Here is a 112,940-nt window from a genome sequence, read left to right on the forward strand (position 1 = left end):
CCGCCGACCCACGCGTGGGTCGGCGGCCGTCGCGGTCGGGCTCAGCGCAGGCCGGCGGCGGCGAGCAGGTTGCCCTCCGGCAGGGCGGGCACGGCCCGGCCGAGGGTCATCCGCTGCTCGGCTCGGGCGGCGGTGAACGCGGCGTCGCCCGCGATCGCCGCGGCGTACGCGGCGGCGGTGCGGGACGCGATGGCCGACCAGCCGTACTGCTCGTGGACCATGGCGCGGGCGCGCCGGGCGAGCAGCCGCGCCCGGTCGCGGTCGGAGAGCAGCGCGTGCACCGCCTCGGAGAGCCCGTCCGGATCCTGCGGGGCGAAGGTCAGACCGGTGACGCCGGGCTCGACGATCTCGGCCAGCCCGCCGGTGCGGGACACCGCGAGCGGTGCGCCGGCGGCGGCCCCCTCCAGGGCCACCATGCCGAACGGCTCGTAGATGCTCGGCACCGCGAAGCAGTCGGAGGCGGCCATCACGGCGGGCAGGTCGGTGCCGCCGAGGAAGCCCGGCATGCTCACCGTGGCGCCCAGGCCGAGCCGGTGCACCTCGGCCTCCAGGGTCGCCCGGTACGGCCCGTCGCCGACGATCACCGCGCGCAGTCCGGGGTGCCGGTCGCGCAGCCGGGGCAGCCCGGCCAGCAGGTGCTGCACGCCCTTCTCGTAGACCAGCCGGCCGGCGAAGGTGACCAGCGGGCCGTCCCCGGCGAACCGGGCCCGGGCGGCGGCGACCGCCGAGCCGGGCACCCGCCAGCGGTGCGGCTCCACCCCGTTGGGGACCACGTCGACCCGGGCCGGGTCCACCCCGAACAGCGCGCTCACCTCGTCGCGCATGTAGCCGGAGCAGACGATCACCCGGCCCGACTCGGCGGCCAGCCAGTGCTCGACGCCGTGGATGGTGCGGTTCATCTCCTCGGGCAGCCAGCCCTGGTGCCGGCCCGCCTCGGTGGCGTGGATGGTGCTGACCAGCGGCACGTCGAGGTGCTCGCGCAGGGTCATGGCGGTGTGCGCGACCAGCCAGTCGTGGGCGTGGATGGCGTCGTACGCGCCGGACTCGGCGGCGCGCAGGGCGGCCCGGGTGAGGGTGTGGTTGAACGCCATCGTCCAGGCCAGCAGCGAGCCGGTGGCGAGCGGGAAGGTGACCGGGTCCTCGGCGGCGCGGACGATGCGCACGCCGTCGGCGTACTCCTCCAGCGGCGCGCCCTCGGCGTGCCGGGTGACGACGGTGACCTCGTGGCCGGCGGCGGCCAGGGCGACGGAGAGCGCGTGCACGTGGCGGCCGAGGCCGCCGACGAGCACCGGCGGGTACTCCCACGACAGCATGAGGATGCGCCGGGTGCGGGGCGGCACGCCGGGCTGCGGTGGGACGGTCGGGCGGGAGGTGAGGGTGGGCCGGTGGGTCCGGTCCGGCGCGGCGGCGGGCTGCTCGCCGACCCGCAGGGTGGTCACATCGATCTCCGTCCATGCATGCTGGTGCGCGCCGACGTCACTGGCGGCGTGGGAGTGTGGTGGGGCGGCCGAGTGGCCGGGCGGACCCGCGCGGGCACGCGTGTCCGCGATCCAGGAAAAGCCATCCGGCGCGAACCCGCATCTCAAAAAGGGCGATCGTGACGGACAACACCTGAAGGTCCAGGCCGCCTCAGGTGGGTGGATTTCGGTTACGGTCCGAACGGGTGGATTGGCGGAGCGTGTGGCGGGGCATTAGCGGCGTGCGCACCGGCGGTCCGCCCGTCCGGTGCGCTCGTGATCATGGGCCGAAGGAGCGACATGCAGGTCTGGCCGGGCGAGAGCTACCCCCTCGGCGCCACCTACGACGGGATGGGGACCAACTTCGCGATCTTCTCGGAGGTGGCGGAGAAGATCGAGCTCTGCCTGTTCGACGAGTGGGACACCGGCGCCGAGCTCCGGGTCGAGCTGCGCGAGGTCGACGCCTACGTCTGGCACGCCTACCTGCCCGGCATCGAGCCCGGCCAGCGCTACGGCTACCGGGTGCACGGACCGTGGGACCCGGCCAACGGGCTGCGCGGCAACCCGCACAAGCTGCTCCTGGACCCGTACGCCAAGGCGGTCGACGGGGAGGTCCGGTGGGACCCGGCCGTCTACGACTACGAGGTGGGCGGCGACCCGGACCGGCGGAACGACACCGACTCGGCGCCGTTCATGCCGAAGTCGGTGGTGGTGAACCCGTACTTCGACTGGGGCAACGACCGGCCGCCGCGCACGCCCTACCACCACTCGGTGATCTACGAGGCGCACGTGCGCGGGCTGACCATGCGCCACCCCGACATCCCCGAGGAACTGCGCGGCACGTACGCGGCGATCGCCTCGCCCGTGATGATCGACTACTTCAAGCGGCTCGGGGTGACCGCGGTCGAGCTGATGCCGGTGCACGAGTTCGTGCACGACCACCGCCTGGCCGACCTGGGGCTGCGCAACTACTGGGGCTACAACACCATCGGCTTCTTCGCCCCGCACCACGGCTACTCGGCGCTGGGCCGGCTCGGCCAGCAGGTGCAGGAGTTCCGCGGCATGGTCAAGGCGCTGCACGCGGCCGGCATCGAGGTGATCCTCGACGTGGTCTACAACCACACCGCCGAGGGCAACCACCTCGGGCCGTCGCTGAGCTTCAAGGGCATCGACACCCCGAGCTACTACCGGCTCTCGGAGTCCGACCGCCGCTACTTCGTCGACTACACCGGCACCGGCAACAGCCTCAACGTGCGCAGCCCGCACTCGCTCCAGCTGATCATGGATTCGTTGCGCTACTGGGTCACCGAGATGCACGTCGACGGCTTCCGCTTCGACCTCGCGGCCACCCTGGCCCGGGAGTTCTACGAGGTGGACCGCCTCTCCACCTTCTTCGAGGTGGTGCAGCAGGACCCGGTCGTCGGCCGGGTCAAGCTGATCGCCGAACCGTGGGACGTGGGCCCGGGCGGCTACCAGGTGGGCAACTTCCCGCCGCAATGGAGCGAGTGGAACGGCAAGTACCGGGACACCGTGCGGGACTTCTGGCGCGGCGAGCCGGCCACCCTGGCCGAGTTCGCCTCCCGGATCTCCGGCTCCGCCGACCTCTACCAGGACGACGGGCGCCGCCCGTTCCACAGCATCAACTTCGTCACCTGCCACGACGGGTTCACCCTCAACGACCTGGTCTCCTACAACGACAAGCACAACGAGGCCAACGGCGAGGAGAACCGGGACGGGGAGAGCCACAACCGCTCCTGGAACTGCGGCGTCGAGGGGGAGACCGACGACCCCGGCGTGCTCGCCCTGCGCGCCCGGCAGCGGCGCAACTTCCTGGCCACCCTGATCCTCAGCCAGGGCGTGCCGATGATCGGCCACGGCGACGAGTTGGGCCGCACCCAGCGCGGCAACAACAACGCCTACTGCCAGGACAGCGAGCTGGCCTGGGTCGACTGGGAGCAGGCCGACGAGGACCTGGTCGGGTTCGTCCAGCGGCTCACCGAGTTCCGGATGCGGCACCGGGTGTTCCAGCGGCGGCGTTTCTTCACCGGGCTGCCGGTCGGCGGCCGGGCCGCCGGCACCGCCCTGCCCGACCTGGCCTGGTACACCCCGGACGGCCGGGAGATGACCGGCGAGGACTGGGGCAACGACTTCGGCCGCTCGGTGGCCCTGTTCGTCAACGGCGAGGGTATCCCGGAACGCGGCCAGTACGGCCAGCGCCACCGGGACGACTCCTTCCTGCTGCTGTTCAACGCGCACGACGCGCCGCTGGACTTCACCCTGCCGCCGGCCGAGTTCGGGCAGCGGTGGGAGCTGGTCATCAGCACCGCGGACCCGGATCCGGAGAAGAGCCTGACGGTCGAGGCGGGCGGGAGCGTCTGCGTCCCCGACCGCTCGCTGCTGGTCCTGGAGAGGACGGCCTGACCCATGCCCGACACCCCCCACCCCGATGACACGACGGCGACGACGACGCGGGTGGGGTCGACCTACCGCGTCCAGGTCCGCCCCGGCTTCGACCTCGACGCCACCGCCGGCCTCGCCGGCTACCTGGCCGACCTCGGGGTCACCCACCTCTACAGCGCGCCCCTGCTCACCGCCACCCCCGGCTCCCAGCACGGCTACGACGTGGTCGACCACCGCGCGGTCAACCCGGAACTCGGCGGCGAGGGTGGCCGGCAGCGCCTGATCCGGGCGCTGCGGGCGGCCGGGCTCGGCCTGGTCGTGGACATCGTCCCCAACCACGCCGGGGTGGCCCGGCCGGCGGCCAACCCGGCCTGGTGGGACGTGCTGCGCCGGGGCCGGGCCTCGGCGTACGCGGACTGGTTCGACATCGACTGGAACCGGGGCCGGCTGCTGCTGCCGGTGCTCGCCGACAGCCCCGACGCCCTCGACGACCTCAAGGTGGTCGACGGGGAGCTGCGCTACCACGAGCACCGCTTCCCGATCGCCGACGGCACCGGGGACGGGACGCCCCGCGAGGTGCACGACCGGCAGCACTACGAGCTGGTCAACTGGCGGCGCGGCGACACCGAGCTGACGTACCGCCGGTTCTTCGCCGTGTCCGACCTGGCCGGGCTGCGGGTCGAGGACCCGGAGGTCTTCCGCGCCACCCACGCGGAGATCCTGCGCTGGGCCGCCGCCGGCGACCTCGACGGCATCCGGGTCGACCACCCGGACGGGCTCCGCGATCCCGCGGGCTACCTGGCCCGGCTGCGCGCCGCCGCGCCCGGCGCCTGGCTGGTCGTGGAGAAGATCCTGGAGTACGGCGAGGAGCTGCCGGACTGGCCGGTCGACGGCACCACCGGCTACGACGCCCTGCCCGCGGCCGGCGGGCTCTTCGTCGACCCGGAGGCCGAGGCGGACTTCACGGCGCTGGACGGCCGGCTCACCGGGCGGCACACCTCCTGGGAGGACCTCACCCACGACACCAAGCTGGCCGCGGCCACCCGGCTGCTCGCCGCCGAGCTGAGCCGGCTCGCCGCGCTCGTCCCCGAGCTGCCCGGCGAGCAGGTCCGGGCGGCCCTCGCCGAGCTGGCCGCCTGCTTCCCGGTCTACCGCGGCTACCCGCCGGAGGGCGCCCGGCACCTCGCCGCCGCCCGCTCCGAGGCCGGCCGCCGCCGCCCCGACCTGACCGCCGTCCTGGACGCGATCACCGCCCGGCTCCGCGACCCCGACCACGAGCTGGCCGCCCGCTTCCCGCAGCTGTCCGGCGCGGTGATGGCCAAGGGGGTCGAGGACACCGCCTACTACCGGTGGAGCCGGTTCGTGGCGCTCAACGAGGTGGGCGGCAGCCCCGCCCACTTCGGCGTGCCGCCGGCCGAGTTCCACCGCTTCGCCGCCGCCCGGCAGGTCCGCTGGCCGGCGAGCATGACCACGCTCTCCACCCACGACACCAAGCGCGGCGAGGACGTCCGGGCCCGCCTCGCGGTCCTGTCCGAGCTGCCCGGGCGCTGGGCCGAGCGGGTGGCCGACTGGATGTCCCACGCACCGCTGGCCGATCCGGCGCTGGCCCACCTGCTCTGGCAGACCGCCGTCGGGGCCTGGCCCATCGACCGGGAACGGCTGCACGGGTACGCGGAGAAGGCCGCCCGCGAGGCGTCGGTGTCGACCAGCTGGGCCGACCCCGACCCGGGGTTCGAGCACGAGTTGCACGCTCTGGTCGATCGGATGTACGACGACCCGGAGCTGCACGCCCAGCTCACCGCGTTCGCCGACGAGATCACCCCGGCCGGCTGGTCCAACTCGCTCGGGCAGAAGCTGGTCCAGCTCGCCATGCCCGGCGTGCCGGACACCTACCAGGGCACCGAGCTGTGGGAGAACTCCCTGGTCGACCCGGACAACCGCCGCCCGGTCGACTTCGCCGTACGCCGGGAGCTGCTGGCCCGGCTCGACGCCGGCTGGCGGCCGGCGGTGGCCGCCGACGGCGCGGCCAAGCTGCTCGTGGTCTCCCGCACCCTGCGGCTGCGCCGGGCCCACCCGGAGCTGTTCACCGGCTACCGGCCGGTGCCGGCGCGAGGGCCGGCCGGCCCGCACGCGGTGGCCTTCGACCGGGGCGGCGCGATCGCGGTGGCCACCCGGCTGCCGCTGCGGCTGGCCCGCACCGGCGGCTGGGGCGACACGACGCTGGCGATTTCCGGCAACAGTGTTACGGACGTGTTCACCGGTCGGGTCTACAGTGGGGCTGAGCTGCTGATGCACGATCTGCTGAGCACCTATCCCGTCGCCCTCCTCGCTCCCACCGACTCCGTGGAGGCTGCCGCATGACCGAGTTCACGGTGTGGGCGCCCGAAGCCGCCCGGGTGCGGCTGCGCCTGCCCGGCGTCGCCGACCACGACATGCGTCCCGGTCCGGAGGGCTGGTGGCGGGTCGAGGTGCCCGGCGCCGGACCCGGCACCGACTACGCGTTCCTCCTCGACGACGACGAGCGGGCCCTGCCCGACCCCCGGTCCGCCTGGCAGCCGCAGGGCGTGCACGGGCCGAGCCGGCGCTACGACCACGCCGCCTTCGACTGGACCGACCAGGGCTGGACCGGGCAGCAGCTGCCCGGCAGCGTCCTCTACGAGCTGCACATCGGCACCTTCACCCCGGAGGGCACCTTCGACGCGGCGATCGGCCGCCTCGACCACCTGGTCGACCTCGGCGTCGACCTGGTCGAGCTGCTCCCGGTCAACGCCTTCAACGGCGAGCACAACTGGGGCTACGACGGGGTCTGCTGGTACGCGCCGCACGAGCCGTACGGGGGGCCGGACGGGCTCAAGCGCTTCGTCGACGCGGCACACGCCAAGGGGCTGGGGGTGATCCTCGACGTCGTCTACAACCATTTCGGGCCCTCCGGGGCCTACGCGCCGCGCTTCGCGCCGTACCTCACCGAGCAGAGCAACACCTGGGGCCGGACCGTCAACCTGGACGGGCCGCACTCCGACGGGGTGCGCCGCTACATCGTCGACAGCGTGCTGATGTGGCTGCGCGACTACCACGTCGACGGGCTGCGGCTGGACGCCGTGCACGCCATGCCCGACTCCCGGGCCACCCACTTCCTAGAGGAGGTGGCGGTTGAGGTGGAGGCGCTCTCCACGCACCTGGGCCGGCCGCTGTCGCTGATCGCCGAGAGCGACCTCAACGACCCGAAGCTGATCACCCCGCCGGAAGCCGGTGGGTACGGCCTGCACGCCCAGTGGAACGACGACGCCCACCACGCGCTGCACACCCTGCTCACCGGGGAACGGCAGGGCTACTACGGCGACTTCGGTTCGCTGGAGTGCCTCACCGACGTGCTGACCGGCGCCTTCTTCCACGCCGGCACCTGGTCCAGCTTCCGCAACCGCAGCCACGGCCGGCCCGTCGACCGCCAGCGCACGCCGGGGCACCGGTTCGTGGCGTACCTGCAGAACCACGATCAGATCGGCAACCGGGCCACCGGCGACCGGATCTCCGCCACGCTCTCCGCCGGGCTGCTGCGCGTCGGCGCCACGCTCCTGATGACCGCGCCCTTCACCCCGATGCTGTTCATGGGGGAGGAGTGGGCGGCCAGCACCCCGTGGCAGTTCTTCACCAGCCACCCGGAGCCGGAACTGGCCACCGCGGTGGCGGCCGGTCGCCGGCGCGAGTTCGCCGCGCACGGCTGGCCGCCGGGGGAGGTGCCCGACCCGCAGGATCCGCAGACCTTGGTCCGGTCCCGGCTCGACTGGGCCGAGCTGGACAAGCCCGAGCACCGGGAGATGTACGACTTCTACCGGCGGCTGATCGCGCTGCGCAAGCGCCGCCCCGACCTGTCCGACCCGCGGCTCAGCCACGTCGAGGTGCGCCACGGCGACCAGTTCCTGCTGATGCGGCGCGGCGGCTGCCTGGTGGTGGCGAACCTGGCCGGCAAGCCGCAGCGGATCAACCTGCCCGGCGTGGTGCGCCGGGTGCTGCTCGCCACCTCCGAGGGGGTCACCGTGATGCGCGACGGGATCGAACTGCCGCCGGAGTCTGCCGCGATCGTGGCGCTCTGACGTTGGTGCGGGACCGGGCCGGCCGGCCCGGTCCCGCACCGCCCGGTCAGGCCCAGGGGGCCGTCGGGTACCAGGGAATGATCTCGTGGCGGGCGAGCAGCCGGACGTCCCAGTAGAGGGCCGCCGGGCATCGACCCTGCGGATCGACGACCGTTCCCCATCCTCGGGGCGGGCCACTCAACGTCGCCGAGCAGCGGTCGCTGGAGAAGGCCGGCTTCCAGCTGGAGGGGATCGCCCGCGCCTGCGAGTTCCGCGCCGGCGCCTGGCGCGACGGCTGGCTCTACAGCCGGCTGCGCGACGACCCGTCCCCGCTCTGAGCCGGGAAGGTCAGGGCAGCGGCCACTCGTGGACGGGCCGGTTGCTGTGCATCAGGTCGACGTAGTGGCGGACCACCTCGCGCAGCGCCTCCGGCCGGTCCAGGTGGTCGGCGGACTCCAGCCGGTGCAGCGTCTCCACCTGCCAGGTGGCGCCGTTGCGGCCGGTCAGGCAGCGCTGCTCGACGATGTCGAGCAGCCGGTCCCGCTCGGCGGGGTCGAGGCCCCACCGGTCGAGCCCGTGGTGGGCCAGCGGCAGCAGCCGGCGCAGCACCAGCTCGGTCACCGGCAGGTAGCCCAGCCCGGGCCAGAACACCTGGGCGTCGATGCCGTGCCGGGCGCAGTTGGTGAAGTTCTCCTCGGCCGCGCTGAACGACATCTGCGACCAGAGCGGCCGGTCCGACTCGGCGAGGGCGCGGACCAGACCGAAGTAGAAGGCGCCGTTGGCGACGGTGTCCAGCACGGTCGGCCCGGCGGGCAGCACCCGGTTCTCCACCCGTAGGTGCGGGCGCCCCTTCAGCACGTCGTAGACCGGGCGGTTCCAGCGGTAGACGGTGCCGTTGTGCAGCCGCAGTTCGGCGAGCTTCGGCACGCCGCCGGCGGCCAGGGTCTCCGCCGGGTCCTCCGGGTCGCAGACCGGTAGCAGCGCCGGGAAGTAGCGCACGTTCTCCTCGAACAGGTCGAACACGCTGGTGATCCAGCGTTCCCCGAACCAGACCCGGGGGCGTACCCCCTGGGCCTTGATCTCCTCGGCGCGGGTGTCGGTGGCCTGCTGGAACAGCGGGACCCGGGTCTCCCGCCACAGCTCGCGGCCGAACAGCAGCGGCGAGTTCGCGCCGAGCGCGACCTGGATGCCGGCGATCGCCTGCGCGGCGTTCCAGTAGTCGGCGAACTGGGCCGGGCTGACCTGGAGGTGGAACTGGGTGCTGGTGCAGGCCGCCTCGGGGGTGATGGTGTCCGCGGTGGTGGCCAGCCGCTCCACCCCACTGATCGAGATCCGCAAGTCCTCGCCCCGGGCGGCGAAGATCTGCTCGTTGAGCAGGGCGTAGCGGGGGTTGGCCGAGAGCGTGGCGGCGGTCAGGTGCTCCGGGCGCAGGGTCGGCAGGATGCCGATCATCACCATGTGCGCGCCGACCGTGCGGGCCTTCTCCTCGGCGGCGTTGAGGCTGGCCCGGACGTGCTCCTCGAACTGCGCCGTGCCGGTGCCGGTGAGCCGGCGCGGCGCCACGTTGATCTCGATGTTGAACTGGCCCAGCTCGGTCTGGAAGCTGGGATCGGCGATCGCCTCCAGCACGTCGGCGTTGCGCATGGCGGGCTGGGAGTCGCCGTCGACGAGGTTCAGCTCGATCTCCAGCCCGGTCATCGGCCGCTCCACGTCGAAGCGGGACTCGCGCAGCATCTCGGCGAACACGTCCAGGCAGCGCCGCACCTTGTCGCGGTAGCGGGCCCGGTCCTCCCGGCTGAAGGTGCGCACGCCGACGTCCTCGCCCATGGTCACCACCCTGTCACCGTTGGTCCCCCTAACCTCGCACGCCACGGCGGCGCGGGGAAAGAGCCGGGGGACCCATTACTACCCAGCTCTCCCGCCGGTGATCCCTGTCGCGCCGCACAGTGTCCCGGCCGGTCCGATGGGTGCGGCTGGCTAGCATGGCCGGATGCGCGAGACCACCATCCGGCTGTTCGTGGCAGCGGCGATCGCCGAGGCCTGCTCCTGGGCCGCCCTGCTGGCCGGCATGGCCGTCAAGTACGGGCCGCCGCGCAACGAGATCGGCGTGCACGTGTTCGGCCCGGTCCACGGCGCGCTCTTCGTGGCGTACGGGCTGCTCGTGCTGGTGGTGGCCCGGCAGCGGCGCTGGTCGCTGTGGCACACCGCGATCGCGCTGGCCTGCGCCGTGCCGCCGTTCGCCACGGTGCTCTTCGAGCGCTGGGCGCGCCGCCGCGGCCTCCTGGCCACCCCGGCCCCCACCGACCGGTCCCTCACCCCGGTCGGCTGACCGCCGGGGTCACCCGGCCAGGAAGTCGCTGAGCAGGGCGGCCAGCTCTCCGGGCGCCTCCTCGGCCATGTGGTGGCCGGAGGGGATCGAGGCCGCCCGCACGTCGTCCGCCCAGTCCCGCCAGATCGCCGCCGGGTCGCCGTACAGCTCAACCATGTCGTCCCGCCCTGACCAGGCGAAGAGCACCGGACAGCCGATCCGCCGGCCGGCGGCCTGCTCCGCGTCGTCCGCCGCCCGATCCGGGCCCAGCCCGGCCCGGTAGTCCTCGCACATCGCGTGCACCGTGGCCGGGTCGTGGATGGCCCGGCGGTAGTCGGCGTACGCCTCCGCGCCCATCGCCTCCGGCGAGCCGCCGTACCAGGCGTCCGGGTCGGCGTTGATCACCCGCTCGGCCGGCTTGGCGAGCTGGCCGAGGAAGAACCAGTGCCACCAGCGGGCCGCGAACCGGGCGTCGCAGCGGGCCAGCGCCTCGCCGATCGGCACCCCGTCCAGCACGCCGAGCCGGGTCACCCGGTCCGGGTGGTCCAGCGCGGTGCGCATGGCCACGTACGACCCCCGGTCGTGGCCGACGACCGCCGCCCGGGGGTGGCCGAGCGCGTCGAGCAGCGCCACCACGTCGCCGGCCATCGCCCGCTTGGAGTAGACCGTGTGCGCCGGGTCGCTCGGCGGCTTCGACGAGCCGCCGTAGCCGCGCAGGTCGGGGCAGATCACGGTGTGCCGGGCGGCGAGCAGCGGCGCGACCCGGTGCCAGGTGGCGTGCGTACGCGGATGCCCGTGCAGCAGCACCACCGGCGGCCCGGAGCCGCCGTGCCGGACCCGCAGCCGGACCGCGCCGAGGTCGATCTCCGCCAGGGTGAATCCGGGGAACATGAGCCAGGCGGTGCCCCGGGCGGCGGCAGCGGAAACCTTTAGCCGAGCGCGGAGCAGGCGGCGACGCCCGCCACCAGCAGCACCCCGAGCATCGCCTGCAGCAGCAGCGCCGGCCCCAGGTGCGACCAGACCGTCGCGGTACGCGGGGTCAGCAGCTGGCCGGTGGTCAGGTTGACGATCCGCTCGATCCGGGGCGGCAGGTCGGCGTCGCGCTGCGGGCGGAGGGTGAGCTGCACGTGGTCGCCGGGGTGCAGGGCGCTCTGCGGCAGGTGGCCGTGCAGCTCCACCTCCACCAGCCGGCCGGCCGCGTCGCGCACCCGGACCGGGGTGACCAGGAACTCGGGCCCCTGCTTCAGCTCCTTGAAGCTGCGCCGGGCGCCCCCGCCGCCACGGCTGAGCAGGGCGCGCACCACCCTCAGCAGCAGCCCCACCACGCCCGCCGCGGTCAGCACCGCGACCAGGACGGGCTGCCCCACCCGCACCTCGCGGGCGTAGCCCTCCATGAGGCGGACCAACCGGCCGGTGACGATCCGTTCCGTCGGGTGGACGGCGCGCCGGATGTGCAGCTCCGTGTCCATGTTCACCACCGAGAGTTCCGTTCCGTTCACTGATGGTATCGATTCCTCGGGTTGAACGACGTGAATGAACGCCGGTCACGGCCCGCCCCGGAAGGTGACATCCGGGGTCGCGCGGGTATGCGTGCGGCCGAGCTGGAAAGGGGTCGAGCATGCAGCTGTCCTTCCTGCGCCCGCTCTACGACCGTCCCGGGCCCTGGTGCTCGGTCTACCTGGACGCCTCCCGGGACACCCACGACGCGCGTCCGCAGGTCGACCTGCGCTGGCGCGCGCTCAAGGGAAACCTGATCGGGCAGGGCGCCGACCAGGCGACCGTCGAGGCGGTCGAGGAGGTGGTCCGCCGGCACGATCCGATGCCCGGCGACTACGGCATCGCGGTCTTCGCCAACCGGGGGCGGGTGGTGCTCACCGAGTACCTATCCGCGCCGCCGCTGCGCGATCTGGCCAGCTGGTCCGCGCTGCCGCACACGATGCCGCTGGTCGCCCAGCGCGGCGAGCAGATCGCCTGGGTGCGGGTGCTGGCCGACCGGACCGGGGCGGACGTCGTCGCGGTCAGCGCCGGCGGGGTGCCGCGCCGGGCGAGGGTGACGGGACGGGAGAGCTGGCAGCTGCGCCGGGTGCAGCCGGGCGGCTGGTCGCAGTCCCGCTACCAGCGGGCCGCCATGGAGGCGTGGCACCACAACGCCGGTGACGCCGCCGCGGCCACCGCCGAGCTGGCCGACCGGGTCGGCGCGGACGTGGTGGTGGTGGCCGGGGACATCCGGGCGACGGGGATGATCGCCGCCCAGCTGCCGGAGCGCTGGCAGGACGTGCTGGTCCGCACCGACGCCGGCTCCCGCGACTACATCGGCGCCGACGACACCCTGATGGACGACATCACCGTGCAGACCATCGCCGAGGTCGCCGACCAGCGGATCGCCGCCGCGCTCGACCGCTTCGGCGTGCAGGAGGACGTCGGCGCCGGCCTGGACGCGGTGGTCTCCGCCCTGCAACGGAACCAGGTCGACACCATGCTGATCGTCGACGACGCCTCCGCCAACGGCAAGCTCTGGATCGGGCCCGAACCGACCGAGATCGCCACCGACCCACAGCAGCTGGCGGACATGTCGGTGGCCGACCCGCAGAAGGTACGCGCGGACGCCGCGCTGCTGCGCGCGCTGATCGGCACCGACGCCGAGCTGACCGTGCTCGCGCCGGAGGAGGCGCCGGAACTCACCGACGGGGTCGGCGCCGTGCTGCGCTACGTCGACGCCAGCACGCCCGGGCGGGGCAATGGCTGACCGTACGGTGGCGGACCTGGTCGTCGAACGGCTGCGGGCCTGGCGAGTGCCTCGGGCCTTCGGCTACCCGGGGGCGGCGATCGCCCCGTTGGTCGCCGCGCTGGACGCCGCGGGCGGGGACCCGGATTTCGTCCCCGCCCGACACGAGGAGACCGCCGCGTTCATGGCCACCGGGCACGCCAAGTTCACCGGCGAGATCGGGGTCTGCCTGGCCACCCAGGGGCCGAGCGCGGTGCACCTGCTCAACGGCCTCTACGACGCCAAGCTGGACAGCAAACCGGTGGTGGCGATCGTCGGCGAGGACGTCACCGGCCCGCTCGGCGGGGCGCACGAGGAGATCGGGCTGAGCCGGCTCTTCGGCGACGTCTGCAACCAGTTCGTCCGCTACGGCCGCACGCCGGACCAGGTGCCGGGCCTGCTGGACCAGGCGTTCCGCACCGCCGCGGCGACCCGCAGCCCGACCTGCGTGGTGCTGCCGCGCGCCCTCCAGGTGGCGGCCGTCCCGGACCTGCAGCCGCAGGTCGCCGGTGTGATGTCGGCGACCCCGGGCGAGCCGCTGGCCCGGGTGCTGCCGCACGACGCCGATCTGGACGCCGCCGCCGCGCTGCTCGGCACCGGTCAGCGGCTGGCGATCCTGGTCGGCCAGGGCGCGCACGGCGCGGCCGACGAGGTCATGGCACTCGCCGACCGGCTCGACGCGGGCGTGGCCACCTCGCTGCTGGGCAAGCCGGTGCTCGACGAGCGGCTGCCCTTCCACACGGGCGTGCTCGGCGAGGTCGGCACCACCGCCGCCGCCCAGCTCATGGGGGGCTGTGACACCCTGCTGCTGGTCGGCACCAACGACCCGTGGACCGACTGGTTCCCGATGCCGGGCCAGGTCCGCACCATCCAGATCGACATCGACGGCCGGCGCATCGGCACCCGTTATCCCGTGGACGTGCCGCTGGTCGGCGACGCCGCCGAGACGCTCCGCGCGCTGCTGGGCCGGGTGCCGGACCGGCCCAACCCGCAGTGGCGCAGCGTGGTGGAGAGCTCGGTCGACCGGTGGCGGGAGGCCGCCGCCGAGCGGGCCGCTGCCCCGGCGGAGCCGCTCAACCCGCAGCTCGTGCTCCAGGAACTCTCCGCCCGGCTGCCGCGCCGCGGCTCCGTCGCGGTGGACGTCGGCTCGGTCATCTACTGGTACGCCCGGCACCTGGAACTGCCCACCGGCGTCCGGGCGCAGCTCTGCGGCACGCTCGGCTCGATGGGCTGCGCCCTGCCGTACGCGGTGGCCGCCAAGCTGGCCCGCCAGGACGAGCCGGTGATCGCGCTGCTCGGCGACGGGGCCATGCAGCTCAACGGGCTGGCCGAGCTGATCACGGTGGCGCACCACTGGCAGGAGTGGCGGGATCCCCGGCTGGTGGTGCTGGTGCTGAACAACCGCGACCAGTCCGGGACGGGTGGCGGACGACCGCCCGGTGCGTTCGCCGACCGGCGGCCCGACGTGCCGTACGCCGGCTGGGCCCGGCTGCTCGGCCTGCACGGGGTGCGGGTGGACCGCCCCGACCTGGTCGGTCCCGCCTGGGACGAGGTGCTCGCCGCGGATCGGCCCAGCGTGTTCGAGGCCGTGGTCGACCCGGCCGTGCCGCTGGACCCGCCCGAGCCGGCCCTGGCCGACCTGCGTGGGCTGTTCGCCGACGGGGATGCGGCCCGGCGGGTGCGGGAGCGGGTGCTGGAGGCCGAGGCCGCCGTGGAGGCGGAGGACCTCGTCTAACGGATCGAAGCCGGCGTTTGCGATCTTGGAGAGTTGCCGTTCGAGCGGAACGGCAGCTCTCCAAGATTTTCTCGTCGTCGGGCCGCGCGCGGAAGTGCCGGTTCGACCCGGGACGGCGGGGCACGGCGGAACGACGTGCCTGGGTGCGGTGCGTGCCCCGCGTGGTGCCGCCGCCCGCCCGCTGATTGGTCCGACCCGTGGGGGGATGCCCCGTTTAGACCCCAGAGGGACGGGAAGCCGGGCCGCGTGGTGAGCGAACGAGGGAAGGTGGAGCCGGTGCGCAAGGTGCCCGTGGGGTCGACCGGGGACCGGGTAGTCGCCGTGGGCAGCGCCGCCCGGCTGCTGGTCGCGGTGACGGCGCGGGCGCTGCGCGGCGACGACTGCGGCGACCTCGGCCACCCGGGCCCGCTGTCCCGCTTCACCGGGGCCCCGGAGCCGGTGCGCCGCGCCGCCGCGGCGCGGGCCGCCGGCCGGGCCGCGCTCACCCCCGCCCAGGTGGCCGAGGTGGACGCCGAGCGGGTGGCCGGGTGGTTCGTCGGCCAGTACCCGGCCCGCCGCTGGCCCGGGGCGGTGCTCGGCTCGCCGCACGGCGCGGCGGCGCACCTGGCGGTGGCGCTCGGGGTGCCCTGGCTGCCCGCCGCGTTCGAAGTGTCCGCGCACTGGACCCCGGGCGCGGTGGACCGCCCGGACGCCGCGCTGGACCACGGGGCCGCGCTCGCCGGCCGGCTGCTCGCCGGCAACCCGCGCGTGCACGTCCGGCAGGTGTACTGCCCGGCCAGCCGGGGCGCCTCGGCGGGCGCCACGGTGGCCCTCGCGCTGCGGTGGCGGGCGCTGCCCGCGGCGTACGCCCGGTTCCTCAGCGAAGGGCTGGAGCCCGGCGCGCCGGTGCTGCTGCTGCACGACGCGCGCACCTGGCCGGTGCGGGACGAGGGGAGCGGGCACAGCTTCCAGGTCGGCTCCCCGGCGAGCGGGCTAGACCCGGTCGACTTCCACCCGGACGCGCACGCGCTGCGCCAGGTGCTCCGCTCGGCCGGCGGCGACGGGGCGCGCTGGACGCCCCCGGACGTCACCTCCCCGGCGGCGTTCGCCGAGAACGGCGTGGAGTCCGGTTTCGAGCACGACGCCCGGGAGTGGGGCGGCCGGCACGGGCACCCGCTGCACCGGGTCGTCGTCCCCCAGCCGGACGCGCTGAGCGCCGCGACCGCCGACCTCTACCGCCGCTGGCTGCGCCGGGCCGGGAAGACCGGCGACCGCCTGGTGGTCGAGTGCGGCCGGCTGCTCGACCCGTGGCAGGTGATCCGGGCCGGGCTGGTGCCCTACTGGTGCGAGAACGCGACGCGGCGGCGGGTGCAGGGGGTGGAGTGGTGGCTCGCCGGCAGCGAGCCGTTCAGCTCGGTGGACGTGCTGCCCGAGCCGCCCGGGGTCCGCTCGCCGGCCCTCGCGGGGCTGCCGCAGTGGCTCGCGGTGGCCGGATTCGGGCGGCGCCGGCGCGCCCTGGACCGGGGCTCGGCGCGCGGCTACCCGGTCACCGCGGTCCCCACCCGGCGTGCCACGGAGGTGTTGCGCAACCAGCCGTACGACCTCCCGGTGCCGCCGCCGCTGCGGATGGCCGAGGCCCTCGCCGCGCTGCGCGACGCGGGCGCCCACCAGGGGTTGCTGCTCTCCTGAGGCCGGCCGTCGGCGGGTCGCCGACCAACCTGGCGAAACATCCTCGCGATCCTGCGGTCCGTGATTGAGTACCTACGGAGCGGGAACACCGCTCGCCGCGGAACGGCCCACGACGCCGTGCGGCGGGCGGCCGCCGCTTCCGACGTTCCGTCACGTAACCCAACTTCCGGCCCGGCGTGGCCCAACCACGCGCACGACCGGTTCCGATCCGGGCGGGGGACCTTCCTGAGGGAGGCGCGGATGTTCGGACAGACCACCACACCCACACCACCACCCACCGAACGGGGCCTGGAGGACCTCGACGCGGCGGCGCTGGCGTACGCGGCACGGATCGCCGGCCTGCCACCGGAGCGGCGGCAGGAGGCGCGGGACGACCTGGTCCGCTTCGCGTTGCCCTTCGCCGGCCGGCTGGCCCGCCGCTACCGGGGCCGCGGGGAACCGCTGGAGGACCTGGAGCAGGTGGCCCGTCTCGGCCTGGTCAACGCCGTCGACCGGTACGACCCGGAGCGCGGCTCGTTCACCGCGTACGCCGCGATCACCATCGTCGGCGAGATCAAACGGCACTTCCGGGACCGCACCTGGGGTGTGCACGTGCCGCGTCGGCTGCGCGACCTGATCCTGGAGGTCGGGCAGGCGACCGCGGCGCTGACCAGCGAGCTGTCCCGGGCGCCCACGGTCCACGAGCTGGCCGAGCGGCTGGAGACGCCGGAGGAGGAGATCCTGGCCGCCCTGGAGTCGGCTGCCGGCTACAGCCCGGCGTCGCTCAACGCGCCGGTCGGCGGCGAGAGTTCCGCCGAGTTCGGCGACCTGGTCGGCGAGTCGGACAACGCCCTGGAGTCGGTCGACGACCGCGTCACGGTCAGCGGCCTGCTGCACCGGCTGCCCTGGCGTGAGCGGCGGATCCTCGCCATGCGCTTCTACGGCAACCAGACCCAGGCCGAGATCGCGGCCCGGTTCGGCATCTCGCAGATGCACGTGTCCCGGCTGCTGTCCCGGGCGCTGACCTGGCTGCGTCAGGCGATGCTCGCCGACGCCCCGCCACCCTGGCAGAACGGCGCGGCCGAGTCCGAGCCGGCCAAGGCGAGGATCTCCGTGAAGCAGAACGGCGACCGGGTGGTCGTCGAGGTCGGGGGAGAGGTCGATCGGGACGGCGCCAACCAGCTTCGCAGGGCCATGCTGGAGGCGGTCACCGGGCAGCCCAGCGAGGTGGTGGTCGACCTGGTGGGCGCGGGCGGCTTCGACGCCGGCGGGATCGCCGCGCTGATGGCCGGCCGGGACGCCGCCGCCCGCACCGGGGTGCCGCTGCGGCTGACCCGGGTGCAGCCCGCGGTGCGCCGCTCGCTCGCCGCGGCCGGCCTGCCCGCCGCCGACTGACCCGCACGTGACAAGGAGGGCCGGCGCCCGACGGCGCCGGCCCTCCTTGGATGGGTGGTCCTGCTCAGTTCTCCTCGGTGTCCCCGGGCCCGCGGGGGTGCTCCCAGCGGGGGTGGGACGGCTTGCTGCGCTGCGGGCCCAGCTGGGTTTCCTCCGGCTCGTCGGTCTCGTCGAAGCTGGGCCGGCGCACCTCCTCCGGCTCCGGCACGTCGATCGGCCGGGCGCCGGACTGCGGTGCGGGCTGGTACTCGACGGCCTCGCGTGCGCCGTGCGCGCCCTCGGCGGCCGGCGACTCCGGGACGTGCCGCTCGTGGTGCAGCTCCTCCATGAAGTGCTGCGGGGGTTTGGTGGTGCGCTGCGGCAGGTCGCGGCCCAGGTCGGAAACCAGCGGGCCGTACTTCAGGTCGAAGGCGGGCCGCTCGGAGCGGATCCGCGGCATCCGGTCGAAGTTGCGCAGCGGCGGCGGGCAGGTGGTGGCCCACTCCAGGGAGTTGCCGTAGCCCCACGGGTCGTCGACGGTCACCATGGCGCCGTACCGCCAGGACTTCCAGGCGTTGTAGATGAAGAACAGGGTGGACGCGCCGAGGATGAACGACCCGATGGTGGAGACCTCGTTCAGCACCGTGAAGCCGTCTCCGGGCAGGTAGTCGGCGTACCGGCGGGGCATGCCCTCGGCGCCCAGCCAGTGCTGCACCAGGAACGTCATGTGGAAGCCGGTGAACATCGTCCAAAAGTGGATCTTGCCCAGTCGCTCGTCGAGCAGCCGCCCGGTCATCTTCGGGAACCAGAAGTAGACGCCGCCGAAGGCCGCGAACACGATGGTGCCGAAGAGCACGTAGTGGAAGTGCGCCACCACGAAGTACGTGTCGGAGACGTGGAAGTCGGCCGGCGGGCTGGCCAGCAGCACGCCGGTCAGGCCACCGAACAGGAAGGTCACCAGGAAGCCGACCGCGAAGAGCATCGGCGTCTCGAAGGTGATCTGGCCCTTCCACATGGTGCCGATCCAGTTGAAGAACTTCACCCCGGTGGGCACCGCAATGAGATAACTCAGGATGCTGAAGAACGGCAGCAGCACTTGCCCGGTGACGAACATGTGGTGCGCCCAGACGGTCATCGACAGCACGGTGATCGAGATCGTGGCGAGCACCAGACCGGTGTAGCCGAAGATCGGCTTCCGGGAGAAGACCGGGATGATCTCGGTGATGATGCCGAAGAACGGCAGCGCCACGATGTAGACCTCGGGGTGGCCGAAGAACCAGAACAGGTGCTGCCAGAGCATCGGCCCGCCGGTCGTGGCGTCGAAGACGTGCGAGTGCAGGATCCGGTCCGAGCCCAGCGCCAGGAGCGCGGCGGCGAGCAGCGGGAACACGAAGATCACCAGGAGGCTGGTGAGCAGCAGGTTCCAGGTGAAGATCGGCATCCGGAACATCGTCATGCCCGGCGCGCGCAGGGTGATGATGGTCGTGATCATGTTGACCGCGCCGAGGATGGTGCCCAGGCCGGAGACCACGAGGCCGACCACCCACAGGTTCCCGCCGACTCCCGGGCTGTGCTGCCCCGTGCTCAACGGCGTGTACGCGAACCAGCCGAAGTCGGCCGCGCCCCCCGGGGTGGCGAAGCTGCCCAGCACCATCGACCCGCCGAACAGGTACAGCCAGTAGGCCAGGGCGTTGAGCCGGGGGAACGAGACGTCGGGTGCGCCGATCTGGAGCGGGACGATGTAGTTGCCGAAGGCGAAGACCAGTGGCGTGGCGAACAGCAGCAGCATGATCGTGCCGTGCATGGTGAACAGTTGGTTGTACTGCTCGGGGGAGACGATCTGCATTCCCGGCCGGCCCAGCTCCGCGCGGATCACCAGCGCCAGCACGCCGCCGATCAGGAAGAACAGGAACGAGGTGAGCAGGTACAGCAGGCCGATGAGCTTCGCGTCGGTCGTGCGCAGCAGCCGCCAGAGGGTGTCGCCCTTCGTCGCCTCCCGGACCGGGCCGGGATAACCGCCGAACCGGGCCGGTGCGAGGATCGCCGGCCCCCGGTCTCGGGCCGGCTCCGTGACTACCCGCTTGCGCATGGCTTCTCACCCCGTGTGACGGCAGACAGGACGGGCACGCGTACCCGGCCCACTACCATCAAACCAGGCGAGAGCGGAGAATTCGGTCAGTTCGCTGGCAGCATGGCCCAGACCACCTTGCCCGCGCCCGCCGGGGCGCTGCCCCAACGCTGGGCCAGCTCGCGGACCAGCATGAGCCCCCGCCCGCCCTCGGCTCGCAGGTCGCGGTCGATCACCACCCGCGCCTCGGCCGGGCTGCCGTCCATGACCGCCACCCGTAGATAGGGGCGGCGCAGGGTCAGTGTCACCTGCATCGGGGTGCCGGCGTGCCGGACCACGTTGCCGACCAGTTCGCTGAGGACCAGCGAGGCGGGGCCGGCCAGTTCCGGGATGTTCCACCCGGCGCACGCTTCGGTGACCAGCTCGCGGGCCCGCCGGCAGGCCCCGGCCACCGGCTCCAGCCGGGCCCGCAGCCGCGGGGCGGCCACCGCGCCGGCCAGCGCCGTCGCCTCCGCGCAGTCGCGGCGGACCGGCACCACCCGGCAGGCGGTGGTCTCGGTGAGCCAGGCCGCCGTCTCCGGCGGCGGGGCGGACAGCACCATCGGGACGGCCGGCCAGTCCGCGGCCCGGCGGGCCGCGGCGGCGAAGACGGAGAGGGCGAGCGGATCCGTGACGTCCAGCCTCTCCAGGTCGACCACGAGGGCGTCCGGCTGCGCGGCCAGGCAACGGTCCAGCACCGTGTGCACCGAGCGCATCGTGCCCAGGTCGAGCGCGCCGGCCAGCCGAACGACGGTGACCGGCGACTCGTCGCGGACCTCGCACCTGATCCGGGTCGACATCCCAGGCCCTCGTTTCCGTCTCGTCGGGGGAACCTGGGACGTACCCATGGCCGGGGCGGGTGAAACCGGACATCCGGCCCGGGTGGCGCCCGGTCAGCGGCGACTGCTGGCCCGGGTGGTGAGCAGCCCGAGGGCGATCATGCCCACGCCGAGGAGGAAGTGCAGCCAGTCGTCCGCGCCGTTGAGCGGGAAGAAGTTCGCACCGCTGTCGTGGTCGACCACCACGCCGTAGAGCCAGAGCACGAGGTAGATCGCGCCGCCGCCGATCAGGAACGTCCGGGCTCCGGAGATCGTCCGGGCCAGCAGCAGGCCGGCGACGCCGAACAGCAGGTGCACGATGTTGTGCAGCACCGAGACCTGGAACAGCCCGAGCAGCTTCGCGTCGGAGTCGTGCCCGGCGAACTTCATGTCGCCGAAGTGGGTGGTGATGCCGGGGATGAAGCCCAGCACGCCGATCACCAGGAAGAGCACGCCGACGGTCGCCGCGGCCCGGCGTACCGGCGCCCGGCCGTCCGCCGGGTTGCGTCGCCCACGCGCGTGCGCCATCGAGTTCGTCATGCCGGCCTCCTAGCTGACAGGGACCGCGCGGCTTTCCCCGGGACACCGGGGGGCAAACGCACGCGTCGAGCCCGACCGTCCGGGGACGGTCCGGGCCGGGGACGGTACGGCCTCAGGCGAGCTGCAACGGCGGGGCGGCGAGCCGGCGGACCCCCTCGTACAGCTCCACGTACCGCCGGGCCATCAGCTCCGGGGTGAACCGTGCGGCCGCCTCGCGCCGGCACTCGTCGTCATCGAGCAGCCCGGCGGCCAGCACCAGGTCGCCCAGCTCCTCCTCGTGGGTGGTGAGCAGCCCGGTCCGGCCGTGCTCGATCAGCTCCGGCAGGCACCCGCGGGCCGTGGCCACCACCGGCGTGCCGAGCGCCAGCGACTCGACCACCGCGGTGCCGCCGGGCTCCTCCCAGCGCAGCGGGAACAGCGAGGCCCGCGCCCCGGCCACCAGGTCGTCACGCTCCTGCCCGGCGACGGTGCCGACCCAGCGCACCAGGTCGCCGTCGACATGGGGAGCCACCTCGTCGTAGAAGAACCGCACGTCCGGGTTCTGCCGGGCCTCGTCACCGGCCGCGGCCAGATCCTCGGGCCGGTGGTACGGGCCGACCGGGCCGGCCAGCACCAGCGGGAAGCCGACCTTCCGGGCCAGCCGGACGCCCAGGTCCTGCCCCTTGCCCGGGTTGATCCGGCCCAGGATGACCACGTGCTCGCCCTTCTCCGCCGTCGGCCGGCGGTCCGCGTCGACGGCGAGCGGGGTGGACAGGTGCACGTGGCCGACCGAGTGCTGCTGGAGGGCCCGCGGCGCCCGGGCGAGCTGTGCGGCGGAGACGCCGTTGACCCGCACCCGGTCGCCGCCGTCCAGGTTGCCGTAGAGCTCCGGGTGCTTGGCCAGGTCCCAGTGCAGGGTGTGCAGCGCCGGCGGGCCGTCCGGGCCCATCGCGGCCAGGGTGGCCAGGCCGACCGCCTCCACGTGGTCGTGCACCAGGTCGATGTCGTCGCGGCTGTGCAGGGCGCGGACCACGCCGTTCAGGTGCGCCTGGGACACCCCGCAGACCTGGTTGTACGGCCGTTGCAGGGCGTGGAACTGCCCGTCCGGAAAGACCGCGATCTTCTCGTCCACCGGCAGCGTGCTGCTCTCCACCGAGGCGAGCACCACCCGCACGCCGAGCTTGCGCAGCTCCGGCACCAGCGTGGCGACCACGTTCTCGATCCCGCCGTAGCCGGGCGGCGGCACGGACAACCAGGGACCCGCGTTCATCAGGACGGTGAGAGTCATGCGCGGTCCCTTTCGTCGGCGGTGCTCATGCCGCGACCCGGCGCCGCGGCACCCGGTGTCGCAGTTCCGCCAGCGGCGGCCGTTCCTCGATCGAGACGTCGCTGACCACGATCTCGCGGTCCAGGTTCGGCAGCGCCTCCGAGCCACCCCGCCGGAACTGGGTCAGCAGCGCGGTCGGTTCCAGCCCCGACGCCGCCCAGCCGCGCCGCTGAAGGCGGGACCAGGCGGTCAGCATGATCTGCGCCGACATCCGGCCCAGCGCGGCGGTGTCCTGGTGGCGGTGCTTGCGCTCGCCCAGGTCCACCTGGGCCAGCGCGTCCAGCCCGACCAGCTCCAGCAGGTCGATGAGCATGGCCGTCTCCACGCCGTACCCGGAGACGAAGGGCACCTGCTCCAGCACCTCCCGGCGGCCGGCGTACTCGCCGGCGAGCGGCTGCACGAAGCCGGCCAGCTCGGGCCAGAACAGGTTGAGCAGTGGCCGGGCCATCAGCTCGGTCACCCGGCCCCCGCCGTCGGCCTCCACGCTGGTCGCCCCGACCAGCGGCCGGTGGTAGAAGCCCTTCACGAACTCGACCGACGGGTCGGTGAGCAGTGGCCCGAGCAGCCCGGTGACGAAGTGCGGCCGGAACTCCCGCAGGTCGGCGTCGACGAACGCGACCACGTCGCCCTCCGCCGCCGCGAGCCCGGCCCAGAGCGCGTCCCCCTTGCCGGTGAGCCGGGGCAGCCCGCGCGTCATCGCGTCCTGGCTGACCACCTCGGCGCCGGCGGCCCGGGCCACCTGCGCGGTCCGGTCGGTGGACCGGGAGTCCACCACGATCAGCTCGTCCACCAGCGGCACCCGGTCCATCAGGTGCTGCCGGATCGTCGACACGATCGCGCCGACGGTCGCCTCCTCGTTGCGCGCCGGCAGCACCACGCTGACCCGGCTCCCGCCCTTGGCCCGCAGCAGGCGCCGTGCCGGCCAGTCGTCGGCCGAGGTGGTGCGGTACGTGGCCCACGCCTCCACCACAGGTGAGACGATCGAATCTGTATCCCGCACGGGCACACCCCCAGGTTGTGGCGGAACCACGGGCTTCTGGTTTTCCCAGTTCCCTGCCCGTGCTAACCGGATCATGCCTAACAGCTTGATCACGCCCCGGCCACCGGCGGGTTCCCACGCGGTGAACGTCTGATTGCGCGTCCGTCCGCGTTTGACCACGCGGCCGCCCGGGGAGTGCTTTTCGCAGTCTGTCGTAGCGGTGAGAGGGTCGAGAAGATGCGCACGTGCCGGGTTGGACTGGTCGGAGCCGGCGGGGTGGCGCAGCGCCATGCCCGGGTGTTGACGGGCTTCGAGGACGTGGAACTGCTCGGGGTGACCGACGTCGCCCCCGACGCGGCGGAGGCGCTCGCCGGCGCGCACGGCGCCCGGACCTACCGCGACGTGGACGACCTGCTCGCCGCCGGCCCGGACGCGGTGTACGTCTGCGTGCCGCCGTTCGCGCACGGCCCGGTCGAGGAGGCGGTGATCGCCGCCGGGGTGCCGATGTTCGTGGAGAAGCCGGTGGCGGTGGACCTGGAGACCGCCGAGCGGGTCGCCGCGCTGGTCGAACGGCGCGGCCTGCTCACCGCCGTCGGCCATCACTGGCGCTACCTGCACGTGGTGGATGAGGCCCGGCAACTGCTCGCCGGCCGTCCGGTGCGGATGGTCAACGGGGCCTGGCTGGACAAGGTGCCGCCGGTCGCCTGGTGGGCCCGGCAGGACCGCTCCGGCGGGCCGGTCGTCGAACAGGCGGCGCACGTGCTGGACCTGGTCCGGCTGCTGGTCGGCGAGGCGACCGAGGTGACCGCGTACGGCGACGGCAGCCCGCCGCCGGTGGAGGGCGCGGACATCGACTCGGTCACCGCCGCCACCCTGCGCTTCGCCTCCGGCGCGGTCGGCACCCTCGCCGCGGCCTGCGTGCTCGGCTGGAAGCACCGGGCCGGCCTGGAGATCCTCGCCGACGGGCTGGCCCTCTCGCTGGCCGAGGACGGCCTGAGCGTCTGCGACGCCGACGGCGAGCGGCACCTGCCCGCCGACCCGGACGGCGCCCGGGTGGCCGTCGACCGGGCCTTCGTCGACGCGGTCCGCGGGGTCGGCGACGACGTCCGGGTCCCGTACGCCGAGGCGCTGCGCACCCAGCGGCTCGCCCTCGCGGTGGCCGAGTCGGCGCGTACCGGGCGGGCGGTGGCGCTGCCCACCGGGCCCGCGGCGCGGCTCACCGCCGCGGTCGCCGACGCGACGCCGGCCGAGCCGACGGGGGTGACCGTCGATGCGTGACCGGGTGGTGGTGGTCAGCGGACCCGGCCGGGTCGAGCTGGTCGAGCAGGACGCGGCCGAGCTGCGCGAGGGCACCTTCCGGGTGGAGACCCTCTACAGCGGGGTCTCCGCCGGCACCGAGCTGAGCTACGTCAAGGGCACGAACCCCTACCTGCACGTCACCTGGAACGCCGGCCTCGGGTTGTTCCAGCCCGGCGAGGCCAGCACGCCGTACCCGGTCACCCGGCTGGGCTACATGCAGGTCGGCCGGGTGGTGGAGAGCCACACGCCGGCGGTAGCCGTGGGCACGGTCGGCGCGATGACGTACGGCCACCGCAGCGGATACGTCGCCGACCCGGTCGCCGAGCGGTTCGTGCCGCTGCCCGACGACCTGGACCCGCTGCTCGGCGTCTACGTCGCGCACATGGGTCCGATCTGCGCCAACGGGCTGCTGCACGCCGCCGCCGACCTGTGCGGCACCGACGTCCGCTCGCTCGGCGACGGGGTGCGCGGCCGGCGGGTGGCGGTGGTCGGCAGCGGGGTGGTCGCGCTGCTCACCGCGCTGTTCGCCCGGCGGCACGGCGCCGCCTCCGTGGTGGTCCTCGACCCCACCCCGGCCCGCCGCGAGGTGGCCGAGGCGCTCGGCCTGGAGACCCTCGACCCGGCGGCGGACGACCCGGCCGTGGTGCTCAAGACCCGCTGGAACCACGCCGCCGGTGACCGGGGCGCGGACGTGGTCTTCCAGTGCCGGGGCCAGGACTGGGCGCTCCACCTCGCGCTGCGCCTGCTGCGCCCGCAGGGCACCGTGATCGACCTGGCGTTCTACCAGGCCGGCGCGGACGCGGTCCGGCTCGGCGAGGAGTTCCACCACAACGGGCTGTCGCTGCGCTGCGCCCAGATCGGCCGGGTGCCGCGCGGTCTGGCCCAGACCTGGGACCGGGAGCGCCTCTCCGCGGAGACCATCGAGCTGCTGCGCCAGTACGGCGACCTGATCCGCAAGCACCTCGTCTCCGCGGTGGTGCCGTTGGAGGAGGCGCCGGCGCTGCTCACCGACCTGGCCGAGCGGCGCCGGTCCGAGCTGCAGGTGGTGCTCACCGGCTGAGCCCTGGGCGGGCCCGGTTACGGTGCTGCCATGACCACCGAAGCCGGCCGCCCGCCCGGGCTCGCCGCTCTGCTGCCGTACCTGCGCGCCCACCGCGGCACCCTCGTGGCGGTGGGCGCGCTGTCGCTCGTCGGCGCCGCGGCAGCGTTGGCCCAGCCCCTGCTCACCCGGAGCGTGCTGGACCGGATCACCGCCGGCCGCCCGGTGGTCACCCTGGTCGCCGCCCTGGTGGCCCTCGTGGTGGCCGGCGCGCTGCTCGGCGGGCTCCGCGACTACCTGCTCCAGCGCACCGCCGAGGGGCTGGTGCTGGGCACCCGGCGTCGGCTCGCCGGGCACCTGCTGCGGCTGCCGATCGCCGAGTACGACCGGCGCCGCACCGGCGACCTGCTCTCCCGGGTCGGTGCGGACACCACCCTGCTGCGGGCGGTGGTCACCTCCGGCCTCTTCGAGACCGTCACCGGGGCGGTCATGGTGCTCGGGGCCGGCACCGCCATGCTCCTGCTGGACCCGCTGCTGTTCGGGGTGACCCTGGCCGCCGTCGCGGTCGGCCTCGGCTTCGCCCTCACCGTCGCCCGGCGGGTCCGCGGGCTGGCCCGCCGGGCTCAGGAACGGGTCGGCGAAATGACCTCCGCCGTCGAGCGGGCCATCTCCGCAGCCCGGACCATCCGGGCCAGCCGGGCCGAGCGGCGGGAGGCGGCCACGGTGGTGGAGAGCGCGACCGAGGCGTACGCGGCCGGGCTGCGGGTGGCCCGGGCCCAGGCCGTGGTGGGTCCGGCCGGCACGGTCACCGTCCAGGGCGCCTTCCTGCTGGTGCTGGCCGTGGGCGGGGCGCGGGTGGCGTCCGGGGCGATCGGCGTCGGCGACCTGGTCGCCTTCGTGATGTTCCTGTTCTTCCTGGTGCTGCCGCTGGGGCAGGCGGTGCACGCGTACACCCAGCTGCAGACCGGGCTCGGCGCGCTGGCCCGGATCGAGGAGATCCTCGCCGTGCCGGCGGAGGGGGCGGACGAGCGGCCGGCCCCGGCGACCGCCCTGCCACGCGCGACCGGGCCGGCAACGGTCGAGTTCGACCGGGTCGGCTTCGGCTATCCGGGCGGCCCGCCGGTGCTGCACGACGTGAGCTTCACCGTGCCGGCCGGGACCCGCACCGCCCTGGTCGGCCCCTCGGGCGCCGGCAAGTCCACGCTGCTCGCGCTGGTGGAGCGCTTCTACGAGGTGACCGGGGGCGCCCTGCGCCTGGACGGGGTGGACGTGCGCGACCTGCCCCGGGACGCGCTGCGGGCCCGGCTGGGCTACGTCGAGCAGGAGGCGCCGGTGCTCGCCGGCACGCTCCGGGACAACCTGCTGATCACCGCACCGGACGCCGCCGAGGACCGGCTGCGCGCCGTGCTCGACGAGGTCAACCTCGGGCACCTGGCCGAACGGACGGCGGACGGGCTGGACGTGCAGGTCGGCGAGGGCGGTGTGCTGCTCTCCGGCGGGGAGCGGCAACGGCTGGCCATCGCCCGGGCGCTGCTGGCCGGGCCGCCGGTGCTGCTGCTCGACGAGCCGACCAGCAACCTCGACGCCCGCAACGAGGCCGCGCTGCGCCGGGCCATCGACGCCGTCGCGGTGCGCCGCACCCTGCTGATCGTGGCGCACCGCCTCTCCACGGTGGTGGACGCCGACCAGATCGTCGTGCTGGACGCCGGCCGGGTGGTCGCCGTCGGCACCCACGACGAGCTGACCTCGACCAGCCCGCTCTACCGCGAGCTGGCCACCCACCAGCTCCTCGTCGGATGATCCCGGAAACGCCCTGACCTGCGTAAACAGTCCGAATTACGGACACGGCCCGGCGCCCGCGCCGGGCGGGGGTCACAATCGGCTCCGGTTCGCGTACCGTTGCCGCTCATGGGTGTGTCGCAACGTCTGAAGAGCAGGTTCCGGCGGTTCCTCGAGCGCCCGGGGACGACGGTCGACCTGGCCCCGCTGGAGAAGCTGCTGCCGGCGATCGAGGCCCGCGAGGCGGAGCTGGAGAAGCTCTCCGACGCGGAGCTGACCGAGGCCGCCGGGCAGGCCACGGGCTACGAGGAGATCTGCGCGGTCGGCCGCGAGGCGGCCCGCCGGGGCCTCGACCAGCGGCCGTACGACGTCCAGCTGCTCGGCGCCATGGCGCTGCTCTCCGGCAAGGTCGCCGAGATGGCCACCGGTGAGGGCAAGACGCTCACCGCGACCATCGCCGCGTACGGGCACGTCCGGATGGGCAACGGCCCGGTCCACGTGCTCACCGTCAACGACTACCTGGCCCGCCGCGACGCCGAGTGGATGGGCCCGGTCTACACCCTGCTCGGGCTCACCGTCGGATGGGTCAACGAGGCGTCCACCCCCGCGGAGCGGCGCGCCGCCTACGCCTGCGACGTCACCTACGTGGCGGTCAGCGAGGCCGGCTTCGACTTCCTCCGCGACCAGCTCGTCACCGACCTCGACGACCGCGTCCAGCCGCCGCTGAAGACCGCGATCGTCGACGAGGCCGACTCCATCCTCATCGACGAGGCCCGGGTGCCGATGGTGCTCGCCGGCGCGGTCCCCGGCGAGCAGGACCCGGTGCACGCCGCCGCCGCGCTGGTCCGCGGCCTGCGCAAGGGCCGGCACTACACGATCGCCGAGGACGGCCGCAGCGTCGCCTTCACCTCGGTCGGCCTGGCCACCGTCGAGGCCAAGCTCGGCGGCATCGACCTCTACGACGAGGAGCACGTCACGCAGCTCTCCGCGGTCAACGTGGCGCTGCACGCGCACGCCCTGCTGCACCGCGACGTGGACTACATCGTCCGCGACAAGTCGGTCGAGCTGATCGACGAGATGCGCGGCCGGGTGGCCCAGCGCCGCCGCTGGCCGGACGGGCTCCAGGCGGCGGTCGAGGCCAAGGAGGGCCTGGACGCCACCGCCGAGGGCGAGGTGCTCGGCACCATCACCGTGCAGGCGTTCATCGCGCTCTACCCGAAGGTCTGCGGGATGACCGCCACCGCGGTCCTCGTCGGCGACCAGCTCCGCGAGTTCTTCGGCCTCGAGGTGGCGGTGATCCCCCCGAACACCCCGTGCATCCGGGAGGACGAGCCGGACCGGATCTACGCCACCCGGGCCGAGAAGGAGGAGGCGCTGATCGACGAGATCAAGCGCTGCCACGAGGCCGGCCGTCCGGTGCTGGTCGGCACCCTCGACGTCAAGGAGTCCGAGGGCCTCGCCGCCGGCCTGCACGCCGCCGGGGTGCCCTGCGTGGTCCTCAACGCCAAGAACGACGACGAGGAGGCGGCGATCATCGCCGAGGCCGGCGCGTACGGCGCGGTGACCGTCTCCACCCAGATGGCCGGCCGGGGCGTCGACATCCGGCTCGGCGGCAGCGACCAGGCCGACCGGGAGCGGGTCGCCGAGCTGGGCGGCCTCTACGTGATCGGCAGCGGCCGGCACGACAGCCGCCGGGTCGACGACCAGCTCCGCGGCCGGGCAGGCCGCCAGGGCGACCCGGGTGGCTCGGTCTTCCTCGTCAGCCTCGAGGACGACCTGGTCGTCCGGCACGCCGGTGACACCGTCCCGCCGTCGCCGCGGATGAACGCCGACGGCCTGGTCACCGACCCGCAGGTCGACTACGCGGTGGAGCACGCCCAGCGGGTCGCCGAGGGCGTCAACCACGAGATCCACCGCAACACCTGGCGCTACAGCGTGGTGATCGAACAGCAGCGCAAGGCGCTCGCCGAGCGGCGGGAGCGGCTGCTGACCAGCGACATCGCGGCGCTGATGCTGCTGGAGCGGGTGCCGGAGAAGGCCGGCGAGATGGACGAGGACCTGCTCGCCGAGGTGGCCCGGTCGATCGCGCTCTATCACCTGGACCGGCTCTGGGCCGAGCACCTGGCCGAGTTGTCCGAGGTGCGCGAGGGCGTGCACCTGCGGGCCCTGGGCCGGCTCGACCCGCTGGACGAGTTCCACCGCAGCGCGGTGCCGGCGTTCAACGCGCTGGTCCCCGAGATCGAGACGCGGACCATCGCCACCTTCGAGGAGACCGAGTTCGACGAGGGGTGGGAGCCCGACGCCGCAAAACTCGTTCGGCCGACCGCCACCTGGACGTACCTGGTGCACGACAACCCGTTCGGCTCCGAGCTGGACCGGCTGATCGCCTCGGTGGGGCGGCGGCTCATCTCCGGCTCCCGCTGACCGTCCGCAAAGGGGTCCCTTCCGGCGCTCACCGCGCCGGAAGGGACCCCTTTGCGCGGTTTCGTTCCTGGTTTGGGAGGGTAGTAGGGCGGGGCTTCGAGTCAGGGAGAGAGCGAACATGGGACAGGCAACGGCGCCGGACGGGGACACCGCGTGCACGGACGCGGAGGTAGCGGAGGCCGTGGTCCGGTGAACCTCGACATGCGGGAGCCCATGATCGACACGCTCGGGGTGCTGGAGACCGCCGCGCTGCTGCGCGAGCTGACCGCCGGCCTGATCGCGGTCGCCGACTTCGACGAGGCGCTGGACCGGCTGGTCCGGATCGCCCGGGACGCCGTACCCGGGGTGGACTGCTGCGGCTTCACCGCGCTGCGCGCCGGCGAGCCCGCCGGGGTGGCCGCCTCCGACCCCGGGCGGGCGGAGCTGGACGACCTGCGGCACGGCCCGGACACGCCCGCCATGACCGCGATCCGGCGGCGCGAGATGATCACCGCGGCCGACCTGGCGGGGGAGTCGCGCTGGCCGACCTGGGCGGAGCGCGCCCGCGGGCTCGGCGTGCACGGAGTGATCGCCGCGCCGGTGGACGTGGACGAGCAGCTGATCGGCGCGATCAACCTCTACGCCAAGTCACCCGGCGCGCTCACCCCCCGGCACCAGCTCACCGCCATGCTCCTCGCCGAGCACGCCGGGCTGCTGCTGGCGGCCACCCGGGACCGCGAGCGGCAGGCCGCCCGGGCCGGCCAGCTCGACACCGCATCGCTGGCGGAGGGCGTCGTCGGGCAGGCCGTCGGCGTGATCATGACGCAGCGCGGCTGTCCCGCCCCGGAGGCGCTGGACGTGCTCCGCAGCGCCGCTTCCTCGTTGGACATACCGCTGCGCGCGGTGGCCGAGCGGCTCGTACTCACCGTCTCCCGGCCGCGGGACAACTGAGCGACATTCGTTTCGCCCCGGTGGGCCTCGGGTAGCACCCTGAACTGGTGAGCTGCACCGACCTGGGGAGGAACCGATGGAGAGCCGCCTGCGCGTGCAGGGACACCCGATCCAACCGATGCTGGTGACGTTCCCGTTCGGACTCTTCGTCAGCGCCGCGGTCTTCGACCTGGCCGACGTCGCCGGCGGTCCGGACTTCCTGGGCGAGGTGGGCTACTGGACGGCGGTCGCCGCACTGATCGCGGCCGCGCTCACCACGGTCGCCGGGATGGTCGACCTGTGGGACGTGCGGGCCGACCGGACCCGCCGGACCGCGATCACGTTCAACCTGGTCAACGCCGCGATGGCGGCGCTGTTCCTGCTCACCTGCCTGATGCGGGCGCAGGCGCCGCAGCGCGGCGCGACCGGCGTCGAGGTGGTCACCGAACTGCTCGCGCTGGCCGTGGGCGCGGTGGGGGTGCGGCTGGGCGCCCGCCTGATGCGCCAGTTCGACCGGCGCCGGGCCGCCGAGCCGACCGGCTTCGAGACGCTCCGGGACATCCCCGGCGCCACCGTGGAGATCATCCGCCCGAAGGCCTGAAAACGCCTTGCCGCCGGCCGGCCCCGACGGCCAGGCTCTGCCGGTGAACAGCGGACAGGGCGCGAACGAGCTGATCGCCGAGGGCGCGGCGGCGCCGGTCGAGGGCTGGGACTTCTCCTGGCTCGCCGGGCGGGCCACCGAGGAACGCCCGCCCTGGGGATACGCCCGCCTCGTCGGCGCCCGGATGGCCACGGCCGGCGCCGCACTCGACATCGACACCGGCGGGGGAGAGGTGCTGGCCGAGGTTCCCGTCCCGCCTCCACTGCTGGTCGCCACCGAGGCGTGGCCGCCGAACGTGCCGGTCGCCCGGCGGACGCTGGGCCGGATCGGGGCCGCCGTGGTCCAGGTGGCCGACCGGCCGCCGCTGCCGTTCCGCGACGCCTCGTTCGACCTGGTGGTCAGCCGGCACCCGGTGGACACCTGGTGGGACGAGATCGCCCGGGTGTTGCGCCCCGGTGGCAGCTACCTGTCCCAGCAGATCGGCGCCGGCACCGTCCGTGAGCTGAGCGAGGCCATCCTCGGGCCGCTGCCACCGCCGGCCAGCCGCCACCCGGAGCAGGCGGTCGCCGCCGCCGAGGCCGCCGGGCTGACCGTGGTGGACGTGCGCACGGCCACCCTGCGCACCGTGTTCCACGACGTCGGCGCGGTGGTCTGGTTCCTGCGCAAGGTGGTCTGGACCGTGCCCGGCTTCACCGTCGACCGCTACCGCGCCGAGCTGCGCCGCCTGCACGTGCGCATCCGCGCCGAGGGCCCGTTCGTGGCGCACGCCCGGCGCTTCCTCATCGAGGCCCGCCGCCACTGACCCGGCCCGCGTCAGTGCGCGGCGGCGTGATGGGCGGCCAGCACGTCACCCCCGAAGTCGCTGGCCGGGCGGCGGAGCACGGTGTGCGCGTGGTTGCCGTCCTCGGTGGTGTTGTCGTACTCGATCAGCAGGTCGTCGCCCTGGATCCGGTAGTAGTGCCGCTGCCCCGGCCCGACCGGGCCGGCCCAGGCGAAGTGCAGCTCGCCGCCGGTCAGCCGGCCCGCCTCCCGGGCCGCCAGCTCCGGCGGGAGCCGGTCCAGGTAGAGCGCGACGAGCTGGTCGAGCAGCGCACGGCCGGTCGGCGTGAGCCGGTCCCGGGGTACGCCGAGCGGGTCGAGCCGGCCCGGCGCGGTGGGCCGGGTGGCGCTGATGATGTCGGCCGGCGCCTCGTCGGCGACGATCGCGGCGGCCCGGCCCGCCGGTCCGAGCGCGTCGAGCAGCTCGCGGGCCAGGTCCTCCTCGGGCCCGAGCGGCCGGGAGACCGGCCGACCGGCGTGCCGGACGGTCGCCGGGTTGGCGCCGAGGAAGATCGGGGCGGGGGAGACCTGGTCGTCGACCACGGTCATGCTGACCGACAGGTGATGCCCCTCGAACCGCCACGCCCACCGGTCGTCGCGGGCCGGGTCGCCGAAAACCGCCACCCAGTAGTCGCCGCTGTGCCGGCCGCGTCGCCAGCCCTCCGCCCGGTCGAGCACCTCCTCCAGCGCCACCACCGCCATGGCCTGGGCGTACGCGGCGGGGCTGAGCGCGGTGGCGAGCAGCCGGTGGGCGGCCTTGCGGGCGGTGCCGGTCAGGTCGGCGAGGCTGACGCCGGGGCGAGGGCGGGGCCGGTACTCCAGCCACCGGCGCGCCGGTTCGTCGTCGAAGCCGTGCCGGGCCCGCTGCCGGGCCGGCTCGTCGAGCGCCGCCAGCAGCGCGCCGGCCGCCGTGCGCATCTGCTCGGGTACGGGATCCTCCACCGCCCCTGTATACCGTCCCGCCGCCCGTCGGGGGTGGTAGCTTGCCGAGCCGGCAGGGGAGGCGTGGATGGACGATCGGGTGTACGTCGGCAACGCGGCGGTGGACGGGGCGACCGACGCGGGCTGGCTGCTGGGCCACTTCAAGCCGCTGGGCGACGTCCGGCACAGCACCGAGGTCGAGGTGAAGTGGGGCGTGCACCCGGCCGGGGAGACCCGCTCGCGATGGGCCACCGGCGAGCGGCGCACCGCCCTGCTGGTGCTGATCAGCGGCGCGTTCCGGATCGAGCTGCCGGACCGGACCGTGGTGCTGCGCGCCCCCGGCGACTACGTGGTCTGGGGCCGGGGTGTGGACCACTCCTGGTACGCCGAGCGCGAGTCGGTGGTGCTCACCGTGCGCTGGCCCTCGGTCCCCGGCTACCGGGTGGGCCCGCCCTTACTGCGCTGACCTCCCGAGGGGCGGCCCCGGTCGTCCCAGCATTCAAAATTACCTACTAAACCTATAGGGTTTGAAGCCTATAGTGAAGGGCACGCACGCTTCCGTACCGTGAGGATGCCCCGCCGATGACCAGCTCCGAGCCCTCCGACCTGCTCGACGTCGCCGACCGCTGGGCCGACCCGGCCCGCTGGCCGGTGCCGCTGCGCTTCGACCGCGCCGAGCGGTGGTACGCGCGGCTCGCCGCCGACGCCGAGCACGAGGTGTGGGCGCTGAGCTGGCTGCCCGGGCAGGGCACCGACCTGCACGACCACGGCGGCTCCTCGGGGGCCTTCCTGGTCGTCGCCGGCGCCCTCACCGAGGAGACCGTCAGCGGCGGCCGGCTGCGCCCACATCGGCTCGCCGCCGGCGCCGGCCGGCGCTTCGGCCCCCGACACGTGCACGTGGTCACCAACCGCGGTGACCAGCCGGCGGTCAGCGTGCACGTCTACCGGCCCGCGTTGCGCCGGATGACCCGCTACCGCCTCGCCGCCGGGCGGCTCCTGGTCGCCGAGGTGGCCGAGGCCGGGATCGCCTGGTGAACCGGCCCGCACTCCCGTGCCCGACCCCCGCCACACGGAAGGACGCCACGATGGCGCAGACCCCCACCCGCACCGGGAGCTGTCCGGTCCCGCCACCCGGCTCGCGCGGCATCGACGAGACCCTCGCCGCCGCCCGCGCCCGGCTGCGCCGGCTCGACCCCGAGCAGGCCCACCTGGCGGTCCGGGGCGGGGCGCTGCTGGTCGACATCCGGCCGGCCGGCCAGCGCGCCGCGCACGGCACCGTGCCGGGCGCCCTCGCCGTCGAGCGCAACGTCCTGGAGTGGCGCTTCGACCCGCGCTGCCCGACCCGGCTGCCCCAGGCCGTCGACTACGACGTGCCGGTCATCGTCCTCTGCCAGGAGGGCTACACCTCGTCGCTGGCCGCCGCCGCCCTCCAGGACCTCGGCCTGCACCGGGCCACCGACGTGGCCGGCGGCTTCGCCGCCTGGCGCATCGCCGGCCTGCCCACCCTCGGCCCCATCCCACCGCTCCGACCCTCGTCCGCCGCGCCCCCGGTCACCGCCGGCCGGGCGCTCCGCTGACCGCCCCGCCGCACCCGGTGGGGCGGGGCGACCGCTCGCACAGGAGGCCCCCATGTCCGTCGTCGCCATCTCCTCCCGTCCGGCCCGGCCGGGCCGTCCCGAGCGGGCGGCGCCGCCCCGGCCGCGTACCGCCCCGACCCTGACCATCACCCTCGACCTGGGCGCCGGCGCGCTGACGCCCGGCCTGGCCCGGCTGGTCGACCTGCTGGACGAACTCGCCACGTCCGGCGAGGGCGTGCTCCGGCCCGCCGAGCACCAGGCCGCCGGCGCGGTGCACGACCTGCGCCGCGCCGACGCGCCGCCGGAGCCGCCCGCCGAGGCCGAGGAGCCCGGCGCGGTACGCATCCTGACCGGCACCCGCCGGGTCCGGCACGACGGCGCCGAGGTGACCCTCACCCGGATCGAGTACGACCTGCTGCTCTTCCTCACCGAAAATCCCCGGCGGGTGTTCACACGGCGGCAACTGCTCGCCAACGTCTGGGGCTACGAGCACGCGGTGGCCCGCACCGTGGACGTCCACGTACGCCGGCTGCGGGCCAAGCTGGGCGTCGACACACCGCTGGTGACCACCGTCTACGGCATCGGCTACCGGCTCGCCGACGAGGCCCGGATCGTGGTGGACCGCAAGCGCTGAGGCCCGCCGGCCGGTGCGCGGCGTACCCGGATCCCGGGTGCGCCGCGTTCACGTTTCCGGGCCACCCGGCCGGGCACCGGCCATTGTGAACCGGTCAGGGACCCCCCGTAACGGGTCAACTCGCCGCTCTGCTGTAATCAACGGGCCTCGTACGGAGAGCGAGCAACCGGCTCCGATGTGTTCGTCAATTGTCACATTCATGCAACGCAGCCGCCCCTTGACCCCCGCACAGGCGCCGGGAAGCATCGATGAAGCGGCGTCCCGGGCCGTGGGGAGATACCCGGACCAGCCAAGGAGGACCATGTCGGTCAGCCCCGCCTCGTCGCGCGCCGGATGGCATACGTCCCAACCCGCGGTTCCGGGTCGTCCCCCCGGCGGCCAGCGGCGTCCCGCCAACACCTCGGCGCCGATGCTCACGGTGACGTTGAACATCCCGCTGGCCTGTGAGGAGTCGCTCACCCCGGCCGCCCGCCGGCTGCTCGACGCCGCCCGTGAGCTGCTCGAACGCGGCGACGCGGTGATCAGCACCGGCACCGCCCCGGTCGAGCGCCGCCCCGATCCGGTGCCGGCCGGCCGCTCCCCGGGGCGTCCGCTCGCGCCGACCATCCCGACCCTGCACATCCTGGCCGCGTCCCGGTCCGTGCTGCGCGACGGAGAGCCGCTGCCGCTGACCCGGCTGGAGTTCGACCTGCTGCTGCATCTCGTCGCCCACCCCCGCCGGGTGTTCACCCGGTTGCAACTTCTCAATGCCGTCTGGGGGTACGAGCACGCCGGCGTCCGCACCGTCGACGTGCACGTGCGCCGGCTGCGCGGCAAGGTCGGGGTGGACGTCCCGCTGGTCACCACCGTCTACGGCGTCGGCTACCGGCTCGCCGACGACGCCCGGGTCACCATCGACCGCACCGGCTGACGCCACCGGGTCCGGCCACCACGTGCCGATCCTCCTCCGGACGGAGCCCCGACCGCCCGGCAGATCGCGTGGTGAGCCGTCCCGCCCGCCGGGCAGGATGGTCGGATGCGCGTCCGCCCCATCACGCCCGAGCTTCTCGTCACCGAGCTGACCGACCGGCTCGCCGGCGCCGCCGTGCCCGGCCGGCTGCGGGTGGCCGTGGACGGGCCGCCGGCCGCCGAGCCGGACGCCCTCGCCGCCGCCCTGGTCGAGCCGCTGCGTGCCGCCGGCCGCCCGGTGCTGCACGTCCGGGCCGCCGACTTCCTCCGGCCGGCGTCGATCCGCCTGGAGCACGGCCGGACCAACCCGGACGCCTACTACGAGGGCTGGGTCGACGAGGCCGGCCTGCGCCGGGAGGTGCTGGACCCGGCCGGCCCGGACGGCTCGGGGCGGCTGCTCCCGTCCCTCTGGGACGCCGCCGCCGACCGGGCCAGCCGCGCCCCGTACGTCGACCTGCCGCCCGGCGGGGTGGTCCTGGTCAGTGGCGCGCTGCTGCTCGGCGGCGGCCTGCCGTTCGACGTCGCCGTCCACCTGGTGCTCTCCCCGGCAGCCCTGCACCGGCGGACCGACCCGGAGCTGCGCTGGACCCTGCCCGCCTTCGCCCGGTACGCCGACGAGGTCGACCCGGCCTCCTTCGCCGACGTGGTGGTCCGCGCCGACGACCCCCGGCACCCCGCCCTGGTCGAGGTCGGCTGACTCCGGACGAACAGCGCGTTCCGGACGACCGGCGCCGGGCCGGCCCGGACGGGGACGGTCCGGCGGCGCAACAGCGCACGAACGGCGACGAAGAACGCGGAAGTCCCCGGTTTGACCCGCGCAGCGGGCGGGTAATCGCCCGGCTCACAGAGCACGGGTGATCTCGTCCGTGCATCCATCGGACCACGTTCCGGGGCGCTCGCCGCCCCGGACCGGTATGAGGCCCCAGGAAAGGCAGGCAGCGATGCTCGTCCACGACACGACAGCCACGGGCCGCTCCCAGGCGGAGGTCGACCAGATCCGGCAGTCCCTGAAGTCGCGGTACGACGAGCTGACCGCGGAGTACGAGCAGGCCGTGCTGCAGAGCCAGGTGCTCCGGCTGGTCGAGGTCGGCGACACCGCCGGCGACGACCAGGCCGACAGCGGCACCAAGACCGCCGAGCGGGACACCGCCCAGTCCCTGCTGCGCACCATCCTGGACCGGCGCGCCCAGTTCGAGCACGCGCTCACCCGGCTCGACGAGGGCACCTACGGCTTCTGCGAGGGCTGCTCCGCGCCGATCCCGGTGGAGCGGCTGGAGATCTTCCCGTCCGCCACCTCCTGCGTGTCCTGCAAGCAGACCCGCGAGCGGCGGGCGGCCTGAGCGAGGCCCGGGTTGCCGGTCGGTCCCGGTAGCGGTGGACTCGCCAGATGGGTGACATCAAGGTGGGCACCGCCTCCTGGACCGACCGGACCCTGCTCGACTCCGGCTGGTACCCGGCCGGCGCCGACACACCGGAGAAGCGGCTGTCCTACTACGCCCGGCAGTTCCCGCTGGTCGAGGTGGACGCCACCTACTACTCGCCGCCGGCCGAGCGGACCGCGCAGCTCTGGGTGGAGCGCACCCCACCCGGCTTCACCTTCAACGTCAAGGCGTTCAGCCTGCTGACCGGACACCCGACCCGGGTGTCCGCGCTCTACAAGGACCTGCGCCCCGAGACGGAGAAGAAGAACCTCTACCCGGACGACCTGCCGCCGCAGGCGTACGAGGAGGTCTGGACCCGCTTCCTGTCCGCCCTCGACCCGCTGGTCGAGGCCGGCAAGCTGGGCGCCATCCTGTTCCAGTTCCCGCCGTGGTTCACCATCCGGCGGGACAACAAGCAGTACCTGCTGGAGGTGGCCCGGCGGCGCGAACCGCTGCGGCCGGTCTTCGAGTTCCGGCACGCCTCCTGGTTCGACGGCGACAACGCCGAGGAGACGCTGGGTTTCCTGCGGCAGCATGAACTGCCGTTCGTCTGCGTGGACATGCCGCAGGGGCACAAGTCGTCCGTGCCCCCGGTGCTGGCGGCCACCGCGGACCTCGCGGTGGTCCGCTTCCACGGGCACAGCGACAAATGGACCAGCAAGGACATCCACGAAAAGTTCGGCTACGACTACTCCGACCGGGAGCTGCGTGACTGGGCGCCGAAGCTGCGCGAACTGGCCGGTGAGGCCGAGCGGAACCACGTGCTGATGAACAACTGCTACCGCGACTACGCGCAGCGCAACGCGACCACCCTGGCGGGTCTGCTCGACGCCGGCTGACGGTTCACCCGCCCGGGGTGAGGCCGCCTCACCCGATGCCTGAGCAGCATGGACGGTGTGCGCGGTCCGTCGACCGACACGACCGCGCGCCCGAGGAGGAGGTGGGGTCATGACGGTGCGGGTCGTAGCGGATCGACGCCGCGGCGGGGTGCTGCACGTGGTCGGCAGGTCCGACCTGCCCCGGCGGGGCGAGCGGCCCGGTCGGTTCAGCCCGACCCGGCTCTGGCGGGGGCCCAGTGGGCCGCCGGGACGCACCGACGACCGACGTTGGGAAACCGATGCACGGGGGTGGGCAGATGGCTGAGCAGCTGATTTCCGCGTTCGAGTCCTCGCTGGACAAGACGAACGTGATCCTCAAGGAGATCGAGTCGGCGTACGGCTGGCCGAAGGAGCAGCGCAACCAGTCCTACGCGGCGCTGCGCACGGTGCTGCACCTGTTGCGGGACCGGATGCCGGTGCAGGAGAGCACCGAGTTCGCCCAACAGTTGCCGGTGCTGCTGCGGGGCATCTACTTCGACGGCTGGCAGCCGGAGAACGTGCCGATCAAGCTGAACCGCGACGACTTCCTCTACGAGGTCCGCCAGGGCTTCCCGTACGACGTGGAGGGCGGTCCGCAGCGGGTGGTGCAGGTGGTGCTCGACACCCTGCGCCGGCACGTGACGCAGGGCGAGTGGCAGGACGTGAAGTCCAACATGCCGCAGGACCTGGGTCAGCTGATTCCCTGACCGGAGCCGTCCCCGGCCCGCTCCGCCACTCCGGCGGGGCGGGCCGGCGGCGTCCGGGTGACCGGCAGCCCGGCCCGCCGGGCCAGCCCGGCGAAGGCCACCGCGTCCACGATCGCCGCCCCGCCCGGGTCGTTGTTGAAGTAGACGTACGCCGGCTCGCCGGCCGGGAAGGCGGTGGCCAGCCGGCGCACCCAGGTGGCCAGCGCGGCGCGACCGTAGCGGGGCCAGGGCCGGGCCCGGCCCTCGTGCAGCCGCAGGTAGCCGAAGTCGGTGGTGCGCCACAGCGGAGCGACCGGGCGGCTGAGCCGGTCCGCCCAGACCAGCGCCGCCCGGTGGCGCTCCAGGACACGCCGGGTGCCGTCGGTCCACCAGGACGGGTGCCGCGGCTCGACCGCCACCCGGACATCCGGCGGGAACAGCCGCAGCGTCGCGTCCAGGGCCGCCGGATCGGCCCGCATGGTGGGTGGAAGCTGCACCAGCACCGGGCCCAGCCGGTCGCCCAGCCCGGTGGCCCGGTCCAGAAAGCGGGCCACCGGCTCGGCCGGGTCCCGCAGCCGCTTGATGTGGGTGAGGTAGCGGCTCATCTTCACCGCCACGCAGAAGTCGTCCGGCGTGCGGTCCCGCCAGGCCACGAAGGTGTCCCGTTCAGGCAGCCGGTAGAAGGCGTTATTCACCTCGACCGTGGCGAACCGCGCCGCGAAGTGCTCCAGCCAGAGCCGCTGCGGCAGCTTCGCCGGGTAGAAGCGCTCCCGCCAGTCCCGGTACTGCCAGCCCGAGGTGCCCACCAGGATCATCGCGGCCGCCTAGGCGAGGTCGATCCGGAACACCTCGAAGGCGGCCCCGTAGCGGACGCCCAGCCGGGTGCCGGCCGGCCGGGCCAGCCCCTCGAGGAACTCCTCGGCGTCGAAATCGCCGTCGCCGAGCCCGCTCAGGTACGCCCCGTGTGCCCGCAGCGACGCCACCCCGCGGTCGAAGGTGGCGGTCACGTCCACCCCGTGCCGGGCCTGCGGGGAGCCGGCCGCCCACACCTCGCGGACCCGCGACCACGGCTGCACCCCTTCGGCGAGCTGCTCCGGGAAGATCCACCGGTTGCCGGCGTCGCGGACCGCGTCCAGGGTGGCGCGGCCGCAGGCGATGTGGTCGGCCTGGTTGAGCGCGTACGCGCCGTCCCAGGTGTCCCGGAAGTTGTTGGTGAGCACGATGTCCGGGCGGTGCCGGCGCACCACCGCGGCGATCTCGCGGCGCAGCGCCACCCCGTACTCCAGCAGCCCGTCGGGGAAGCCCAGGAACTCCACGGTGTCCACCCCGACCACGGCGGCGGAGGCCCGCTGCTCCTCCTCCCGCAGCACCCGGCTGCGCTCCGGCGGCATCCCGTCGATGCCCGCCTCGCCGCTGGTGAGCAGGCAGTAGACGACCTGCTTGCCCTGCCCGGTCCAGCGGGCCACCGCGGCGGCCGCGCCGAACTCCAGGTCGTCCGGGTGGGCCACCACGGCGAGCGCCCGCTGCCAGTCCTCGGCCAGCGGCGTCAACGGCTCCGGCTGCCCCACGGCCACCCCCTTCCCGCGTGATCCCTTCCCGCCATCCTGGCACCGGACGCGGCCGCCCGCCGCCCGGCGGGTCCGCGCCGACCGGGGCGCGACGGCGTGACCTGCCGCAACGGGTGACCTGTGCCGGGGGCCCGGCGAACCGTCCGTGCGGCCGGGCCCCGGCGTCTACGGTGTGGTTAGAGGAGATCGGGCGTGGGGTACCACCCGCTGCACACGGACCCCGACGACGGGGCGGCACACCGAGGGAGACCCATGGCACTCAACGACGACGACATGCAGACCACCAGCGGCGGCGGTGCCGAGGGTCCGGCCGACGGTGGCGCGACCCCCGGCCAGCAGGACGGTGGCGCCGACGGCGGTGCCGACCGCGGCGCGGAGCGCGGCGCCGACCAGGGTGCCGACCGCGGTGCGGAGGGCCCGGCCGACGGTGGCGCGACCCCGGGGCAGCACGACGGCGGCGCGGACGGCAGCGCCGAGGGTCCGGCCGACGGCGGCGCGACCCCCGGTCAGCGCGACGGCGGCGCCGACGGCAGCGCCTGACGGATGGCCATGACGCACCTCGACCCGCCGGGCGGCCGCAGCCGCCCGGCGGTTGCGTCTTCCGCGACCGAGGCCCTCGCGCGCTGCGTGGCCGTCGAGCCGGCCAAGTTCGCCGCCGACCACTGGGGGCGCAGCCCGCTGCTGTCCCGGGCGGCCGAGCTCCCCAACACGGCCGGCTTCACCGACCTGCTCAGCCCCGCCGACGCCGATGAGCTGCTCAGCCGGCGCGGCCTGCGTACCCCGTTCCTGCGGGTCGCCAAGGACGGCCAGCTGGTGCCGGCGGCGCGCTGGACCGGCGGCGGCGGCGCGGGCGCCGAGATCGACGACCAGGTCCTCGACGAGAAGATCCTGGCCCTGTACGCCGACGGCGCGACCCTGGTCCTCCAGGGCCTGCACCGGACCTGGCCGGCGCTGGTCGACTTCGCCCGCGACCTGGGCACCGCGCTGGCCCAGCCGCTGCAGGTCAACGCCTACCTGACGCCGGCCGGCAGCCAGGGTTTCGCCACCCACTACGACACCCACGACGTGTTCGTGCTCCAGGTCGACGGGCGCAAGCACTGGCGGATCCACCCGCCCGTGCTGCCCGACCCGCTCGAGAAGCAGCCCTGGGGCGGCCGGGCCGACGAGGTGGCCGCCACCGCCGAGGGCCGGCCCGCGCTGGACGTGGTGCTCGAACCCGGCGACGCGCTCTACCTGCCGCGCGGCTGGCTGCACAGCGCCCAGGCGCAGGAGTCCAGCTCGCTGCACCTGACCGTCGGCATCCGGGCGCTGACCCGGTACGCCCTGGTCGAGGAGCTGCTGGCCCTCGCCGCCGAGGACGCCCGGCTGCGGGCCGGGCTGCCGTTCGGCGTCGACGTGGCCGACCCGGACGCCATCGAGCCCGAGCTGACCGAGACCGTGGAGGCGCTGCGCGACTGGCTGCTGCGGGCCGACCCGGCCGCGGTGGCCGCGCGGCTGCGCGCCCGGGCCTGGCCCGCCGCCCGCCCGGCGCCGATCCGGCCTCTCGCCCAGGCCGCCGCCCTGGCCACCCTCGACGCGGACAGCCGGGTCGCGCCCCGGGCCGGCCTGCGCTGGCAGCTCACCCCGGCCGGGGACGGGAAGGTGGCGCTGCGCCTGTTCGACCGCACCGTGACTCTGCCCGGCACCTGCGAGCCGGCGCTGCGCGCGCTGCTCGCCGGCGAGGTCACCCGGGTCGGCGACCTACCGGGCCTGGACGACGACGCCGACCGCCTGGTCCTGGCCCGCCGCCTCCTCAAGGAAGCCGTCCTCACCCCGGCCTGACCCCCAACCCCGGGTCAGCGGGTGAAGGTGAGGGTCAGCAGGAGGGCGGTGGTCGCCAGGCCGGCGGCGGCGACCAGGATGATCGGGCGGGGGGTCAGCACGGCGTGCCGGCGGTCGGCGAGCAGGCGGGCCGGCGCCAACCCGACCAGCGGGCCGAGCAGCGTTACCACCAGCGCCAGCACCGGCATGCCGACCGCCAGGTCCCCACCGGAGCCGGCGCCCAGCGCCCGCGCCCCCGCGCCGAGGGCGTACGCCACCAGCGCGCCGCCGATCCCGCAGCCGACCAGCAGCGGGTTCGCCGAGCTGGGCAGCTCGCCCGGCTGCCGGGTCCGCTCCAGCAGCTCGCGTACGCCGTGCAGCAGCGGCAACGGGTCGCCGGTGGCGTCCGGGGCCGGTCCGGGCGGGTTTCCCAGCCGCCGCCTACCGGCGCCGATCCGGGCCCGGAGCTGCCCCCACAGGTGGGCGACCTCGGCGTCGACCCGCTCCACCATCCGCTGCGCCTCGGTCACCTCCGCCTCGGCCCGCCGGACCTGTTCGGCGGCGTCGGCCACCGCCCGGTCGGCGGCGGCGACCTGCCGCGCGTACCAGCCGTGCGCCTCGGCGCGCTGGGCGGCCACCCGGGCGGTCAGGTCGGCCAGCCGGCGGATCTGGGCGGTGTACGTGTCACTGGAGACCGGTGCGTTCATCGGGAGGGACCATAAGGGATGATCACCTGTCCCGTGCGGTGCACCGCCCGGTCGAAGTAGAGGCCCCGCCACGGGCGGGGGTACCAGTCCGGCCCGCCGGTGCCCGGGTAGAGCGAGGAGCCCAGCTCGGCGCCCTGCACGTCGAGCGCCACCCAGGCGCCGATCTGGTCGGTCCGGGCCGCCGGCCCGCCCAGGTCGACGCGCATCCGGGCCACTCCGCGCCACCAGGCCAGCACGTGGGTACGCCGCTCCGGCCCGTCGTGCAGGATCCGGCGCAGCTGCTCCAGCCCGGTCCGCCGGCCGGCCTTCCCGGCGAGCTGCCCGGCCGCCGCGTCGACCGCGTAGAGCAGCAGGAAGTGCGGGGTCTGCGGGGTGCCCGGGGCGCCGAGCGCGTCGCCCACCTCCGCCATCAGCTCCGGCACCGTTTCCTCGTCGTACCAGGCGGCGTCGTCGGCCAGGTCCTCGTAGAGGGCGCGGGCGGCCGGGTCGGCGTCCTGGTCGAGGCAGGCGATGGAGAACCGGGCGGTGCCGGGCTGGTACTGCCGGGCGAGCGAGCGGGCGGCGGCGTCGAGTACGGCGCACGCCTCGTCGACCCGGGTGCCGAGCACGGCCAGGTTCCGCCCGGGGGCCCGGGGCAGCCGCAGCGCCGCCGAGCGGGCCTGCACGTCGATGATCTCGCCGAGCAGCGCCGCCGGGGTGCGCGGCACCCCCTGCTCCGGGGCGGTGAGCGCGCGGAAGTCGGGCGCCTCGGCCAGCTTCGGGATCGCGTCGCCGTCGAAGAGCCGGGCCGGGGCCGCGTCCTGCGGGCGCATCCGCCACAGCCGGTGCTGGAGTTCGCTCCACGTCTCCCAGTCGCTCGCCGACGGGACGCGGGCCACCTCGTTTCCCTCGGCCAGGCCCGACTCGGCGTTGACCACGGCGTGGTGCCGGGGCAGCGACTGGGCCGCATCGTTGCGTTCGGCCAGGATGCGCAGCGCCTTGGGCAGCGCGATGCGCAGGGTGAACTGGGCGACCAGGGCGGGTCGCCCCCACAGCGCCTCGATGCCGCGCACGTCCTGCGAGGCGAGCACCAGGTGGATGCCCTGCGACCGGCCGCGCCGGGCCAGGTCCTCCAGCAGGTCGGCGGCCTCCCGGGCGATCACGTCCCGGCCGGCGAGCAGCGCCTGGAACTCGTCGACCACCGCCACGATCCGCGGCCAGTGCCCGGTCGGGTCCACCGCGCGCAGCTCCGCCAGCTTGGTGACCTCGTGCTTCTTCGCCGCGTCGGCCCGGCGGCGCAGCTCCTCGGCGAGGAACCGCAGCAGCGCCAGGCCGAACTCCCGGTCGGTGTTCACGTTGATCCCGACCAGCCGCATGTGCGGCAGCCAGCTCGGGTCCCGCCGGCCCTGGGCGAACCGGGCGAAGGACACCCCCTCCTTGAAGTCGAGCAGGTAGAACTCCAGCTCGGCGGGGGAGTAGCGGGCGGCCAGCGCGCCGATCCAGGCGAAGATCAGGTTGGTCTTGCCGGTGCCGGACGGGCCGCCGATCAGCGCGTGCGGCGGGTAGTCGCCGAGGGTGAGCAGCACCGGCCGCCCGTGCGGGCCGTCGCCGATCGGCGCGGTCAGCCCGTGCGCCGAGTCCTCCCGCCAGTAGTCCCCGGGCGGGGGGAGCAGGTCGGTGAAGGGCGCCGGCGGCGGACCGGCGTTGACCCGGGAGGCCACCGTGCGGCAGGTCTCGGTGACCAGCCCGGCGGGCGGCGGCGGGTCGAGCACCACCGGCAGGCCGCCGATCCGGGCGTCGTCCGGGTCCACCACGAGCCGGGTGACGGTCGGACCGTCGGGCAGGTCGATGCCGCGGACCACCAGGTGCACGCCGCAGGCCGCCCCGGTACGCGTCACCCGGTCCAGCTGGCCGCGTTCGTGCCGGGACAGCTCGTCGCCGCCGAGCAGCACCGCCACCCGCCACGGCTCCGGGCGCCGGCCGGTCGCGGCGGCCAGCTCGCGCAGCGACCCGTACTCGCCGGCCAGCACGGTCTCGTTGATCCGGCGGATCTGTTCCACCAGGTCGTCGAGCAGCCGGCCCAGGCCGCCGGGGCCGACGAAGGTGAGCAGCCCGGCGGTGCCGAGCGGGGCGAACCCGGCCAGCCCGCCGCCCAGGTGCTCCGGGTCGTACCCGAAGAGCCGGACCGCGCCGGGGTCGGCCCGGCCGACCGAGCGCAGCAGCAGCGCGGGCACCACCGCGGCGACGCCCTCCCGGTCGCTGCCGTTGAGGTGTACGTGCCCGGCGTCGAGCAGCGGGACCAGCGCCGGCACCGGCTCGGCGCCGGGGATGCGTACCGTGCCGACCCGGACCGCGCCGGGTGGCTCGGCCCGGCCGGCGGGGGTGGCCTGCCAGCGGTCCCACGGCGTGGACGCCGCGCCCGGGGCCTCCCGCCCGGCGGCGTCGGCGGCGCGGCGGGCCAGCTCGGCGATCCGGGCGGCGTGCCGGGCGTCGATCTCGGCGAGCCGCCGGTCCCGCTGCGCGCCCACCCGCTCGGGTACGGCCGCGGCGGCGCGCCGCACCCGGGCCAGCCGCTCCCGGCCGGCGGTCAGGTCGGCGTCGGCGGCGGCGAGCCGGTTCCGGGTGGCGCCCAGGGCCTCGGAGAGCATCCCCCGGACCCGCGTCACCAGTTGCGCGCGGACGTCAACCACGGGACGGCTCCCGATCCCCGGTGTCCTTCGGCAGGTCCCGGCCGAGGCGGTCGAGCAGCACCCCGGTGACCACCCCGGCGGTGACCGCCGGGTCGGCGGCGTGCGGTTGCTCCTGGTCGTCGGCCCGGCGCGGCGGGGGCATCCGGCAGACCCGGGTGAGCAGGGTGTCCAGCACCGGCGGGGGCAACCCGGGCAGCAGGTCGCGGACCCGCCCGTCCAGCTCCCGGCGCAGCCGGCCCAGGTCGTCGGCGCGCGGCGGGTGGCCGAGCAGCTCGCCGGCCAGGCCGCGCAGCATCGGCGGGGCGATCGCGGCCAGCCCCAGCCCGATGTCGGCGTGCGCCCGGCGCAGCTCGCGGTGCAGCCGGTCCCGGTCGCCGGCGCGGATCCCGGTCACTACCCGGCGCAGCAGCTCGCGGGAGTCCTCGACCCGCTCGTCCGGCTCGTCCGGCGGGCCCTCCCGGCCGCCGGTCAGCTCCGCCACCCGCACGGCCCACCAGCGCCGCACCGCCGGCTGGTCGTCCCGTGCCGCGGCGGCGTCCGGTGCCGGGGGCGCCACCTCGCCGCGGGCCGCGTCGTGCCTCGGCCGGCGGTCCGTGGCCTTCGGCGCGGGCGCCCCGTCGGCGGCCAGCCCGATCGCGGCCAGGTACGCCGACAGCTGCTCCTGCGCCACGCGCAGCGCGTAGCCGGCGGTCTCGGCGTGCTCGGTCGCCGCGGAGAGCTCCGGCACCCCCATCGGGTCGGCCGACTCCTGGCGCACCCAGCGCAGCCGCTCGGTGGCCTGGCCGAACTTCTCCAGGGCGGCGGCGAGCTGGGCCAGGGGCAGTTCCTCGGCGGCGGCCCGGACCTGGGCGCCGATGTCCTCGATGATGGACACGACCGTTCCTCAGAGGGTCGAGACGTAGAGCTGCGCCTGCTCGACCGCCACCAGCGTGGCGGCGAGACACTCCTCCAATTCCTGGCTGGCCTGGGTCAGCGAGGCCTGGGCCGCGTCGACGGTCTCGTGGCCGCTGCCCTCCAGCGCGCCGGCCAGGGTCTGCTGCGCCTCGGCCAGCTTCTCGCCGGCCGCCTGCACCGCGGTCTGCCCGTCTGCTATCTGCTGGAGAGCCACATCGATGGCTGCCTTCAGCTCGGCGACGCTCGCCACGGGGACCTCCTGGGGGCGGGGAGATCTCCATTACAACCCATCCCGACGGGTGGGCGAACATCCGCCCTCGCGGCGTTCGTGCCCGGCTGTCCGATTACCGCCCTGACGTGCGCAAAGGCGCTGTGTGCGGTACCGGTCGGTCCCGGCGGCGAACCCTCGGGTCCCGTCCACGGGACGCGCCGGCGTCCCGGAGACCGGTCAGCGGGGCAGCCAGCGCGGTCCGTACACCTCGGCCCCGAGCGCGCCCACCCGGGCCCGCAGCTCCCGGTCAGCGGTGACCACCAGCCGGCGGCGGTCCGGCGTGGCCGCGACCAGCTCGACCATGGTGTCGTCGCCGGAGCCCGGCGCGGACACCACGGCGACCCCGGGCACCGCCGGGACGCCCCGGGCCGCGCCCTCCACCACCAGCACCACCTCCACCGGCGGCGGCAGCTCCGGCGGCACGCCCGCCTCCACCAGGGGCACCAGCCTGTCCCGCAGCCGGGCGGCCGCCCCGGCCCGGTCCCGCCACCAGCCGTCCGGCCGCGAGCCGACCACGTTCGCGCCGTCGACGATCAGCAGCGGTCTGGTCTCCATGCCCCCAGCGTGCCACCCACCCGCGTTTGCCGCGCCGACCGCCGGGTAGCCACCGCCGACCGTGCCGCGCCTTGTCGCGCCCCGGCGGCCGTGCCGACCGACTGCGGAGGACAGAGATGATGGGACCCGGTGACTTCGGCAACGACCCGTGGGACGAATTCCTGGCCCGGTACTTCGGGCGGGGCGAGGGGGGACGCCGGCCGGCGCACCGGGTCGACATCACCCGGCTGATGACCGCCGACGCGCGGGAGATGCTGGCCGACGCGGCCCGCCGCGCGGCCCAGAAGCACAGCAACGACCTGGACACCGACCACCTGTTGTGGGCGGCGTTGCAGCGCGAGCCGCTGCGTGACCTGGTCCGCCGGGCCGGCGCCGACCCGGACGCGCTGGTCAACGCGCTCGGCGGGCGCGGTGAAGGGGCGCCCCAGGGGGAGGTGCCGCCGAACCTGTCGCTCACCCCGGCGGCCAAGCGGGCGCTGCTCGACTCGCACCAGCTCTCCCGGGCCATGGGCGCCAACTACATCGGCCCCGAGCACATCCTGATGGCCCTGCCGCTCAACCCGGAGTCGCCGGCCGGCCGGATGCTCGCCGCCGGGCGGATCCAGCCCGAGTCGCTCCAGGCGGCCAGCGCCGAGCGCGGCCCGGGCGCCGGCCCGAAGCCCGACCGGGGCACCCCCACCCTCGACCAGTACGGCCAGGACCTCACCGACCTGGCCCGGATGGACCAGATCGACCCGGTGATCGGCCGGGCCGACGAGATCGAGCAGGCCGTGGAGATCCTGTCCCGGCGGACCAAGAACAACCCGGTGCTGATCGGCGAGGCCGGCGTCGGGAAGACCGCCATCGTGGAGGGGCTCGCCGAGCGGATCTGCGACGGCGACGTCCCGCAGACGCTGATCGGCAAGCGGGTCATCCAGCTCGACCTGGCCGGCCTGGTCGCCGGCACCCGCTACCGTGGCGACTTCGAGGAACGGCTCAAGAAGGTGATCGACGAGATCCGCGCCCACCGCGAGGAGCTGATCGTCTTCCTGGACGAGATCCACACCCTGGTCGGCGCGGGCGGCGCCGGCAGCGAGGGCGGCATGGACGCGTCCAACATGCTCAAGCCCGCCCTGGCCCGCGGCGAGCTGCGGGTGATCGGCGCGACCACGCTGGACGAGTACCGCAAGAGCATCGAGAAGGACGCCGCGTTGGCCCGCCGGTTCCAGCCGGTGCTGGTCCCCGAGCCCACCGTCGAGGACACCGTCGCCATCCTGCGCGGCCTGCGTGACCGGTACGAGGCGCACCACCAGGTCCGCTTCACCGACGAGGCGCTGGTCGCCGCCGCCGAACTCTCCGACCGCTATGTCACCGACCGGTACCTGCCCGACAAGGCGATCGACCTGATCGACCAGGCCGGCGCCCGGGTCCGGCTGCGCACCCGCACCCCGGCCGCCGACGTGCGCGACCTGGAGCAACAGCTCGACGAGGTACGCCGGAACAAGGAGCAGGCCGTCTCCGACGAGCAGTACGAGCGGGCGTCCACGCTGCGCGACCGGCTCGCCGAGCTGGAGGACCAGGTCCGCCGCGCCCGCGGCGACGAGGGCCCCAACCACGTGCCCGAGGTCGGGCCGAAGGAGATCGCCGAGGTGGTCTCCCGGGCCACCGGCATCCCGGTCAACCAGCTCACCGAGGAGGAACGGGACCGGCTGCTGCGCCTTGAGGGGCACCTGCACGAGAAGGTGGTCGGCCAGGACGAGGCGGTCAGCGCCGTGGCCGAGGCCGTGCGCCGCTCGCGTACCGGGCTGGCCGACCCGAACCGGCCGATGGGCAGCTTCCTCTTCCTCGGCCCCACCGGCGTCGGCAAGACCGAGCTGGCCCGGGCCCTCGCCGAGGCGCTGTTCGGCGAGGCCGACCGGATGGTCCGGGTCGACATGAGCGAGTTCCAGGAGCGGCACACCGTCAGCCGGCTGGTCGGCGCGCCCCCCGGGTACGTCGGCTACGAGGAGGCCGGCCAGCTCACCGAGGCGGTGCGCCGCCGCCCGTACGCGGTGGTGCTGCTCGACGAGATCGAGAAGGCCCACCCGGACGTGTTCAACATCCTGCTCCAGGTGCTCGACGACGGCCGGCTCACCGACAGCCAGGGGCGCACGGTGAACTTCAAGAACACCGTGTTGATCATGACGAGCAACCTCGGCTCGGAGCTGATCACCGGCACCCAGCGCACCGTCGGCTTCGGCGCCGGCGAACCCGGCGAGCAGGAGACCAGCGAACTCCGGGAGCGGCTTATGCGCCGCCTCCAGGAGAACTTCCGGCCCGAGTTCATCAACCGGATCGACGAGGTGATCATCTTCCAGCGGCTGGAGGCCGAGCAGCTGCGCCAGATCACCGGGCTGCTGCTGGAGGAGACCCGCCGCCGGCTGCACGCCCAGGACATCCGAATCGAGTTCACCACCGCCGGGGTGGACTGGCTGGCCGAGCACGGCTACCAGCCCGAGTTCGGCGCCCGGCCGCTGCGCCGGGTGATCCAGCGCGAGGTCGACAACCGGCTCTCCCGGATGCTGCTGGAGAACGAGATCTCGCCTGGCCAGCAGGTCACCGTCGACGCGCGGGACGGCCAGCTCGCCATCGAGGTGGGCGCCAGCGACCGCGGGTACACGGCCGCGGCGACGTCCCATCCGCGATGAGGGAAGACGCCCGAGCCCCGACGGATCGGAGGGCGGACATGACCGAACCCGAGGAGACCCGCGAGGACACCGAACGCACCGAACCCATCGTCGCGCCCCCGACGGCCAACCCGGCCCGGGTCAAGGTGCCGCCGGAGGGCCTGAAGCAGGACACCGACAAGGGCGAGGGCGACCAGACGCCGTCCGGGTCGCCGTCGGGAGAGGAGGCGTGATGGTACGCGAGGCGCGACTCGACCCCGAGGTCGAGGTGATCTGGGACGACTTCCATGCCGAGGTGAACGTCCCCTCCGAGCAGCTGCGGCGGTGGCTGCTCACCCGGGGCTCGGGGGAGGAGGCGTTCGGCCCGAACCCCGACCTGGACCTGCCCGAGCCGGGGCGGCGGATCCTCCAGGTGCTCACCAAGCGGAAGGTCGACCTCACCCCGGACGACATCGAGGTGATGCGGAACGCCATCGATCGGATCCGGGAGCTGACCGCGGCGAAACCGAGCCGGGGCAACGCCGACGACGAGTGGCGGCACTCCCTGCTCGACCTCGGCCACGACGTCCTCATCGAACGCTGACCGCGCGCCCGCGCGGTCCTGGCCGAACGCTGGCCGCGCCCCGCGCGGTCCTGGTCGAACGCTGACGGCACGACGCGACGGCGCCCGGGATTCTGCTCCCGGGTGCCGTCGCCGTCGGCCGGTTACTCGGATTCCATGCTGGGCAGTTGCAGTCCGGCGGCGTCGGCCGCGTCCTGCCGGTCGCCGCGGGCCCGCTCCTCCCGGGTGAGCAGGTTGGCGTACTCGGTGATGTCGGCCGGCTCGGGCACCTCCGGCAACCGGCGCAGGAACGCCTCCAGGTCGGCGGAAGCGGCGGTGTGCGCGGCGGCCGCCTGGCGCAGCAGCTCCCGCTGGTCGGCGGCGGGGTACAGATCAGTCATGCCGGGCAGATACCCGCGCTCAGGCGGTTCGCACCCCGCTCGCCGTGGTCGGCTGCGCGCCGAAGTCCGGGTGGGCCAGCAGCCAGGCCAGGTAGTCCGGGTGGTTGGCCAGCGCGTCGGTGTAGGCCGCCACCGCCGTCTCCAGCACCGGCTCGGCGACCCGGGCCGCCGGGGCGTCCGGGTGCCAGCCGAGCAGCAGCCGCCAGCGCAGCGGTGTCCCGGCCAGCCGGCGGGTCACCAGCCCGGCCACCGGCCGGAAGGTGGCCTGGCACAGCGCCACCCCCTCGCCCGCGTCCACCAGGTCCAGGCAGGCCCGCACATCGGCCTCGTAGACCTTGCGCGGGGTGAATCCGGCCCGGGCGCAGGCGGCCGCGAAGCAGTCGCCGAAGCAACCGTCCCCGGGCGCGGCCACCCACTGCTCGCGGCGCAGGTCGACCAGGCTCACCTCGTCGCGGTCGGCCATCGGATGGGTCTGCGGCAGCAGCACGAAGACCGGGTCGACGGCCACCTCCCGCCAGCTCAGCCCCGACTCCGCGGACGGGGTGGCGTCCCCGCACACTCCGGTGAGCGCGAAGTCGAGCCGCCCGCCGGCCACCAGCTGGGCCAGCTCGTCCACCGACCAGGACGCGTACGTGCTGATCTGCACGTCGGGGCGCTCGGCGGCGAGCCGGTGCACCAGCCGGCCCAGGATCGGGCTGTTCACCCCGCCGAACCGGTAGCGGCTCAGCAGGTCGCCCGCCCCGGCCAGCCGGGCCGCCTCGTCCTGCAGGCCCTTCATGGCCGGCAGCAGCACCCGCGCCCGGTCCAGCACCAGCTCGCCCAGCGCGGTGGGCCGGGCGCCCCGGCGGTCCCGCTCGAACAGCGGCCCGCCGAGGGCCCGCTCGATGCGCTGGAGCTGGGCGGTCAGCGCCGGCTGGGCCAGGCCGAGCGTCGAGGCGGCCTTGGTGACGCTCCCCGTCTCCGCGATCGCGCAGACCACCCGCAGGTGTCGCAGCTCCAGATTCATACGGTGACGGTAGGACCACCGAGCGGGTCGGCGGAAGGGCTCTCCGGCATCGGTATAGCTGTATGGGCCAGGGTTCAGGCGTCGCGGGGTCGCTCCAGGTCAGACAGCCGGGTCCGGCGCCCGGTGACCACGTCGCGCACCTTGTCCAGCACGCCCACCGCCGGCTCCACGATCTTGTTCCAGGGCGGGGTGGCCGGGGTGCCGGGATGCGGCCGGGTCGGCGCCGCCTCCTCGGCGATCTGCCACCGGTTGCCCAGCCGGATCAGGTCCGCGTCGCTGGCCACCTCGCGCAGCGGCGTCATCAGCGCGGCGACGCGGCTCACGTGCCGGCGCACCCGGTCGGCCACGTCGGCCACCGCCGGGTCGTCCGGCCCGGACAGTCCCTTCAGCGCGGTCAACAGGGCGGCGTCCGCCTCGATCTCCCGCTCCACCAGTTCGACGCTGTCCGGCACCGCCGCCCGGGCGGCCGGGAAGAGATACTGCTCCTCGGCGGAGAGGTGCCGGGACACCGCGGCGGTCAGCACGTCCAGCACCTCGCGGCGGCGCGCCGCGTCCAGGCCCGGCTCGGTGACCTGCCCGGCCAGCCCGAGCAGCGCGCGGTGCTCGCGGTCCACGAGGTCGGCCAGGCTCCGGCCGCCCGGCCGGTACGCGTCGTCGGCGGCGGGCGGCAGCGGCGGCAGGGGGACGGTCATGGTGCCCTCCTCAGGTGGCCCGGATCGACGGGCGTGGCGGTCCGGCGGTACCCGCCCGCGCGATCCGCGAAACCGCGCCCCCACCGGGGCCGACCGGCGGCCGGGCCGACTGGTATGAAGAAGCGATGACGAGCGACGCCGCCTCCGCCCGACCCGACCCCACCGACGAGGTCGTGGACCTCTGCCGCGACCTGCTGCGCATCGACACCACCAACACCGGGGACAACGACACCAGCGTCGGGGAGCGTCGCGCCGCGGAGTACGTCGCCGAAAAGCTCGCCGAGGTCGGCATCGACGCGGAACTCCTCGAGTCCGCGCCGGGCCGGGCCAACCTGGTCGCCCGGATCCCCGGCACCGACCCGGGCCGGGACGCGCTGCTCGTGCACGGCCACCTCGACGTGGTGCCCGCCGACCCCGACGAGTGGTCGGTGCACCCGTTCTCCGGCGAGATCCGCGACGGCTACCTGTGGGGCCGCGGCGCGATCGACATGAAGGACTTCGACGCGATGGTGCTGGCCGTGGTCCGCGGCTGGCAGCGCACCGGGGTCCGCCCGTCCCGGGACATCGTGCTCGCCTTCACCGCCGACGAGGAGGCCGGCAGCGACTACGGCGCGCACTTCCTCGCCAAGCGGCACCGCCACCTCTTCGACGGCTGCACCGAGGCGATCGGCGAGGTCGGCGGCTTCTCCTACTCGGTGGACGAGTCCCGGCGGCTCTACCTCATCGAGACCGCCGAGAAGGGCATCGACTGGCTGCGCCTGCACGCCAAGGGCCGCCCCGGCCACGGCTCGATGGTGCACGACGACAACGCCGTCACGGCGCTCGCCGAGGCGGTCGCCCGGATCGGCGGGCACCGGTTCCCGGTGGTGCTGACCGACACCGTACGGGCGTTCCTCGCGGAGGTCTCCGACGTCCTCGGCATCGAGATCGACCCGGACGACCCGGAGACCGCGATCGCCAAGCTCGGCCCGATCGCCAACATCATCGGCGCCACCATCCGCAACACCGCCAACCCGACCCGGCTGGCCGCCGGCTACAAGGACAACGTCATCCCGGGCCGGGCCACCGCCACCATCGACTGCCGCAGCCTGCCCGGTCAGAGCGAGCTGCTGGAGCGGCAGCTGCGCGAGCTGGTCGGGCCGGACATCGCCATCGAGTACATCCAGCGCCAGCCCGCCCTGGAGACCACCTTCGACGGCGACCTGGTCGAGGCCATGTCCGCGGCGCTGCGCGCCGAGGACCCGGGCGCCCGCCCGGTGCCGTACATGCTCTCCGGCGGCACCGACGCCAAGGCGTTCTCCCAGCTCGGCATCCGCTGCTTCGGCTTCGCGCCGCTGCGGCTGCCCGCCGACCTCAATTTCTCCGGCCTGTTCCATGGCATCGACGAGCGGGTTCCGCTGGACGGACTACAGTTCGGCGTGCGGGTTCTGGATCGCTTTCTCCGCAGCTGCTGACCGTGCCCGTCGCGTCACCGCCGGCGCGGAAGCACCCCCATCGCGAAGGGACTGCCTCACATGACCGACCAGCACGGTGAGCTGGACGCCGCCCTCGAGCGGGTGATCGACGCGGCCCGCGCCCACCTGGCCGCCGTCCGCGCCGCCCAGGGCCGGATCGACGACGACGCCGTCTGGCAGGCGTACGTCAATTTGAACAACGCCTCGTTCGAGTACGACGAGCAGCTGCTCGACGCGTTCGGCGAGGTGACACCGTGGGACGTCGAGTCGATCGACCCCGACGAGGCCGACGAGCGCTTCGGCGGGGCCGAGGGCGTCGAGGCGACCGACCCGCACCCGCGGGTGGTCTCGGTGCGGCAGCGGCGGGACTACCGCGTCCCCAGCGTGTCCGCGCTGATCCGGGCTGCCGAGGCGGCCCGCCGCGAGGGCACCCCGGAGGAGGACGAGCCGGCCGCGGTCGAGGGGGTCGGCGAGGCCGTGCTGGAGCTGCTGCAGAGCGGCGACGGCTCGCTCTCCGCGCTCGACGTGCCGGAGCTGGAGCCGCTCGACGGCGTGGTCATGGTCAGCGAGGTCGGCACCCCGGTCGACCTGGAGTCCTTCGACGACGACGACCCGGTGGGCCCGTTCCAGCCGGCCGCCGACGACCGGCTGGTCGGCCGGCTCGACGAGCACCCGTTCCTGGAGCTCGACGAGGAGCACGACCACGCCCACTAGGCAGCGACGCCCCGGGGCCCACCGTGCGGTGCCGGCCCCGGGACGGTCGCGTCGGGCCCGCCGTCAGTAGGAGAGGCCCGGCTGCGGCTGGTTGACCCGGCGACGGCGCAACATGACCTGCCGCGTGCCGTCCCGGTACAGCCGCACCCGGGCCAACTCCCAACCGGAGAATTCCGCCTGGATCGCCAGCTGCGCCGCGGCGGTCAACCGATCAACGTTCGAAGGCAACCGTAGCGGCGCGTACTCGTAGTCCATGACCTCTATGCTGCCCAGCTCCGCAGCCGGCCGCCACCCCCTGACGGTGACCCGCGTCGCCCTCATCGCTCCCGGCCCGGTCAGCCGTCCCGCTCCGGGTAGCCCACCGGCACGGCCGAGACGTCGTCCAGCGCGATGACGATCTCCTCCGGCAGGGTCATCCGCTCCACCTGCAGTGCACCGAGCAGTTGGCCCACGGTCCGGGCGCCGAGGATCGGCGCGGTCACCCCGGGCCGGTCCCGGACCCAGGCCAGCGCCACCTCCAGCGGCGACACGCCCAGGCCGCCGGCCGCGATGGCCACCGCCTCCACGATGCTGGAGCAGCGCGGCTCCAGGTAGGTGGCGACGAAGCGCTCGAAGTGCGGCGACACCGCCCGGGAGTCGGCCGGGCGACCGTTGCGGTACTTGCCGGTGAGCACTCCGCGGCCCAGCGGCGACCAGGGCAGCACGCCCAGCCCCATCGCCTCGCAGGCCGGCAGCACCTCGCGCTCCACGCCCCGCTCCAGCAGCGAGTACTCCACCTGGGCGGCGACCACCGGGGCCCGCCCCGGCCAGGCGGCCTGCCAGGCGGCGGCGCGGGCGGTCTGCCAGCCGGAGAAGTTCGACACCCCGACGTAGCGGGCCTTGCCGCTGGACACCGCGTGGTCGAGCGCGGAGAGCGTCTCCTCCAGCGGGGTGTCCGGGTCGTACCCGTGCACCTGCCAGAGGTCGACGTGGTCGGTGCCGAGCCGGCGCAGCGAGGCCTCCAGGGTCCGCAGCAGGTGCCCCCGGGAGCCGTCCCGGCGGCGGCCGCTGCCCGGGCGCAGCCCCGCCTTGGTGGCGATGAGCAGATCGTCGCGCGGCACCAGGCTGCCCAGCAGGGACCCGATCACGGCCTCCGCGTCGCCGTCGGCGTACACGTCGGCGGTGTCCACGAGGTTGCCGCCCGCGTCGAGGTAACTCTTCAGCTGGGCGGCTGCGTCGTCGGCATCGGTGTCCCGTCCCCAGGTCATGGTGCCGAGCGCGAGCCGCGAAACCGCCAGCCCGCTTCGGCCGAGCGGTCGCTGTTGCATGGGTGAACCTTATTTCGAACCCGGCGTCACGGATATCCTCGCCCGGAGTCAAGTTCCTGCCCGACCTGCCGGGCGGGTGTGACGTGTTCGAGGTGAGCCCGTGATCCGCTGCACCGCTCCCATTGCGTAACCTGATGCGACCTGTGGTGCGGATGGTGGGAGGACCAGTGCGACTCGGGCTCAGCCTCGGATACCAGACGGCGTGGAGCACGCCGGCCGACCACCTGGCTCTGGCCCAGGAGGCGGATCGGCTCGGCTACTCGGTGGTGTGGGCGGCGGAGGCCTACGGCTCCGACTCGCCCAGCATGCTGGCCTGGATGGCGGGCCAGACCGAGCGGATCGACGTCGGCGCCGCGGTGATGCAGATCCCCGCCCGCACCCCGGCGATGACCGCGATGACCGCGGCGACCATCGACGCCCTCTCCGGCGGCCGGTTCCGGCTCGGCCTGGGCGTCTCCGGCCCCCAGGTGTCCGAGGGCTGGCACGGCGTCCGTTTCGCCAAGCCTCTGGCCCGCACCCGGGAGTACGTGGACATCGTGAAGCTGGCGGTGGCCCGCAAGGAGGTCGCGTACGACGGCGAGCACTACACGCTGCCGCTGCCGGACGGCCCGGGCAAGGCGCTGCGGCTGGGCTTCCACCCGCCGCGCGAGCACATCCCGATCTATTTGGCCGCCGTCGGCCCGAAGAACCTGGAGCTGGCCGGCGAGATCGCCGACGGCTGGCTCGCCGTCTTCTACGCCCCCGAGTTCGCCGAGGAGCAGCTCGCCTCGGTCCGCGCCGGCCGGGCCAGGGCCGGCAAGGAGCTGGCCGGCTTCGACGTCGTCCCGTCGGTGCCCGTGGTGGTCGGCGACGACATCGCCACCTGCGCCGAGCTGGTCCGCTGGTACGCCGCCCTCTACGTCGGCGGCATGGGCAGCCGGCAGCAGAACTTCTACAACCAGCTCGCCACCCGGATGGGCTACGGCGACGCCGCCCGCGAGGTGCAGGACCTCTACCTGGCCAAGCGGCAGCGCGACGCAGCCGCCGCGGTGCCGATGGAGTTCATCGACCGCACCTCGCTGCTCGGCCCGAAGGAGCGCATCGCCGAGCGGATGCGGGAGTACGCCGCCGCCGGCGTGACCACCCTGTCGGTGACCCTGTTCGTGGCGGACCGGGACAGCGGCGTGCAGACCCTGCGGACCGTCGCCGAGGCGCTGGACCTCTCCGGAGTCGGCGAGTGACCTGGGTCGAGGCAATCGTCCTGGGCATCGTCCAGGGGCTCACGGAATTCCTGCCCGTCTCGTCCTCCGGACACCTGCGGATCACCTCGGCGATCTTCTTCGGCCGGGACGCCGGGGCGTCGTTCACCGCGGTGACCCAGCTCGGCACCGAGGCCGCGGTGCTCATCTACTTCTTCAAGGACATCTGGCGGATCGTCCGGACCTGGGTCCTCGGCCTGTTCGACCCCTCGGTGCGGTCCAGCCTCGACTACCGCATGGGCTGGTACGTCATCGTCGGCACCATCCCGATCGGCATCTTCGGGCTGCTGTTCAAGGACCAGATCCGCACCGCCGGCCGGAATCTGTACCTGATCTCCGGCACGCTGATCGTCTTCGCGATGGTGCTGGCCTTCGCTGAGTACTGGGGGCGGCAGACCCGCACGCTGGAGAACTTCCGGATGCGCGACGGGGTCATCATGGGCTTCGCCCAGGCCATGGCGCTGATTCCCGGCGTCTCCCGCTCCGGCGGCACACTCACCGCCGGCCTGCTGCTCAACCTCACCCGGGAGACGGCGGCCCGCTACTCGTTCCTGCTGGCCATCCCGGCCGTGGTGATCTCCGGCGTGTTCAGCATCCCGGACGTCTTCGAGCCGTCCGCGCCGGGCACCGCCGCACCGAGCCTGGCGCAGATGGTCGTCGCCACGGTGATCGCCTTCGGCATCGGGTACGCGGCCATCGCCTGGCTTCTGCGCTACGTCGCGCACCACACCCTGTACCTGTTCGTCCTCTACCGGGTGGCGCTCGGCACCCTGGTCCTCTGCCTGCTCCTCACGGGCACGATCAACGCCACCTGACCTGATCCTGGAAACGCCGCTGGCCGGCACCCCGTGTTCCGGGGTGCCGGCCAGCGTTGTTTTGCTTGTGTCAGCTGTTCCAGTTGTGGGCGACGATGTCGGCGGCCTGCTGCTCCCACTGGGCGTAGGCGTCGGGGTAGGCCGAGACCTGCACGGTCTGGGCGGCGTCGGTCAGCGGCATGTCCTGCCAGCCGTCGACCTGCTTCAGACCCTTCTCGAACGCGAGGGTGGAGTACTCGGGGTCGGTGATCTGCTCCGGCGAACCCCAACCGCTGGACGGGCGCTGCTGGAACAGGCCCAGCGAGTCATGGTCGTTCTTGTCGCCGAGGTGGCCGAGGTTCTCCAGCTTCGACTCCTGCAGGCTGGTGGCGATCGAGATGACCGCGGCCCGCTTCGGGAGACCGGCCTTCTTCGTGGCGGCGATGATCGCCGTGGCGTTGGCGGTCTGCTCGTCGTTCAGGTCAATCTTCGACTGGGCGCCCTGCACACCGTGCGGGATCAGCTTGTCACCCTGCACCGCCACCGCGGCCGGCTTGCTGTCGTGCACCGGCTCGGCGGCGTGGGCGGCGATCGGACCGGCGAACACACCACCGGTGAAGGCAAGACCGGCGATACCGAGCACGCTCTTACGCAGCATCGTGTTCATGGGGGTTAGCTCCATTCGGGGGTTGGCGCACACACGCCGACCGGGGGAGGTCGGCAATCCGGTGTGCGCAAGCACCGTCAGGCGCTCAACAAAAGTCTTGAGGGGGTCGTGCGAAAGTCTTGGGGGATCATCCAGCGCGCGGGGCCGGAGGGCCTTTTCGTCACGCCGGGACCACGTACAACGACCGGCGGCCCACCATCATTCCGGGGGCCCGCACACCCACCTTCGCGGCGGGCAGTCCCGGGGGGGCCGGTCACCCTGCCGTGCGGGGCGTCTTCCTCGGCCGTTCACGGGGATACAACGACCCCCGCCCGCCCGTCATTCCGCCGCCAGAGTGCCGCCCGCCACCCCCCGAACCGGACAGCCCGCCCAGACCGACACCGTGGGTGGAACACCATGGGTGTATCCCGGCCCCGGAGACACACATGACGTTCCACTCGACGCCCGAGGCTCGGGGCGGGACCGGACATGCACCCCACATCCGAGCTCGCCCTCAATTCGTCGACCAGCCCCGACCCACTCACTCGGCCCCTTTGCTCTGCTGCCACGGAGGCAACACTTCGGGACCTCCGGCGTTGCGTGAAGGGCAGCAGAGCGAAGGAGGTGGGCTGAGCAATCCTGCCTCCCGTGCTGGGGGCGATCGGACTTGATCTCCCGATCGGCGGCACGGCGGCAGGGCCGAACCCCGCGGTCAGCGGCAGCGCCGTCCTGGGATGCGGGCACGCCCTGCGGAGACAACAGCGCCGCCCGGTCCCGGGAGGGGGACGGGCGGCGCTGTAGGTGTCGGTGTGCAGGTCGCCTCTCGGCGAGTGGCACGACGCGGCTCCAGCCGGACGGTATTCCGCGAAGGCAATTTAGGTGAGGCCCGGGGACACTAGGCACACCGACGCTCTGCCCAACGACGCGACCCGGTCGGGTGTTCCGCCCGGCGACGTGTCCGCCGTCACGTCCTGTCCGCCCGGCGCACCGGCGCACCGAGACGCGGGCACGCCCTGCGGAGACAACAGCGCCGCCCGGTCCCGGGAGGGGGACGGGCGGCGCTGTAGGTGTCGGTGTGCAGGTCGCCTCTCGGCGAGTGGCACGACGCGGCTCCAGCCGGACGGTATTCCGCGAAGGCAATTTAGGTGAGGCCCGGGGACACTGGACACACCGACGCTCTGCACAACGGCCGGACCGGGTCCGGTGTTCCGGGCAGCGATGTGTCCGCCGTCACGCCCCGTCCGGTGGGCCCACGGCCGCTCGGCACCGCCCGATTCGCCGCCGCGCTCGGGCCGGTGAGCCCACGGCCGCTCGGGGCCGCCCGATTCGCCGCCCTGCTCGGCGCGGCCAGCTCGGCGCCCCGGCGCAGGCGGCGCCAAGTTCGAACGCTCGCCGCCGGTCCGGGCCGCACACGGCCAGATCGGGTAGCTGGCGCTGTCGGGCCGTCGCTGATACCGCCACATCCCGTGGCGAGAGTCGATCAAGGGGGTCGCAGCGCCTAGGGTGGTCTGCGTGGCGACCCTTCTGCTTCTGCGACACGGCCGGACCACCGCGAACGCCGACGGTGGCCTGGCCGGCCGGCAACCGGTCGAGCTGGACGAGACCGGGCGCGCCCAGGCCGCGGCGGTCGGCGAGCGACTCAAGGGGCTGCCCCTCGCGGCGGTGGTGACCAGCCCGCTGATCCGTTGCCGGCAGACGCTGGAGCTGGCCCTGCCCGGCGCCGAGCCGGCCGTCGAGGAGGGGCTGATCGAGTGCGGCTACGGCGCCTGGGAGGGGCAGCCGCTCAAGAAGCTGGCGAAGGAGCCGCTCTGGCCGGTGGTGCAGCAGCATCCGAGCGCCGCCGTCTTTCCCGAGGGGGAGTCGATGGCGGCGATGTCGGCGCGGGCGGTCGCCGCGGTGCGCGCCTGGGACACCCGGATCAGTGCCGAGCACGGGCCCGAGGCGGTCTGGTTGGCGTGCAGCCACGGCGACGTGATCAAGGCGATCGTGGCCGACGCGCTCGGCGTACACCTGGATCTGTTCCAGCGGATCGTGGCCGACCCGGCGTCGGTGACCGCGATCCGCTACACGCCGCTGCGGCCCTTCCTGGTCCGGCTCAACGACACCGGCGGCGACCTGGCCGGGCTGGTCCCGCCGCCGCGCAAGCGGCGCCGGCGGGCGACCAGGGCGACGGAGTCGGACGCGGCGGTGGGTGGCGGCGCGGGGGCGGCGCGGTGAGCGGCTGCGCCACGCCCGGGAACGGCGGCGGTCGCCCCTGGCGTTTCGCCCTGGGCGGATTCGGCGTCGGTGCGCTGCGCGACGGTTCCGCCCGCCGGATAGGGTCGTGGGTATGACCCACCAGGTGCACGCCTTCGAGCCGCCGGAGCGGTTCGTCGCCGGAACCGTCGGCCCGCCGGGGGAGCGCACGTTCTTCCTCCAGGCGCGCGGCGGAGGCCGGCTGGTCAGCGTCGCGCTGGAGAAGGTCCAGGTGTCCCTGCTCGCCGAGAAGCTGGAAGAGCTGCTCTCCGAGGCGCAGCGCCGGTTCGGCGTCGAGCTTCCGGAGGCGGCGGCCCCGGTGGCGGGCGACAACGACCCGCTCGACACCCCGGTCGACGAGGAGTTCCGGGTCGGCACCCTGGGCCTGGCCTTCGACGTGGACACCGCCACCGTGGTGATCGAGGCGATCGCCGCCGGTGAGACGGAGGTCGAGGTCGAGCTGGGCGACGCGGACGACGACACCGACGAGGACCCGGACGAGCCGGACGACGACCTCGACCGGCTCCGGGTCCGGTTGACCCCCGAGGCGACCCGCGCGTTCATCGAGCGGGCCCGCCGGGTGGTCAACGCGGGCCGGCCGCCGTGCCCGCTCTGCGGCCAGCCGCTCGACCCGGCCGGTCACCTCTGTCCCCGGCACAACGGTTATCACCGGTGACCTCGTCCGAACTTCAGCCCCGACAGGACGCCGCCGCCTCGTTGCGACTGCTCAGCGACGGTGAGCTCACCCTGGAGGGGCGGCTGGTCGACGCCTCCAACGCCACCCTGCGCGGCATCATCACCCTCGACGGGGTGAGCGCGCACTGCGTCTACAAGCCGGTCCGTGGCGAGCGCCCGCTGTGGGACTTCCCGGACGGGACGCTCGCGGGCCGAGAGGTCTCGGCCTACCTGGTCTCGCAGGCCACCGGCTGGGACCTGGTGCCGCCGACCGTGCTGCGCGACGGGCCGTTCGGTCCCGGCTCCTGCCAGCTCTGGATCGACGAGCCGGAGGACGCCGAGCCGCTGGTCGGCTTCGTGCCGGCCGAGACGGTGCCGCCGCGCTGGTTCCCGGTCGCCGCGGCCCGCGACGACGACGGGGCGGCGTACGCGCTGGCGCACGCCGACGATCCGCGGCTGGCCCGGCTGGCGGTTCTCGACTCGGTGATCAACAACGCCGACCGCAAGGGCGGTCACGTGCTCGTCGGCCCGGACGACCGGATCTACGGGGTGGACCACGGGGTCTGCTTCCATGTCGAGGAGAAGCTGCGCACCGTGCTCTGGGGCTGGGCCGGCCGGCAGCTCCCGCCGGACGCGGTGGAGATGCTCGACGGGCTGGCCGGCCAGCTCACCGGCGGGCTCGGTGACGAGTTGGCCGAACACCTCACCATCCGCGAGGTCGCCGAGGTGGCAGGCCGGGTGGACCGGTTGCGGGAGACCGGGCGGTTCCCGCTGCCGCCGGAGGAGTGGCCGGCCATGCCGTGGCCGCCGATGTGAGCCGCTGTCGCGTTGATCACCCGAGGCGTGCCACCCGAGCCCCTGACGGCTCGTTAGGCTTGCGGTCATGGAGTCTTGGGCGGGACACGAGGTGCCACGGCTGCCGGGCAAGGGCACGCCTCTGAGGTTGTACGACTCGGCGCGGCAAGGTCTCCACCCCAGTCAGCCCGACGGCGCGGCCACCATGTACGTCTGCGGCATCACCCCGTACGACGCCACCCACCTCGGCCACGCCGCCACCATGATCACCTTTGACCTGGTGCAGCGGATGTGGCGGGACGCCGGCCTGACCGTGCGGTACGTGCAGAACGTCACCGACATCGACGACCCGCTGCTGGAGCGGGCCGAGCGCGACGGCGAGGACTGGAAGGTCCTGGCCATGCGGGAGACCGCCCTGTTCCGTGAGGACATGGAGGCGCTGCGGATCATCCCGCCGGCGCACTACGTCGGGGCAGTCGAGTCGATCCCGGACATCGCCGACAAGGTGCAGGTGCTGCTCAAGGACGGCGCCGCCTACCGGCTCGACGACGGCACCGGAGACGTCTACTTCGACGTGGCCGCCGCCCCGGAGTTCGGCTACGAGTCCAACCTGTCCCGCGAGCAGATGCTGGAGATCTTCCCGGAGCGCGGCGGTGACCCGGACCGGGCCGGCAAGCGGGACGCGCTCGACCCGCTGCTGTGGCGCGGCGCCCGCGAGGGCGAGCCGTCCTGGCCGGGTGGCGAGCTGGGCGCCGGCCGCCCCGGCTGGCACATCGAGTGCGCGGTCATCGCGCTGAACCTGCTCGGTGACCGGATCGCCGTCCAGGGTGGCGGCAACGACCTGATCTTCCCGCACCACGAGTGCTCGGCGGCGCACGCCGAGCGGCTGACCGGCCAGGCCCCGTTCGCCGACCACTACGTGCACGCCGGCATGATCGGCCTGGACGGCGAGAAGATGTCGAAGTCTCGGGGCAACCTGGTCTTCGTCTCTCGGCTGCGGGCCGACCACGTCGACCCGATGGCGGTCCGGCTGGCCCTGCTCAGCGGGCACTACCGCAGCGACCGCTCGTGGACCGACGAGCTGCTCGGTGCCGCGCAGCAGCGCCTGGCCCGTTGGCGCCGGGCCGCCGCGGCCCCCGCCGGCCCGTCCGGGGAGGCGTTCCTGGCCGGGGTACGCGCCCGACTCGCCGACGACCTGGACACCCCGGGCGCGCTGGCTCTCGCCGACGACTGGGCCGACCGGACCCTGGCCGGCATCCCCGACGACCCGGAGGCCCCGGCGCTCTTCGCCGCCACGGTGGACGCCCTGCTCGGTGTCCGTCTTTGACGTCGGGACCGTCGACCCACCGGGCCTCCCAGGGGCCCGGTGGGGACTGGCCCACGTGTTTTCGGTGACTTTCCGCGCGGATCAGATCCTGCGGGCGGTGCGCCACCTGTCCGGCCAGTAGCCGACACCGTCCAGGAGTGGTGCACCGGAGAGGTCACCCATGGTGGGACCGTCGGTCTGGGACCGGCTGGAGATGAACCGGTGGTGCCCGCCGTCGTCGATGCCGAGATAGATGCCCGAGTGGTCGATCTGGCCGGTCGGTACCGGCTGGGCGTTGAAGAACACCAGATCACCGGGAAGCAGCCGATCGATTCCTCGGGCCCGCTGGCCGGAGTTGGGCATCAGCTGGACACCTGGGCCCACCTCGGCCATCGCGTACGCTCGGCGCGGAAGACCGGGGCCCGGGTTGTTCGTACCGAGCAGCGGATATCCGAGCCGGTGACCGTAGACCATCCGCAGGAAGCCGGAGCAGTCCAGCGCCAGCTGGCGCTGCGGCTCGGGCATCGCGCTCTTGCCGTCGATGAACGACCACGCCTGACCCAGGTAGTCGTAGAAGTCGGAGCGCTCCTGGCGACCGTCGGGGTCCGCGGGGTCCGGCGGCCCGAACGACGCGTCACCGGAATACTGCTGTCCCTGGTTGTCCTTCTTCACCGGCGCCCCGTCGACGTATTCGAAGGCGATCGCCAACACGTCCGGTGAGCGATCCTTGCGGGCCGCCGCGAACCAGTCGATGAACCATTGCTCCTGTTCGGCGCCGGCATGCCACGCCTGGGGGGCGAGCCGAACCCACATGTCGGTCTCGATCTTCGCATCCGTGAAGCGCGGCTCCTCGAACGTCCGGGACGGGCCGTGGATGTGCGCGGTCCGTGCACCATCGGTCATGATCGCCACCGGCTGCCCGGAGGAGTCGATGATCTCCGTACGGTCCGGTTCGCTCGACCGCTGGTAGGTGAAGCCCGACACGCCCCGCGCCTGACCGTCGGCCTTCGCCGCGCCCAGGGTCAGCTCGGGTTCGTCGCCGGGCGACGGTCGCGCCACGACGTAGGTGAGGGTACTTACGGCGATCAGCAGGACGAGCCCGGCGATGCTCAGCAAAGCGGGCCTGCGGAGATGCGTGCGGAAGCTCATTCCTGCTTCTCCTTTCGGGGCTGCGTCCGAGGGCAGGTCAGGTCACCGGCACGAATCCGGCGACAACTCCGCTGTAGGCGATGCCGAACGTGATCGCAGTCACGACGACGGTCGCCAGGATCGTGGCCCTGGGCGGCTGACGCACGAGCTGGTACGCGATGAGCCCCGGGATGACGAAGCCCAGCGTCTGGTGGGCGAACAGGAGCGGGAGGTCACGCTGGACGATGACGAACATGGTCAACTGGAGAATGACACTGACCAGTACGATCGCCGCGAACAACCGCTTCCCGTAGAGGATGATCACTCGGTGCATCAGCCGGGCGATGAGGTAGGTGACAATGGTCACCGCCACCACGATCACCGCCTGCAGCTGGTCCTCGATGAGGGTCAACGCGATCCAGCCCGGGGTGATCATTCCGCCGGGCGAGAGGTTGGTGGTCAGGTAGCACAGCAGCGCGAACACCAGGCCGATGCCGAGGCTCGCGGTGGCCATCTGGGCGCTCAGTTCTCCGCCGAAGGTCATCGCTGAATCCCTTCTTCGATCGGCTTCCGGACCGTCGTGGAGGCGGTCGGTGAGCCGTCCTCGCAGGTCCAGCCGGGCAGTTCCGCCAGCTGATGGACCAGCACCTCACCCTGCCCGTGGATGTTCCCGACGGCGACGATGGAGGAGTCGTTCGGGGTTGCTGCCGTCACGCTCTCGAGCAGGCTGCCCGGGTCGGGCTTGCCACCGAGGTCGACGATCCGGTCCTGAAGCTCCGCGGGCACGGCCGTACGGGCGCTCTTGGTCACCTCTCCGATCAGGATGATGGTCTCCGGTCGCACCCGGCCGCTCAACTCGCCCATCTGGCCGTTGCGTTCGATCCGGTCCGGCCGGCAGTTGATCACCATGGTCAGCGGACGGGTGATGAGTTGCTGGTCCTCGAGTTGCTGGATGTTCATGAAGGTGGACTCGGGGTCGTTGGCGGCGAAGATGTTCGCGAACCGGAACCGCTTGTCGCCGTGCATCACCCGCGCCACGGAGAGCACGCCCGGGTCGGGCGGCGCCTCCCACATGCCCTTGAGCGCGCTCTGCCTGTCGATACCCAGCTCGCCGGCCACGGCCAGCGCGATGGCGACGTTCTCCTTGAAGGTGATCCAGCCGAATCCATTCATCTCGTGGTCGCTCACCGAGTCAGGGTCAACCGCGATGAGGCGGCAGTCGCGCCGGTCGGCTTCTTCCTGCAGGATGGCAAGGCGTTCTCGCTCAGCGGTGACGCAGACCCCACCGACCGGCATGGATCGGCTCAGGGAGCGGGCGACATCGTCCAGCGTGGGCCCCATCTCCATCAGATGGTCCTCGCGCACGTTGCACAGCACCCCGATGTTGGACCGGATCAGTTTGCTCTGGTTGACCTCCTGCAGCGCCGGCATCACGGCCATGCACTCCATGACCAGAGCGTCCGGGTGGTAGACGGCGGCTCGACGCACGATGCCGATCTGCTCGACCACATTGGCGATGCCGAACTTGCGGTGCACCGGCTCTTCGCTGGCGTCCGGGAAGATGAAGCGGGCCGCCGTGCCGGTGGTCTTCGCCACCACCACGCGGTCACCGCCGCGCAACGCGCCGGCGCAGAGCCGGGTGATCGAACTCTTGCCCCGAATACCGTTGACCAGCACGCGGTCCGGAATCTTGTTCAGGTTGCGATAGTGGTTGCGCTGCTCGACGATCCCGGCGACGAACAGCGCCCCACAGCAGAGGACGAAAACGACGTAGAGGTATGCCACGTCAGCTCCTTTCGTCTCGATCCTCGGGGCGGGCCTCGGCTTGCTCGCCGTACCAGAGCGTGGACCGATCGGCTTCGGCTTGGGGCGGAACCTTGGGGAGTACGACGGTGCGGTCCTCGTCCGTTCCGCGCAGCCGGCTCGCACCGCCCAGCCGGCTGGACCCGGTGTGCCGGACCTGACGGCAGACCTCCAGACACATCGCCAGCGCCCCGATGTCGTCGTGCCGTTGTGGCGAGATCGGCTCCTCCACCATTCCGTCGCTGATCCGGTCGGCCTCGGTGGCAAGCCGACGCAGTGGCCGCGCGAAGACGAAGTACTGCCACACCTGGGTGAGCATTACGACGCCTGCCGTGGCGCCGGCCACGAGCAGAGTCCATCGTCGCCCGTCGCTCTGCGGCAGCCGCAGGCCGGCCAGGTCCTGCTCCACCACCAGCGACCACTTCAGCGGAGCAACCGAGTTGGGCTTGTTCAGGCCGGCGGCGGCGATCAGAGCCGGCGCTCCGTCGGGTGCCTTGGCCATTCCCACCGTGCCGCCCTTCAGCGCCTCGGCGGCGGCAACACGTGCGGTGCCCTCCAACTGCTGGAAGGCGCGGAAGCCGTTGGAGTCGAAGACCGTGCGCAGATCCTCGTCGACGACCCGGACCTGCCCGTCCACCGCGCGCAGCATCTCCAGCAGGTAGTCGATGTCGAACTCACCGACGGTTGCCACCCCGTCGGGGGCGACCCGAAAGGCGTACACCAGCGGCACCCGCCCGGTTTCGTCGTCCAGGTCGATGCCGGTTTCACCGCGCAACGGCTGCTTCCGGAGCGGCTCACGTCCCTCGGACCCGACCACCGATCCGCTCGGATCCATCAGGTAGAGGCTGCGGAACCGGTGATTGTCGTCCATCTCCTGCTTCAGGAGCGGGGCCACGTGGGCCGCGTCCGGCGCTGCCTCAGCCGCCTGGGAGATCCGGGTCACCGTCTGCAGGCCGTTGTTCAGCGCCTTGCCCATGACGTTGCTCGCCGCCTCGGCCCTGCTCTCCTCGTCCCGGACGAGCTGGTTGGGGATCGGCGGTTCAGGTGCGCCGAGTGTGTACGCCGCCGCCGCTGCCGGCCAGAGCAGAGCGATGACGGTGGCCAACGCCAAGCCCTGGTTGACGGTGGGGCGCCACTGCCACCGCCACCGTTTGCGGCGGGTGGTGGCAGACGAGGGGTCGGCGGACGTCAGGGCCAGCGCCCGGGCGATGCGGTGGGCCTCCGCCACGCGCAGCGGGTCCCGCTTGGTGGGGACCTCGCCACACGCGTTGGCCTTGGCGCGCTTCAGCAGCGACCGCACGGGGCTGACCAGCGCCAGCCGCATCAGCAGGAAACTCGGCACCGCCAGCGCCAGCAGGGTCAGGCCGAGCAGGAAGCCGCGGATGGTGGAGGTGCCGCCCGTCTCGTCGGCGACGATGAGGGTGGCGACCGTTGCCCCGGTGTCCCCCACCGGAGCCGAGGAGACGACCAGTTGCTTGTTCACCCATTCGGTCACCCTGATCGGGTGACCCTCGGCGGACTGGGACTGCGCCAGCCCCCGGAAGAGCACCGGTAGGTGGACGTCGGGTACGGCGCTGACGCCCTGCATCAGGGTGCTCTTACCATCCGGTGTGATCAGGAAGATGCCCTGTCGGGCGTTCGGGTTGAGCCGGAGTTCGTCGATGTCGAGCGGTTGCGTCGCCAGCAGGGTTCGCGAGCCGTCCAGCGCGATGCTTCGGACCAGCGCCGGCCCGTTGGGGGTGGTGAGCGGAATGGTGTCCTTGACCGGCAGCGTCGGTGGCAGCAGCTCCACGGGCACGCCGGTGCCGGCGGTCACCAACGGGCGGCGAGTGGCCGTCTCCACGATCGCGGCCCCGTTCCACTCCGTCCCGTTTCCCACGACCTGCTTGAGGAAATCGGCGTCGGGCGTCGCGGGGGACCGCGTCGAGATCCGCTGATCGAGGTCCTCCACGTAGTGGTTGATGGTCAGTCGCATGCTGGAAGCGACCTTCGACACGTTGTCCCGCTGCGAATTGACCACGGCCGGGGGGACGCCCCGTTGACTGTTCACGGCGAATCCGAGCACGATGGCCGCCGCCAGGCACATGACCGTCCAGAGATACACCAGCGACGGCTTGCCGGAGCCTGCGGGAAATCCGGCGGCCGGTAGCTGCTGGTCAAGCGCGCGTCGCCGCCAGGGAACCACCTGCTCCTGCGGCGGGTCGGAGGGCACGGACGCCACCCGCGCCCGTCCGCGAAATCGCGACTTGTTGCGACTCCGGTCAGGCGTGGGCTGTCCGCCTCGGCTCTTTCTCTTCATGGCAACCCTTCGCTCTCGACATCGAAGTTGCGGCGACACCGAAGGTGCGTGGTCCATCCCGATCGTCGAACGCGGCAGGGTGAGGAGGCTTCACCCGGCCGGGATGAACCCGAGGCGAGGCCGAGCTTCCGCCGGGCCCGGACCTGCCGACGGCACCGAGCGGTAGGACCCGATGGTCGGACGTTGCCGGGTGAACGAACCTCACCCGGCGGAGATGAATCGTGTTCCCGGCTTGGCAGACACCATGTCAACGCTGCACGTGAAGCCCGGCGGCGATCGCGCCACGGCTGTCGAGATGGCCGGCGATCCGATCCTGGGCCGCGGTGTAGCGGGCGCGGCGTCGGTCGCCGGCGGGCAGGTGGTGGAGGGTCCGGGCGAGGTCCACGACCCGGATTGTCGGTTCGAGGGAGAGCCAGATGGGGATGGCCACGGCGTTGGTAACCACCCACCGCCGGTTGGGCTGCTCGGTGAAAGTGAACTCGGCCAGGACCCCCTCCCGGTTGGCGTCCCTGGGAAAATCGTGGCGGGCGAGGGTGTTTCCGACGCCGTACGCGATCCACTCCTCGCCGACCCGTTCGAAGGGCTGCACGACGTGGGCATGGTGACCGATGATCAGGTCGATGTCCGGGTCGGTGATGAGCTGTCGGGCCAGGGACAGTTGCTGGCCGTCGGGGGCGTTACTCATCTCGGTGCCCCAGTGGACGGAGAGCACGACGATCTGTGCGCCGGCCTTGCGGGTAGCGGCCGCGGCGGTGCGGATCGCGGCGACGTCGACGCGGTTGGCCAGCCAGGCCTTGCCGGCCGGCGGTTTCAGGCCGTTGAAGTGCATCGCCCAGGAGAGGTGACCGATCTTGACGCCGTTGACCTCGTAGATCGTCGGGGTGGCCTGCTCGGCGGCACTGCGGAAAGTGCCGGTGTGGCGCAGACCCGCCGCGTCGAGGGCGTCGAGGTTGTCGTACACGCCTTGCTCGCCCTGATCCAGCGAGTGGTTGCTGGCGGTGGAGCAGGCGTCGTAGCCAGCGGTCCTGACTGCGGCGGCCAGATCGGTGGGGGCCTTGAAGCGTGGGAAGTCCCTGGGTTCGCCGGGCCCCAGAGGGGCCTCCATGTGACAGATGGCCAGGTCTGCCGACTCGACGTCGGGGCGGATCGAGGCGAAAATCGGGTCGAACTCGTACCCGGCGCGGCCGGCCGCCTCGGCGTCGGCCCGCGCCTGCCGCCACGTCGGCGGGTGCACGAGAATGTCACCGGAACCCAGGATGCTGACCTGGCGGGGTGTGCCCACCGCCCGTTGCACGGTGGTCGCCGCAGATTGCGGTGACAGTCGCTCGCGAGCGAGGTCAACGCCCTGCGCCCACCCGCCGGCCGGGTCTACGACCAGCGCGGTGACCAGCATGACGCGGACGACGAATGCACGCATCAGGTGCTCCCTTCCCCGCGGACGACGGCCCTAACGCCCGGCCGCGGAGCCATCCCTGCGCTGGTCCGCCGCGCCCAGAAGTTCGTTCCCGCGAACCTCGATCGCGGTGAGGCCACTGTCGAGTGGCATGACCCTGGGGCAGGGATGCTCGCGCGTCAGGAGGTCGGCCAGATTCACCGCGATCCGCCTGCCCGATTCGAGCTCGGAGGGCGCGTCCCGCTCCCCCTGGCACTTGCGCGTGATGTCCTGACCGCTGTAGTGGCCCTGGTCGAGCGCCTGCGCCGGGCTCATGCCGTCGACGATCACCCCTACCAGCGCCTGTGTGACGTAGTCGGGAATGTGCGAGCCGCCGGCAGCGCCGATCACGAGCCGCAGCTTCTTCCCCTCGCGGTCGAGCACGATCGTCGGTGCCTGCGAGGCAGTGGGTCGCTTCTTCGGTTCCTGGACGTTCACCGGCTTGCCGGGTGAGACGGACTCCGTGTCCGTGAAGTTGTTCAACGCGTTGTTGAGCATCATCCCCCGTGCCTCCAGGTGGGACCCGAAGTGGGTGTTGTTGGTGGTGGTCATGGACACTGCGTCACCGGCGGCGTCGACGATGCTCGCGTTGCTCGTCGGATCACCGATGTCCGTCGTCGCGGGTTGATCGCTGACGGACGGTCCGGGTGGCAGCACCCCCGGGGGGTTGCCCGGTTCGACCGGGTGGATCGCCTTGTCCGGGGAGTAGAGGGCGAAGCGACTGTCGAGATACTTGGCGTCGAGCAGCCCGGCAACGGGCACGGCTTGGAAGTCCGGGTCGCCCACGTACGCGCGGCGGTCGAAGTTCGCCAGGCGGCTGGCCTCGATCGAGAGGTGGATGCGGTCCGCCGAGCCGGGCTTGGTCCGGCGGACCTGGCCGCGTTCGAGCAGGCCGAGCATCTGCAGGGTGGCCACTCCGCCGAACGCCGGCGGCGCCGAGGTGCACACCGACACGTCGAATGCCTTCCGGCACACCTCGGGGCGCTCCACCGGTTCGTAGTCGGCGAAGTCCTGGGCCGTCATGAGACTGGGGATGACCACCGGACCGGCGGTGTTCCCTTTCAGCTTGATCGGGCCCTTGGCCGCATGTTGCGCGATTGCCGGCGCAATCTTGCCCTTCGGGTCGTAGAAGGCGTCCGCACCTCCGTCCCGCACCTCTCGTAGCACGTCCGCGAGTTCGGGGTTGTACAGCGTCGTTCCCTCCGGCTTCGGTTCGTCGCCGTTGCAGTAGCGGGGGCGCAGGTCGGGGTAGTTGCAGCGCTTCCGTCCGTTGAAGCGCTGCTTGAAACCGCCATGCAGGCTGGGGGACATGGGGAAACCGTTTGCGGCCAGCCGGATGGCGTCGTCGAAGAGTTGATCCCACGAAAGTGCGCCGTACTCGCCGTGCACCGTCGCGAGCACCCGCAGCGTGCCCGGAACACCGAACGACCGTCCGCTTGCACCGGCCGCATTGGGGAAGCGGTCGATACCGAGTGCCTTGCGCTCCTGCTCGGTGGGCGTCCTGACATTCTCCGTCGCATTCTTCGGGGCGCTGGACAAGCCGTCGAAGAATCGGACCTTGTTCTTGTCGGAATCCCAGTAGCTGATCAGTGTGCCGCCGGCCAGCCCGGAGGCGTGTGGCTCCACGACAGCGAGCACCGCCTGAACGGCTACCGCCGCGTCCGCGGCCCTGCCACCTTGGGCCAGGATCTTGCAGCCCGCCTCGACGGCGAGCGGGTTGGCGGCCGCCACCATGAACTTTGTGCCGACCGCGTCCGCCTTCCGACCGGTCGACGGATTCACGCACGATCCGGGGGGCGGCGCGACCGTACTCGCCCCGGTGGCCTCCGTGGACAGGGCCGGCAGGATGAGCGTCAGCACCAGCGCGGGAAGGAGGTAGCGCCGCTTTCGTGCGTACATACAACAACCTCTTCCGATTGATGCGGGAACGGGTCGTCGCGCTGAAACGCCATGAAGCTCGCGGCAGGAATCGCCGTCTGTTCTCCGATGTCCGGCCTGTCAGCTTCCCTCAGGGGCATGGACTCGTGACGAACGGATCCTGAGTCGCATCAGGACCCTCCCTTTGCGGACGGCGTTGAGGCGACGGCGCAGTCCGCGGCTGGCACATCGGCTGCAGGCGTGCACGGACGTCGGCTCACCGACGCGAGGCGGGGTCGACACCGGCATCATGGTTCGCGGTCGGGTGACTGCGCAGGGCATCGCGAGAAGTCGTGGCTTCCGGGACGGACGTGTCCCAGGTCCGCAGTTGTCCGGGATGCCCGTCGGGAAGCCGTTGTGCGCCGGGGGCCGCCTACGCACCTCACTCTCAGTAAGGAATCGACTCTCGCACGGCTACATCGTGTTAGCTTCGGGTAAGCGGCGTCTCCTGACGCGTGCCGCGGGCCGGAACCATCTTCGTATCTCCGTGACCTGCCCGTGAGCTGGTGACGGACCTTGTCCGAGCCCACCCGGCCTCCCGGCGCGACATCCACCATGAGGAGGAATCGTGCAGGAGCGAGTCGACACCCTGGGCCGTACTCGGTGGCGCCGGTTCGCCGCGCTGGCGCTACCGGCGACCGCCATCGCCGGCGCGATCGTGTTCGGCATGGCGCACAGTGCCATGGCCGCCTCGTTCGCCGTCTCCGGCCAGACGTTCAAGGTCTCCGCCTCGGAGCTGCGCGGTGAGGGATTCGTCCAGTACGGCGGTGTCGCGGAGGAGATCGACGGCACGAAGCATCCGGTGGCGGTCACCGGCATCCGCCGGGCGCAGCTCTTCGACCTCTGCCAGTCGGTGAAAACGCCCGGCGCTCCCGTAGTGCTCACCATCACTGCCGGCGGTGGCGGTAGGCCTGCCACCGCGAGCGATCTCTTGATCGATGTCGAGTCGCTCGAGGGTGACGTCGAGTTCACCAACATCCACATAGGACAGGACGCATCGACGCTTGAAGGCGGGCCGGACGGCGCGAAGGGTGGCCGGAAGGCCTTCGGCCAGCAGGCTGACGCGGTAACGATCAAGAACCTTCGCCAGGTGGCCCGCTCCACCCAGGCCGGGACGTTCAATCTCACCGGACTGAAGCTCAAGGTCAACGTCGGTGCGGCCGCCAAGGAGTGCTTCTGAGCTGATCACCGCCCTCCGTGAGGTGGTGGCTGCGCTCGACCCCTCACTTGCAGGAGGCAAAGGTGACAAGCGCCGAACCCCGACACGCCTCGCCGAAGCGGATTCCCGTCCCTTGGCGCGGCTTCCGCCGCTGGCGGCGGACACGGCCGTTCTGGGGCGGGCTGCTCACCGCACTGGCCGGTCTGGAGATCTTCGGCACCACCCAGATGTCGCTCGCAGGTCTCGCTTTCCAGATGGGGCCGACCGGTTTCCTGTCCTGGCTGATCCCTACCATCCTGGTGACCTGCGGGTTGCTGATGTGGTTCAAGCTGCAACACCGGATCCTCTACGCCGTGGTCGCCGCGGTGACCGTGCTCTTCTCGCTGATCGGGGTGAACCTCGGCGGCTTCTTCATCGGTCTGCTGCTCGGCCTGGTTGGCAGCGGCCTCGGCTTCGCCTGGGTGCCGGACACGCTCCGGACCGACGCACTCGGGAACGAACCAGCCGGCGACGGGACGGCGCCGGACGAGGCGGCCGGCGACGGGGCGGCCCGGGACGAAGCGGCCCGCGACGACGCGACGGCGGGGGACGGGACACCGGACCATGGGACGGGGTGGGACGAGCCGCCGCCCGGCACGGAAGCCGACCTACCGGCCCCCGACGCAGCCCCGAGCGCGCGCAGCCGGCCCTCGTCCACGAGCTGATGTTCGGGTGCGACCGGATGCGGCCTTACGTCTCCCCGCCGTCGCCTGGCGGGTTCGGCGAAACCGCAGGGGCCGGGACGTGCCGGCGGGCGGAGGGGCCGGAGACCGCGCGCCGGGGGCCCCGACCGGCCGATCCGCGGTTCATCGCGTTGCTGCTCGGGATCTCCGCCGCGGTGGCGCTGGCCGCGCCCGGCCCGGCGCGAGCCTCCACCGTGCCCGCCCCAACGTTGGACGGGCCCACCTGCCCGACCCGGCGGGCACCGAGCGGCCTGCCGAACGCGAACCGGCTCGCGCCGACCGGCGCGGCCCGCCCATCCTCGATCAGCGCAAGCGGGTACGCCAGTGTGCACGACATCCTCATCCTCGGCGGGATCGGTGACCGGTCTGACGGCGGCGAGCACGACGATGAGCGGGCTGCGGCCCCGCCGGAGCCTGCACCGACCCCCAGCCCTGGGTCGCCCCCCACCGCGCTGGCCGGCCCTCCGCCGAGGGATGCCGCACTCGACTGCCCCCATCGCGAGGCGACCCCGACGGGCCCCGAGGAGGCAGGCAAGCCGTTCCCGCACCTTCCCGCCGAGCCGGGGCAGCCGGTGGTGGCGGAGACCCTGTCCACCATGACCGGCTCGACGGTGACCATGACGGGACTCCGCATCCAGGGGATCGTCGACCTGCCCACCGCCGGCGGCACTGTGCGGGTGTTGAAATTCAGCATGGACCGGGCGATCACCGAAGACTTCCTGCTCCGTGTGCCGGGCCCGGCTGGACGTACCACGCGGTTGGCCACCGACCGGCTGACGCTGAGCGGTGGGGCAGCCGTCTACGCCACCCGTTTCGTCGGACGGCTGCCCGGTGTCACGATCACGCTGACTCCGGACCTGCCCGTCCCCCACGGGATCCTCACCAGCTCGCCGGCCACGATCACGTTCAGCGATCCGGCGATCGACCTGGCCTTCATGACCAGCCACTCGCTGACCGCCCGGCCAGCGCTGAAGCTGACCTTGGACTGACGCGGTGCAGGTCGCGGACTCCTCCTGCCCGTCCATACCCCTGGCCTGACCGACTGACATCCAGCTCTTCATCGTTTTCCCGCCCCGTTCCCGAGTAACCGTCGCGCCGTCAGCGGGCTTGCGCGGAGGCCGATGGTTTGACCCGCATTCGACCGGAAGATCCGGAGTCGCCTGTCCGGGTTCGCCCGCGATCTTCCTGATCGCGGGCGCCCTCTCTACCCCAAACGGATCGCCCCGCCCACGTGTTTGCGGAAAACCGCCCCGCTCGCCCTTCTACTCGGGTAGGTTGTGGCGTTTTCTGGATCGGGCCGCGGGTAAGCGGCGGGCGACAGCCGAGAAGCCAACCCGATGGGAGCTTCACGATGAAGTCGATTTTCCGCAAGAGCGTGCTGTCCGTTGCCGTGCTGGCCAGCGGGACCGTCGCTGGTCCGGCGATCGCTACCCAGGCGACTGCCGGTCCGGTGACGGCCGTCCGGCCTGCCCAGGTCGAGACCAAACCGGCCTACGCTGAGCAGGCCCAGCCGCCGCCGCCTCCTCCGCCCCCGTCGCCTCCGCCTCCGGCTGACGAGGCCAGGCGGGTGCTCCACTACGACTATGAGCGACAGCCGAACTCTTACTACTGCGCGCCGGCCGCAACTCGGATCGCCCTGTCAACGCAGGGCAAGGTCGTGAGCCAGCGAGAGGTCGCCGACAAGCTGCACACGACCCGGGCCGGCACCAACTCGGTCAACGACACCACCCGGGTGCTCAACGACTTGACCAGCGGTGGCTACCAGACCACCGAGATCAAGGGCGCCGAGGCCGAACCGGCTCAGGTGGACAAGCTGCGTGTCGATGTGGTTGAGGCGGTCGACGCCAAGCGCGGCGTCGTGGCCAACATCATGGGCACCGCGGTCGACACCCAGGGCAACCAGTACTCGTACGAGGGCGGACACTATCTCACCATCGTGGGTTACCGCGACGGCGGTGAGACGATGAAGATCGCCGACCCGTACGACGCGACCAAGCACTACTGGATGAGCGACGACAACGTCGCCGACTGGATCGCCGAGCGCGGCTACTCCAGCTGAGCCAACTCAGGCACACAGGACGGCCGGGTCCCGGGAAGGGATCCGGCCTTCTTGCGCCTCAATTCAGCCGAGGACCAGGCCGGGATCGGGGTCCTGGTCCGGTGCGGGGGCGGGGATCCGATACTCCTCGGTGAGGGTGGTCATCGGCCCCGGCCAGGTGGCCTGGGCGACCTCGATCGCCTTGCGCCGCTCGTCGTAGGCGACGTGCAGCAGGTGCAGCACCGGGGTATCGGGCCGGATCTGGAGGATCTCCGCCTCCTCCCGGCTGGGCTGGCGGGCGCTGATCGTGTCGGTCGCGGTGTGGTACCGCCGGCCCGTTGCCTCCTCGGCCTCCTGGTAGAGCGGGCGGCCGAACGCCTCGGCCCGCTCGAGCGAGGTGCCGGCGGTGTCGGCGGGCAGGAACCAGGAGGCGCCCACCTCGACGGGTGAGTCGTCGGTGCGGACGAGGTGCCGCCGGCAGAGCAGTTCGGTGCCGTCGGCCACCCCGAACGCGTCGGCCACCTCGGGCGGGGCGGCGGCGCGGCCCACCGAGACGAGCTGCTGGCGGTACCGGGCGGCCAGGTCGGTGTGGTAGCCGCGGAAGCCGCCGTACCGGCCGCGGGAGAGCCGGTTGAGCCGGCGCCGGGTGCCGCGGACGTACGTACCGGAGCCCGGCTTGGTGATCAGGATGCCCTCGACCCGCAGCTGGTCGACGGCGCGCTGCACGGTCTGCTTCGCCACGCCGAACATCTCGGCGATGGCCGGGATGGACGGCAGCCGCTCGCCCGGGCCCCAGTCGCCGCGGCGCACCTGGGCCTTGAGCTGCGCGGCGATCTGCCGGTGCGGGAACTCGGCCGCGCCGGGATTGATCTGCATGCCCGCCTCCTCGTGACAGCTAGGTTCCTAGGATGCCGTAGGGGACGTGACCTCGCCACCCCGGACACGAAGAAACCGGGCCCTCGGCGGGACCCGGCTTCTTCGGAAGGTGCTACCAGGAGCCGGCGGTGGGGCCGGCGGAGCCGCCCCGGCGGCGCAGGTACTTTTCGAACTCCTGGGCGATCTCGTCGCCGGTCAGCGGGGTGATGCCGGCGTCGCCGACCCGCTCCTCCAGCTCACGGACGTACTCGCCCAACTCGGCGTCCTGCTCGGCGGCGCTGCGCACCCGCTGCTCCCACTCGGCGGCCTCCTCGGCCAGGTCGGCCATCGGCACCGGCAGGTCGAGCACCTCCTCGACCCGGTGCAGCAGCGCCAGGGTGGCCTTGGGGCAGGGCGGGTTGTTGGCGTAGTGCGGCACGTGCACCCAGAACGACACGGCGTCCACCTCGGCTCGGCTGCAGGCGTCGTGGAGGACCCCGACGATGCCGGTCGGCCCGTCGTAGCGGGTGGGGGTGAGCTGGTAGCGCTTGGCGGCGTCGGCGTCCGAGGCGCTGCCGCTGATCGGCAGCGGCCGGGTGTACGGCACGTCGGCCAGCAGCGCGCCGAGCAGCACCACCCGCTCGACCTCGAGGCTGTGGCAGATCTCCAACACCTGCTCGCAGAAGGTGCGCCAGCGCATGCTCGGCTCGATGCCGCGGATCAGCACCACGTCCCGCTCGGTGCCCTCGGGGCTGGCCACCATGAACCGGGTGGTCGGCCACTCGACCCGGCGGGTCTCGCCGTCGGCCATGGTGATGGTCGGCCGGCTCACCTGGAAGTCGTAGAAGTCCTCCGGGTCCAGCTCGGTCACCTGCCGCGCCTGCCAGACCTGCTCCAGGTGCTCCACCGCCGCGGTGGAGGCGTCGGCGGCGTCGTTCCACCCCTCGAAGGCCGCGATGGCGACCGGGGACCGCAGCACCGGCAGTCCGTCGAACTCGGTCACGCCGTCACCTCACCCTGCTCGTCGCGAGCGGCGCCCGGGCGTCGCCCGGCCGTCCGCCCGCCGTGCACGGTCGCGTCCCTGTTGTCCTTCACGTCCGCCAGCCTACGTGCCGCCGCCGGGCGCGGCCCGTCGGCCGCGCCGGTCACCCGGCCCGACCACTCGGGCGAACCGGATGAAAGGTACGCGGTGATCCCGCTGACAGTATGTGGGAAGGCGAGGTTGCGGTGACCCGTCGACGCCGCGCCGCACTAACCTGGCCCTGTGCGGATTTCGTTGCTCGATGTGCTGGCCGACCGGATCCTCATCGCCGACGGCGCGATGGGCACCATGCTCCACGCCGCCGACCTGACCCTGGACGACTTCGAGGGCCTTGAGGGCTGCAACGAGATCCTCAACGTCACCCGCCCGGACGTGGTCCGGGGCGTGCACGAGGCGTACCTGGCCGCCGGCGCGGACTGCGTGGAGACCAACACCTTCGGCGCCAACCTGCCCAACCTCGCCGAGTACGGCATCGCGGAGCGGATCCGCGAGCTCTCCGAGGCGGGCGCGCGGCTCGCCCGGGAGGCCGCCGACGCGTACGCGACGCCCGAGCAGCCGCGGTTCGTGCTCGGCTCGATGGGCCCCGGCACCAAGCTGCCCACCCTCGGGCACGCGGCGTACGCGACCCTGCGGGACGCGTACCAGGAGAACGCCGCCGGGCTGATCGCCGGTGGGGCGGACGGGCTGATTATCGAGACCTGCCAGGACCTGCTCCAGGTCAAGGCGGCGGTGGTCGGCGCGAAGCGCGCCCGGGCGGAGCTGGGGCGGGACGTCCCGATCATCTGCCAGGTGGCCGTGGAGACCACCGGCACCATGCTGCTGGGCAGCGAGATCGGCGCCGCGCTGACCGCGATCGAGCCGCTCGGCGTCGACCTGATCGGCCTCAACTGCTCGACCGGCCCGGCGGAGATGGGCGAACACCTGCGCTACCTGTCCCAGCACTCGCGTATCCCGGTCTCGGTGATGCCCAACGCCGGCCTGCCCGTGCTGACCGCCGACGGGGCGTACTTCCCGCTGACCCCGGTCGAGCTGGCCGACGCGCTGGACCAGTTCGTCACCGACTACGGCGTGGCCCTGGTCGGTGGCTGCTGCGGCACCACCCCGGAGCACATCCGGGTGCTCGTGGAGCGGCTGCGCGGGCGGCGGCCGGTGGCCCGGGAGCCGCGCCCCGAGGCCGGCGTCTCCTCGATCTACCACCACGTGCCGTTCGCCCAGGACGCCAGCATCCTGATGGTGGGGGAGCGGAGCAACGCCAACGGCTCCAAGGCGTTCCGCGAGGCCATGCTCGCCGCCGACTGGCAGGCCTGCGTGGAGATCGCCCGCGGCCAGGCCCGGGACGGCTCGCACCTGCTGGACCTCTGCGTCGACTACGTCGGCCGGGACGGCACGCAGGACATGCGCGAGCTGGCCGGCCGGTTCGCCACCGCCTCCACCCTGCCGATCATGCTGGACTCGACCGAGCCGGCCGTGGTCGAGGCGGGGCTGGAGATGCTCGGCGGCCGCTGCGTGGTCAACTCGGTCAACTTCGAGGACGGCGACGGCCCGGAGTCCCGCTACGCCCGGGTGATGCCGGTGGTCCGGGAACACGGCGCCGCCGTGGTGGCGCTACTCATCGACGAGGAGGGCCAGGCCCGCACCCGGGACTGGAAGGTACGCGTCGCGGGTCGGCTGATCGACGACCTCACCGGCCGGTGGGGGCTGCGCCGGGAGGACATCCTCATCGACGCGCTGACCTTCCCGATCGCCACCGGCCAAGAGGAGACCCGCCGCGACGGGATCGAGACGATCGAGGCGATCCGGGAGATCGCCGCCCGCTACCCCAGGGTCAACTTCACCCTGGGCATCTCGAACATCTCCTTCGGCCTGAACCCGGCGGCCCGGCAGGTGCTCAATTCGGTGTTCCTGCACGAGTGCGCGCAGGCCGGCCTGACCTCGGCGATCGTGCACGCCAGCAAGATCCTGCCGATGTCGAGGATCCCGGACGAGCAGCGCGAGATCGCGCTCGACCTGGTCTACGACCGGCGCCGCGAGGGCTACGACCCGGTGCAGCGGTTCATCGAGGTCTTCGAGGGCGTCGACGCCGCCTCGGCGCGGGCCACCCGGGCCGAGGAGTTGGCCGCGCTGCCGCTGGACGAGCGGCTCAAGCGGCGGATCATCGACGGCGAGCGCAACGGGCTGGAGGCCGACCTCGACACCGCGATGGCCGAGGGGCGTACGCCGCTGTCCATCATCAACGACCTGCTGCTGGACGGCATGAAGGTGGTCGGTGAGCTGTTCGGTTCCGGCCAGATGCAGCTGCCGTTCGTGCTCCAGTCCGCCGAGGTGATGAAGACCGCGGTGGCCTACCTGGAGCCGCACATGGAGAAGACCGACGACGACGGCAAGGGGCGGATCGTGCTCGCCACCGTCAAGGGCGACGTGCACGACATCGGCAAGAACCTGGTCGACATCATCCTGTCCAACAACGGCTACGACGTCGTCAACATCGGCATCAAGCAGCCGATCAACGCGATCCTCGACGCCGCCGAGGAGCACCGCGCCGACGCGATCGGCATGTCCGGCCTGCTGGTCAAGAGCACGGTCATCATGAAGGAGAACCTGGCCGAGATGGCCGCGCGCGGGGTCGCGGAGCGCTGGCCGGTGCTGCTCGGCGGCGCGGCGCTCACCCGGGCGTACGTGGAGGACGACCTGCGCTCGGCGTTCCCCGGGCAGGTGCACTACGCCCGGGACGCGTTCGAGGGGTTGTCCCTCATGGACCGGGTGATGGCCGCCAAGCGGGGCGGCGCGCCGGTGGTCGACCCGGACCGGGAGGCCGCCCTGGCGGCGCGCCGGGAGCGGCGGGAGCGGCAGCGGGCGCTGGTCCGCGAGGCGCTGCCGGAGCTGGACGACGCGTCGGTCCGCTCCGACGTGGCCGCCGACGTGGAGGTGCCCACCCCGCCGTTCTTCGGCACCCGGGTGGTCAAGGGCGTGCCGCTGGCCGACTACGCGGCGCTGCTCGACGAGCGGGCCACATTCCTGGGCCAGTGGGGGCTGCGCGGCGCCCGGGGCGGCAAGGGCCCGTCCTACGAGGAGCTGGTGGAGACCGAGGGGCGGCCGCGGCTGCGCTACTGGCTGGACCGGCTCATCGCCGACCAGGTCCTCGAGGCGGCCGTGGTGTACGGCTACTTCCCGGCGTACTCGGAGGGCAACGACCTGGTGATCCTGGACGAGAACGGGCACAGCGAGCGGGCCCGGTTCTCGTTCCCGCGTCAGCGGCAGGAGCGCCGGCTCTGCCTGGCCGACTTCTTCCGCCCGCAGGGCGAGCAGCTGGATGTGGTGGCGCTGCAGCTGGTCACCGTGGGGCAGCCGATCAGCGAGTACACGGCGAAGATGTTCGCCGGCAACGAGTACCGCGACTACCTGGAGGTGCACGGCCTGTCGGTGCAGCTCACCGAGGCGCTGGCCGAGTACTGGCACCGGCGGATCCGTTCCGAGCTGGTCCTGCCGGGTGGGCGTACGGTCGCCGACGAGGATCCGGCGGACCTGGCTGGTCTGCTGCGCACCGACTACCGGGGCTGCCGGTACGCGTTCGGCTACCCGGCCTGCCCGGACCTGGAGGACCGGGCGAAGATCGTGGAGCTGCTCGGCGCCGAGCGGATCAACGTCCAGCTCTCGGAGGAGTTCCAGCTCGTCCCCGAGCAGGCCACCGACGCGATCGTCGTCCACCACCCCGAGGCCAACTACTTCAACGCCAAGTGATCCCCGCAGGTGCTCTGACCTACGGGCGGAGCACCCGGAACGGCCGTGATCTCCATAATCATGCCGTTTCCAAGCCGTCGGGGGTCTGCGGGTCGTCGGCGAAGGCGTGGTCGATCGCGCGGCGGGTGCGATCCTCGTTGGCTGGCAGCAGGTGCGTGTAGATCCGGAGGGTGAAGCCGGGGTCGGAGTGCCCCAGGTACGCCGAGAGGGCCTGGTCTGGTCCCAACATGCTCGACGAATCCGTCCCAGGACGTGCTTGATGGTTGGCCTAGACGCCGAGTGTGTTGCCAGCTGCTACGAGGAGGTTCCGCCATTCCTCGTAAGGGAAGCCGGCCGGGTCGTCGGTGGGCTCGCCGCGCATGCTGTAGAAGGGGTAGTCGCTGTTGTCCTCCTGGACGGCGTACAGGTTGCCCGACTGGTCGCGGGTCCAGGAGACGCCGCGTCCGCGGAAGTCGCGGCGTGCCAGCCAGTCGGTGACGTTCGGCCAGTAACCTGCCCAGCCAGCGGGGCGCAGTGACTCGAACGCCGTGTGCATGGTCGAGCTGATCCGCTCGACGTCATCGTCGTCCTGGACGCTGACGAAGCGGCAGAGCAGGACCAGCGTGGGCCCAGGGTGCGGCATCAGCGGGTCGAGGGCAGCTACCGCGCGGCAGATGAGGTCGAGTTCCCACCACCGGAACGCGAACGGGTGCCAATGAGCCATGTCGTCCCAGCCGATGCTGCGAATGCCGTCCGACGTTGGGGTGCGGATACCGAGTTCGTAGGAGTCGTACCGGCCATGCACCTCAAGCACCAGCTGGCAACCGCCACCTACGGAAAGCTCAACGGTGGCATCCGGGACTCGGGTGGCGCCCTCGGCGTCAAAGAAGAACGTCTGCCAGAAGGCCGGATCACGGAATCGCTCGCGGAGGCTGTGGGGGACCGGCACCGGCGCAGGGTACCGGCCTCAACAGTTGAGCAGCGCCCCGTCCGCCAAGCATGTGCTGGGACGCGAGTGCCAAGCATCAGCCGGGACACACACGCGCTGCGACAGATGAGCGTGTGAACTTTCTGTACGAGATCAAGCGGCGCCGAACCTGGGCCGGCCCGAAGGCCCGCCGCCTCGCCTCTGGCCTTTGGCCAACGGGTAGGTGATAGCCCGCTGGCGGAGCGACATACGACGAGGCCCCGGGCCGCCATGAGTACAGGCAGATCCCGGGCTTCGGAGTTGAGCGTGAAGACCAGGGCGTCTCCCCGGCGGGGCCTCGAACGCTCCGGGATGGTTGGTGCCATCCCGCCAACCTTCGTCCGGGCGCCGCCGAGCGAGCAGGGTCTGCCCGGGCAAGGCCGTTCAGCCGCTCCACCTTGACCGGGCGGGTCATACCCGCTCCACGGCGTGCGGACGAAGGCCGACGGGATGGCTAGGGGTGCAGGGGGAGGGAGAGCCGCATGGATCGAGGGAGCTGCAGTGCTGCCGTCGCAGTGACTCGACTGGGGCACCACCGAGCGTCAGGCCCCGATCTCAGCGACCATCGTGTCCGCGTCCTCGAACGACTCAACCGTGCGGAACCCTTCAGCGGCGTACAGCCTCGCAGCGAAGTTCGCCCGCTCCACGCTCAGCGACACCGTCTGGACGCCACGTTCTCGTGCGACGTTCAGAACAGCGCGCAAGAGCGCCCGGCCCACACCGCGGCCTCGCCAGGTCTCCGCCACGCCGATAGTCAGCTCTGGCACGTCGTCACCCACGTACCCGTAGCCCGGATCTGCGGCGGTCAGGTATCGGAACCAGGCCGCGCCGACCGGCCGGTCAGCCGGGTCCACCGCCACCAGGCCGAAGTCGTTCGGCTGCATCCAACCGGTGACATAGTGAGCCAGCGCGGGGTTCGCCATGACCTGCTCGCGGGACCAGTTGCGCTCAGGCAGCCAGTTCACGGCCTCCACGAGCATGTCGACCATGAATTCGTAGTCGGCCGGGGTGGCTGCGCGGATGCCGAAGTCAGTCACCGCCGAAGCCTCGCACACAAGATCGACAGAGCCAAGATCGTGCCGTCTCCAGGCCGTCCAACGCGAACCAACAGCGACCATCGCTGACCCTGATACTTGGTGCGCGGCTCACGGGCCGGCTTGTCCGATTCCATGGAGTACGTTCCGGAATTGGATCAATACCCGCCAAGTGACGCCCACGCCTCGGAACGTCCTGGTGAGACTGGCCGCTGGATGGTTGGTCGGACGGCAGAGGTCAGCGCTGCCCGAGAAGCGGGTAGGCGCGCTCGATTGCCGACAGCGCTGTGAGCATCGCGGGGATGTCGGTCTGGTCGAGGTCGCTGATGGCGAATGTCAGGCGGTTGTCGACGCCGGGATCGTCGACAAGCTCTCCGGTGACGCCCAGCGAGCCGGTCGGCCGACAGGCCACAGTCAGTGAGATCCAACCTTCGAGCGAGGTGAGCACTGCTTCGCCATGCAGTTGTTGATTCATCTGCTCCAGGCCGTGTCGGAAGGTCTGGAGCTCATCGACGCGTAGCCCGGCGGAGAGCTGGGCTGAGAAGCTGCCAAGGTGGGCCGAGATCGGGCTGATCAGCCAGTTGCCGTCCCAGTAGTCGCTGCTGCCGGGGTGCATTCTTCCGATCAGGCGAACGGTCAGGTGGTTGCCGGTGGGGCGTCCGACGACCAGTTCAGGAGGTTCGGCGACGCCGAGGATCATGCCATCGACAGGCCGTTGAGGACTGCCTCGTCAGCGATGACGACCACGAGCGGGTCATCTCGAACCTCTGCCGGCTCTTCCGCGAGTTCCTCGGCCAGCTGGTTTCGATAGCCGGTCAGCGCTCAGCGGCGATGGCCGTCAAGGCGGACCAACCGGCGACCACCGACGCCAAGCGTCAACGCAGGTGACGTGCGATCTTGGAGAGTTGACGCTCGGAGCGAACGACAACTCTCCAAGATCCAACGACGGCGGGCGTCAGTAGGCGTAGGTGACGGAGATGGTGGCGGCCGGGCAGTTGTTGGCCCAGCTGGTCAGGGCGCTCTTCTCCGCGCTGTCCACGGTCAGCCGCCACCGGGTCTTCACCGCGACCCACTCGCCGATGTATCGGCAGCGGGCGGAGGCGTACGACGGCATCCAGGTGGCCGGGTCCTGGTCGCCCTTGGCCTGGTTGACGTTGTCGGTGACGGCGGCCAGCGCGCGGGAGTCGCCCAGGTCGTTGGCGTACGCCTGGCGGCGGCTGGTGGTCCAGTTGCGGGCGCCGGAGTCCCAGGCCTCGGCGAGCGGCACCATGTGGTCGATGTCGAGGTCGCCGGTGAGCGTCCAGTAGGCGTTGTCGTAGTAGGAGTACCAGCGGCCGCCGGAGAGGGTGCAGGTGCCGCTGATCGTGGGCTTGGTGGTGGCCTCGGCGTAGAGGACCTCGTTGCGGGTGTTGCAGCCGTCGCCGTCGGCGTCGATCCAGTGTGGGAAGAGGTCCCGGCTGTACCCGGTGCGGACCTCGGTGGCGACGGGGAGGCCGGCGACGGCGGTGGTCAGGGAGGCGGAGTAGCTGGCGGCCCAGGCGGGCTGGGTGAGGCCGAGGGTGGCGGCCAGGATCGCGGCGAGGCTGATGGCCGTGGCGCGCAGCGAGCGGGTCATGGGACTCCATCCGGATGGGATTGGCATGTACTGGCACCCATATAGACAGAGCTGGAAGTAATGGTCTAGATCAAGTTCCGTGAACAGTGGATGACCGGAACCGGACGGACGCCGCTCCCGGCGTCGAACCGGGCGAGCTGCCGGGCCGTCAGGTGTGTGCCGCCTGAGCAGGGGTAGTCGCCGGGGGGGCAACGGCGGAACGAGGTGGGAGGTCCGGGTGGACTCGTACCCCGCGGTGGAGGACCACGGCCTGATCGGCGATCTCCAGACGGCGGCGCTGATCACCAAGGACGGCACGCTGGACTGGTTCTGCGCACCCCGGTTCGATTCGCCGAGCATCTTCGGCGGCCTGCTCGACCGGCGTCGCGGTGGCCACTTCCAGGTCTCCCCGGAGGGCGTCGACTACACGAGCAAACAGCTCTACCTGCCGGGGACCCCGATCCTCATCACGCGTTTTCTCAGCGCCGAGGGGGTGGGTGAGCTGATCGACTTCATGCCGGTCGCGGGCGACCGGGCCACCGACCACCACCGCCTGGTCCGGATGCTGAGGGTGGTGCGCGGCACGATGCGGTTCCTGGTGGACTGCCGCCCCCGGTTCAACTACGGGCGGGACCGGCACGAGCTGGAGGTGCACCCGCACGGCACCGTCTTCCGCAGTCCCGGGCTCTCGCTCACGGTGAACACCGTCCGCTACGCCGACAAGCTCTACGACGAGCACGAGCGCCGGCGGAGCGAGGAGGGCGTCTGCGTCGTCGCCACCCTGCACGAGGGCGAGGCCGGCGGCGTGATCCTGGAGACGCAGTCCCCGGAGCCGCCGCGTCCCTATTCGCCGGAGCAGGCGCGCGAGCTGCTCGAACAGACCCGCGACTTCTGGCGGGGCTGGATCGGCCGCTCCTGCTACACGGGACGGTGGCGGGAGATGGTCGAGCGATCCGCCATGACGCTCAAACTCATGACGTACGCGCCGACCGGCGCGCTCGTCGCCGCCCCCACCGCCGGGCTGCCCGAACAGGTGGGCGGCGAACGCAACTGGGACTACCGCTACACCTGGATCCGGGACGCGTCCTTCTCGGTGCACGCCCTGCTCAGCCTGGGCTTCACCGACGAGGCTTGGCAGTACCAGCACTGGGTGGAGGACCGGGTCCGGGACGCCGAGGTGGGCGGCGTGCCGTTGCAGATCATGTACCGGGTGGACGGCTCGCCGGACCTCACCGAGGAGGTGCTCGACCACTTCGAGGGCTACCGCGGGTCCGCGCCGGTGCGGATCGGCAACGGCGCGGCGAACCAACTGCAGCTCGACATCTACGGCGAGGTGCTCAACTCCCTGCACCTCGCCAGCGATCAGGGCCTGAAGGGGTCCCATGAGGGCTGGCAGAATCTGGTCCGGGTGATGGACTGGCTCTGCGCGCACTGGGACCAGCCCGAGGACGGGATCTGGGAGACGCGGGCCGGCCGGCAGGACTTCACCTACGGGCGACTGATGTCGTGGGTGGCCCTCGACCGAGCCGTCCGGCTGGCCCACCGGCACGGGCGCCCCGCCGACCTCGTCCGGTGGACGCAGACCCGCAACCGGGTCTACGACCAGATCATGGCGCGCGGCTACGACCCGGGACGGCGTGCCTTCGTCCAGCACTACGGCACGGACGTGCTCGACGCCTCTCTGCTCGCCATGCCCTCGCTCGGTCTCGTGGCGCCGACCGATCCGATGTGGCAGTCGACGCTGCGGGCCATCGACGGCGAACTCGTCTCCGACAGCCTGGTCTACCGCTACGACCCGTCGGCCACGCCGGACGGCCTCGCCGGCAGGGAGAGCACCTTCACCATGTGCACCTTCTGGTACGTGCAGGCCCTGGCGGAGTCCGGCCGGCTCGACGACGCGCAGCTGACCTTCGAGAAGATGCTCACCTACGCCAGCCAGCTCGGCCTCTACTCGGAGGAGATCGCCCCCAGCGGGGAGCAGGCCGGCAACTTCCCGCAGGCGTTCAGCCACCTCTCGCTCATCAGCACCGCGGCGAACCTCGACCGGCTCCTCGACGCCCGCGGCTGACCGCCGCGCGGGAGAAACCCGCTGTGCCGCCCGGTCCCGCCCGCTACGGTGACCGGAGTACGGGTTACCGGCCCCGCCCGGGCGGGTAAGCGCCCCCGACCAGCAGCGCGGGCCCCGGCCCGCCGTCCACGCCGGCGCAGCCCGGGAGATGCGGCTGTGACGTTCGAGGACGAGCATGGGGTACGACGAAAGGGGCGGAGATGACCGACGACATCGCTTCGAAGGTTCCGCCGGACCCGGCCCCCGTGCTGAACGCGCCGGCCGGTCCACCGCCGGTCGGGCCGCCGAGCAGCCTGGACCTGTGGGCCCGCGCGCAGACGCTGCACCGCTGCTTCGGCGACGACGACGGCGAACCGCACATCATGCGCGGCCTGGACTGAGGCCGCACCATACGGCAGGCGCCCCCGCCGGGGCGCCATTCGCGCGTACTCGTGCTAGCCCAGCCGGGCCGCGCGGCCGTGCAGGTAGCGCTGCTGAGCCAGGTTCATCGACCGGCGGGCCGCCGCCAGGTACGCCTCCCGCGCGGCGTCCGGCTCCCCGGCCAGCTCCAGCAGGTGCGCCCGGGCCGCGTACCGGCGGTGGTCCTGGGCGACCAGACGGTCGGTCGCCAGCGCGTCGAGCAGCGCCAGGCCCGCCCGCGGCCCGCGCGCCATGGCCACCGCCACGGCGTGGTTCAGTCGGACCACCGGGTTGTCGTGCAGGGTCAGCAGCATCTCGTAGAGGGCGACGATCTGCGGCCAGTCCGTCGCCTCGACGCCGGGCGCCTCGTCGTGCAGCGCGGCGATCGCCGCCTGGAGCTGGTAGGGCCCGACCGCGCCCCGGGGCAGCGCCGCGGTGACCAGCCTCGTTCCCTCGGCGATCTGGTCGGCGCGCCAGCGCCGCCGGTCCTGCTCGGCCATCGGCACCAGGGTCCCGTCCGGGCCGGTCCGCGCCGGGGTACGCGCGTCGGTGAGCAGCATCAACGCCAGTAGCCCGGTCACCTCCGCGTCGTCGGTGAGCCGGTGCAGCAACCGGGCCAGCCGGATCGCCTCGGCGGTTAGGTCGGGCCGGTGCAGCCGCTCCCCGGCGGTGCTCGCGTACCCCTCGTTGAAGATCAGGTAGAGCACGTGCAGCACGGCGTCGAGCCGGGCGGCCCGTTCCGGGCTGGCGGGCGGGGCGAACGGCAGGCCGCTGTCCCGGATGCGCTGCTTGGCCCGGGTGATCCGCCGGGTCATGGTCGCCTCCGGCACCAGGAACGCTCGGGCCACCTCCGCGGTGCTCAGCCCGCCGACCGCGCGCAGCGTCAGCGCGATCTGCCCCGCCGGTGGCAGCGCCGGGTGGCAGCAGAGGAACAGCAGGATGAGGCTGTCGTCGGCGTCGTCCGGCGCGGTGTCCGCGGGCGGCGCCAGCCACCGGTCCGCCGGCGCTTCCCGGGCGACGCTGTCCTCCCGGCGGCGCCGGGCCTGCTCGGCGCGGAGCAGGTCGGTCAGCCGGCGGGACGCCACGGTGATCAGCCACGCCTTCGGGTCCTCCGGCAGCCCGTCCGCGGGCCAGCGGGTGGCGGCGGTGAGCAGCGCCTCCTGGGTGGCGTCCTCGGCGGTGTCGAAGTGCCCGTACCGGCGGACGAGCGCGCCGAGGACCTGCGGCGCCAGGGTGCGCAGCAGGTCCTCGACGCGCTCGGCGGGCACCGGTCAGCCCTGGAGTTCCTCGACGCCGTCCACGACCGGCCGCACGTCGACGTATTCGCCCTCGGCGTCCGGGTTGACGAACCGGGCGGCGATCTCGGTGGCCCGGTCGAAGCTGACGCACTCGACCATCGTGTAGCCGGCCAGCACCTCCTGCGTCTCGGCGTACGGGCCGTCGGTGACCACGGGCGCGCCGCCGCGCAGCCGGACCCGGCGGGCGTGCACCGGCGCGGACAGCCCCTGCGCGTCGACCAGTTCCCCGGTCTCGGCCAGGTCCTTGTGGATCGCCTCCATGTGGGCGTGCATCGCGGCGAGCTGCTCGGGGCTCATCGGTGGCTGGTCGCCGGGCCGCCCGGCCATGGCGTCGTAGTCCCGCTGGGTGCCGTAGAGCATGATCAGATACTTCACGGTGTCTCCTCTCGGCCGGCGCCCCGCGGCGCCGCTCACCCGGGACGTCGGAGCCGCGGAGCCGCCCCGGACACAGCCTAGGGGCGGATCAGCCCACCCGGGCCGAAGCGACCAGCGCGGCGGTGGGCAGCGCCAGCATGCCGTCAGCGTCCCGGTAGGGGGCGGTGAGCCGGTCGTACTCCCGCCGCACCCGCGCGCGTACGTCGGCCGGCTGCCGTTCCAGCATCAGGCCGATGGTGCTGATGCCGGCCGCCGGGCCGGCCCACCAGTCCTCCGGGTCGGTGCGGTGCGCCCAGGTCAGCGTCACGCACCGGACGTCGGCCAGCCCGGCGGCGGCCAGCAGCCCGGCCAGGCCCGCCTCGGTGCGCGGGAAGTCCCGCTCGGGCGCGGGCCGGGGCAGGTCCGGCGGCATGGCCACGCCGGCGGCGGCGAGGGCCGCACCCCAGAGCCGTTGCAGCGGCGGGTGCGGGGACGGCCAGACGGTCACCGCCACCCGGCCGCCCGGGCGGACCACCCGGCGCAGCTCGGCCAGGCCGGCGGCCGGGTCGCCGACGTGGTTGAGCACGAAGTTCGCGACCGCCGCGTCGAAGTCGGCGGGCGGGAACGGCAGGCGTGGCAGCACCGCGGCGCGGACCTCCGCGCCGGGCGCGGCCCGCCGCGCCGCGTCCAGCATGCTCGGCTCCGCGTCGACCGCCACCACCTCGGCGCCGCGGGCGAGGGCCGCCGCCGCGACGGTGCCCGGCCCGGTGCCCACGTCGATCACCCGCCGTCCGGCCCGCACGCCCGCCGCGTCCAGCAACGCCCCCGCCGGGTACGCGCAGAGCCGGCCGAAGCTGCGCGCGTACGCCTCGGCCCGGCCCGCCCACCGGGACCGTTCGTGGGCGTCGAAGTCCGTGTCGATCATCGCCGCACTGTAGTCGTGACCGGAGGGTGCACGGCGGCCCTACCGTGGCGGGCATGACGACGCTGGTGACACTGGCGGTGGTGGGCGTGGTGGTGGCCGTGGCGGTGGGCTACGTCTCCTGGCGGGATCGGCGGCGGTCCATCCCGGACGAGGACCGGGCCGCCGGCCGCAGCGCCCGGGCCCGGCAGTCGCGGTACGAGGGCGAGCGCCACGCCGCGCAGGGCGACACGGTGCAGCGCGCCCAGCGCGACTCCGGCCCCTTCTGAGCCTGGCCGGGTATGCCGGACGTGCGCTGGCGCAGCCCGGCGTACGACGCGGGTGCCGGGGCCGGCGTGCAATTCGACTCCGACCTGCCGCTGTTCGCCGCCGCCCGATGAACGAAGGCCGGCGCGGGCACGTGATCCCCGGTGGGCATCAACGGCGCGTGGTCGGGGTACTGCGCTGACACAGCGATTCAGCCGGGAGGCAGCGGTGGGGGAGAAGGCGCGACGTCGGCGGCCGGGGCCGCTCGCCGGGCTGCTGGTGGCCGTGGTGGTGGCGGCCGGCTGCATGGGCGGCGGGCGGGACCAGGGCGAGCCGGAGCAGCCCCGCCCGCGGCAGAGCGGCCAGCCGGCCTCCCCGGGAGCGGACTCGACCCGGGCGGACGGCACCACGAGCGTGGCCGAGTTCAAGCAGGACTTCTCCGACGCCGTGGGCATCGCCGAGCGCTACTGGACGGACCGGTTCCGCGACTCCGGCAAGCGGTTCCAGCCGATCCGGCGGGTGGTGCCCTACACCAGGTCCGGCGAGGTCTCCTGCGGCGGCGAGGGGCTGCCCCGCAACAACGCGGTCTACTGCTCGGCGGGCGACTTCATCGCCTACGACGTGAACTGGTCGGTGGGGGCGTTCCGGCAGGTCGGCGATGCCTTCCTGTTCTACCTGCTCGGCCACGAGTACGCCCACGGCGTCCAGGTCCGCCTCGGCATCCGCTACAACTTCACCATTCAGCAGGAGTTGCAGGCGGACTGCATGGCCGGGGCGTACATCGGCGACAACGTGCGCTCGGGGACGCTGACCCTGGCCGAGGGCGACCTGGACGAGTTCCGGGAGGGGCTGCTGGCCGTCGGCGACGACCCGGACCAGCCCTGGTTCGCCGAAGGCTCGCACGGCACCGCCGAGCAGCGCACCGACTCGTTCTTCCGCGGCTACGAGAACTCCCTGGACGCCTGCGGCCTCGGCTGATGTCGCAGGTCACCCTCGACGGGGACGGCGGTCACCCGGCGCGGCCCGGCTGAGAGGATCGTCGGGTACGCGCATCCGAGGGAGGCCCCCGCTGAGCAGCAGACACCCCGCCGCCGTGCTCTTCGACATGGACGGCACCCTGGTCGACAGCGAGAAGCTCTGGGACGTCGCGTTGCAGGAACTCGCCGCGTTCTACGGCGGTGAGCTCTCCGAGGCGGCCCGCAAGGCGATCATCGGCACCAGCATGGACGCCTCGATGCGGATCGTGCACGACGACCTCGGCCAGCCGGAGCGGGACCCGCAGGCCAGCGCCGAGTGGATCAACGCTCGGATCCTGGAGCTGTTCCGCAGCGGGCTGCGCTGGCGGCCGGGGGCCATGGCCCTGCTGCGCGCGGTCCGCGCCGCGGGCATCCCCACCGCCCTGGTCACCTCCAGCGGCCGGCCGCTGGTCGAGGTCGCCCTCGACACCCTGGGCCGGGACAGCTTCGACGCGGTGGTCTGCGGCGACGAGGTGGACGCGGCCAAGCCGCACCCGGAGCCGTACCTGACCGCGGCGCGGCTGCTCGGTGTGCCGATCGAGCGGTGCGTGGCGATCGAGGACTCGCCGACCGGGGTGGCCAGCGCGCTGGCGGCCGGGGCCGCCGTGCTGGCCGTTCCGGCCGAGGTGCCGCTGCCGCCGACCGACGGCGTACACCAGTTGGAGAGCCTGACCGCGGCGGACCTGGAGCTGCTCGCGGCCCTGCTCGGCGAACGCCCCGCCTGACCGGTCAGCGGGTTTCGCCGAACACCGCCACGGCGAGCTGGTAGCTGTCGAACGCCCGCGCCGCGCCGGCGTAGGCGGCCAGGTGGATGAACAGCTCGACGATCTCCTCCCGGCTCACCCCGGAGTGCAGCGCGATCCGCAGCTGTCCGCGCAGCGGCTCGTGGGTGCCCAACGCCGCCGCGATCGCCACCGACACCAGGCAGCGGGAGCGCAGGTCCAGGCCCTCGCGGGGCCACGCGTCACCGAAGGTGTGCAGGGTGGCCAGCCGCCGGAAGTCCGCTCCGACAGCGGGTTCACCGGGACCGAGCGGCAGGGTGAGCGGCTGGCCGAGCAGCCGCTCGGCGTTCTCCAGCGCCCGCGCGTAGGCGTCCTCCGGCACACCCTCACCCCCGTGGCCCGAGTCTGGCAGCGGGCAGGGGACCGGCGGGGACGAAACGGCCCCCGCCACACTCCGGTGGCGGGGGCCGTCGCGCGCGTGCCGGGGTCAGTCGTGGGCGATGGCGCCCAGCACGTTGATCCGCGCCGCCCGGATGGCGGGCAGCACCGCGGCCACCACGCCGATGATCGCGGCCAGGACCAGGAAGGTCACCATCTGGCTCCAGGGCAGGACCAGGTCGGTGATGCCCTCGTCCTTGAGCGCCCGGACCACGGCCGCGCCGAGGCCGGTGCCGACCACGACGCCGAGCAGCGCGCCGAAGATCGAGATCACCACCGCCTCCACGGTGATCATCCGCATGGTCTGTGCCCGGCGCAGGCCGATCGCCCGCAGCAGGCCCAGCTCCCGGGTGCGCTCCAGCACCGACAGGGCGAGGGTGTTGATGATGCCCAGCACCGCGATCACGATGGCCAGCGCCAGCAGGATCTGGATCATCCGCAGCGGGGTGTCCAGCTGGCTGGTCTGCTGCTTGATGAACGCGGCCCGGTCCGCCACCGACACCTCGGGGCTGTCCGCGAGCAGCCCCTCGATCTGCGGCTGCACCGCGGCGACCGAGGTGCCCGGGGCGAGCTGCACGAAGCCCTGGATGGGCTGCGGGATGGCGAAGTCGGTGGCCGCCTGCGGCGGCAGCACCACCGGGTTGGTCAGCTGCGAGCTCTCGTAGATGCCGCTGACCGTGTAGGTGCGGGCCTCGCCCCGCGACAGCTGCACGCTCACCGTCGAGCCGACCGACAGGTTGCGGGACTTCGCGGTGTCCGAGCTGAGCAGCATCTGGTCCGGGTTGAGCCGGCTGATGTCACCGACGGTCGCCTTCGCCCCGAAGATCCGCTCCAGCGCGGCCACGTCGCTGGACGCGGCCACCCAGGTCCGCTGGCCGTTCAGCGTGGCCATGTCGCCGTACTCGCCGTCGACCAGCTGCACCCCGGGGATGGCGGCGGCCTTCTCCAGCACCGCCGGGTCGAAGCTCGGCGGCCGCGGGCCGGACTGGGCGCCGGAGATCACCAGCTCCGCCTTGATGGTGTCCTCCGCCAGGGCGCTGATGCTGCCCTTGGCCGAGTCGAGGATCACCGTCACCCCGGTCACCAGGGCGATGCCGACCATCAGCGCGGCCGCCGTGATCGCCGTGCGGCGGGGGTTGCGGCCGGAGTTCAGCCGGCCCAGCTTGCCCGGCACCGACCAGGCGAAGATCGTGCCCAGCAGGGCGACGACCGGCCGGCTGATCAGCGGGGTCAGCAGCGCCACGCCGATGAAGGCGAACAGCACACCACCGAGGATGGTGGCGAGGGTGTTGTCGCCGGCGTGGTTGCCGAGCCCGAGGAAGAGCAGGCCCGCGCCGATCGCGGTGACCACCGACCCGCCGACGGTCACCTTGGTCAGCGGCCGGTCCGGCGTGGCCACGTCCTGCATGGCGGCGATCGGCGGGATGCGCGAGGCGCGCAGCGCGGGCAGCAGCGCCGCCACCACCGTGATCACCAGGCCCACCGCGAAGGCGCCGATCACCGCCGCCGGCGGCACGCCCAGACCGGCCAGGGTGAGCCCGCCGGCGAGCTTGCCGAACAGGTACGCCAGCAGCGCGCCGACCCCGATGCCGGCGGCGAGGCCGAGCACCGAGGCGATCAGACCGACCGCCAGGGCCTCCAGCACCACCGAGCCGATGATCTGCCGCCCGCTCGCGCCGATGGCCCGCATGAGCGCCAGCTCGCGGGTGCGCTGGGCGACGATGATCGAGAAGGTGTTGAGGATCAGGAAGGTGCCGACCAGCAGCGCCACCGCGGCGAAGCCGAGGAGGATCTTGTTGAAGAAGGACAGGCCCTCCTTCAGGCCGGCCGACGCGTCGTCCGCGAGCTGCTTGCCGGTCTTGACCTCGTAGTCCGCGCCGAGGGCGCGGGCCACCTCGTCCCGCAGCGCCTCGGGCGTGGTGCCGCCGGCGGCCTGCGCGGTCACGTTGGAGAACACGTCGGGCTTGCCGAGCATCAGCTGCTGGGCGACCGGGGTGGTGAAGGCGACCTCGTTGACCCCGCCGACGGAGTCCCGGCCGCCGCTGTAGCCGAAGACGCCGACCAGGGTGAACTCCTTCTTCGGCGCCAGGGTCAGCACGCCGACCCGGTCACCGACCTTCACCTTGGCGGCCTCGGCCAGCGCGACGTTGACCACGATCTCGTCGTCGGCCTGCGGCGCGCGCCCCTCGCGCAGCTTCACCAGGTCGCCCTCGCCGAGCCAGTTCTCGCCGAGCTGCGGCGGGCCGAACGAGGTGACCACCTTGCCGTTGCTGCCGATCAGCCGGGCCCCGTCGGCGTTGACCACGCCGCGGACGTCGGTCACGCCCGGCACCGCCTTGACCCGGTCGACGACCGACGCGGGCACCGGGGCGGCCACCTGCTCGCCCTCGACCTCGGAGAGGGAGACCTTCGGCTTCGCGGCCACGTTGACGTCGACCTCGGAGAACGCGTCGGAGAAGACCGCGTCGAAGGAGCGGCCGAGGGTGTCGGTGAGCACGAACGCGCCGGAGACGAACATGACGCCGAGCACCACCGCCAGGCCGGACAGCAGCAGGCGCAGCTTGCGCGCCAGCAGGCTCTTCAGAGTGGCCCGGAACATCAGTTGCCCACCTCGGCCGGCGCGTCGAGCTTCTTCATGGTGTCGAGCACCGTGTCGGCGGTCGGCTCGATCAGCTCGGAGACGATCTCGCCGTCGGCCAGGAAGACCACCCGGTCGGCGTACGCGGCGGCGGTCGGGTCGTGGGTGACCATGACGATGGTCTGGCCGTGCTCGCGCACCGAGTTGCGCAGGAAGTTGAGCACCTCGGCGCCGGAGCGGGAGTCCAGGTTGCCGGTCGGCTCGTCGGCGAAGATCACCTCGGGGCGGGCGACCAGGGCCCGGGCGCACGCCACCCGCTGCTGCTGGCCGCCGGAGAGCTGGGCCGGGCGGTGCCCGAGCCGCTCCCGCAGGCCGACCGTGTCGATCACCGTGTCGTACCAGGCCGGGTCGGGCTTGCGGCCGGCGATCGACAGGGGCAGCAGGATGTTCTCCTGCGCGGTGAGCGTGGGCAGCAGGTTGAACTGCTGGAAGATGAAGCCCACCTTGTCGCGGCGCAGCTTCGTCAGGCCGGCGTCGCCCAGCCCCGTCACCGTGGTGTCACCGATCATGACGGTGCCCCGGGTCACCGAGTCCAGGCCCGCCAGGCAGTGCATCAGCGTCGACTTGCCCGAGCCGGACGGGCCCATGATCGCCGTGAACCGGCCCCGCTCGAACTCGGCGCTCACCCCCCGCAGCGCGACGACCTGCGCCTCGCCGCTGCCGTACACCTTCCACACGTCGCTGGCCCGGGCCGCGGCCTGCGCCTGCTGCCCTACCGTCGCGGTCACGTCATCTACCTCTTCCGTCAGCCTGCTGATCCGCACCGCCCCCGCTGGTCGGTGCGCCAGTTCCCATCCTCCGTGGCGCCGGGCGCGGATCCGTCCGCCCCGGGGCGGAACCCTCGCCGAAATTTCCGTTGGGGTCACCCCCGAGGCCGGCTCAGGGTCATCCCTGACCGGCCGGCGCCGCCGACGTTAGGACCTCACGTCGCGTCATGGTCAACCCCGCCGCGCCGTCGATGGTCACGGTAGGTGACCGGTGCCACGTCACCCGCCCGGTCGGACCAGCCCGGTCTCGTACGCCAGCACCACCGCCTGGACCCGGTCGCGCAGCCCCAGCTTGGTCAGCACGTGCCCGACGTGGGTCTTCACGGTGGTCTCGCTCACCGACAGCTCCCGGGCGATCTCGGCGTTGGACAACCCGCGCGCCATCTGCACGAGCACCTCCCGCTCCCGCTCGGTCAGCGCCTTCAACGCCTTCGGCGGGGTGGCCGCCGGGTCGGGCAGCGCGTCGGCGAAGCGGTCCAGCAGCCGGCGCAGGATCCGCGGCGCCACCACGGCCTCCCCGGCGGCCACCGTCCGGATCGCGGTGACCAGGTCCTCGGCCGGCACGTCCTTGGCCAGGAAGCCGCTGGCCCCGGCGCGCAGCGCGCCGACCACGTACTCGTCCAGGTCGAAGGTGGTGAGGATCAGCACCCGCACCGGCAGGCGGGCGTCCACGATCGCCCGGGTGGCGGCCACCCCGTCCATCCGCGGCATCCGGATGTCCATCAGCACCACGTCCGGCAGCAGCCGCCGGGACAGCTCCACGGCCTCCACCCCGTCGCCGGCCTCGGCCACGATGTCCAGGTCGTCCTCGATGCCCAGCACCATCCGGAAGCCGGTACGCAGCAGCGGCTGGTCGTCGGCGAGCAGGATCCGCACCGGTCGGCCGGCGGTGCTGTCGGTCATCGGTCTCCCTCGTTCGGCCCGGTGCCGGTCACGCCGGGACCGCCCCGGCCGACTCCAGCGGGATCCGCGCGTACACCCGGAAGCCGCCGCCCGGCCGCGGACCGGTCCGCAGGACCCCACCGTAGAGGGCGACGCGTTCCCGCATGCCGACCAGCCCGTGCCCGATCCGGTCGGCCGCCGGGGTCGGGCCGCGCCCGGTGTCGGTGACCTCCACCGCCAGGAAGCCGTCGGTCACGGTGAGCCGGACCAGCGCGGTGGCCCGGCCGGCGTGCTTGAGGGCGTTGGTCAGCGCCTCCTGCACGATCCGGTAGACGGTCAGCGCCACCCCGTCCTCCATCGGCCCGGGCGTGCCGTCGACCCGCAGCGTGACCGGCAGCCCGGCGTCGCGGACCTGCTCGACCAGGGCCTCGATGCCGGTCAGCCCCGGCTGCGGGGTCAGCTCCGCGGCCGGCTCCGCGTCGGTGCGCAGCACGTCCAGCAGCCGGCGCAGCTCCCGCAGGGTGGCCCGGCCCGTCTCCTCGACCGTGGCCATCGCCTCGTCCGCCGCGTCCGGGTCCCGGCGCAGCACCCGGCGCGCCCCGGTGGCCAGCACGCCCATCACGCTGACATGGTGGGCCACCACGTCGTGCAGTTCCCGGGCGATGCGGCGCCGCTCGTCGGCGACCGCCTGCTCGGTCAGCGACCGCTGGGTGGCCTCGGCGATCCGGGCCCGCTCCCGCAGCATCCGGGTGGACTGCCGGCGGGCCTGCACCGCCCGGCCCACCGCGTACGCCACCGAGGCGGTGAGCAGGTTGTTGAGCACCAGCACGCCGGGGCCCATGTCGAGCACGTTGTCCACCGGCGCGACCAGGTTCGCCAGCACCACCGGCACCCAGAGCAGCAGCGCGGCCAGGGTGGCCGGGCGCAGCGGCCGGTGCGCCGCCATGGTGTAGGTGAGCACCACGAAGGTCAGCCCCTGGGTGGTGGGCGCCAGCTCGAACAGCGCCGGCACGGCCAGCGTGGCGACCGCCGCGCCGACCGCCGGCCAGGGGGCCACCCGGCGGGCCGCAACCGGGGCGGCGCAGAGCACGCTCCAGCCGAGCGCCGCCCAGAGCTGCTCCGGCCGCAGCTCCCGCGGGGTCAGCAGCAGGAACGCCGCGTCCACCAGCGCCAGCGCGACGGCCGCGGCGGCGTCCACGGCCAGCGGGCGGTCGCGCGCCCACGCGCGCAGCCGGTTGGTCATGCTTTGACGCTAGCCGCCGCCCGGCGCCGGCCCTCGTCGCCGATGCCGAACCCGGCCTCCTCCGTGAGGAGGAGCGTCACTCGTCCGCGCCGGGGGCGGCCGGGCGGGACCGGGCGTCGGTGAGCGGGTCGGCCGGGCCGGCCACCGGGAACGGCGGCGGGGTGCCGCCGAAGCTCGGGCACAGCGCCTGGTGGCTGCACCAGTCGCAGAGCCGGCTCGGCCGGGGCCGGAAGTCCTGCCGCGCGGTGGCCTGCTCGATCGCCTGCCAGAGCGCCACCACGGTGCGCTCGAAGCGCAGCAGCTCCTCGGCGTCGGGGGAGTAGTCGCACACCTCGGCGTCCTTGAGGTAGAGCAGCCGCAGCACCCGCGGCACCACCCCCCGGGTGCGCCACAGCACCAGGGCGTAGAACTTCAGCTGGAACAGCGCCCGCGCCTCGAACGCCTCCCGGGGGGCGCCGCCGGTCTTGTAGTCGACCACCCGTAGCGCGCCGTCCGGTGCCACGTCCAGCCGGTCGAGGTAGCCCCGGATGAGCAGCTCGTCGTCGACCACCGCGGAGATCAGCGCCTCCCGCTCGGCCGGCTCCAGCCGGCGCGGGTCCTCCACCGTGAAGTAGCCCTCCAGCAGCGCCGCCGCCGAACGGAGGAAGCCGTCCACCGCGGCCGTGTCGCCCTCGGCGAACAGCGTCGCCAGCTCCGGCTGCTCGGTGACCAGCCGGTTCCACTGCGGGGCGACCAGGTCGCCGGCCGACTCCGGGGTGCGGGCCGCCGCCGGCAGGTCGAACAGCCGCTCCAGCACGGCGTGCACCAGCGTGCCCCGGACCTGCTCGACGGTGGGCCGCTCGGGCAGCCGGTCGATGCTGCGGAACCGGTAGAGCAGCGGGCAGGTCTTGAAGTCGGCCGCCCGCGACGGCGACAGCGACGCCCGCACCGTGGGCGGCGCCTCCGAGGCCGTCGGACGCTGCGTGTCGATCACCGGTTCCGCCGTCATGCCCGGAAGGTTAGGGCACCGGTGTGACAGGGCGGCCGTCGCCGCACCGGTGCATGATCGGCCACGCGTAGCATCGACCCGGTGGAGCAGCGGACCCGCCCGTCGCGCCGGCCCGGGCTGACCCTCGGCCGGGTCTTCGGGGTGCCGCTGCGCGTCGACGCCTCGATGCTGCTGCTCACCGTGGTCGTGACGGTGCTCTACGCCGCGCTGGCCCGCCGCCAGCTCGACCTCGGCCACCTCGGTGGCTACCTGGTCGGCCTCGGCTTCGTGGTCTCCCTGCTCGGCTCGGTGCTGCTGCACGAGCTGGGGCACGCGCTGACCGCCCGCCGCTACGGCATCGGTGTGCGCGGGATCACCCTCGAGCTGCTCGGCGGCTACACCGAGATGGACCGGGACGCCCCCAGCCCCAAGGTCGACCTGCTGGTCTCCCTGGCCGGCCCGGCGGTGTCCGCGGTGCTCGGCGCCGGGGCGGTCGCCGCCACCCTGGCCCTGCCCGCGGGCACCCTCGCCCACCAGTTCGCCTTCCAGCTCGCGGTCAGCAACGTGGTGGTCGCCGTCTTCAACAGCCTGCCCGGGCTGCCGCTGGACGGGGGCCGGGCGCTGCGCGCCGCGGTCTGGGCGCTCACCCGGGACCGCCACCGCGGCACCGAGGTGGCCGGCTGGATCGGCCGCGCCGTGGCGGTCGCCACCCTGGCCCTGGTCGTGCTGCTCACCCTGCGCCGGGCGCTCGCCCCGCTCGCCCTGCCGCTGATGCTGCTGGTCGCGGTGACCCTGTGGCGGGGCGCCGGCCAGTCCATCCGGATGGCCCGGATCGGCCGCCGGCTGCCGCTGGTGGACCTGGCCCGGCTGGCCCGCCCGGTGCTGCCGGTGCCCACCGGCACCCCGCTCGCCGAGGCTCAGCGCCGCCGCGCCGAGGGCGCCACCCCCGACGCCGCGCTCACCGTGGTCGACTCCGCCGGCCGTCCGGTGGCCCTGGTCGACCCGGCCCGGGCCGCCGCCGTACCCCCGGAACGGCGGCCGTGGCTGGCGGTGGACGCGGTGGCCCGCGGCCTGGACACCGTGCCCGCGCTGCCGGTCGGCGCGGACGGGGAGCGGGTGCTGGAGGCCGTACGCACCCACCCGGGCGCACAGTACGTCGTGACGGCAGGCGAAGATGTGGTCGGCGTCCTGCACATCGCGGATCTCGCCCAGCTCCTGGAACCCAAACGGAAGACGAACACGTGACCGCAGATACCTCCACCGTCCCGGCGCTGCCCCCCGTAGACCGGGGGCCGTTCCGCCCCGGCGACCGGGTCCAGCTGACCGACCCGAAGGGCCGGATGCACACCGTGACGCTGGAGCCCGGCAAGGAGTTCCACACCCACCGGGGGATCCTCAAGCACGACACGCTGATCGGCCTCCCCGACGGCAGCGTCGTCACCACCGCCGGCGGCGGCACCGCGTTCCTGGCGCTGCGGCCGCTGCTGTCCGACTACGTGCTCTCCATGCCGCGCGGCGCCCAGGTGATCTACCCGAAGGACTCGGCGCAGATCGTCGCCATGGGCGACATCTTCCCCGGCGCGAAGGTCCTGGAGGCCGGCGCCGGCTCCGGTGCGCTCTCCTGCTCGCTGCTGCGGGCCGTCGGCACCGAGGGTGAGCTGCACTCCTTCGAGCTGCGCGACGACTTCGCCCAGATCGCCCGGCGCAACGTCGAGGCGTTCTTCAACGGCCCGCACCCCGCCTGGCGGCTGCACGTCGGGGACGTCGCCGAGTGCACCGAGACCGGTTTCGACCGGATCATCCTGGACATGCTCACCCCCTGGGAGATGCTCGACATGGTCGAGCGGTCCCTCGTTCCCGGCGGCGTGCTGATCGGCTACGTGGCCACCACGCCGCAGCTCTCCGAGCTGGTCGAGGCGCTGCGCGAGCGGGGCGGCTGGACCGAGCCGCGTGCCTGGGAGTCGCTGGTCCGCGACTGGCACGCCGAGGGGCTCGCCGTGCGGCCCGACCACCGCATGATCGCGCACACCGCCTTCCTGGTCTCCGCGCGCAAGCTCGCCCCCGGGGTCACCGCCCCGCCGCGGCGCCGCAAGCCCAGCAAGGGCGCCGAGGCGTACGCCCAGCGCCGGGACGCGCTGCGCGCGGCCGAGGCGGCCCGGCAGACGGCCGTCGAGGCGGAGGAGCCGGACGGGGCGTGACCCCGCGGCGCGCACGGGTATGAGCGGGCGGATCATGGGTCGCGGCGGGGAGGACACCGAGCGGGTGGAGACGGTGGCATGAGCGAGCGGATCGGGGCACGCGGCGGTCGCCGCGCCCGTCCCGGCGGGCCGGACCGGTGGCGGCGGCTCGCGGGCCGGGAGGCGGCGGCATGAGCAGCCCGGGCTACGGCAACGGCGACCTGCCCGCCGTCTTCCCCGACTGGTCGCCCTACGCCGACCTGGAGTCGGCCGCCCGGGCCTACCTGCGCGACCCCGACATCGCTCTGGACGCCCTCGGCGGGGTGCTGCGCGGCGCCTCCGTGCTCGGCTTCACCCTGGAACGCTTCGTCAACGAGGTGAACGGGGTGTGGCAGGAGGTCGTCGTCTGCGACGGCAGCCGGCTGGTGCTCTGGCACGGCGAGGACGTCCCGCCGGGGGAGGGGCCGCCCGGCTCGATGACCTCCTCGCTGCGGGTGGTGCCGGTCTCCACGGTCACCGAGGTGGGCTGCCGCCGGCGGCTCACGCGCGCCGACAACGGTGAGGTCCGGGTCGACAGCATCGACGTCTACCTGCTGCTCAGCTCGCTGGACGAGGCGCCGCCCAGCGACGAGATGGCCGGCGCTCCCCGGCACGACGCGCTGCGCTTCGGCAAGACCCTCGACGACGGCGGCGCCGGGCAGATCGCCCGGCTGGAGGAGTTCGCCCGGCTGGTCGCCTCGGTCGTCGGCCGCCCGATGCTGTAGGAGACGCCGCGGGCCGGGAACACAGGTCCCCGGCCCTCGGTGTCCGTCAGGTCAGTCCTCGGCCTCCGGGCCGGCCACCTCGGCGCCGTCGCCGGCGCGCACCACGTGGATGCACTCGCCCGGGCACTCCTTCGCCGAGTCGATCACCTCGAGGCGCAGGTGCTCCGGCACGTCCACCCGGGCGCCCGGGGCCAGCCGCAGCTCGCCGTCGGGGCCCTTGACGTACGCCAGGCCGTCGACGTCGAACTCGAAGACCTCCGGCGCGTACTGGACGCACAGCCCGTCACCCGTGCACAGGTCCTGATCCACCCAGACCTGCAGCTGGTCCGTCGCGACGTCGGTCACGAAGCACCCCCCATGTTCTCCCGTCCCACGCTCCGACGGTACCCGAACGCCCGTACCCGCCCGTCGACCAGCCCTTGGCGATCAAGCTTCGGTGACGAGCGCGTTGCGGAGGACCGAATCGGGCTCATAGCGGCTAGTGTTAGCTCAGAACGTTCAAGCCCCCCGGGGAGGTGGGACGTGGCACGCAGCGACGACGCGGACTCGCGCGCCGCACGGTGGGAGAAGGAGGCCCACGATCTCTCCACGCAGGTCGCGTTCCTTCAAGAGGAACTCGCTCTGGTGCGGCGCAAGTTGACCGAAAGCCCCCGACACGTCCGGCAGCTCGAAGAGCGGCTGGCGGCCACCCAGGCCCAGTTGGCGCGGCTGACCGAGAACAACGAACGGCTCGTGAGCACCCTCAAGGAGGCTCGCGCGCAGATCGTGACGCTCAAGGAGGAGATCGACCGCCTCGCCCAGCCGCCGAGCGGCTACGGCGTCTTCCTGGCGAAGCACGACGACGGCACGGTGGACGTGTTCACCGGCGGGCGGAAGCTCCGCGTGGCCGTCTCGCCCTCGCTGGAGGTCGACGAGCTGCGCCGCGGCCAGGAGGTCTTGCTCAACGACGCGCTCAACATCGTCGACGCGTTCGGCTACGAGCGGGTCGGCGAGGTCGTGATGCTCAAGGAGATCCTCGCGGGTCCCGACGGCGCCCCGGGCGACCGGGCCCTGGTGGTCTCCCACTCCGACGAGGAGCGGATCGTGCACCTCGCGGAGACCCTGATCGGTTCGCCGATCCGGGCCGGCGACTCGCTCATGATCGAGCCCCGCTCGGCGTACGCGTACGAGCGGATCCCGAAGAGCGAGGTCGAGGAGCTCGTCCTGGAGGAGGTGCCCGACGTCGACTACACCGACATCGGTGGCCTGCACTCCCAGATCGAGCAGATCCGCGACGCGGTCGAGCTGCCCTTCCTGCACGCCGACCTGTTCCGCGAGCACCAGCTCCGGCCGCCGAAGGGCATCCTGCTCTACGGCCCGCCCGGCTGCGGCAAGACGCTGATCGCCAAGGCGGTGGCCAACTCCCTGGCCAAGAAGATCGCCGAGCGGGAGGGCAAGGAGAGGCACACCAGCTTCTTCCTCAACATCAAGGGCCCGGAGCTGCTCAACAAGTACGTCGGCGAGACCGAGCGGCACATCCGGCTGATCTTCCAGCGGGCGCGGGAGAAGGCCGGCGAGGGCACCCCGGTGATCGTGTTCTTCGACGAGATGGACTCGGTCTTCCGCACCCGCGGCTCCGGCGTCTCCTCCGACGTGGAGAACACCATCGTCCCGCAGCTGCTCAGCGAGATCGACGGCGTGGAGGGCCTGGAGAACGTCATCGTCATCGGCGCCTCCAACCGGGAAGACATGATCGACCCGGCGATCCTGCGCCCCGGCCGGCTCGACGTCAAGATCAAGATCGAGCGGCCGGACGCCGAGGCGGCGAAGGACATCTTCTCCAAGTACATCCTGTCCGGCCTGCCGCTGCACGCCGACGACCTGGCCGAGCACGGCGGCGACCCGCAGGCCACCGTCGCGGCGATGATCGACGCGGTCGTGCTGCGGATGTACTCGGAGACCGAGGAGAACCGTTTCCTCGAGGTCACCTACGCCAACGGCGACAAGGAAGTCCTCTACTTCAAGGACTTCAACTCCGGCGCGATGATCCAGAACATCGTCGACCGGGGCAAGAAGATGGCCATCAAGGAGTTCCTCACCTCCGGGCGCAAGGGGCTCCGGCTCCAGCACCTCCTCGACGCCTGCGTCGACGAGTTCCGCGAGAACGAGGACCTGCCCAACACGACCAACCCCGACGACTGGGCCCGCATCTCCGGCAAGAAGGGCGAGCGGATCGTCTACATCCGCACGCTCGTCTCCGGCGGCAAGGGCGCCGAGGCCGGCCGGTCCATCGAGACCGCCAGCAACACCGGCCAGTACCTGTAGTCCGACGGCACGACGGAGGCCCGTGGCGCACCGCGCCGCGGGCCTCCGCGCGTCCGCGCCCGGCGGCGCCGTGCGCCGCCACACCGGATGCCCCGCGCCGCCGAGCCCCCATCGCGCGTGACGGCGACTACGCTCGACCTGACGGGGGACCGGGACGGCGAGCGGAGCGGGCAGGTCGATGAGTGTTAGACGGATCATGGGCACCGAGGTCGAGTACGGCATCTCCGTGCCCGGCCAGGCCGGAGCCAACCCGATGGTCACCTCCTCCCAGGTGGTCAACGCCTACGGGGCACGACCGGAACTCAACCGCGGCGGCCGGGCCCGGTGGGACTACGAGGAGGAGTCGCCGCTGCGCGACGCCCGCGGCTTCACCTACTCCGGGGCGGCCTACGACCCGGCCGAGGCGCTCGCCGACGAGGATCTCGGGCTGGCCAACGTCATACTCACCAACGGCGCCCGGCTCTACGTCGACCACGCGCACCCCGAATACTCCACGCCCGAGGTGACCAACCCCCTCGACGTGGTGCGCTGGGACAAGGCCGGGGAGCGGGTGATGGCCGAGGCGTCCAAGCGGGCCGCCACCATCCCGGGCACCCACCCGATCCACCTCTACAAGAACAACACCGACAACAAGGGCGCCAGCTACGGCGCCCACGAGAACTACCTGATGCGGCGGCAGACCCCGTTCGCCGACATCGTGGCGTACCTGACGCCGTTCTTCGTCACCCGGCAGATCGTCTGCGGCGCCGGCCGGGTCGGCATCGGCCAGGACGGCGGCCAGAGCGGCTTCCAGATCTCCCAGCGCGCCGACTTCTTCGAGGTCGAGGTGGGGCTGGAAACCACCCTCAAGCGGCCCATCATCAACACCCGCGACGAGCCGCACGCGGACGCCGACAAGTACCGCCGGCTGCACGTCATCATCGGCGACGCCAACCTCTCCGAAATCTCCACCTACCTCAAGGTGGGCACCACGGCGCTGATCCTCACCATGATCGAGGAGAAGGCGCTCGGCGCCGACCTGGGCATCGCCGACCCGGTCAGCGAGCTGCGCGCGGTCAGCCACGACCCGGGGCTCAAGCACCTCATGCGGCTGCGCGACGGCCGCAAGCTGACCGCGCTGGACGTGCAGTGGGCGTACCTGGAGCGGGTCCGGTCCTTCGTGGACGACCGCTACGGCAGCGACGTGGACGCGCAGACCGTCGACGTCCTCGACCGCTGGGAGAGCGTGCTGGACCGGCTCGGCCGCGACGCCTTCCTCTGTGCCGACGAGCTGGACTGGGTGGCCAAGCTGCGGCTGCTGGAGGGCTATCGGGAGCGGGAGAAGCTCGGCTGGGGCTCGCACAAGCTCCAGCTGGTCGACCTGCAGTACTCCGACGTGCGGCCGGAGAAAGGGCTCTACCACCGGCTGGTCCAGCGGGGCTCGATGAAGACCCTGCTGACCGACGAGCAGACCCGCTCGGCGATGACCGAGCCGCCGGAGGACACCCGGGCCTACTTCCGCGGTCGCTGCCTCGCCCAGTACGCCTCGGAGGTGGTGGCCGCGAGCTGGGACTCGGTCATCTTCGACGTGGGCCGGGAGTCGCTGGTCCGGGTGCCGATGATGGAGCCGGAGCGGGGCACCCGCGCGCACGTCGGGTCGCTCTTCGACCGCTGCGACACAGCCAAGGACCTGCTGGAGATGCTGACCGGCGGCTGAGCCGGATGCCGGAAGGCCCGTCCCGCGCCGGAACCCGGCGCGCGACGGGCTTTTCGTCGTCCGCGCGAGGTAAGTTGATCGCAGGCGATCGTGGAGGAGGCACACCATGGCGACCCAAGAAGGCGGCCAGACCCAGTCCGGCAAGTCGCACGAGGAGGTCGAGGAGGTCACCGCGCAGGCCAACCCCGAGGTTGCCGAGCGGCACGCCGAGATCACCGAGGACGTGGACGACCTGCTCGACGAGATCGACTCCGTCCTGGAGGAGAACGCAGAGGAATTCGTCCGCGGGTACGTTCAGAAAGGGGGGCAATGACCGTAATGTCCGTTTCGTGCATTGCGGTGGCCCCGATTCCTCGGGCGACGCAATCCGCTCACGGCCGTTCATCGCGAGCCGCCGCGACCGGATAGCCCGGCGTTCTACGGTAGGACCGGCGCGGCGGCCCGCTTCGCGGTGGTGCCGTCGCGGGCGCGCTTTCGGGTAGCGAAAGCCCCCTCGCCAGACGGCGTCGCGCGAGCGCGGTCCCAGGCGACCTCGATCCGGAACATCTGGACCACGATCATCGCACCGGATGGGTGCGCGGGATACTCTGCTTCAACTGCAACGGTGGTCTTGGCCAGTTCCGTGACAGTCCCGAGAGGCTGGCCAGGGCGATCACGTACCTGAGAGGAACCACGTGGCAGCGGGTTTTGATCCATCCGGGCGTCTTCCAGATGTGTTCACCAACGCGGGGACGTCCTCCTTCACGGCGTTCCTGAGCAAGGTGGCCCCCGAGATGCTGCCCGGCCGTCGGCCGCTGCCGCCCGGCATGGCCGCCGACCTGGCGCCGCACGCGACGACCATCGTGGCCATCTCGGCCAGCGGTGGCGTGGTGATGGCCGGAGACCGGCGCGCCACGATGGGCAACCTGATCGCCCAGCGCGACATCGAGAAGGTCCACCCGGCCGACGCGTACTCGCTGGTCGGCATCGCGGGCACCGCGGGCATCGGCATCGAGCTGATGCGACTGTTCCAGGTGGAGCTGGAGCACTACGAGAAGATCGAGGGCGCGATGCTCTCGCTCGACGGCAAGGCCAACCGGCTGGCCTCGATGATCCGGGGCAACCTGGGCGCCGCGATGCAGGGTCTCGCGGTGATCCCGCTCTTCGCCGGCTTCGACCTGGCCGCCGCCGATCCGGCCCGGGCCGGGCGGATCTTCAGCTTCGACGTGACCGGCGGCCCCTACGAGGAGACCGGCTACGACGCGATCGGCTCCGGCTCGCTGTTCGCCAAGTCCGCGCTGAAGAAGCGGTTCCGGACGGGCCTGTCGATCGACGAGGCCACGCGGCTGGCCGTCGAGGCGCTCTACGACGCCGCCGACGACGACACCGCGACCGGTGGCCCGGACCTGACCCGCCGGATCTACCCGGTGGTGATGACCGCGACGGCCGAGGGCACCCACCGGCTCACCGACGCCGAGACGGCGTCGATCGCGGAGGGCGTGGTGTCCGGCCGGATGGAGAACCCGGGCGGCTGACCCCGCTCCCACCTCACCTGAGTCAGCAGTCCGCAGCACAGCGCCCGAAGGAGAACCGCCGCCGTGGCCATGCAGTTCTACGCCTCGCCCGAGCAGATCATGCGCGACCGCTCCGAGCTCGCCCGCAAGGGCATCGCCCGGGGCCGTAGCGCGGTCGTCCTGAGCTATGAGGGCGGGGTGCTCTTCGTCGCGGAGAACCTGTCCAGCACCCTGCACAAGGTCAGTGAGATCTACGACCGGATCGGCTTCGCTGCGGTGGGCCGGTACAACGAGTTCGAGAACCTGCGCCGGGCCGGGGTGCGGATGGCCGACCTCAACGGCCTGAGCTACGACCGGCGGGACGTGACCGGGCTGGGCCTGGCGAACGCGTTCGCGCAGACGCTGGGCGCGATCTTCACCGAGCAGTCGAAGCCGTTCGAGGTGGAGATCTGTGTGGCCGAGGTGGGCGCCACGCCGGACGACGACTCGCTCTACCGGCTGACCTACGACGGGTCGGTCAACGACGAGCCGGGCCGGATGGCGATGGGCGGCCAGGCCGAGGCGATCACCGGGGTGCTGAAGAACGAGCACCGGCCGGAGATGTCGCTGTCGGAGGCGGTCCGGGCCGCGATGAAGGCGTTGAGCAGCGTCGGCGGCGAGGGCGGGGCGGCCCGCACGATCGCGGCCAACCAGCTGGAGGTGGCGGTCCTGGACCGGCGCCGGGTGGGGCGGAAGTTCCGGCGGATCACCGGGGCGGCGCTGACGGGGCTGCTGGACGGGGAGGCGGGCGCGGACTCGGCGCCGGCGCCGGGGCGGGCGAAGACCCCGACGGTGCCGACCGAGGAGGCGAAGAAGCCGACCACGTCGGCGGGCTCGGCCGACCTGGAGGGCCAGCCGCAGGAGGAGCAGCCCGGCGAGTGACGCCGGGCCGGGCCACGGCCAGGCGCACGCCGCCGTCAGCGGTGCGGCTTCAGCGGCTGCCACCAGTCGCGGTTGTCGCGGTACCAGGCGACGGTCGCGGCCAGCCCGGCGTCGAGGTCGACCGTGGGCGCCCAGCCCAGCTCGCGGCGGGTGGTGGTGGTGTCGAGGGCGTACCGGCGGTCGTGGCCCTTGCGGTCGGCGACCGGTCGGACCCGCTCCCAGCCGGCGCCGCAGGCGGCGAGCAGGAGGCCGGTGAGCTCCCGGTTGGTGAGTTCGGCGCCGCCGCCGAGGTGGTAGACGCCGCCGGCCCGGCCGCGGGTCTGGGCGAGCGCGACGCCGTGGCAGTGGTCGTCGACGTGCAGCCAGTCCCGGACGTTGCCGCCGTCGCCGTAGAGGGGCACGTCGTGCCCGTCGAGCAGGTTGGTGACGAAGAGCGGAACGATCTTCTCGGGGTACTGGTAGGGCCCGTAGGTGTTGGCGCCGCGGGTGACGACCACGTCGAGGCCGTGGGTGCGGTGGTAGGCCAGCGCGAGGAGGTCGCCGGCGGCCTTGCTGGCCGAGTACGGGGAGCTGGGGTCGAGCGGGGCCTGTCCGGTCCAGGCGCCGGTGGCGATGGAGCCGTACACCTCGTCGGTGGAGACCTGGACGAAGCGGCGCACGCCGTGGCGCAGGGCCGCGTCGAGCAGGTTCTGGGTGCCGACGACGTTGGTGGTGACGAAGTCGGCGGCGGCGGCGATGGAGCGGTCCACGTGCGACTCGGCGGCGAGGTGCACGACGACGTCGTGGCGGGCGACGGTGGCGTCGACCAGGGCGGCGTCGCGGATGTCGCCGCGGACGACCCGCAGCCTCGGGTCGGCGCGGACCGGGTCGAGGGCGCCGTCGGTGGCGGCGTAGGTGTAGGCGTCGAGCACGGTGACGGCATCGGCGGCGAGGTCCGGCTCGGCGCCGGTGAGCAGCCGCCGGACGTACGCCGATCCGATGAATCCGGCGCCGCCGGTGACCAGGATCCTCACGGCTGGGACCGTACCCGGCGATGGGATGTGCGAACGCGGGGAATGCCCGGCCCGGCGCGGATGAGACCGCTGGGTTGAGCGCTGCCCATCTGGGGCCCCGGGCGGCTAATGTCACATCATGGAGCGGCGAATCTTCGGCCTCGAGACCGAGTACGGCGTCACCTGCACCTATCGCGGGCAACGCCGACTGTCCCCCGACGAGGTCGCGCGGTACCTGTTCCGGCGGGTGGTGTCGTGGGGCCGGTCGAGCAATGTTTTCCTGCGCAACGGAGCCCGCCTCTACCTGGACGTGGGCTCGCACCCGGAGTACGCGACGCCGGAGTGCGACTCGGTGACCGACCTGGTGGCCCACGACCGGGCGGGGGAGCGGATCCTGGAGGGGCTGCTCGTCGACGCGGAGAAGCGGCTGCACGACGAGGGCATCGCGGGCGAGATCTACCTGTTCAAGAACAACACCGACTCGGCCGGCAACTCGTACGGCTGCCACGAGAACTATCTGGTGTCCCGGCACGGGGAGTTCGGCCGGCTGGCCGACGTGCTGATCCCGTTCCTGGTCACCCGGCAGTTGATCTGCGGCGCGGGCAAGGTGCTGCAGACGCCGCGTGGCGCGGTCTACTGCCTGTCGCAGCGGGCCGAGCACATCTGGGAGGGCGTCTCCTCGGCGACCACCCGGAGCCGGCCGATCATCAACACCCGGGACGAGCCGCACGCGGACGCCGAGCGCTACCGGCGGCTGCACGTGATCGTCGGCGACTCGAACATGAACGAGGTCACCACGCTGCTGAAGGTCGGCACGGCCGACATCGTGCTGCGGATGATCGAGGCCGGGGTGGTGATGCGGGACCTGACGCTGGAGAACCCGATCCGGGCGATCCGCGAGGTGTCGCACGACATCACCGGCCGGCGCAAGGTGCGGCTGGCCTCCGGCAAGGAGGTCAGCGCGCTGGAGATCCAGCAGGAATACCTGGCGAAGGCGACCGAGTTCGTCGAGCGGCGCGGCGGCGACCAGACCGCCAAGCGGGTCGTCGAGCTGTGGGGTCGGGTGCTGCGGGCGGTGGAGACCGGCGACCTGGACCCGGTGGCCCGGGAGATCGACTGGGTGACGAAGCTGCGGCTGATCGAGCGCTACCAGCGCAAGCACGACCTGCCGCTGTCGCACCCGCGGGTGGCGCAGATGGACCTGGCCTACCACGACGTGCGGCGCGGTCGGGGCCTGTACGGGCTGCTGGAGCGGCGCGGCGAGGTGGACCGGGTGGCCACCGACCCGGAGATCTTCGAGGCGAAGGAGACTCCGCCGCAGACCACCAGGGCGCGGCTGCGCGGCGAGTTCATCCGGCACGCCCAGGAGAAGCGGCGGGACTTCACGGTGGACTGGGTGCACCTGAAGCTGAACGACCAGGCGCAGCGCACGGTGCTGTGCAAGGACCCGTTCCGGGCGTACGACGAGCGGGTGGAGCGGCTCATCGCGAGCATGTGACCCGGGGGTGGGCGGCCGGTGCGCCGGCCGCCTGCCCGCGGGTACGCTGGCGTCGCGATGAACACTTCCGAACCTGCCGGCCGCCCCGGCCGCGACACGCCCGCAGGCCGCGACAGCGGGACCGAGAAGCTCAACTGGGTCGAGCGGCGCCGGGAGAAGATCCGCGCCGAGGTCGAGCGCAACCGCCGCGGCGAGTACGCGGTGCCGACCTGGGTGCTGGCCGCGGCGCTGGTCGTGATCGTGGTCGCCTGGCTGGCGTTGATCTTCTTCGCCGGCTGAGCCGAGGTCCCAGGGCCGGCGGTCCTGTCGGGGGTGGGCGCTAGCCTCCCCGGCGAACGGGAGCCGGTTCCCCGCCCTCCCGTCCGTCAGCGGGAGGAGTCGCGGGTGCCGAGGGGGAGCATGCCGGCCGGAGTGCCGTTGCTGTCCCGCCGGGCGCTGAACCGGGCCACCCTCGCCCGGCAGCTTCTGGTGGAGCGGGCCCGCGTGCCGGCGCTTGAGGCGGTGCGCTGGCTGGTGGGGTTGCAGGGCCAGGTGCCGACCGCGCCCTACCTGGGGTTGTGGTCCCGAGTGGCCGGGTTCCGCCGCGACGACCTGACCGGGTTGCTGTCGCGACGCGAGGTGGTCCGGGCGACCACCCTGCGCGGGACGTTGCACGTGATCGCTTCCGACGACTACCGGTGGCTGCGTCCGCTGCTGCAACCGCTGATGGCGCGCCTGCAACGACAGTTCATGGGCCGCGCGACGGCGGGCGTCGATCCCGCCGAGCTGGTGGCGTACGCCGCGGAACTGCTGGCGCCGGAGCCGTTGAGCCGCACCCGTCTTCGGGAGCTGCTGGCGCGGCGCTGGCCGGACCGGGACCGCTCCGCCCTGCTGCACTCGGTGCAGTACCTGCTGCCGCTGGTGCACCTGCCGCCGGCCGGCACGTGGGGCGGTCGGGTCGACGGGCCGTGCGGGCTGGCCGAGGGCTGGCTCGACGGGCCGCTGGAGGCGGCGGATCCCCTCGTCCTGGTCCGCCGCTACCTGGCCGCGTTCGGGCCGGCGGGCGTACCGGACGTGCAGGCCTGGTCCGGGCTGACCCGGTTGGCCGAGGTCGTGG

At 73.0% G+C, this 112,940-nt stretch carries 104 protein-coding genes and 1 pseudogene (1 of these 105 running past the window's edge); 58 read left to right on the forward strand and 47 right to left on the reverse strand.

The features are described from left to right. Positions 1-41: 41 nt before the first annotated feature. Positions 42-1,439: a glycosyltransferase family 4 protein gene (locus AB0F68_RS13580; protein WP_357336507.1), complete on the reverse strand. Its 1,398-nt coding sequence runs from the start codon at positions 1,437-1,439 to the stop codon at positions 42-44. A 318-nt stretch (positions 1,440-1,757) separates the two neighbouring features. Here AB0F68_RS13580 and glgX point away from each other — a divergent pair, with 318 nt between their 5' ends. Genes glgX through treZ form a run of 3 tightly spaced genes read left to right on the forward strand, consistent with a single transcriptional unit; the run spans position 1,758 to position 7,948 of the window. Beyond that, positions 1,758-3,878: a glycogen debranching protein GlgX gene (glgX, locus tag AB0F68_RS13585; RefSeq protein ID WP_357336510.1), complete on the forward strand. Its 2,121-nt coding sequence runs from the start codon at positions 1,758-1,760 to the stop codon at positions 3,876-3,878. 3 nt (positions 3,879-3,881) lie between these two features. Beyond that, a complete protein-coding gene (gene treY / locus AB0F68_RS13590; RefSeq protein ID WP_357336517.1) occupies positions 3,882-6,218 on the forward strand; it encodes a malto-oligosyltrehalose synthase in 2,337 nt (778 codons plus the stop codon). Further along, on the forward strand, positions 6,215-7,948 hold the full coding sequence (treZ, locus tag AB0F68_RS13595) for a malto-oligosyltrehalose trehalohydrolase (protein ID WP_357336520.1): 1,734 nt from the start codon (positions 6,215-6,217) through the stop codon (positions 7,946-7,948). Before treY ends, treZ begins: the two co-directional genes overlap by 4 nt. Positions 7,949-8,275: 327 nt before the next feature. Here the strand turns inward: treZ and AB0F68_RS13600 are convergent, their stop codons facing one another. After that, positions 8,276-9,754 (reverse strand): glutamate--cysteine ligase, encoded by a 1,479-nt coding sequence (locus tag AB0F68_RS13600; protein ID WP_357336522.1) that lies wholly within the window; start codon positions 9,752-9,754, stop codon positions 8,276-8,278. Between the two features lie 163 nt (positions 9,755-9,917). Between AB0F68_RS13600 and AB0F68_RS13605 the strand changes: the two genes are divergently transcribed. After that, the gene (locus AB0F68_RS13605) at positions 9,918-10,256 is read left to right on the forward strand and encodes a DUF3817 domain-containing protein (RefSeq protein ID WP_357336524.1); all 339 of its coding nucleotides are present in this window, start codon (positions 9,918-9,920) and stop codon (positions 10,254-10,256) included. A 9-nt stretch (positions 10,257-10,265) separates the two neighbouring features. On the opposite strand, the gene AB0F68_RS13610 is transcribed toward AB0F68_RS13605, so the two are convergent. Continuing rightward, entirely contained in the window at positions 10,266-11,126 is an 861-nt protein-coding gene (locus AB0F68_RS13610) for an alpha/beta hydrolase (RefSeq protein WP_357336527.1), read from the reverse strand. Positions 11,127-11,164: 38 nt separating this feature from the next. After that, positions 11,165-11,713 carry a hypothetical protein gene (locus tag AB0F68_RS13615; RefSeq protein WP_357336984.1) on the reverse strand — a complete coding sequence of 183 codons (549 nt, stop codon included), beginning with the start codon at positions 11,711-11,713 and terminating at the stop codon, positions 11,165-11,167. A 140-nt stretch (positions 11,714-11,853) separates the two neighbouring features. Between AB0F68_RS13615 and AB0F68_RS13620 the strand changes: the two genes are divergently transcribed. The 4 genes from AB0F68_RS13620 to AB0F68_RS13635 all read left to right on the forward strand — a co-directional run bounded on the left by AB0F68_RS13620 (position 11,854) and on the right by AB0F68_RS13635 (position 17,776). After that, positions 11,854-12,981 carry a Vms1/Ankzf1 family peptidyl-tRNA hydrolase gene (locus tag AB0F68_RS13620; RefSeq protein WP_357336529.1) on the forward strand — a complete coding sequence of 376 codons (1,128 nt, stop codon included), beginning with the start codon at positions 11,854-11,856 and terminating at the stop codon, positions 12,979-12,981. Beyond that, positions 12,974-14,734: a thiamine pyrophosphate-binding protein gene (locus AB0F68_RS13625; protein ID WP_357336531.1), complete on the forward strand. Its 1,761-nt coding sequence runs from the start codon at positions 12,974-12,976 to the stop codon at positions 14,732-14,734. The genes AB0F68_RS13620 and AB0F68_RS13625 overlap by 8 nt, the downstream gene beginning before the upstream one ends. A gap of 276 nt (positions 14,735-15,010) precedes the next feature. Further along, positions 15,011-16,402 (forward strand): hypothetical protein, encoded by a 1,392-nt coding sequence (locus AB0F68_RS13630; protein ID WP_357336533.1) that lies wholly within the window; start codon positions 15,011-15,013, stop codon positions 16,400-16,402. Between the two features lie 240 nt (positions 16,403-16,642). Further along, complete coding sequence (locus tag AB0F68_RS13635; RefSeq protein WP_357336535.1) at positions 16,643-17,776, forward strand: SigB/SigF/SigG family RNA polymerase sigma factor; 1,134 nt, start codon at positions 16,643-16,645, stop codon at positions 17,774-17,776. Between the two features lie 64 nt (positions 17,777-17,840). Here the strand turns inward: AB0F68_RS13635 and ctaD are convergent, their stop codons facing one another. The 5 genes from ctaD to AB0F68_RS13660 all read right to left on the reverse strand — a co-directional run bounded on the left by ctaD (position 17,841) and on the right by AB0F68_RS13660 (position 23,493). Beyond that, positions 17,841-19,844 carry a cytochrome c oxidase subunit I gene (gene ctaD, locus AB0F68_RS13640; protein WP_357336537.1) on the reverse strand — a complete coding sequence of 668 codons (2,004 nt, stop codon included), beginning with the start codon at positions 19,842-19,844 and terminating at the stop codon, positions 17,841-17,843. A gap of 86 nt (positions 19,845-19,930) precedes the next feature. Next, positions 19,931-20,662 carry an ATP-binding protein gene (locus AB0F68_RS13645; protein WP_357336540.1) on the reverse strand — a complete coding sequence of 244 codons (732 nt, stop codon included), beginning with the start codon at positions 20,660-20,662 and terminating at the stop codon, positions 19,931-19,933. A gap of 93 nt (positions 20,663-20,755) precedes the next feature. Further along, positions 20,756-21,220 carry a DUF4383 domain-containing protein gene (locus AB0F68_RS13650; RefSeq protein WP_357336542.1) on the reverse strand — a complete coding sequence of 155 codons (465 nt, stop codon included), beginning with the start codon at positions 21,218-21,220 and terminating at the stop codon, positions 20,756-20,758. A gap of 112 nt (positions 21,221-21,332) precedes the next feature. Continuing rightward, a complete protein-coding gene (locus AB0F68_RS13655) occupies positions 21,333-22,487 on the reverse strand; it encodes a glycosyltransferase (protein WP_357336544.1) in 1,155 nt (384 codons plus the stop codon). Between the two features lie 25 nt (positions 22,488-22,512). Beyond that, positions 22,513-23,493, reverse strand: a complete 981-nt coding sequence (locus tag AB0F68_RS13660) for a glucosyl-3-phosphoglycerate synthase (protein WP_357336987.1) — start codon at positions 23,491-23,493, stop codon at positions 22,513-22,515. Between the two features lie 249 nt (positions 23,494-23,742). Here AB0F68_RS13660 and AB0F68_RS13665 point away from each other — a divergent pair, with 249 nt between their 5' ends. The 7 genes from AB0F68_RS13665 (at position 23,743) to AB0F68_RS13695 (ending at position 32,358) form a co-directional block, all read left to right on the forward strand. Next, the gene (locus AB0F68_RS13665; protein WP_357336546.1) at positions 23,743-24,783 is read left to right on the forward strand and encodes a Gfo/Idh/MocA family oxidoreductase; all 1,041 of its coding nucleotides are present in this window, start codon (positions 23,743-23,745) and stop codon (positions 24,781-24,783) included. Continuing rightward, on the forward strand, positions 24,776-25,864 hold the full coding sequence (locus AB0F68_RS13670; protein WP_357336549.1) for a zinc-binding dehydrogenase: 1,089 nt from the start codon (positions 24,776-24,778) through the stop codon (positions 25,862-25,864). Before AB0F68_RS13665 ends, AB0F68_RS13670 begins: the two co-directional genes overlap by 8 nt. Positions 25,865-25,894: 30 nt before the next feature. Then, complete coding sequence (locus tag AB0F68_RS13675; RefSeq protein ID WP_357336551.1) at positions 25,895-27,643, forward strand: ABC transporter ATP-binding protein; 1,749 nt, start codon at positions 25,895-25,897, stop codon at positions 27,641-27,643. Positions 27,644-27,751: 108 nt separating this feature from the next. After that, positions 27,752-30,046 carry an accessory Sec system translocase SecA2 gene (gene secA2 / locus AB0F68_RS13680; RefSeq protein ID WP_357336553.1) on the forward strand — a complete coding sequence of 765 codons (2,295 nt, stop codon included), beginning with the start codon at positions 27,752-27,754 and terminating at the stop codon, positions 30,044-30,046. Between the two features lie 189 nt (positions 30,047-30,235). After that, the gene (locus AB0F68_RS13685) at positions 30,236-30,976 is read left to right on the forward strand and encodes a GAF and ANTAR domain-containing protein (RefSeq protein ID WP_357336556.1); all 741 of its coding nucleotides are present in this window, start codon (positions 30,236-30,238) and stop codon (positions 30,974-30,976) included. Between the two features lie 76 nt (positions 30,977-31,052). Beyond that, complete coding sequence (locus AB0F68_RS13690) at positions 31,053-31,556, forward strand: DUF2231 domain-containing protein (protein WP_357336558.1); 504 nt, start codon at positions 31,053-31,055, stop codon at positions 31,554-31,556. A 43-nt stretch (positions 31,557-31,599) separates the two neighbouring features. Beyond that, positions 31,600-32,358, forward strand: coding sequence for a class I SAM-dependent methyltransferase (locus AB0F68_RS13695; protein ID WP_357336560.1), 759 nt, complete (start codon positions 31,600-31,602; stop codon positions 32,356-32,358). Positions 32,359-32,369: 11 nt separating this feature from the next. Here the strand turns inward: AB0F68_RS13695 and AB0F68_RS13700 are convergent, their stop codons facing one another. After that, a complete protein-coding gene (locus tag AB0F68_RS13700) occupies positions 32,370-33,317 on the reverse strand; it encodes a DUF3500 domain-containing protein (protein ID WP_357336562.1) in 948 nt (315 codons plus the stop codon). A 67-nt stretch (positions 33,318-33,384) separates the two neighbouring features. Between AB0F68_RS13700 and AB0F68_RS13705 the strand changes: the two genes are divergently transcribed. The 9 genes from AB0F68_RS13705 to AB0F68_RS13745 all read left to right on the forward strand — a co-directional run bounded on the left by AB0F68_RS13705 (position 33,385) and on the right by AB0F68_RS13745 (position 39,440). Further along, the gene (locus tag AB0F68_RS13705) at positions 33,385-33,762 is read left to right on the forward strand and encodes a signal peptidase I (RefSeq protein WP_357336565.1); all 378 of its coding nucleotides are present in this window, start codon (positions 33,385-33,387) and stop codon (positions 33,760-33,762) included. Positions 33,763-33,878: 116 nt separating this feature from the next. Further along, positions 33,879-34,331: a cysteine dioxygenase family protein gene (locus tag AB0F68_RS13710; protein WP_357336568.1), complete on the forward strand. Its 453-nt coding sequence runs from the start codon at positions 33,879-33,881 to the stop codon at positions 34,329-34,331. Positions 34,332-34,381: 50 nt separating this feature from the next. Then, a complete protein-coding gene (locus AB0F68_RS13715; RefSeq protein ID WP_357336570.1) occupies positions 34,382-34,873 on the forward strand; it encodes a rhodanese-like domain-containing protein in 492 nt (163 codons plus the stop codon). A 139-nt stretch (positions 34,874-35,012) separates the two neighbouring features. Next, positions 35,013-35,507, forward strand: coding sequence for a winged helix-turn-helix domain-containing protein (locus tag AB0F68_RS13720; protein ID WP_357336989.1), 495 nt, complete (start codon positions 35,013-35,015; stop codon positions 35,505-35,507). Between the two features lie 301 nt (positions 35,508-35,808). Further along, positions 35,809-36,417, forward strand: coding sequence for a winged helix-turn-helix domain-containing protein (locus AB0F68_RS13725; protein WP_357336572.1), 609 nt, complete (start codon positions 35,809-35,811; stop codon positions 36,415-36,417). A gap of 105 nt (positions 36,418-36,522) precedes the next feature. Continuing rightward, the gene (locus AB0F68_RS13730) at positions 36,523-37,152 is read left to right on the forward strand and encodes a uridine kinase (protein WP_357336574.1); all 630 of its coding nucleotides are present in this window, start codon (positions 36,523-36,525) and stop codon (positions 37,150-37,152) included. Between the two features lie 244 nt (positions 37,153-37,396). Continuing rightward, complete coding sequence (locus AB0F68_RS13735) at positions 37,397-37,795, forward strand: TraR/DksA C4-type zinc finger protein (RefSeq protein ID WP_357336577.1); 399 nt, start codon at positions 37,397-37,399, stop codon at positions 37,793-37,795. A 47-nt stretch (positions 37,796-37,842) separates the two neighbouring features. Next, positions 37,843-38,715: a DUF72 domain-containing protein gene (locus AB0F68_RS13740; protein WP_357336579.1), complete on the forward strand. Its 873-nt coding sequence runs from the start codon at positions 37,843-37,845 to the stop codon at positions 38,713-38,715. A gap of 296 nt (positions 38,716-39,011) precedes the next feature. Next, positions 39,012-39,440, forward strand: coding sequence for a DUF2267 domain-containing protein (locus AB0F68_RS13745; protein WP_357336581.1), 429 nt, complete (start codon positions 39,012-39,014; stop codon positions 39,438-39,440). Here the strand turns inward: AB0F68_RS13745 and AB0F68_RS13750 are convergent. Continuing rightward, positions 39,425-40,234 carry a DUF72 domain-containing protein gene (locus AB0F68_RS13750; RefSeq protein ID WP_357336583.1) on the reverse strand — a complete coding sequence of 270 codons (810 nt, stop codon included), beginning with the start codon at positions 40,232-40,234 and terminating at the stop codon, positions 39,425-39,427. The two genes, AB0F68_RS13745 and AB0F68_RS13750, sit on opposite strands and share 16 nt — an antisense overlap. 9 nt (positions 40,235-40,243) lie before the next feature. Then, positions 40,244-40,987 (reverse strand): PIG-L deacetylase family protein, encoded by a 744-nt coding sequence (locus tag AB0F68_RS13755; RefSeq protein WP_357336585.1) that lies wholly within the window; start codon positions 40,985-40,987, stop codon positions 40,244-40,246. Positions 40,988-41,239: 252 nt separating this feature from the next. On the opposite strand from AB0F68_RS13755, the gene AB0F68_RS13760 reads away from it, so the two are divergent. Next, positions 41,240-41,527, forward strand: a complete 288-nt coding sequence (locus AB0F68_RS13760) for a hypothetical protein (RefSeq protein ID WP_357336588.1) — start codon at positions 41,240-41,242, stop codon at positions 41,525-41,527. 9 nt (positions 41,528-41,536) lie between these two features. Continuing rightward, on the forward strand, positions 41,537-42,808 hold the full coding sequence (locus tag AB0F68_RS13765) for a cupin domain-containing protein (protein WP_357336993.1): 1,272 nt from the start codon (positions 41,537-41,539) through the stop codon (positions 42,806-42,808). A gap of 14 nt (positions 42,809-42,822) precedes the next feature. Here the strand turns inward: AB0F68_RS13765 and AB0F68_RS13770 are convergent, their stop codons facing one another. The 5 genes from AB0F68_RS13770 to AB0F68_RS13790 form a co-directional block, all read right to left on the reverse strand. Beyond that, positions 42,823-43,494: a hypothetical protein gene (locus AB0F68_RS13770; protein ID WP_357336590.1), complete on the reverse strand. Its 672-nt coding sequence runs from the start codon at positions 43,492-43,494 to the stop codon at positions 42,823-42,825. After that, positions 43,491-46,163: an FtsK/SpoIIIE domain-containing protein gene (locus tag AB0F68_RS13775; RefSeq protein ID WP_357336592.1), complete on the reverse strand. Its 2,673-nt coding sequence runs from the start codon at positions 46,161-46,163 to the stop codon at positions 43,491-43,493. Before AB0F68_RS13775 ends, AB0F68_RS13770 begins: the two co-directional genes overlap by 4 nt. Next, positions 46,156-47,037, reverse strand: coding sequence for a hypothetical protein (locus AB0F68_RS13780; protein ID WP_357336594.1), 882 nt, complete (start codon positions 47,035-47,037; stop codon positions 46,156-46,158). Before AB0F68_RS13780 ends, AB0F68_RS13775 begins: the two co-directional genes overlap by 8 nt. A 9-nt stretch (positions 47,038-47,046) precedes the next feature. Beyond that, complete coding sequence (locus AB0F68_RS13785; protein WP_357336598.1) at positions 47,047-47,307, reverse strand: hypothetical protein; 261 nt, start codon at positions 47,305-47,307, stop codon at positions 47,047-47,049. A 198-nt stretch (positions 47,308-47,505) separates the two neighbouring features. Beyond that, a complete protein-coding gene (locus tag AB0F68_RS13790; protein WP_357336601.1) occupies positions 47,506-47,883 on the reverse strand; it encodes a hypothetical protein in 378 nt (125 codons plus the stop codon). A gap of 116 nt (positions 47,884-47,999) precedes the next feature. Here AB0F68_RS13790 and AB0F68_RS13795 point away from each other — a divergent pair, with 116 nt between their 5' ends. The 3 genes from AB0F68_RS13795 to AB0F68_RS13805 are packed head-to-tail and all read left to right on the forward strand — an operon-like array spanning position 48,000 to position 51,111. Next, complete coding sequence (locus AB0F68_RS13795) at positions 48,000-50,549, forward strand: ATP-dependent Clp protease ATP-binding subunit (protein ID WP_357336604.1); 2,550 nt, start codon at positions 48,000-48,002, stop codon at positions 50,547-50,549. A gap of 38 nt (positions 50,550-50,587) precedes the next feature. Beyond that, positions 50,588-50,761: a hypothetical protein gene (locus AB0F68_RS13800; protein ID WP_355637695.1), complete on the forward strand. Its 174-nt coding sequence runs from the start codon at positions 50,588-50,590 to the stop codon at positions 50,759-50,761. Further along, positions 50,761-51,111 carry a DUF3140 domain-containing protein gene (locus AB0F68_RS13805; protein ID WP_357336608.1) on the forward strand — a complete coding sequence of 117 codons (351 nt, stop codon included), beginning with the start codon at positions 50,761-50,763 and terminating at the stop codon, positions 51,109-51,111. The genes AB0F68_RS13800 and AB0F68_RS13805 overlap by 1 nt, the downstream gene beginning before the upstream one ends. 122 nt (positions 51,112-51,233) lie before the next feature. Here the strand turns inward: AB0F68_RS13805 and AB0F68_RS13810 are convergent, their stop codons facing one another. The 3 genes from AB0F68_RS13810 to AB0F68_RS13820 form a co-directional block, all read right to left on the reverse strand. Then, complete coding sequence (locus tag AB0F68_RS13810) at positions 51,234-51,470, reverse strand: hypothetical protein (protein WP_189194473.1); 237 nt, start codon at positions 51,468-51,470, stop codon at positions 51,234-51,236. A 19-nt stretch (positions 51,471-51,489) separates the two neighbouring features. Continuing rightward, positions 51,490-52,476: a LysR family transcriptional regulator gene (locus AB0F68_RS13815; RefSeq protein ID WP_357336610.1), complete on the reverse strand. Its 987-nt coding sequence runs from the start codon at positions 52,474-52,476 to the stop codon at positions 51,490-51,492. A gap of 74 nt (positions 52,477-52,550) precedes the next feature. Next, entirely contained in the window at positions 52,551-53,168 is a 618-nt protein-coding gene (locus AB0F68_RS13820) for a hemerythrin domain-containing protein (RefSeq protein WP_357336612.1), read from the reverse strand. A 125-nt stretch (positions 53,169-53,293) separates the two neighbouring features. Between AB0F68_RS13820 and AB0F68_RS13825 the strand changes: the two genes are divergently transcribed. Beyond that, a complete protein-coding gene (locus AB0F68_RS13825) occupies positions 53,294-54,622 on the forward strand; it encodes a M20/M25/M40 family metallo-hydrolase (RefSeq protein ID WP_357336615.1) in 1,329 nt (442 codons plus the stop codon). A gap of 60 nt (positions 54,623-54,682) precedes the next feature. Beyond that, positions 54,683-55,336: a hypothetical protein gene (locus tag AB0F68_RS13830; protein WP_357336618.1), complete on the forward strand. Its 654-nt coding sequence runs from the start codon at positions 54,683-54,685 to the stop codon at positions 55,334-55,336. Between the two features lie 63 nt (positions 55,337-55,399). Here AB0F68_RS13830 and AB0F68_RS13835 read toward each other — a convergent pair whose 3' ends face one another. Both AB0F68_RS13835 and AB0F68_RS13840 read right to left on the reverse strand, forming a co-directional pair. Next, entirely contained in the window at positions 55,400-55,591 is a 192-nt protein-coding gene (locus AB0F68_RS13835) for a DUF5703 family protein (protein WP_091265978.1), read from the reverse strand. Between the two features lie 80 nt (positions 55,592-55,671). Continuing rightward, positions 55,672-56,643, reverse strand: coding sequence for an aldo/keto reductase (locus tag AB0F68_RS13840; RefSeq protein ID WP_357336621.1), 972 nt, complete (start codon positions 56,641-56,643; stop codon positions 55,672-55,674). Between the two features lie 167 nt (positions 56,644-56,810). Here AB0F68_RS13840 and AB0F68_RS13845 point away from each other — a divergent pair, with 167 nt between their 5' ends. Together AB0F68_RS13845 and AB0F68_RS13850 are read left to right on the forward strand one after the other, a co-directional pair. After that, positions 56,811-57,863, forward strand: coding sequence for an LLM class F420-dependent oxidoreductase (locus AB0F68_RS13845; RefSeq protein ID WP_151464363.1), 1,053 nt, complete (start codon positions 56,811-56,813; stop codon positions 57,861-57,863). Then, positions 57,860-58,696, forward strand: a complete 837-nt coding sequence (locus AB0F68_RS13850; RefSeq protein ID WP_357336624.1) for an undecaprenyl-diphosphate phosphatase — start codon at positions 57,860-57,862, stop codon at positions 58,694-58,696. The genes AB0F68_RS13845 and AB0F68_RS13850 overlap by 4 nt, the downstream gene beginning before the upstream one ends. Positions 58,697-58,766: 70 nt before the next feature. Here AB0F68_RS13850 and AB0F68_RS13855 read toward each other — a convergent pair whose 3' ends face one another. Further along, positions 58,767-59,342 (reverse strand): hypothetical protein, encoded by a 576-nt coding sequence (locus tag AB0F68_RS13855; protein WP_357336626.1) that lies wholly within the window; start codon positions 59,340-59,342, stop codon positions 58,767-58,769. A 1,482-nt stretch (positions 59,343-60,824) separates the two neighbouring features. Here AB0F68_RS13855 and AB0F68_RS13860 point away from each other — a divergent pair. The 4 genes from AB0F68_RS13860 (at position 60,825) to mshC (ending at position 64,353) form a co-directional block, all read left to right on the forward strand. Then, entirely contained in the window at positions 60,825-61,538 is a 714-nt protein-coding gene (locus AB0F68_RS13860; RefSeq protein WP_357336629.1) for a histidine phosphatase family protein, read from the forward strand. Between the two features lie 112 nt (positions 61,539-61,650). Then, positions 61,651-62,232, forward strand: a complete 582-nt coding sequence (locus AB0F68_RS13865) for a DUF3090 domain-containing protein (protein WP_357336631.1) — start codon at positions 61,651-61,653, stop codon at positions 62,230-62,232. Beyond that, the gene (locus AB0F68_RS13870) at positions 62,229-63,047 is read left to right on the forward strand and encodes an SCO1664 family protein (protein ID WP_357336634.1); all 819 of its coding nucleotides are present in this window, start codon (positions 62,229-62,231) and stop codon (positions 63,045-63,047) included. Before AB0F68_RS13865 ends, AB0F68_RS13870 begins: the two co-directional genes overlap by 4 nt. A 67-nt stretch (positions 63,048-63,114) precedes the next feature. Beyond that, the gene (mshC, locus tag AB0F68_RS13875; protein WP_357336636.1) at positions 63,115-64,353 is read left to right on the forward strand and encodes a cysteine--1-D-myo-inosityl 2-amino-2-deoxy-alpha-D-glucopyranoside ligase; all 1,239 of its coding nucleotides are present in this window, start codon (positions 63,115-63,117) and stop codon (positions 64,351-64,353) included. A gap of 81 nt (positions 64,354-64,434) precedes the next feature. Here the strand turns inward: mshC and AB0F68_RS13880 are convergent, their stop codons facing one another. From AB0F68_RS13880 to AB0F68_RS13905, 6 genes are all read right to left on the reverse strand, one after another. Beyond that, positions 64,435-65,481, reverse strand: coding sequence for an NlpC/P60 family protein (locus AB0F68_RS13880; RefSeq protein WP_357336639.1), 1,047 nt, complete (start codon positions 65,479-65,481; stop codon positions 64,435-64,437). Positions 65,482-65,518: 37 nt separating this feature from the next. Further along, entirely contained in the window at positions 65,519-66,004 is a 486-nt protein-coding gene (locus AB0F68_RS13885; RefSeq protein ID WP_357336642.1) for a poly-gamma-glutamate biosynthesis protein PgsC/CapC, read from the reverse strand. After that, a complete protein-coding gene (pgsB, locus tag AB0F68_RS13890) occupies positions 66,001-67,245 on the reverse strand; it encodes a poly-gamma-glutamate synthase PgsB (protein ID WP_357336644.1) in 1,245 nt (414 codons plus the stop codon). Before pgsB ends, AB0F68_RS13885 begins: the two co-directional genes overlap by 4 nt. A gap of 1 nt (position 67,246) precedes the next feature. Beyond that, a complete protein-coding gene (locus AB0F68_RS13895; RefSeq protein ID WP_357336647.1) occupies positions 67,247-69,475 on the reverse strand; it encodes a HAMP domain-containing protein in 2,229 nt (742 codons plus the stop codon). A 334-nt stretch (positions 69,476-69,809) separates the two neighbouring features. Beyond that, positions 69,810-70,955, reverse strand: coding sequence for a CapA family protein (locus tag AB0F68_RS13900; protein ID WP_357336649.1), 1,146 nt, complete (start codon positions 70,953-70,955; stop codon positions 69,810-69,812). Positions 70,956-71,009: 54 nt separating this feature from the next. Then, positions 71,010-72,893: a gamma-glutamyltransferase gene (locus tag AB0F68_RS13905; RefSeq protein WP_357336652.1), complete on the reverse strand. Its 1,884-nt coding sequence runs from the start codon at positions 72,891-72,893 to the stop codon at positions 71,010-71,012. Between the two features lie 586 nt (positions 72,894-73,479). Here AB0F68_RS13905 and AB0F68_RS13910 point away from each other — a divergent pair. The 3 genes and pseudogenes from AB0F68_RS13910 (at position 73,480) to AB0F68_RS13920 (ending at position 76,851) form a co-directional block, all read left to right on the forward strand. After that, a complete protein-coding gene (locus tag AB0F68_RS13910; RefSeq protein ID WP_357336654.1) occupies positions 73,480-74,091 on the forward strand; it encodes a DUF6230 family protein in 612 nt (203 codons plus the stop codon). A gap of 62 nt (positions 74,092-74,153) precedes the next feature. Next, positions 74,154-74,983 (forward strand): annotated as a pseudogene (locus tag AB0F68_RS13915) (DUF6114 domain-containing protein); the annotation flags it as partial. A 1,160-nt stretch (positions 74,984-76,143) separates the two neighbouring features. After that, a complete protein-coding gene (locus tag AB0F68_RS13920) occupies positions 76,144-76,851 on the forward strand; it encodes a C39 family peptidase (protein ID WP_357336656.1) in 708 nt (235 codons plus the stop codon). A 63-nt stretch (positions 76,852-76,914) separates the two neighbouring features. Here AB0F68_RS13920 and AB0F68_RS13925 read toward each other — a convergent pair whose 3' ends face one another. Both AB0F68_RS13925 and AB0F68_RS13930 read right to left on the reverse strand, forming a co-directional pair. Further along, the gene (locus AB0F68_RS13925) at positions 76,915-77,706 is read right to left on the reverse strand and encodes a GntR family transcriptional regulator (protein WP_357336659.1); all 792 of its coding nucleotides are present in this window, start codon (positions 77,704-77,706) and stop codon (positions 76,915-76,917) included. Positions 77,707-77,818: 112 nt separating this feature from the next. Continuing rightward, positions 77,819-78,688, reverse strand: coding sequence for a PAC2 family protein (locus tag AB0F68_RS13930; protein WP_262286142.1), 870 nt, complete (start codon positions 78,686-78,688; stop codon positions 77,819-77,821). 261 nt (positions 78,689-78,949) lie between these two features. On the opposite strand from AB0F68_RS13930, the gene metH reads away from it, so the two are divergent. Beyond that, complete coding sequence (metH, locus tag AB0F68_RS13935) at positions 78,950-82,465, forward strand: methionine synthase (RefSeq protein WP_357336662.1); 3,516 nt, start codon at positions 78,950-78,952, stop codon at positions 82,463-82,465. 58 nt (positions 82,466-82,523) lie between these two features. On the opposite strand, the gene AB0F68_RS13940 is transcribed toward metH, so the two are convergent. The 5 genes from AB0F68_RS13940 to AB0F68_RS13960 all read right to left on the reverse strand — a co-directional run bounded on the left by AB0F68_RS13940 (position 82,524) and on the right by AB0F68_RS13960 (position 86,060). Further along, positions 82,524-82,694: a hypothetical protein gene (locus AB0F68_RS13940; protein ID WP_357336664.1), complete on the reverse strand. Its 171-nt coding sequence runs from the start codon at positions 82,692-82,694 to the stop codon at positions 82,524-82,526. A gap of 39 nt (positions 82,695-82,733) precedes the next feature. Further along, complete coding sequence (locus tag AB0F68_RS13945; RefSeq protein WP_357336666.1) at positions 82,734-83,393, reverse strand: hypothetical protein; 660 nt, start codon at positions 83,391-83,393, stop codon at positions 82,734-82,736. 560 nt (positions 83,394-83,953) lie between these two features. After that, positions 83,954-84,448: a GNAT family N-acetyltransferase gene (locus AB0F68_RS13950; protein WP_357336669.1), complete on the reverse strand. Its 495-nt coding sequence runs from the start codon at positions 84,446-84,448 to the stop codon at positions 83,954-83,956. A 235-nt stretch (positions 84,449-84,683) separates the two neighbouring features. After that, the gene (locus AB0F68_RS13955; RefSeq protein WP_357336671.1) at positions 84,684-85,145 is read right to left on the reverse strand and encodes a hypothetical protein; all 462 of its coding nucleotides are present in this window, start codon (positions 85,143-85,145) and stop codon (positions 84,684-84,686) included. A gap of 255 nt (positions 85,146-85,400) precedes the next feature. Continuing rightward, the gene (locus AB0F68_RS13960; RefSeq protein WP_357336673.1) at positions 85,401-86,060 is read right to left on the reverse strand and encodes an HNH endonuclease family protein; all 660 of its coding nucleotides are present in this window, start codon (positions 86,058-86,060) and stop codon (positions 85,401-85,403) included. A gap of 217 nt (positions 86,061-86,277) precedes the next feature. Between AB0F68_RS13960 and AB0F68_RS13965 the strand changes: the two genes are divergently transcribed. Both AB0F68_RS13965 and AB0F68_RS13970 read left to right on the forward strand, forming a co-directional pair. Continuing rightward, positions 86,278-88,107 carry a glycoside hydrolase family 15 protein gene (locus AB0F68_RS13965; protein WP_357336676.1) on the forward strand — a complete coding sequence of 610 codons (1,830 nt, stop codon included), beginning with the start codon at positions 86,278-86,280 and terminating at the stop codon, positions 88,105-88,107. Positions 88,108-88,307: 200 nt separating this feature from the next. After that, on the forward strand, positions 88,308-88,487 hold the full coding sequence (locus tag AB0F68_RS13970; protein WP_357276366.1) for a hypothetical protein: 180 nt from the start codon (positions 88,308-88,310) through the stop codon (positions 88,485-88,487). Positions 88,488-88,541: 54 nt separating this feature from the next. Here the strand turns inward: AB0F68_RS13970 and AB0F68_RS13975 are convergent, their stop codons facing one another. The 3 genes from AB0F68_RS13975 to AB0F68_RS13985 all read right to left on the reverse strand — a co-directional run bounded on the left by AB0F68_RS13975 (position 88,542) and on the right by AB0F68_RS13985 (position 91,083). Further along, positions 88,542-89,774 (reverse strand): sigma-70 family RNA polymerase sigma factor, encoded by a 1,233-nt coding sequence (locus tag AB0F68_RS13975; RefSeq protein WP_357336680.1) that lies wholly within the window; start codon positions 89,772-89,774, stop codon positions 88,542-88,544. Positions 89,775-89,777: 3 nt separating this feature from the next. Continuing rightward, positions 89,778-90,179 carry a YciI family protein gene (locus AB0F68_RS13980; protein ID WP_357336684.1) on the reverse strand — a complete coding sequence of 134 codons (402 nt, stop codon included), beginning with the start codon at positions 90,177-90,179 and terminating at the stop codon, positions 89,778-89,780. An 88-nt stretch (positions 90,180-90,267) separates the two neighbouring features. Beyond that, the gene (locus AB0F68_RS13985) at positions 90,268-91,083 is read right to left on the reverse strand and encodes a methyltransferase domain-containing protein (RefSeq protein ID WP_357336687.1); all 816 of its coding nucleotides are present in this window, start codon (positions 91,081-91,083) and stop codon (positions 90,268-90,270) included. A 53-nt stretch (positions 91,084-91,136) separates the two neighbouring features. Here AB0F68_RS13985 and AB0F68_RS13990 point away from each other — a divergent pair, with 53 nt between their 5' ends. From AB0F68_RS13990 to AB0F68_RS14000, 3 genes are all read left to right on the forward strand, one after another. Beyond that, on the forward strand, positions 91,137-91,349 hold the full coding sequence (locus AB0F68_RS13990) for a hypothetical protein (protein WP_357336690.1): 213 nt from the start codon (positions 91,137-91,139) through the stop codon (positions 91,347-91,349). 205 nt (positions 91,350-91,554) lie between these two features. Beyond that, entirely contained in the window at positions 91,555-92,304 is a 750-nt protein-coding gene (locus AB0F68_RS13995; RefSeq protein WP_357336692.1) for a neutral zinc metallopeptidase, read from the forward strand. A gap of 115 nt (positions 92,305-92,419) precedes the next feature. Further along, positions 92,420-93,067 carry an HAD family phosphatase gene (locus AB0F68_RS14000; protein WP_357336695.1) on the forward strand — a complete coding sequence of 216 codons (648 nt, stop codon included), beginning with the start codon at positions 92,420-92,422 and terminating at the stop codon, positions 93,065-93,067. A 4-nt stretch (positions 93,068-93,071) separates the two neighbouring features. Here the strand turns inward: AB0F68_RS14000 and AB0F68_RS14005 are convergent, their stop codons facing one another. The 6 genes from AB0F68_RS14005 to AB0F68_RS14030 all read right to left on the reverse strand — a co-directional run bounded on the left by AB0F68_RS14005 (position 93,072) and on the right by AB0F68_RS14030 (position 100,020). Further along, positions 93,072-93,446, reverse strand: a complete 375-nt coding sequence (locus AB0F68_RS14005) for a carboxymuconolactone decarboxylase family protein (protein ID WP_357336698.1) — start codon at positions 93,444-93,446, stop codon at positions 93,072-93,074. A 105-nt stretch (positions 93,447-93,551) separates the two neighbouring features. Then, complete coding sequence (locus AB0F68_RS14010) at positions 93,552-96,101, reverse strand: FtsX-like permease family protein (protein WP_357336701.1); 2,550 nt, start codon at positions 96,099-96,101, stop codon at positions 93,552-93,554. Further along, on the reverse strand, positions 96,101-96,868 hold the full coding sequence (locus AB0F68_RS14015) for an ABC transporter ATP-binding protein (protein ID WP_357336703.1): 768 nt from the start codon (positions 96,866-96,868) through the stop codon (positions 96,101-96,103). Before AB0F68_RS14015 ends, AB0F68_RS14010 begins: the two co-directional genes overlap by 1 nt. Positions 96,869-97,126: 258 nt before the next feature. Then, the gene (locus tag AB0F68_RS14020; protein ID WP_357336705.1) at positions 97,127-97,810 is read right to left on the reverse strand and encodes a response regulator transcription factor; all 684 of its coding nucleotides are present in this window, start codon (positions 97,808-97,810) and stop codon (positions 97,127-97,129) included. Between the two features lie 28 nt (positions 97,811-97,838). After that, a complete protein-coding gene (locus AB0F68_RS14025) occupies positions 97,839-99,032 on the reverse strand; it encodes a sensor histidine kinase (protein ID WP_357336710.1) in 1,194 nt (397 codons plus the stop codon). Between the two features lie 76 nt (positions 99,033-99,108). Beyond that, positions 99,109-100,020, reverse strand: a complete 912-nt coding sequence (locus AB0F68_RS14030) for a PD-(D/E)XK nuclease family protein (RefSeq protein WP_357336712.1) — start codon at positions 100,018-100,020, stop codon at positions 99,109-99,111. Positions 100,021-100,185: 165 nt separating this feature from the next. On the opposite strand from AB0F68_RS14030, the gene AB0F68_RS14035 reads away from it, so the two are divergent. The 3 genes from AB0F68_RS14035 (at position 100,186) to AB0F68_RS14045 (ending at position 102,940) form a co-directional block, all read left to right on the forward strand. Further along, positions 100,186-101,244: a M50 family metallopeptidase gene (locus tag AB0F68_RS14035; RefSeq protein ID WP_357336995.1), complete on the forward strand. Its 1,059-nt coding sequence runs from the start codon at positions 100,186-100,188 to the stop codon at positions 101,242-101,244. Beyond that, entirely contained in the window at positions 101,241-102,197 is a 957-nt protein-coding gene (locus tag AB0F68_RS14040; RefSeq protein ID WP_357336715.1) for a tRNA (adenine-N1)-methyltransferase, read from the forward strand. Before AB0F68_RS14035 ends, AB0F68_RS14040 begins: the two co-directional genes overlap by 4 nt. Positions 102,198-102,367: 170 nt before the next feature. Then, the gene (locus AB0F68_RS14045; protein WP_357336717.1) at positions 102,368-102,940 is read left to right on the forward strand and encodes a hypothetical protein; all 573 of its coding nucleotides are present in this window, start codon (positions 102,368-102,370) and stop codon (positions 102,938-102,940) included. A 51-nt stretch (positions 102,941-102,991) separates the two neighbouring features. On the opposite strand, the gene AB0F68_RS14050 is transcribed toward AB0F68_RS14045, so the two are convergent. Continuing rightward, positions 102,992-103,285 (reverse strand): ferredoxin, encoded by a 294-nt coding sequence (locus AB0F68_RS14050; protein WP_357336720.1) that lies wholly within the window; start codon positions 103,283-103,285, stop codon positions 102,992-102,994. Between the two features lie 177 nt (positions 103,286-103,462). Here AB0F68_RS14050 and arc point away from each other — a divergent pair, with 177 nt between their 5' ends. From arc to prcA, 6 genes are all read left to right on the forward strand, one after another. After that, on the forward strand, positions 103,463-105,244 hold the full coding sequence (gene arc, locus AB0F68_RS14055; protein ID WP_313721479.1) for a proteasome ATPase: 1,782 nt from the start codon (positions 103,463-103,465) through the stop codon (positions 105,242-105,244). Positions 105,245-105,422: 178 nt separating this feature from the next. Continuing rightward, on the forward strand, positions 105,423-106,940 hold the full coding sequence (gene dop / locus AB0F68_RS14060; protein WP_357336724.1) for a depupylase/deamidase Dop: 1,518 nt from the start codon (positions 105,423-105,425) through the stop codon (positions 106,938-106,940). A 106-nt stretch (positions 106,941-107,046) separates the two neighbouring features. After that, a complete protein-coding gene (locus tag AB0F68_RS14065; protein ID WP_073836803.1) occupies positions 107,047-107,253 on the forward strand; it encodes a ubiquitin-like protein Pup in 207 nt (68 codons plus the stop codon). Positions 107,254-107,513: 260 nt separating this feature from the next. After that, positions 107,514-107,696: an endonuclease domain-containing protein gene (locus AB0F68_RS14070; protein WP_357336727.1), complete on the forward strand. Its 183-nt coding sequence runs from the start codon at positions 107,514-107,516 to the stop codon at positions 107,694-107,696. Continuing rightward, a complete protein-coding gene (gene prcB / locus AB0F68_RS14075) occupies positions 107,615-108,454 on the forward strand; it encodes a proteasome subunit beta (RefSeq protein WP_357336729.1) in 840 nt (279 codons plus the stop codon). The genes AB0F68_RS14070 and prcB overlap by 82 nt, the downstream gene beginning before the upstream one ends. A gap of 63 nt (positions 108,455-108,517) precedes the next feature. After that, positions 108,518-109,354 (forward strand): proteasome subunit alpha, encoded by an 837-nt coding sequence (gene prcA / locus AB0F68_RS14080; protein WP_357336732.1) that lies wholly within the window; start codon positions 108,518-108,520, stop codon positions 109,352-109,354. 35 nt (positions 109,355-109,389) lie between these two features. On the opposite strand, the gene rfbB is transcribed toward prcA, so the two are convergent. Beyond that, positions 109,390-110,367: a dTDP-glucose 4,6-dehydratase gene (gene rfbB / locus AB0F68_RS14085; protein WP_357336735.1), complete on the reverse strand. Its 978-nt coding sequence runs from the start codon at positions 110,365-110,367 to the stop codon at positions 109,390-109,392. A gap of 118 nt (positions 110,368-110,485) precedes the next feature. Here rfbB and pafA point away from each other — a divergent pair, with 118 nt between their 5' ends. The 3 genes from pafA to AB0F68_RS14100 form a co-directional block, all read left to right on the forward strand. Next, positions 110,486-111,844 carry a Pup--protein ligase gene (gene pafA / locus AB0F68_RS14090; protein ID WP_357336737.1) on the forward strand — a complete coding sequence of 453 codons (1,359 nt, stop codon included), beginning with the start codon at positions 110,486-110,488 and terminating at the stop codon, positions 111,842-111,844. Positions 111,845-111,901: 57 nt separating this feature from the next. Then, positions 111,902-112,123, forward strand: coding sequence for a hypothetical protein (locus AB0F68_RS14095; RefSeq protein WP_357336739.1), 222 nt, complete (start codon positions 111,902-111,904; stop codon positions 112,121-112,123). A 105-nt stretch (positions 112,124-112,228) separates the two neighbouring features. Continuing rightward, positions 112,229-112,940: the 5' portion of a winged helix DNA-binding domain-containing protein gene (locus AB0F68_RS14100; RefSeq protein WP_357336741.1), read on the forward strand. The gene runs 410 nt beyond the window's last position; 712 of the gene's 1,122 nt are visible here — the first part of the coding sequence; its start codon is at positions 112,229-112,231; its stop codon lies off the right edge, out of view.

It is taken from the genome of Micromonospora sp. NPDC023966 (assembly GCF_040639095.1).
Lineage (GTDB): Bacteria > Actinomycetota > Actinomycetes > Mycobacteriales > Micromonosporaceae > Micromonospora.

What these genes read in the sequence shown, in the direction of transcription:
- glgX (WP_357336510.1), top strand. Translation starts at nt 1,758, where the DNA reads ATGCAGGTCTGGCCGGGCGAGAGCTACCCCCTCGGCGCCACCTACGAC.
- treY (WP_357336517.1), top strand. Translation starts at nt 3,882, where the DNA reads ATGCCCGACACCCCCCACCCCGATGACACGACGGCGACGACGACGCGG.
- treZ (WP_357336520.1), top strand. Translation starts at nt 6,215, where the DNA reads ATGACCGAGTTCACGGTGTGGGCGCCCGAAGCCGCCCGGGTGCGGCTG.
- AB0F68_RS13600 (WP_357336522.1), bottom strand. Translation starts at nt 9,754, where the DNA reads ATGGGCGAGGACGTCGGCGTGCGCACCTTCAGCCGGGAGGACCGGGCC.
- AB0F68_RS13605 (WP_357336524.1), top strand. Translation starts at nt 9,918, where the DNA reads ATGCGCGAGACCACCATCCGGCTGTTCGTGGCAGCGGCGATCGCCGAG.
- AB0F68_RS13610 (WP_357336527.1), bottom strand. Translation starts at nt 11,126, where the DNA reads ATGTTCCCCGGATTCACCCTGGCGGAGATCGACCTCGGCGCGGTCCGG.
- AB0F68_RS13620 (WP_357336529.1), top strand. Translation starts at nt 11,854, where the DNA reads ATGCAGCTGTCCTTCCTGCGCCCGCTCTACGACCGTCCCGGGCCCTGG.
- AB0F68_RS13625 (WP_357336531.1), top strand. Translation starts at nt 12,974, where the DNA reads ATGGCTGACCGTACGGTGGCGGACCTGGTCGTCGAACGGCTGCGGGCC.
- AB0F68_RS13635 (WP_357336535.1), top strand. Translation starts at nt 16,643, where the DNA reads ATGTTCGGACAGACCACCACACCCACACCACCACCCACCGAACGGGGC.
- ctaD (WP_357336537.1), bottom strand. Translation starts at nt 19,844, where the DNA reads ATGCGCAAGCGGGTAGTCACGGAGCCGGCCCGAGACCGGGGGCCGGCG.
- AB0F68_RS13645 (WP_357336540.1), bottom strand. Translation starts at nt 20,662, where the DNA reads ATGTCGACCCGGATCAGGTGCGAGGTCCGCGACGAGTCGCCGGTCACC.
- AB0F68_RS13650 (WP_357336542.1), bottom strand. Translation starts at nt 21,220, where the DNA reads ATGACGAACTCGATGGCGCACGCGCGTGGGCGACGCAACCCGGCGGAC.
- AB0F68_RS13655 (WP_357336544.1), bottom strand. Translation starts at nt 22,487, where the DNA reads ATGACTCTCACCGTCCTGATGAACGCGGGTCCCTGGTTGTCCGTGCCG.
- AB0F68_RS13665 (WP_357336546.1), top strand. Translation starts at nt 23,743, where the DNA reads ATGCGCACGTGCCGGGTTGGACTGGTCGGAGCCGGCGGGGTGGCGCAG.
- AB0F68_RS13670 (WP_357336549.1), top strand. Translation starts at nt 24,776, where the DNA reads ATGCGTGACCGGGTGGTGGTGGTCAGCGGACCCGGCCGGGTCGAGCTG.
- AB0F68_RS13675 (WP_357336551.1), top strand. Translation starts at nt 25,895, where the DNA reads ATGACCACCGAAGCCGGCCGCCCGCCCGGGCTCGCCGCTCTGCTGCCG.
- secA2 (WP_357336553.1), top strand. Translation starts at nt 27,752, where the DNA reads ATGGGTGTGTCGCAACGTCTGAAGAGCAGGTTCCGGCGGTTCCTCGAG.
- AB0F68_RS13690 (WP_357336558.1), top strand. Translation starts at nt 31,053, where the DNA reads ATGGAGAGCCGCCTGCGCGTGCAGGGACACCCGATCCAACCGATGCTG.
- AB0F68_RS13705 (WP_357336565.1), top strand. Translation starts at nt 33,385, where the DNA reads ATGGACGATCGGGTGTACGTCGGCAACGCGGCGGTGGACGGGGCGACC.
- AB0F68_RS13710 (WP_357336568.1), top strand. Translation starts at nt 33,879, where the DNA reads ATGACCAGCTCCGAGCCCTCCGACCTGCTCGACGTCGCCGACCGCTGG.
- AB0F68_RS13715 (WP_357336570.1), top strand. Translation starts at nt 34,382, where the DNA reads ATGGCGCAGACCCCCACCCGCACCGGGAGCTGTCCGGTCCCGCCACCC.
- AB0F68_RS13725 (WP_357336572.1), top strand. Translation starts at nt 35,809, where the DNA reads ATGTCGGTCAGCCCCGCCTCGTCGCGCGCCGGATGGCATACGTCCCAA.
- AB0F68_RS13730 (WP_357336574.1), top strand. Translation starts at nt 36,523, where the DNA reads ATGCGCGTCCGCCCCATCACGCCCGAGCTTCTCGTCACCGAGCTGACC.
- AB0F68_RS13735 (WP_357336577.1), top strand. Translation starts at nt 37,397, where the DNA reads ATGCTCGTCCACGACACGACAGCCACGGGCCGCTCCCAGGCGGAGGTC.
- AB0F68_RS13740 (WP_357336579.1), top strand. Translation starts at nt 37,843, where the DNA reads ATGGGTGACATCAAGGTGGGCACCGCCTCCTGGACCGACCGGACCCTG.
- AB0F68_RS13745 (WP_357336581.1), top strand. Translation starts at nt 39,012, where the DNA reads ATGGCTGAGCAGCTGATTTCCGCGTTCGAGTCCTCGCTGGACAAGACG.
- AB0F68_RS13750 (WP_357336583.1), bottom strand. Translation starts at nt 40,234, where the DNA reads ATGATCCTGGTGGGCACCTCGGGCTGGCAGTACCGGGACTGGCGGGAG.
- AB0F68_RS13760 (WP_357336588.1), top strand. Translation starts at nt 41,240, where the DNA reads ATGGCACTCAACGACGACGACATGCAGACCACCAGCGGCGGCGGTGCC.
- AB0F68_RS13765 (WP_357336993.1), top strand. Translation starts at nt 41,537, where the DNA reads ATGACGCACCTCGACCCGCCGGGCGGCCGCAGCCGCCCGGCGGTTGCG.
- AB0F68_RS13770 (WP_357336590.1), bottom strand. Translation starts at nt 43,494, where the DNA reads ATGAACGCACCGGTCTCCAGTGACACGTACACCGCCCAGATCCGCCGG.
- AB0F68_RS13790 (WP_357336601.1), bottom strand. Translation starts at nt 47,883, where the DNA reads ATGGAGACCAGACCGCTGCTGATCGTCGACGGCGCGAACGTGGTCGGC.
- AB0F68_RS13795 (WP_357336604.1), top strand. Translation starts at nt 48,000, where the DNA reads ATGATGGGACCCGGTGACTTCGGCAACGACCCGTGGGACGAATTCCTG.
- AB0F68_RS13800 (WP_355637695.1), top strand. Translation starts at nt 50,588, where the DNA reads ATGACCGAACCCGAGGAGACCCGCGAGGACACCGAACGCACCGAACCC.
- AB0F68_RS13805 (WP_357336608.1), top strand. Translation starts at nt 50,761, where the DNA reads ATGGTACGCGAGGCGCGACTCGACCCCGAGGTCGAGGTGATCTGGGAC.
- AB0F68_RS13810 (WP_189194473.1), bottom strand. Translation starts at nt 51,470, where the DNA reads ATGACTGATCTGTACCCCGCCGCCGACCAGCGGGAGCTGCTGCGCCAG.
- AB0F68_RS13815 (WP_357336610.1), bottom strand. Translation starts at nt 52,476, where the DNA reads ATGAATCTGGAGCTGCGACACCTGCGGGTGGTCTGCGCGATCGCGGAG.
- AB0F68_RS13820 (WP_357336612.1), bottom strand. Translation starts at nt 53,168, where the DNA reads ATGACCGTCCCCCTGCCGCCGCTGCCGCCCGCCGCCGACGACGCGTAC.
- AB0F68_RS13825 (WP_357336615.1), top strand. Translation starts at nt 53,294, where the DNA reads ATGACGAGCGACGCCGCCTCCGCCCGACCCGACCCCACCGACGAGGTC.
- AB0F68_RS13830 (WP_357336618.1), top strand. Translation starts at nt 54,683, where the DNA reads ATGACCGACCAGCACGGTGAGCTGGACGCCGCCCTCGAGCGGGTGATC.
- AB0F68_RS13835 (WP_091265978.1), bottom strand. Translation starts at nt 55,591, where the DNA reads ATGGACTACGAGTACGCGCCGCTACGGTTGCCTTCGAACGTTGATCGG.
- AB0F68_RS13840 (WP_357336621.1), bottom strand. Translation starts at nt 56,643, where the DNA reads ATGCAACAGCGACCGCTCGGCCGAAGCGGGCTGGCGGTTTCGCGGCTC.
- AB0F68_RS13855 (WP_357336626.1), bottom strand. Translation starts at nt 59,342, where the DNA reads ATGAACACGATGCTGCGTAAGAGCGTGCTCGGTATCGCCGGTCTTGCC.
- AB0F68_RS13865 (WP_357336631.1), top strand. Translation starts at nt 61,651, where the DNA reads ATGACCCACCAGGTGCACGCCTTCGAGCCGCCGGAGCGGTTCGTCGCC.
- mshC (WP_357336636.1), top strand. Translation starts at nt 63,115, where the DNA reads ATGGAGTCTTGGGCGGGACACGAGGTGCCACGGCTGCCGGGCAAGGGC.
- AB0F68_RS13880 (WP_357336639.1), bottom strand. Translation starts at nt 65,481, where the DNA reads ATGAGCTTCCGCACGCATCTCCGCAGGCCCGCTTTGCTGAGCATCGCC.
- AB0F68_RS13885 (WP_357336642.1), bottom strand. Translation starts at nt 66,004, where the DNA reads ATGACCTTCGGCGGAGAACTGAGCGCCCAGATGGCCACCGCGAGCCTC.
- AB0F68_RS13900 (WP_357336649.1), bottom strand. Translation starts at nt 70,955, where the DNA reads ATGCTGGTCACCGCGCTGGTCGTAGACCCGGCCGGCGGGTGGGCGCAG.
- AB0F68_RS13905 (WP_357336652.1), bottom strand. Translation starts at nt 72,893, where the DNA reads ATGTACGCACGAAAGCGGCGCTACCTCCTTCCCGCGCTGGTGCTGACG.
- AB0F68_RS13920 (WP_357336656.1), top strand. Translation starts at nt 76,144, where the DNA reads ATGAAGTCGATTTTCCGCAAGAGCGTGCTGTCCGTTGCCGTGCTGGCC.
- AB0F68_RS13925 (WP_357336659.1), bottom strand. Translation starts at nt 77,706, where the DNA reads ATGCAGATCAATCCCGGCGCGGCCGAGTTCCCGCACCGGCAGATCGCC.
- AB0F68_RS13940 (WP_357336664.1), bottom strand. Translation starts at nt 82,694, where the DNA reads ATGTTGGGACCAGACCAGGCCCTCTCGGCGTACCTGGGGCACTCCGAC.
- AB0F68_RS13955 (WP_357336671.1), bottom strand. Translation starts at nt 85,145, where the DNA reads ATGATCCTCGGCGTCGCCGAACCTCCTGAACTGGTCGTCGGACGCCCC.
- AB0F68_RS13960 (WP_357336673.1), bottom strand. Translation starts at nt 86,060, where the DNA reads ATGACCCGCTCGCTGCGCGCCACGGCCATCAGCCTCGCCGCGATCCTG.
- AB0F68_RS13970 (WP_357276366.1), top strand. Translation starts at nt 88,308, where the DNA reads ATGACCGACGACATCGCTTCGAAGGTTCCGCCGGACCCGGCCCCCGTG.
- AB0F68_RS13985 (WP_357336687.1), bottom strand. Translation starts at nt 91,083, where the DNA reads ATGATCGACACGGACTTCGACGCCCACGAACGGTCCCGGTGGGCGGGC.
- AB0F68_RS13990 (WP_357336690.1), top strand. Translation starts at nt 91,137, where the DNA reads ATGACGACGCTGGTGACACTGGCGGTGGTGGGCGTGGTGGTGGCCGTG.
- AB0F68_RS14010 (WP_357336701.1), bottom strand. Translation starts at nt 96,101, where the DNA reads ATGTTCCGGGCCACTCTGAAGAGCCTGCTGGCGCGCAAGCTGCGCCTG.
- AB0F68_RS14020 (WP_357336705.1), bottom strand. Translation starts at nt 97,810, where the DNA reads ATGACCGACAGCACCGCCGGCCGACCGGTGCGGATCCTGCTCGCCGAC.
- AB0F68_RS14025 (WP_357336710.1), bottom strand. Translation starts at nt 99,032, where the DNA reads ATGACCAACCGGCTGCGCGCGTGGGCGCGCGACCGCCCGCTGGCCGTG.
- AB0F68_RS14030 (WP_357336712.1), bottom strand. Translation starts at nt 100,020, where the DNA reads ATGACGGCGGAACCGGTGATCGACACGCAGCGTCCGACGGCCTCGGAG.
- AB0F68_RS14035 (WP_357336995.1), top strand. Translation starts at nt 100,186, where the DNA reads ATGCTGCTGCTCACCGTGGTCGTGACGGTGCTCTACGCCGCGCTGGCC.
- AB0F68_RS14045 (WP_357336717.1), top strand. Translation starts at nt 102,368, where the DNA reads ATGAGCAGCCCGGGCTACGGCAACGGCGACCTGCCCGCCGTCTTCCCC.
- dop (WP_357336724.1), top strand. Translation starts at nt 105,423, where the DNA reads ATGAGTGTTAGACGGATCATGGGCACCGAGGTCGAGTACGGCATCTCC.
- AB0F68_RS14065 (WP_073836803.1), top strand. Translation starts at nt 107,047, where the DNA reads ATGGCGACCCAAGAAGGCGGCCAGACCCAGTCCGGCAAGTCGCACGAG.
- pafA (WP_357336737.1), top strand. Translation starts at nt 110,486, where the DNA reads ATGGAGCGGCGAATCTTCGGCCTCGAGACCGAGTACGGCGTCACCTGC.
- AB0F68_RS14095 (WP_357336739.1), top strand. Translation starts at nt 111,902, where the DNA reads ATGAACACTTCCGAACCTGCCGGCCGCCCCGGCCGCGACACGCCCGCA.